This window comes from Phyllobacterium sp. CL33Tsu (genome assembly GCF_900113985.1).
In the GTDB taxonomy this organism is placed as follows: Bacteria; Pseudomonadota; Alphaproteobacteria; order Rhizobiales; family Rhizobiaceae; genus Phyllobacterium; species Phyllobacterium pellucidum.
Genome location: NZ_FORJ01000001.1, coordinates 1,710,507 through 1,822,458, shown reverse-complemented (window position 1 = coordinate 1,822,458; position 111,952 = coordinate 1,710,507). Strand labels below are relative to the sequence as shown.

115 protein-coding genes, 1 other RNA gene and 2 pseudogenes (2 of these 118 only partly in view) are annotated in these 111,952 nt (G+C 59.2%); 51 read left to right on the top strand and 67 right to left on the bottom strand.

Features of this window, described 5'->3' with window-relative positions:
* From BM074_RS08890 to ybgC, 12 genes are all read right to left on the bottom strand, one after another.
* Nucleotides 1-98, bottom strand: the beginning of a protein-coding gene (locus BM074_RS08890) for a phosphoserine transaminase (protein ID WP_091921153.1). It extends 1,078 nt beyond the left edge of the window; 98 of the gene's 1,176 nt are visible here — the first part of the coding sequence; it begins with the start codon at nucleotides 96-98; the stop codon falls past the left edge of the window.
* Between the two features lie 182 nt (nucleotides 99-280).
* Complete coding sequence (locus BM074_RS08885) at nucleotides 281-1,066, bottom strand: outer membrane protein (RefSeq protein ID WP_081815817.1); 786 nt, start codon at nucleotides 1,064-1,066, stop codon at nucleotides 281-283.
* Nucleotides 1,067-1,291: 225 nt separating this feature from the next.
* On the bottom strand, nucleotides 1,292-2,638 hold the full coding sequence (gene glmM / locus BM074_RS08880) for a phosphoglucosamine mutase (RefSeq protein WP_027231270.1): 1,347 nt from the start codon (nucleotides 2,636-2,638) through the stop codon (nucleotides 1,292-1,294).
* A gap of 209 nt (nucleotides 2,639-2,847) precedes the next feature.
* Nucleotides 2,848-4,782, bottom strand: coding sequence for an ATP-dependent zinc metalloprotease FtsH (gene ftsH, locus BM074_RS08875; protein WP_027231269.1), 1,935 nt, complete (start codon nucleotides 4,780-4,782; stop codon nucleotides 2,848-2,850).
* Between the two features lie 95 nt (nucleotides 4,783-4,877).
* A complete protein-coding gene (tilS, locus tag BM074_RS08870) occupies nucleotides 4,878-6,254 on the bottom strand; it encodes a tRNA lysidine(34) synthetase TilS (RefSeq protein WP_091921151.1) in 1,377 nt (458 codons plus the stop codon).
* Nucleotides 6,229-7,203 carry a tol-pal system protein YbgF gene (gene ybgF, locus BM074_RS08865; RefSeq protein WP_051614749.1) on the bottom strand — a complete coding sequence of 325 codons (975 nt, stop codon included), beginning with the start codon at nucleotides 7,201-7,203 and terminating at the stop codon, nucleotides 6,229-6,231. Before ybgF ends, tilS begins: the two co-directional genes overlap by 26 nt.
* Nucleotides 7,204-7,385: 182 nt before the next feature.
* On the bottom strand, nucleotides 7,386-7,889 hold the full coding sequence (gene pal / locus BM074_RS08860) for a peptidoglycan-associated lipoprotein Pal (protein ID WP_036813673.1): 504 nt from the start codon (nucleotides 7,887-7,889) through the stop codon (nucleotides 7,386-7,388).
* Nucleotides 7,890-8,123: 234 nt separating this feature from the next.
* On the bottom strand, nucleotides 8,124-9,440 hold the full coding sequence (gene tolB, locus BM074_RS08855; protein WP_027231266.1) for a Tol-Pal system beta propeller repeat protein TolB: 1,317 nt from the start codon (nucleotides 9,438-9,440) through the stop codon (nucleotides 8,124-8,126).
* Between the two features lie 38 nt (nucleotides 9,441-9,478).
* Nucleotides 9,479-10,540 (bottom strand): cell envelope integrity TolA family protein, encoded by a 1,062-nt coding sequence (locus BM074_RS08850; protein ID WP_091921149.1) that lies wholly within the window; start codon nucleotides 10,538-10,540, stop codon nucleotides 9,479-9,481.
* A gap of 5 nt (nucleotides 10,541-10,545) precedes the next feature.
* Nucleotides 10,546-10,998, bottom strand: a complete 453-nt coding sequence (gene tolR / locus BM074_RS08845) for a protein TolR (protein WP_027231264.1) — start codon at nucleotides 10,996-10,998, stop codon at nucleotides 10,546-10,548.
* A 45-nt stretch (nucleotides 10,999-11,043) separates the two neighbouring features.
* On the bottom strand, nucleotides 11,044-11,751 hold the full coding sequence (tolQ, locus tag BM074_RS08840; protein WP_027231263.1) for a protein TolQ: 708 nt from the start codon (nucleotides 11,749-11,751) through the stop codon (nucleotides 11,044-11,046).
* Between the two features lie 242 nt (nucleotides 11,752-11,993).
* On the bottom strand, nucleotides 11,994-12,458 hold the full coding sequence (gene ybgC / locus BM074_RS08835; RefSeq protein WP_027231262.1) for a tol-pal system-associated acyl-CoA thioesterase: 465 nt from the start codon (nucleotides 12,456-12,458) through the stop codon (nucleotides 11,994-11,996).
* Nucleotides 12,459-12,513: 55 nt separating this feature from the next.
* On the opposite strand from ybgC, the gene BM074_RS08830 reads away from it, so the two are divergent.
* On the top strand, nucleotides 12,514-13,758 hold the full coding sequence (locus BM074_RS08830; RefSeq protein WP_175498937.1) for a glycoside hydrolase family 5 protein: 1,245 nt from the start codon (nucleotides 12,514-12,516) through the stop codon (nucleotides 13,756-13,758).
* Between the two features lie 3 nt (nucleotides 13,759-13,761).
* Here the strand turns inward: BM074_RS08830 and ruvB are convergent, their stop codons facing one another.
* The 7 genes from ruvB to BM074_RS08795 all read right to left on the bottom strand — a co-directional run bounded on the left by ruvB (nucleotide 13,762) and on the right by BM074_RS08795 (nucleotide 21,023).
* Nucleotides 13,762-14,802, bottom strand: a complete 1,041-nt coding sequence (gene ruvB / locus BM074_RS08825; protein ID WP_091921146.1) for a Holliday junction branch migration DNA helicase RuvB — start codon at nucleotides 14,800-14,802, stop codon at nucleotides 13,762-13,764.
* 40 nt (nucleotides 14,803-14,842) lie between these two features.
* Nucleotides 14,843-15,460, bottom strand: a complete 618-nt coding sequence (gene ruvA / locus BM074_RS08820; protein WP_091921144.1) for a Holliday junction branch migration protein RuvA — start codon at nucleotides 15,458-15,460, stop codon at nucleotides 14,843-14,845.
* Nucleotides 15,457-15,984, bottom strand: coding sequence for a crossover junction endodeoxyribonuclease RuvC (ruvC, locus tag BM074_RS08815; protein WP_027231258.1), 528 nt, complete (start codon nucleotides 15,982-15,984; stop codon nucleotides 15,457-15,459). The genes ruvA and ruvC overlap by 4 nt, the downstream gene beginning before the upstream one ends.
* A gap of 92 nt (nucleotides 15,985-16,076) precedes the next feature.
* The gene (locus BM074_RS08810) at nucleotides 16,077-16,604 is read right to left on the bottom strand and encodes a protease adaptor protein RcdA (protein ID WP_091921142.1); all 528 of its coding nucleotides are present in this window, start codon (nucleotides 16,602-16,604) and stop codon (nucleotides 16,077-16,079) included.
* Between the two features lie 557 nt (nucleotides 16,605-17,161).
* Complete coding sequence (locus BM074_RS08805; protein WP_091921140.1) at nucleotides 17,162-18,802, bottom strand: acyl-CoA synthetase; 1,641 nt, start codon at nucleotides 18,800-18,802, stop codon at nucleotides 17,162-17,164.
* Nucleotides 18,803-18,927: 125 nt separating this feature from the next.
* Nucleotides 18,928-20,121, bottom strand: coding sequence for an OpgC family protein (gene opgC / locus BM074_RS08800; RefSeq protein ID WP_091921138.1), 1,194 nt, complete (start codon nucleotides 20,119-20,121; stop codon nucleotides 18,928-18,930).
* 134 nt (nucleotides 20,122-20,255) lie between these two features.
* On the bottom strand, nucleotides 20,256-21,023 hold the full coding sequence (locus tag BM074_RS08795) for a sulfite exporter TauE/SafE family protein (RefSeq protein WP_091921136.1): 768 nt from the start codon (nucleotides 21,021-21,023) through the stop codon (nucleotides 20,256-20,258).
* Between the two features lie 240 nt (nucleotides 21,024-21,263).
* Between BM074_RS08795 and BM074_RS08790 the strand changes: the two genes are divergently transcribed.
* From BM074_RS08790 to BM074_RS08760, 7 genes are all read left to right on the top strand, one after another.
* Nucleotides 21,264-21,920, top strand: coding sequence for a thiamine phosphate synthase (locus tag BM074_RS08790; RefSeq protein WP_091921135.1), 657 nt, complete (start codon nucleotides 21,264-21,266; stop codon nucleotides 21,918-21,920).
* A 5-nt stretch (nucleotides 21,921-21,925) separates the two neighbouring features.
* Nucleotides 21,926-23,026 carry a tetratricopeptide repeat protein gene (locus BM074_RS08785; RefSeq protein WP_081815815.1) on the top strand — a complete coding sequence of 367 codons (1,101 nt, stop codon included), beginning with the start codon at nucleotides 21,926-21,928 and terminating at the stop codon, nucleotides 23,024-23,026.
* A 106-nt stretch (nucleotides 23,027-23,132) separates the two neighbouring features.
* Nucleotides 23,133-24,296, top strand: coding sequence for a M20 aminoacylase family protein (locus BM074_RS08780; protein WP_091921133.1), 1,164 nt, complete (start codon nucleotides 23,133-23,135; stop codon nucleotides 24,294-24,296).
* A 147-nt stretch (nucleotides 24,297-24,443) separates the two neighbouring features.
* Nucleotides 24,444-25,007, top strand: coding sequence for an elongation factor P (efp, locus tag BM074_RS08775; protein WP_027231251.1), 564 nt, complete (start codon nucleotides 24,444-24,446; stop codon nucleotides 25,005-25,007).
* Nucleotides 25,008-25,070: 63 nt separating this feature from the next.
* Entirely contained in the window at nucleotides 25,071-25,862 is a 792-nt protein-coding gene (locus BM074_RS08770; RefSeq protein ID WP_027231250.1) for an inositol monophosphatase family protein, read from the top strand.
* 385 nt (nucleotides 25,863-26,247) lie between these two features.
* Entirely contained in the window at nucleotides 26,248-27,270 is a 1,023-nt protein-coding gene (locus tag BM074_RS08765; RefSeq protein ID WP_027231249.1) for a MotA/TolQ/ExbB proton channel family protein, read from the top strand.
* A gap of 2 nt (nucleotides 27,271-27,272) precedes the next feature.
* The gene (locus BM074_RS08760) at nucleotides 27,273-28,304 is read left to right on the top strand and encodes a peptidoglycan -binding protein (protein WP_027231248.1); all 1,032 of its coding nucleotides are present in this window, start codon (nucleotides 27,273-27,275) and stop codon (nucleotides 28,302-28,304) included.
* A gap of 47 nt (nucleotides 28,305-28,351) precedes the next feature.
* Here the strand turns inward: BM074_RS08760 and BM074_RS08755 are convergent, their stop codons facing one another.
* Nucleotides 28,352-30,157 (bottom strand): ABC transporter transmembrane domain-containing protein, encoded by a 1,806-nt coding sequence (locus BM074_RS08755; protein ID WP_091921131.1) that lies wholly within the window; start codon nucleotides 30,155-30,157, stop codon nucleotides 28,352-28,354.
* Between the two features lie 204 nt (nucleotides 30,158-30,361).
* On the opposite strand from BM074_RS08755, the gene rpmE reads away from it, so the two are divergent.
* Both rpmE and BM074_RS08745 read left to right on the top strand, forming a co-directional pair.
* Nucleotides 30,362-30,583 carry a 50S ribosomal protein L31 gene (rpmE, locus tag BM074_RS08750; RefSeq protein ID WP_027231246.1) on the top strand — a complete coding sequence of 74 codons (222 nt, stop codon included), beginning with the start codon at nucleotides 30,362-30,364 and terminating at the stop codon, nucleotides 30,581-30,583.
* 159 nt (nucleotides 30,584-30,742) lie between these two features.
* The gene (locus tag BM074_RS08745; protein ID WP_027231245.1) at nucleotides 30,743-32,167 is read left to right on the top strand and encodes an APC family permease; all 1,425 of its coding nucleotides are present in this window, start codon (nucleotides 30,743-30,745) and stop codon (nucleotides 32,165-32,167) included.
* A gap of 61 nt (nucleotides 32,168-32,228) precedes the next feature.
* Here BM074_RS08745 and BM074_RS08740 read toward each other — a convergent pair whose 3' ends face one another.
* From BM074_RS08740 to ssrS, 7 genes are all read right to left on the bottom strand, one after another.
* Nucleotides 32,229-32,978: a YebC/PmpR family DNA-binding transcriptional regulator gene (locus BM074_RS08740; RefSeq protein ID WP_027231244.1), complete on the bottom strand. Its 750-nt coding sequence runs from the start codon at nucleotides 32,976-32,978 to the stop codon at nucleotides 32,229-32,231.
* A gap of 165 nt (nucleotides 32,979-33,143) precedes the next feature.
* Complete coding sequence (locus BM074_RS08735) at nucleotides 33,144-33,566, bottom strand: DUF1284 domain-containing protein (RefSeq protein WP_091921129.1); 423 nt, start codon at nucleotides 33,564-33,566, stop codon at nucleotides 33,144-33,146.
* Nucleotides 33,563-34,141 carry a biotin transporter BioY gene (locus BM074_RS08730; protein WP_091921127.1) on the bottom strand — a complete coding sequence of 193 codons (579 nt, stop codon included), beginning with the start codon at nucleotides 34,139-34,141 and terminating at the stop codon, nucleotides 33,563-33,565. The genes BM074_RS08735 and BM074_RS08730 overlap by 4 nt, the downstream gene beginning before the upstream one ends.
* A gap of 49 nt (nucleotides 34,142-34,190) precedes the next feature.
* Nucleotides 34,191-34,937: a TerC family protein gene (locus tag BM074_RS08725; protein WP_027231241.1), complete on the bottom strand. Its 747-nt coding sequence runs from the start codon at nucleotides 34,935-34,937 to the stop codon at nucleotides 34,191-34,193.
* A gap of 109 nt (nucleotides 34,938-35,046) precedes the next feature.
* Entirely contained in the window at nucleotides 35,047-35,871 is an 825-nt protein-coding gene (locus tag BM074_RS08720; protein ID WP_091921125.1) for a TIGR00282 family metallophosphoesterase, read from the bottom strand.
* A gap of 42 nt (nucleotides 35,872-35,913) precedes the next feature.
* The gene (locus tag BM074_RS08715; RefSeq protein WP_091921123.1) at nucleotides 35,914-36,522 is read right to left on the bottom strand and encodes a 5-formyltetrahydrofolate cyclo-ligase; all 609 of its coding nucleotides are present in this window, start codon (nucleotides 36,520-36,522) and stop codon (nucleotides 35,914-35,916) included.
* A gap of 31 nt (nucleotides 36,523-36,553) precedes the next feature.
* A non-coding RNA gene (gene ssrS, locus BM074_RS08710) (6S RNA) lies at nucleotides 36,554-36,710 on the bottom strand.
* 115 nt (nucleotides 36,711-36,825) lie between these two features.
* On the opposite strand from ssrS, the gene BM074_RS08705 reads away from it, so the two are divergent.
* From BM074_RS08705 to ligD, 7 genes are all read left to right on the top strand, one after another.
* Entirely contained in the window at nucleotides 36,826-37,665 is an 840-nt protein-coding gene (locus tag BM074_RS08705; RefSeq protein WP_027231238.1) for an AAA family ATPase, read from the top strand.
* Nucleotides 37,662-38,108 carry a GNAT family N-acetyltransferase gene (locus tag BM074_RS08700; protein ID WP_027231237.1) on the top strand — a complete coding sequence of 149 codons (447 nt, stop codon included), beginning with the start codon at nucleotides 37,662-37,664 and terminating at the stop codon, nucleotides 38,106-38,108. Before BM074_RS08705 ends, BM074_RS08700 begins: the two co-directional genes overlap by 4 nt.
* Entirely contained in the window at nucleotides 38,108-39,298 is a 1,191-nt protein-coding gene (locus BM074_RS08695; protein WP_091921122.1) for a vWA domain-containing protein, read from the top strand. Before BM074_RS08700 ends, BM074_RS08695 begins: the two co-directional genes overlap by 1 nt.
* A gap of 102 nt (nucleotides 39,299-39,400) precedes the next feature.
* The gene (locus BM074_RS08690) at nucleotides 39,401-40,078 is read left to right on the top strand and encodes a FadR/GntR family transcriptional regulator (RefSeq protein ID WP_091921112.1); all 678 of its coding nucleotides are present in this window, start codon (nucleotides 39,401-39,403) and stop codon (nucleotides 40,076-40,078) included.
* The gene (locus BM074_RS08685) at nucleotides 40,075-41,355 is read left to right on the top strand and encodes a CynX/NimT family MFS transporter (RefSeq protein ID WP_091921110.1); all 1,281 of its coding nucleotides are present in this window, start codon (nucleotides 40,075-40,077) and stop codon (nucleotides 41,353-41,355) included. Before BM074_RS08690 ends, BM074_RS08685 begins: the two co-directional genes overlap by 4 nt.
* 80 nt (nucleotides 41,356-41,435) lie before the next feature.
* Nucleotides 41,436-42,284 (top strand): non-homologous end joining protein Ku, encoded by an 849-nt coding sequence (locus tag BM074_RS08680; protein WP_027231233.1) that lies wholly within the window; start codon nucleotides 41,436-41,438, stop codon nucleotides 42,282-42,284.
* Nucleotides 42,285-42,299: 15 nt separating this feature from the next.
* The gene (ligD, locus tag BM074_RS08675; RefSeq protein ID WP_091921108.1) at nucleotides 42,300-44,849 is read left to right on the top strand and encodes a DNA ligase D; all 2,550 of its coding nucleotides are present in this window, start codon (nucleotides 42,300-42,302) and stop codon (nucleotides 44,847-44,849) included.
* Nucleotides 44,850-44,858: 9 nt separating this feature from the next.
* Here the strand turns inward: ligD and BM074_RS08670 are convergent, their stop codons facing one another.
* From BM074_RS08670 to BM074_RS08655, 4 genes are all read right to left on the bottom strand, one after another.
* A complete protein-coding gene (locus BM074_RS08670) occupies nucleotides 44,859-46,712 on the bottom strand; it encodes an ABC transporter ATP-binding protein (protein WP_091921106.1) in 1,854 nt (617 codons plus the stop codon).
* 135 nt (nucleotides 46,713-46,847) lie between these two features.
* Nucleotides 46,848-47,282, bottom strand: a complete 435-nt coding sequence (locus tag BM074_RS08665) for a hypothetical protein (RefSeq protein ID WP_139217639.1) — start codon at nucleotides 47,280-47,282, stop codon at nucleotides 46,848-46,850.
* Between the two features lie 91 nt (nucleotides 47,283-47,373).
* On the bottom strand, nucleotides 47,374-48,186 hold the full coding sequence (locus BM074_RS08660; RefSeq protein ID WP_027231229.1) for a non-homologous end joining protein Ku: 813 nt from the start codon (nucleotides 48,184-48,186) through the stop codon (nucleotides 47,374-47,376).
* Between the two features lie 63 nt (nucleotides 48,187-48,249).
* Nucleotides 48,250-48,549, bottom strand: a complete 300-nt coding sequence (locus BM074_RS08655) for a putative quinol monooxygenase (RefSeq protein ID WP_027231228.1) — start codon at nucleotides 48,547-48,549, stop codon at nucleotides 48,250-48,252.
* Between BM074_RS08655 and BM074_RS08650 the strand changes: the two genes are divergently transcribed.
* On the top strand, nucleotides 48,548-49,651 hold the full coding sequence (locus tag BM074_RS08650) for a DNA topoisomerase IB (RefSeq protein ID WP_091921102.1): 1,104 nt from the start codon (nucleotides 48,548-48,550) through the stop codon (nucleotides 49,649-49,651). The genes BM074_RS08655 and BM074_RS08650 overlap by 2 nt on opposite strands.
* Before the next feature lie 199 nt (nucleotides 49,652-49,850).
* Nucleotides 49,851-50,150, top strand: a complete 300-nt coding sequence (locus BM074_RS08645) for a hypothetical protein (protein WP_175492328.1) — start codon at nucleotides 49,851-49,853, stop codon at nucleotides 50,148-50,150.
* On the opposite strand, the gene BM074_RS08640 is transcribed toward BM074_RS08645, so the two are convergent.
* Entirely contained in the window at nucleotides 50,137-51,900 is a 1,764-nt protein-coding gene (locus BM074_RS08640) for a putative bifunctional diguanylate cyclase/phosphodiesterase (RefSeq protein ID WP_091921100.1), read from the bottom strand. The genes BM074_RS08645 and BM074_RS08640 overlap by 14 nt on opposite strands.
* Before the next feature lie 158 nt (nucleotides 51,901-52,058).
* Between BM074_RS08640 and BM074_RS08635 the strand changes: the two genes are divergently transcribed.
* The 9 genes from BM074_RS08635 (at nucleotide 52,059) to BM074_RS08595 (ending at nucleotide 61,696) form a co-directional block, all read left to right on the top strand.
* Nucleotides 52,059-53,651 (top strand): EAL domain-containing protein, encoded by a 1,593-nt coding sequence (locus tag BM074_RS08635; RefSeq protein ID WP_091921099.1) that lies wholly within the window; start codon nucleotides 52,059-52,061, stop codon nucleotides 53,649-53,651.
* Nucleotides 53,652-53,750: 99 nt separating this feature from the next.
* Nucleotides 53,751-54,512, top strand: a complete 762-nt coding sequence (locus BM074_RS08630) for a transporter substrate-binding domain-containing protein (RefSeq protein WP_091921097.1) — start codon at nucleotides 53,751-53,753, stop codon at nucleotides 54,510-54,512.
* Nucleotides 54,513-54,557: 45 nt separating this feature from the next.
* On the top strand, nucleotides 54,558-55,886 hold the full coding sequence (locus BM074_RS08625; RefSeq protein WP_175498935.1) for a GGDEF domain-containing protein: 1,329 nt from the start codon (nucleotides 54,558-54,560) through the stop codon (nucleotides 55,884-55,886).
* 23 nt (nucleotides 55,887-55,909) lie between these two features.
* Nucleotides 55,910-56,527 (top strand): CDP-alcohol phosphatidyltransferase family protein, encoded by a 618-nt coding sequence (locus tag BM074_RS08620; protein ID WP_091921093.1) that lies wholly within the window; start codon nucleotides 55,910-55,912, stop codon nucleotides 56,525-56,527.
* Nucleotides 56,528-58,330 carry a bifunctional alpha/beta hydrolase/class I SAM-dependent methyltransferase gene (locus BM074_RS08615; protein WP_091921091.1) on the top strand — a complete coding sequence of 601 codons (1,803 nt, stop codon included), beginning with the start codon at nucleotides 56,528-56,530 and terminating at the stop codon, nucleotides 58,328-58,330.
* On the top strand, nucleotides 58,327-59,673 hold the full coding sequence (locus BM074_RS08610) for a phosphatase PAP2/dual specificity phosphatase family protein (protein WP_091921090.1): 1,347 nt from the start codon (nucleotides 58,327-58,329) through the stop codon (nucleotides 59,671-59,673). Before BM074_RS08615 ends, BM074_RS08610 begins: the two co-directional genes overlap by 4 nt.
* Entirely contained in the window at nucleotides 59,666-60,088 is a 423-nt protein-coding gene (locus BM074_RS08605) for a hypothetical protein (RefSeq protein WP_027231221.1), read from the top strand. Before BM074_RS08610 ends, BM074_RS08605 begins: the two co-directional genes overlap by 8 nt.
* Before the next feature lie 56 nt (nucleotides 60,089-60,144).
* The gene (locus BM074_RS08600) at nucleotides 60,145-60,765 is read left to right on the top strand and encodes a lysophospholipid acyltransferase family protein (RefSeq protein WP_036813659.1); all 621 of its coding nucleotides are present in this window, start codon (nucleotides 60,145-60,147) and stop codon (nucleotides 60,763-60,765) included.
* Nucleotides 60,758-61,696 (top strand): phosphatidate cytidylyltransferase, encoded by a 939-nt coding sequence (locus tag BM074_RS08595; protein WP_091921088.1) that lies wholly within the window; start codon nucleotides 60,758-60,760, stop codon nucleotides 61,694-61,696. Before BM074_RS08600 ends, BM074_RS08595 begins: the two co-directional genes overlap by 8 nt.
* Nucleotides 61,697-61,698: 2 nt before the next feature.
* Here BM074_RS08595 and BM074_RS08590 read toward each other — a convergent pair whose 3' ends face one another.
* Nucleotides 61,699-62,853, bottom strand: a complete 1,155-nt coding sequence (locus BM074_RS08590) for a fumarylacetoacetate hydrolase family protein (RefSeq protein WP_091921086.1) — start codon at nucleotides 62,851-62,853, stop codon at nucleotides 61,699-61,701.
* A 252-nt stretch (nucleotides 62,854-63,105) separates the two neighbouring features.
* On the opposite strand from BM074_RS08590, the gene BM074_RS08585 reads away from it, so the two are divergent.
* From BM074_RS08585 to BM074_RS08575, 3 genes are all read left to right on the top strand, one after another.
* Nucleotides 63,106-63,957 (top strand): DMT family transporter, encoded by an 852-nt coding sequence (locus BM074_RS08585; protein WP_175498933.1) that lies wholly within the window; start codon nucleotides 63,106-63,108, stop codon nucleotides 63,955-63,957.
* Nucleotides 63,958-64,053: 96 nt separating this feature from the next.
* Nucleotides 64,054-64,857 carry an SDR family NAD(P)-dependent oxidoreductase gene (locus BM074_RS08580; RefSeq protein ID WP_091921083.1) on the top strand — a complete coding sequence of 268 codons (804 nt, stop codon included), beginning with the start codon at nucleotides 64,054-64,056 and terminating at the stop codon, nucleotides 64,855-64,857.
* A gap of 210 nt (nucleotides 64,858-65,067) precedes the next feature.
* Entirely contained in the window at nucleotides 65,068-66,876 is a 1,809-nt protein-coding gene (locus BM074_RS08575) for a chloride channel protein (RefSeq protein ID WP_091921081.1), read from the top strand.
* Here BM074_RS08575 and BM074_RS08570 read toward each other — a convergent pair.
* Together BM074_RS08570 and BM074_RS08565 are read right to left on the bottom strand one after the other, a co-directional pair.
* Nucleotides 66,873-67,721, bottom strand: coding sequence for an aldo/keto reductase (locus tag BM074_RS08570; protein WP_175498931.1), 849 nt, complete (start codon nucleotides 67,719-67,721; stop codon nucleotides 66,873-66,875). The genes BM074_RS08575 and BM074_RS08570 overlap by 4 nt on opposite strands.
* A 47-nt stretch (nucleotides 67,722-67,768) precedes the next feature.
* Nucleotides 67,769-68,002 carry a hypothetical protein gene (locus BM074_RS08565; RefSeq protein WP_139217638.1) on the bottom strand — a complete coding sequence of 78 codons (234 nt, stop codon included), beginning with the start codon at nucleotides 68,000-68,002 and terminating at the stop codon, nucleotides 67,769-67,771.
* Between the two features lie 254 nt (nucleotides 68,003-68,256).
* On the opposite strand from BM074_RS08565, the gene BM074_RS08560 reads away from it, so the two are divergent.
* Nucleotides 68,257-68,832 carry a MarR family winged helix-turn-helix transcriptional regulator gene (locus tag BM074_RS08560; protein ID WP_091921077.1) on the top strand — a complete coding sequence of 192 codons (576 nt, stop codon included), beginning with the start codon at nucleotides 68,257-68,259 and terminating at the stop codon, nucleotides 68,830-68,832.
* 11 nt (nucleotides 68,833-68,843) lie between these two features.
* Here BM074_RS08560 and BM074_RS08555 read toward each other — a convergent pair whose 3' ends face one another.
* Nucleotides 68,844-69,764, bottom strand: a complete 921-nt coding sequence (locus BM074_RS08555) for a sensor domain-containing diguanylate cyclase (protein WP_091921076.1) — start codon at nucleotides 69,762-69,764, stop codon at nucleotides 68,844-68,846.
* Nucleotides 69,765-69,836: 72 nt separating this feature from the next.
* Entirely contained in the window at nucleotides 69,837-70,520 is a 684-nt protein-coding gene (locus BM074_RS08550) for a UdgX family uracil-DNA binding protein (protein ID WP_091921074.1), read from the bottom strand.
* Nucleotides 70,521-70,560: 40 nt separating this feature from the next.
* Between BM074_RS08550 and BM074_RS08545 the strand changes: the two genes are divergently transcribed.
* Nucleotides 70,561-70,845 carry a DUF3175 domain-containing protein gene (locus BM074_RS08545; RefSeq protein WP_091921073.1) on the top strand — a complete coding sequence of 95 codons (285 nt, stop codon included), beginning with the start codon at nucleotides 70,561-70,563 and terminating at the stop codon, nucleotides 70,843-70,845.
* A gap of 12 nt (nucleotides 70,846-70,857) precedes the next feature.
* On the top strand, nucleotides 70,858-71,181 hold the full coding sequence (locus BM074_RS08540) for an antibiotic biosynthesis monooxygenase family protein (protein WP_091921072.1): 324 nt from the start codon (nucleotides 70,858-70,860) through the stop codon (nucleotides 71,179-71,181).
* Here the strand turns inward: BM074_RS08540 and BM074_RS08535 are convergent.
* Nucleotides 71,175-72,155, bottom strand: coding sequence for an SDR family oxidoreductase (locus BM074_RS08535; protein WP_091921070.1), 981 nt, complete (start codon nucleotides 72,153-72,155; stop codon nucleotides 71,175-71,177). The genes BM074_RS08540 and BM074_RS08535 overlap by 7 nt on opposite strands.
* Before the next feature lie 189 nt (nucleotides 72,156-72,344).
* Between BM074_RS08535 and BM074_RS08530 the strand changes: the two genes are divergently transcribed.
* From BM074_RS08530 to BM074_RS08510, 5 genes and pseudogenes are all read left to right on the top strand, one after another.
* Nucleotides 72,345-73,625, top strand: a complete 1,281-nt coding sequence (locus tag BM074_RS08530; RefSeq protein WP_244532776.1) for a PQQ-dependent sugar dehydrogenase — start codon at nucleotides 72,345-72,347, stop codon at nucleotides 73,623-73,625.
* An 85-nt stretch (nucleotides 73,626-73,710) separates the two neighbouring features.
* Nucleotides 73,711-74,124 carry a DoxX family protein gene (locus tag BM074_RS08525; RefSeq protein ID WP_091921066.1) on the top strand — a complete coding sequence of 138 codons (414 nt, stop codon included), beginning with the start codon at nucleotides 73,711-73,713 and terminating at the stop codon, nucleotides 74,122-74,124.
* 166 nt (nucleotides 74,125-74,290) lie between these two features.
* Nucleotides 74,291-75,274 (top strand): annotated as a pseudogene (gene ftsZ / locus BM074_RS08520) (cell division protein FtsZ); the annotation flags it as partial.
* A gap of 203 nt (nucleotides 75,275-75,477) precedes the next feature.
* On the top strand, nucleotides 75,478-76,368 hold the full coding sequence (locus tag BM074_RS08515; RefSeq protein ID WP_091921571.1) for a fatty acid desaturase family protein: 891 nt from the start codon (nucleotides 75,478-75,480) through the stop codon (nucleotides 76,366-76,368).
* Nucleotides 76,369-76,503: 135 nt separating this feature from the next.
* Nucleotides 76,504-76,809 (top strand): hypothetical protein, encoded by a 306-nt coding sequence (locus BM074_RS08510; RefSeq protein ID WP_027231201.1) that lies wholly within the window; start codon nucleotides 76,504-76,506, stop codon nucleotides 76,807-76,809.
* Nucleotides 76,810-76,886: 77 nt separating this feature from the next.
* On the opposite strand, the gene BM074_RS08505 is transcribed toward BM074_RS08510, so the two are convergent.
* Nucleotides 76,887-77,357, bottom strand: coding sequence for a DUF992 domain-containing protein (locus BM074_RS08505; protein ID WP_036814146.1), 471 nt, complete (start codon nucleotides 77,355-77,357; stop codon nucleotides 76,887-76,889).
* 188 nt (nucleotides 77,358-77,545) lie between these two features.
* Between BM074_RS08505 and BM074_RS08500 the strand changes: the two genes are divergently transcribed.
* On the top strand, nucleotides 77,546-78,046 hold the full coding sequence (locus BM074_RS08500; protein ID WP_091921569.1) for an ion channel: 501 nt from the start codon (nucleotides 77,546-77,548) through the stop codon (nucleotides 78,044-78,046).
* An 8-nt stretch (nucleotides 78,047-78,054) separates the two neighbouring features.
* Here BM074_RS08500 and BM074_RS08495 read toward each other — a convergent pair whose 3' ends face one another.
* Nucleotides 78,055-78,480 (bottom strand): DUF2721 domain-containing protein, encoded by a 426-nt coding sequence (locus tag BM074_RS08495; RefSeq protein WP_091921064.1) that lies wholly within the window; start codon nucleotides 78,478-78,480, stop codon nucleotides 78,055-78,057.
* 181 nt (nucleotides 78,481-78,661) lie between these two features.
* Here BM074_RS08495 and BM074_RS08490 point away from each other — a divergent pair, with 181 nt between their 5' ends.
* Both BM074_RS08490 and BM074_RS08485 read left to right on the top strand, forming a co-directional pair.
* Nucleotides 78,662-79,309, top strand: a complete 648-nt coding sequence (locus tag BM074_RS08490) for a hypothetical protein (protein WP_091921062.1) — start codon at nucleotides 78,662-78,664, stop codon at nucleotides 79,307-79,309.
* Between the two features lie 90 nt (nucleotides 79,310-79,399).
* Nucleotides 79,400-80,089: a YoaK family protein gene (locus tag BM074_RS08485; RefSeq protein WP_139202513.1), complete on the top strand. Its 690-nt coding sequence runs from the start codon at nucleotides 79,400-79,402 to the stop codon at nucleotides 80,087-80,089.
* On the opposite strand, the gene BM074_RS08480 is transcribed toward BM074_RS08485, so the two are convergent.
* Entirely contained in the window at nucleotides 80,079-80,984 is a 906-nt protein-coding gene (locus tag BM074_RS08480) for a LysR family transcriptional regulator (RefSeq protein WP_091921057.1), read from the bottom strand. The genes BM074_RS08485 and BM074_RS08480 overlap by 11 nt on opposite strands.
* A 101-nt stretch (nucleotides 80,985-81,085) precedes the next feature.
* Here BM074_RS08480 and BM074_RS08475 point away from each other — a divergent pair, with 101 nt between their 5' ends.
* Nucleotides 81,086-81,922, top strand: coding sequence for an oxidoreductase (locus tag BM074_RS08475; protein ID WP_091921055.1), 837 nt, complete (start codon nucleotides 81,086-81,088; stop codon nucleotides 81,920-81,922).
* A 77-nt stretch (nucleotides 81,923-81,999) separates the two neighbouring features.
* On the opposite strand, the gene BM074_RS08470 is transcribed toward BM074_RS08475, so the two are convergent.
* The 3 genes from BM074_RS08470 to BM074_RS08460 form a co-directional block, all read right to left on the bottom strand.
* Entirely contained in the window at nucleotides 82,000-82,263 is a 264-nt protein-coding gene (locus BM074_RS08470) for a DUF2312 domain-containing protein (RefSeq protein WP_027231195.1), read from the bottom strand.
* 138 nt (nucleotides 82,264-82,401) lie between these two features.
* Complete coding sequence (locus tag BM074_RS08465) at nucleotides 82,402-82,707, bottom strand: DUF1244 domain-containing protein (RefSeq protein ID WP_091921054.1); 306 nt, start codon at nucleotides 82,705-82,707, stop codon at nucleotides 82,402-82,404.
* 19 nt (nucleotides 82,708-82,726) lie between these two features.
* Complete coding sequence (locus tag BM074_RS08460; protein WP_091921052.1) at nucleotides 82,727-83,539, bottom strand: N-formylglutamate amidohydrolase; 813 nt, start codon at nucleotides 83,537-83,539, stop codon at nucleotides 82,727-82,729.
* 486 nt (nucleotides 83,540-84,025) lie between these two features.
* Between BM074_RS08460 and BM074_RS08455 the strand changes: the two are divergent.
* Both BM074_RS08455 and pyk read left to right on the top strand, forming a co-directional pair.
* Nucleotides 84,026-84,418, top strand: a pseudogene (locus BM074_RS08455) (DUF1036 domain-containing protein); the annotation flags it as partial.
* Entirely contained in the window at nucleotides 84,415-85,851 is a 1,437-nt protein-coding gene (gene pyk / locus BM074_RS08450) for a pyruvate kinase (protein WP_027231191.1), read from the top strand. The pseudogene BM074_RS08455 and the gene pyk, both read left to right, overlap by 4 nt.
* Nucleotides 85,852-85,951: 100 nt before the next feature.
* On the opposite strand, the gene BM074_RS08445 is transcribed toward pyk, so the two are convergent.
* From BM074_RS08445 to BM074_RS08425, 5 genes are all read right to left on the bottom strand, one after another.
* Nucleotides 85,952-86,560, bottom strand: a complete 609-nt coding sequence (locus BM074_RS08445; protein ID WP_091921050.1) for a tetratricopeptide repeat protein — start codon at nucleotides 86,558-86,560, stop codon at nucleotides 85,952-85,954.
* Between the two features lie 62 nt (nucleotides 86,561-86,622).
* Nucleotides 86,623-86,748, bottom strand: a complete 126-nt coding sequence (ykgO, locus tag BM074_RS08440) for a type B 50S ribosomal protein L36 (RefSeq protein WP_027231189.1) — start codon at nucleotides 86,746-86,748, stop codon at nucleotides 86,623-86,625.
* 165 nt (nucleotides 86,749-86,913) lie between these two features.
* A complete protein-coding gene (locus tag BM074_RS08435; protein ID WP_091921048.1) occupies nucleotides 86,914-87,993 on the bottom strand; it encodes a 5-(carboxyamino)imidazole ribonucleotide synthase in 1,080 nt (359 codons plus the stop codon).
* Nucleotides 87,990-88,487 carry a 5-(carboxyamino)imidazole ribonucleotide mutase gene (gene purE / locus BM074_RS08430; RefSeq protein ID WP_091921046.1) on the bottom strand — a complete coding sequence of 166 codons (498 nt, stop codon included), beginning with the start codon at nucleotides 88,485-88,487 and terminating at the stop codon, nucleotides 87,990-87,992. The genes BM074_RS08435 and purE overlap by 4 nt, the downstream gene beginning before the upstream one ends.
* Before the next feature lie 104 nt (nucleotides 88,488-88,591).
* A complete protein-coding gene (locus BM074_RS08425) occupies nucleotides 88,592-88,795 on the bottom strand; it encodes a YdcH family protein (protein ID WP_027231186.1) in 204 nt (67 codons plus the stop codon).
* 226 nt (nucleotides 88,796-89,021) lie between these two features.
* Here BM074_RS08425 and BM074_RS08420 point away from each other — a divergent pair, with 226 nt between their 5' ends.
* Nucleotides 89,022-89,201: a YdcH family protein gene (locus tag BM074_RS08420; protein WP_027231185.1), complete on the top strand. Its 180-nt coding sequence runs from the start codon at nucleotides 89,022-89,024 to the stop codon at nucleotides 89,199-89,201.
* Nucleotides 89,202-89,317: 116 nt separating this feature from the next.
* Here BM074_RS08420 and BM074_RS08415 read toward each other — a convergent pair whose 3' ends face one another.
* The 3 genes from BM074_RS08415 to BM074_RS08405 form a co-directional block, all read right to left on the bottom strand.
* Nucleotides 89,318-89,581 carry an ArsR/SmtB family transcription factor gene (locus BM074_RS08415; protein WP_027231184.1) on the bottom strand — a complete coding sequence of 88 codons (264 nt, stop codon included), beginning with the start codon at nucleotides 89,579-89,581 and terminating at the stop codon, nucleotides 89,318-89,320.
* A 77-nt stretch (nucleotides 89,582-89,658) separates the two neighbouring features.
* Nucleotides 89,659-90,915, bottom strand: coding sequence for an MFS transporter (locus BM074_RS08410; protein WP_091921045.1), 1,257 nt, complete (start codon nucleotides 90,913-90,915; stop codon nucleotides 89,659-89,661).
* 111 nt (nucleotides 90,916-91,026) lie between these two features.
* Complete coding sequence (locus tag BM074_RS08405) at nucleotides 91,027-91,212, bottom strand: DUF1192 domain-containing protein (protein WP_027231182.1); 186 nt, start codon at nucleotides 91,210-91,212, stop codon at nucleotides 91,027-91,029.
* A gap of 95 nt (nucleotides 91,213-91,307) precedes the next feature.
* Here BM074_RS08405 and BM074_RS08400 point away from each other — a divergent pair, with 95 nt between their 5' ends.
* Nucleotides 91,308-92,312 carry an NAD(P)H-quinone oxidoreductase gene (locus BM074_RS08400; protein ID WP_091921043.1) on the top strand — a complete coding sequence of 335 codons (1,005 nt, stop codon included), beginning with the start codon at nucleotides 91,308-91,310 and terminating at the stop codon, nucleotides 92,310-92,312.
* An 85-nt stretch (nucleotides 92,313-92,397) separates the two neighbouring features.
* Here the strand turns inward: BM074_RS08400 and BM074_RS08395 are convergent, their stop codons facing one another.
* Nucleotides 92,398-94,599, bottom strand: coding sequence for an esterase-like activity of phytase family protein (locus BM074_RS08395; RefSeq protein WP_091921041.1), 2,202 nt, complete (start codon nucleotides 94,597-94,599; stop codon nucleotides 92,398-92,400).
* Nucleotides 94,600-94,826: 227 nt separating this feature from the next.
* Between BM074_RS08395 and BM074_RS08390 the strand changes: the two genes are divergently transcribed.
* Entirely contained in the window at nucleotides 94,827-95,519 is a 693-nt protein-coding gene (locus tag BM074_RS08390; RefSeq protein ID WP_027231179.1) for a DUF1013 domain-containing protein, read from the top strand.
* A 150-nt stretch (nucleotides 95,520-95,669) separates the two neighbouring features.
* Here BM074_RS08390 and BM074_RS08385 read toward each other — a convergent pair whose 3' ends face one another.
* From BM074_RS08385 to BM074_RS08365, 5 genes are all read right to left on the bottom strand, one after another.
* The gene (locus tag BM074_RS08385; protein ID WP_027231178.1) at nucleotides 95,670-96,380 is read right to left on the bottom strand and encodes a helix-turn-helix transcriptional regulator; all 711 of its coding nucleotides are present in this window, start codon (nucleotides 96,378-96,380) and stop codon (nucleotides 95,670-95,672) included.
* Nucleotides 96,373-96,783 (bottom strand): hypothetical protein, encoded by a 411-nt coding sequence (locus BM074_RS08380; RefSeq protein WP_091921039.1) that lies wholly within the window; start codon nucleotides 96,781-96,783, stop codon nucleotides 96,373-96,375. Before BM074_RS08380 ends, BM074_RS08385 begins: the two co-directional genes overlap by 8 nt.
* Nucleotides 96,784-96,808: 25 nt before the next feature.
* The gene (locus BM074_RS08375; protein WP_027231176.1) at nucleotides 96,809-97,396 is read right to left on the bottom strand and encodes a DJ-1/PfpI family protein; all 588 of its coding nucleotides are present in this window, start codon (nucleotides 97,394-97,396) and stop codon (nucleotides 96,809-96,811) included.
* Nucleotides 97,397-97,425: 29 nt separating this feature from the next.
* Nucleotides 97,426-97,725 carry a DUF1127 domain-containing protein gene (locus BM074_RS23260; protein ID WP_113281490.1) on the bottom strand — a complete coding sequence of 100 codons (300 nt, stop codon included), beginning with the start codon at nucleotides 97,723-97,725 and terminating at the stop codon, nucleotides 97,426-97,428.
* A gap of 85 nt (nucleotides 97,726-97,810) precedes the next feature.
* Entirely contained in the window at nucleotides 97,811-99,715 is a 1,905-nt protein-coding gene (locus tag BM074_RS08365; RefSeq protein ID WP_091921037.1) for a propionyl-CoA synthetase, read from the bottom strand.
* A gap of 125 nt (nucleotides 99,716-99,840) precedes the next feature.
* Here BM074_RS08365 and BM074_RS22980 point away from each other — a divergent pair, with 125 nt between their 5' ends.
* Nucleotides 99,841-100,002 carry a hypothetical protein gene (locus tag BM074_RS22980; protein ID WP_172982571.1) on the top strand — a complete coding sequence of 54 codons (162 nt, stop codon included), beginning with the start codon at nucleotides 99,841-99,843 and terminating at the stop codon, nucleotides 100,000-100,002.
* Nucleotides 100,003-100,066: 64 nt separating this feature from the next.
* On the opposite strand, the gene BM074_RS08360 is transcribed toward BM074_RS22980, so the two are convergent.
* The 5 genes from BM074_RS08360 to tkt all read right to left on the bottom strand — a co-directional run bounded on the left by BM074_RS08360 (nucleotide 100,067) and on the right by tkt (nucleotide 106,551).
* The gene (locus BM074_RS08360) at nucleotides 100,067-100,813 is read right to left on the bottom strand and encodes an SGNH/GDSL hydrolase family protein (protein WP_091921035.1); all 747 of its coding nucleotides are present in this window, start codon (nucleotides 100,811-100,813) and stop codon (nucleotides 100,067-100,069) included.
* Between the two features lie 81 nt (nucleotides 100,814-100,894).
* A complete protein-coding gene (locus BM074_RS08355; protein WP_091921033.1) occupies nucleotides 100,895-101,920 on the bottom strand; it encodes a class I fructose-bisphosphate aldolase in 1,026 nt (341 codons plus the stop codon).
* Nucleotides 101,921-102,185: 265 nt separating this feature from the next.
* Nucleotides 102,186-103,379 carry a phosphoglycerate kinase gene (locus tag BM074_RS08350; protein ID WP_091921031.1) on the bottom strand — a complete coding sequence of 398 codons (1,194 nt, stop codon included), beginning with the start codon at nucleotides 103,377-103,379 and terminating at the stop codon, nucleotides 102,186-102,188.
* Nucleotides 103,380-103,499: 120 nt separating this feature from the next.
* Nucleotides 103,500-104,507 (bottom strand): type I glyceraldehyde-3-phosphate dehydrogenase, encoded by a 1,008-nt coding sequence (gene gap, locus BM074_RS08345; protein ID WP_091921029.1) that lies wholly within the window; start codon nucleotides 104,505-104,507, stop codon nucleotides 103,500-103,502.
* Nucleotides 104,508-104,565: 58 nt separating this feature from the next.
* Nucleotides 104,566-106,551 carry a transketolase gene (tkt, locus tag BM074_RS08340; RefSeq protein WP_091921027.1) on the bottom strand — a complete coding sequence of 662 codons (1,986 nt, stop codon included), beginning with the start codon at nucleotides 106,549-106,551 and terminating at the stop codon, nucleotides 104,566-104,568.
* A gap of 347 nt (nucleotides 106,552-106,898) precedes the next feature.
* Between tkt and BM074_RS08335 the strand changes: the two genes are divergently transcribed.
* A complete protein-coding gene (locus BM074_RS08335) occupies nucleotides 106,899-107,171 on the top strand; it encodes a DUF4164 domain-containing protein (protein WP_027231169.1) in 273 nt (90 codons plus the stop codon).
* Between the two features lie 22 nt (nucleotides 107,172-107,193).
* The gene (locus tag BM074_RS08330; protein WP_027231168.1) at nucleotides 107,194-107,559 is read left to right on the top strand and encodes a cell division protein ZapA; all 366 of its coding nucleotides are present in this window, start codon (nucleotides 107,194-107,196) and stop codon (nucleotides 107,557-107,559) included.
* Between the two features lie 7 nt (nucleotides 107,560-107,566).
* On the opposite strand, the gene BM074_RS08325 is transcribed toward BM074_RS08330, so the two are convergent.
* The 4 genes from BM074_RS08325 to BM074_RS08310 form a co-directional block, all read right to left on the bottom strand.
* Complete coding sequence (locus tag BM074_RS08325) at nucleotides 107,567-109,237, bottom strand: ABC transporter ATP-binding protein (RefSeq protein WP_244532751.1); 1,671 nt, start codon at nucleotides 109,235-109,237, stop codon at nucleotides 107,567-107,569.
* An 84-nt stretch (nucleotides 109,238-109,321) separates the two neighbouring features.
* Entirely contained in the window at nucleotides 109,322-111,136 is a 1,815-nt protein-coding gene (locus BM074_RS08320) for an ABC-F family ATP-binding cassette domain-containing protein (protein WP_091921025.1), read from the bottom strand.
* Between the two features lie 132 nt (nucleotides 111,137-111,268).
* Entirely contained in the window at nucleotides 111,269-111,601 is a 333-nt protein-coding gene (locus tag BM074_RS08315; protein ID WP_091921023.1) for a glycine zipper 2TM domain-containing protein, read from the bottom strand.
* A gap of 272 nt (nucleotides 111,602-111,873) precedes the next feature.
* Nucleotides 111,874-111,952: the 3' end of a hypothetical protein gene (locus BM074_RS08310; protein WP_027231165.1), read on the bottom strand. 203 nt of this gene lie beyond the right edge of the window; 79 of the gene's 282 nt are visible here — the last part of the coding sequence; its start codon lies off the right edge, out of view; the stop codon is at nucleotides 111,874-111,876.

Below are 111,952 nucleotides of genomic sequence, written 5' to 3'. Positions count from 1 at the left end.
GAAAGCGCCGCAAGCGACCATCCGGGACGTTTAGCACAGGGACCTGATGAAAAATTGGGATTAGCCGGGCGCTGGGCCGGCTTTACAAGCGTAGTCATGTTTTCTCCTATCCTCACAGATAGCACGCCTCTCGTTGGGGAGAGGTGGCCCACTCCGGGACCTAGGAGAAATGTCGCTGGCAGTCAAGAAATATGTTTGGCTGCGACATGAATTTCTGGCGTACTCCGAACTGCAACGGCAGGTGCGGGCACCTGCCGTTGCAGTTCGATGGCTCACTCAATCAGAAAGCGTAACGAACGCCGACCTTGAAGTCATGGGAGGTAATATCCTTGAACTTGAAGGGTTCAGGATTTTCGCGGGTAAGCGAGTTGATGTAGTTAAAGGCATTGTCGGTCTTGCCGTCGCCGAGATCGACATAGCTGTAGCCGATATCGATTGTCATGCGATCGGTCGCCTTGATGCCGACACCGGCATGCAGCGCCCAGGCGAGTTCCCACTGCGAGGCACTGCCGGCATACCCGCCGCCCCCGGTGATGATGTTGTTGTCGGTGAAGCCCGAAATCGTATTGCGCGACGCGCCGATACCGGCACCTACATAAGGCGTGATTCCGGCATAGGTACCAAGGTCCGCATAGGCATTGGCGAGGAACAGCCATTCCGACTTCTTGGCATGGTATTCATTTGTGGCCGCGTCATCCGTCGTGGTGAGGTCGCCATCGATATCGTAGAAGTCCAGCGCACTGAAATCCGTCTTGCCACGATATTGCCCGGTCACGTCGGCACGGAGCCAGTCGTTGAACTGGTAGCCGATACCGATCTGCGCCGTCATGCCGGCGTCGAAGTCGCCATCATTGAAAAAGGTGTGATAGGCGGGATCGGCAAACCCGACATAGTCGAGATGATCGAACTGCTGGTTGCTCATGCCGATGTCGCCGCGCAGATACCAACCGCCGAAAGGCGCCACTTCCACCACCGGATCCTGGATCATATCCGCCGCGAGGGCCGGTGCCGCGCCCAGGCTCATAATAGCTGCGCCCATGGCAGCAAATTTGTTGAATGTGCTCATTACTCTATTCCTCACAAAGCCCCATGGTTGGAAAGCGCGGCGATTGCCACAGATGGTTGTGAGGGAAATATGGGGGTAAAAGGTTAAGTCCCGCTTAACCGTGTTTGTTCACCATGTCTATTAAGGTTAACAAAATACAGATTTGAGTAGAATGAAACCCTTAACAACAAAACGGGCCCGAATGGGGCCCGTTTTCGTTATGATTTGTTAATGGATTGCGGCCGGCTAGGCCGCCGAAGACGAAATCACGGAAATGATATCGTTGACCACCGCCTCGACCAGCTTGCGGTCGTCGCCCTCCGCCATGACGCGGATCAGCGGTTCGGTGCCGGACGGGCGGATCACAAGGCGGCCGGCCGTGCCGAGACGATCGCGTGCTTCGTCGATCGCGCTTTTCACGTTCTTGTTTTCAAGCGGCTTGCCGCCGGTGGTGCGCACATTCTTCAAAAGCTGCGGCACCGGGTCGAACTTGCGGCAAACCTCGCTGACCGGACGTCCCTGTTCCTGCACGACCGCGAGTATCTGCAAGGCCGAGACCAGGCCGTCGCCCGTTGTCGAGAAATCGGACAAAACGATGTGACCGGACTGTTCGCCGCCGACGTTGAAGCCATGGTTGCGCATGTGCTCGACCACGTAGCGGTCTCCAACCTGCGTGCGGGCAAGGGTAAGTCCCCGATCCATCAAGAAGCGTTCGAGCCCGAGATTGGACATCACGGTTGCAACGACGCCGCCGCCGACGAGCCTGTCCGTCTCCTGCCACGATTGGGCGATGACCGCCATCAACTGGTCGCCGTCGATGATGGCGCCATTTTCATCGACGATCAGCACGCGGTCGGCATCGCCATCGAGCGCGATGCCGATATCGGCTCGCACCTCGTGCACCTTTTTGATCAGGCCGAGCGGATGGGTCGAACCACAGTCTTCGTTGATGTTGGTGCCGTTCGGCTTGTCGTTGATTGTGATCACTTCCGCCCCGAGTTCCCAAAGGGCGGCAGGAGCGACCTTGTAGGCTGCGCCATTGGCACAGTCGACGACGATCCTGAGGCCCGAAAGCGAGATATTCTTCGGCGTCGTGCGCTTGGCAAATTCGATGTAGCGGTAGATGTCGCCATCGACACGCTTGGCCCGTCCGAGATTGTCGAAACTCGACAAGCGATCCGACAGGTTCTCGTCCATCAGACGTTCGATCTGAAGTTCGATCTCGTCGGAAAGCTTGAAGCCGTCCGGTCCGAACAGCTTGATGCCATTGTCGAAATAGGGGTTATGCGAAGCCGAGATCATCACGCCGATATCGGCGCGGAGCGAGCGGCAGAGCATTGCAACAGCGGGTGTCGGAATCGGGCCGAGCAGGAATACATCCATCCCGGTCGAGGTGAAGCCGGCGACAAGGGCGTTCTCGATCATGTACCCTGAAAGCCGCGTATCCTTGCCGATAACGACGCGGTTGCGGTGCTCGCCGCGCTTGAACGTAAGGCCGACGGCCATGCCGACTTTCATTGCGATGTCGGGGGTCATGGGATAGGCGTTTGCCTGTCCGCGAATGCCATCCGTGCCGAAATATTTGCGCGCCATGCTGGTTATCCGAATTTAGGGCTGTCTCATATCCGGAAAGACAGGAATGCAGCCTCGTGTGCCTGACCTTGGTCTTGTGAAGCTTATTGCAAAAGACCTTCTATTCCGCATCTCACAATTTGTGTAGCGATTATACTTAGAGCCAATGCATGAACAATTCGTACAAACGGCCGGTTTTCACCGGCCGTTTGTAGAAGTTGCATCCACCATCAGGATTGTGGCTGAGGCTCGAGACCCTTGTCGGGCTCATCGCCCTTGCGGGGCTTCTTGGCCGATCCGGCCTTCGGAACAGCCGATCCACGCGAAGGCGGCGTATCGTCGCCGAGGTCGCGGGCGGGCTTGCCGCCGGCCATCAATGCCTTGATTTCCTCGCCCGTCAGCGTCTCATATTCGAGGAGGCCTTCGGCGATGGCGATCCATTCCTTTTTCTTCTTGGTCAGGATGGAACGCGCGTGATTATAGGCATCGTCGATGAGCTTGCGAACTTCCGCATCTATCAATTGCGCCGTTTCTTCCGAAACGTTCTGCGTGCGGGCGACGGAATGGCCGAGGAACACTTCTTCCTGGTTCTCGCCATAGGCGACCTGCCCGAGCTTGTCGGAAAAGCCCCAGCGGGTGACCATGGCGCGAGCAAGCTTGGTGGCCTGTTCGATGTCCGAGGACGCGCCGGAGGTGATGTTCTCCTTGCCAAACTTTAGTTCTTCGGCGATGCGCCCGCCCATCATGATGGCAAGGCGCGAGATCATCCACTTATAGCTCATCGAGTAGCGATCGGCTTCCGGCAACTGCATGACCATGCCGAGCGCACGGCCGCGCGGAATGATCGTTGCCTTGTGCAGCGGATCGGCAACTTCGACGTTGAGTGCAACAATAGCGTGGCCGGCCTCGTGATAGGCGGTGAGTTCCTTCTCGGCCTGAGTCATCGCGGTCGAACGGCGCTCCGCACCCATCATGATCTTGTCCTTCGCATCCTCGAACTCGAGCATGGTGACAAGGCGCTTGTTGCGGCGGGCAGCCATCAGGGCAGCTTCGTTGACGAGATTCATCAAATCGGCGCCGGAGAATCCGGGGGTCCCGCGAGCAAGAATCTTGAGATCGACATTGGGTGCGAGCGGCACGTTGCGCGCATGCACCTTCAGGATCTTTTCGCGGCCAGTGACGTCCGGATTGGGAACAACGACCTGGCGGTCGAAACGGCCCGGACGCAGCAGCGCAGGATCGAGTACGTCGGGACGGTTGGTTGCGGCGATGAGAATAACACCCTCATTGGCCTCGAAGCCGTCCATCTCGACCAGCAACTGGTTGAGTGTCTGTTCGCGCTCGTCATTGCCGCCGCCGAGACCAGCGCCACGATGGCGACCGACCGCGTCGATTTCATCGATGAAGATGATGCAGGGCGCATTCTTCTTCGCCTGTTCGAACATGTCACGGACACGGGACGCGCCGACGCCGACGAACATTTCAACGAAGTCGGAACCAGAGATGGTGAAGAACGGCACGTTGGCTTCGCCGGCAATGGCGCGGGCCAGCAATGTCTTACCTGTGCCGGGAGGGCCTACCAGCAGCACGCCGCGCGGGATGCGCCCGCCGAGCCGCTGGAATTTCTGCGCGTCGCGCAGGAATTCAACGATCTCTTCGAGATCTTCCTTGGCCTCATCAACGCCGGCGACGTCCTGGAAAGTCACCCGCCCATGCGCCTCGGTCAAAAGCTTGGCCTTGGACTTGCCAAAGCCCATGGCGCCACGCGATCCACCCTGCATCTGGCGCATGAAGAAAATCCACACGCCGAGGATGAGTATCATGGGCAGCCAGGAAATCAGCATGCCGACAAGCGAAGTGGACCCATCGGTCTCCGGACGCGCGGCGATCTGGACATTCTTGCTTTCGAGACGGCCGACAAGTCCGGCGTCGCCGGGCGAATAGGTCTGGAAGGTCGAACCATTGTCCGAATAGGTGCCGGTGATGCGATTGCCGGAAATCGTAACGGATTTCACGCGGCCGCTATTCACATCGGTAATGAACTGCGAATAGGGAACATCACTCGATGCCGAGCGCGAGGTGGGGCTTTGAAAAAGGTTGAACAACGCGATCAGCAGCAAGGCGATAATCGCCCACAGAGCGAAGTTCCTGTAGTTAGGATTCATATCGGGTCCCATCAATCACAACCGCAAGGATGCGGAATTTTAACGTAACATAGGTTCGAAGCGTGGCCTTGCCAAGGCTGGCAGTCAAACTGAGGTCAATTCTTGTTAATCTGGTTTACAGGCAAACCCTTATAAGGCGGTAGGGAAAACAGTTCGGCAAGAACTCTGGCCAAGCTGATATCATAGCCTGAAAGGATATGGTCGAACAGGGAAAGGTGCCGCGCGAGAGCGATGCCGGCAGGCAACTTAGCGTGATCGTCGCGGCAAATTACGCTGGTTATCTCGCCTTCGTTTACAATTGCAGGCGAGGATTTCAGGGCACCGGGATGAATGTTGGTGGATCGTTCTTCTCCGATCGATCCTGTATTCCCTTTCCCGACTGGTACGATCTCGACCGGATTCTTCGTCCAGTTGGTGAGCCGATAGCGCCCGTCCCAGATCGCGGTTTCGCCAGCCCCAACGCTGATTTCAGGCAGCGACCGCAGTTCGCGATAGATGAAAGCCTTGTCTCGCTTGACCTCAATCACGCAGCGGCCGAGCGAGACGCGCCGGAACGTCCCATCTCCCGCAATATGCTGGATAGCCCTGTTGCAAATCTCTGCCGCTGGCAGCATCGATAGGCCACCCATCGCCGCGAGAAGCACGCCAGCGGCAAGGCGTAGGTCGTCGCTATCGCCGGCAAAAGCCGATCTTTCGATTTCGGCAAGCGTGCCATCGTGCACCGTGACGCTTTTCTGCAAAAGCCCGGCGGCGCCGATATTGTGGGCCATGCGCTGCTCGGTCTTTATCGCAATGCTTGCAAGTATAGCTGCGCGCTCCTCATCGCGCAGCGCCTTGCGGATGCGGACACGTTCATACTTAGGGTCTTGGTTGGATGGATCATCCCGCCAAGCGATGCTGCGTAACCGCAAATAGGCGCGGAGCGCCTCGCGGGTAATCCCGAGCAGGGGCCGCAGCAGCCAGATCTCGCGTTCGAACAATGTCGCAGGCGCCATGCCGGCAAGACCCCTGTCGCTGCCTCCGCCATTTGTTCGCAAGCGCCGCATAGCATAGGTTTCGATCTGGTCGTCCTGCGTGTGTCCCGTCAGGATCACGTCCGTATCCGCCTCCCGGGCCGCCTGGCAAAGAAGGCGATATCGGGCGTCGCGCGCCGATGCCGAGAGTGCGGTCTGTGGCTTGGGCTCATCCCAGGCAAGAGTCCGGTGCTCGACGCCGAGTTCTGCGCACAGCGTTGCCACATAGCGCGCTTCTTCGGCGGCTTCCGGGCGAAGGCAATGATCGACGGTAACGGCAATAATGGCTGGGAACTGCGGCCGGGAAGCGCACAACTCTGCGAGGAGATGGAGAAGCCCCAGAGAGTCGCTGCCGCCGGAGACGGCGACGATGACCGAAGTCAGTCCCTCGAAATGGACAGAACCAAAAATACGTTCCGGATCGAGCCCTGTCTCAGCACTTGTTGGCGGCACGCTCACTCTTCACGCGCTCCTTGATCGCCGGCGTAATATTCGGATAGCGCGTTGCGACGGAGGAAAAGGTGGCGCAGGCGACGTCATGATCGCGCATCTTGGCGAGAGTCATGCCGAGCTTCAGCAGGTTCTCCGGGCTCTTCTTCGAATCCGGATACTGCTTGTGATTGTCGAGGAACACCGATGCCGCATCCTGATATCGGCCTTGCCCGTAAAGCGACTCGCCGAGCCAGTAACGGGCATCGGGGTCGGCCGGATCCTTGGGGAACCGGTCGACATGATCGCGGAAGGCAAGTTCCGCGCTCTTGTAGTCGCCGGAAAGGAATAGCTGATAGGCCTGGTTGTAAAGCACCTTGGGATCGTCGGTTTGCGGCAAGGCAGCAACTGTCGTGTTGTCAGCCGGCGGATTATCGCTGGCATTTCCACCGATCACGTTGCCATTGGCATCAAATTCGATCTGCCCGAGGTCGCGCGGCGGCGCGCCGAGTTGCTCGGAGCCGGACAAATCGACCTGGGGATCAATAGCAGCGGAATCGGTGGTCTGGGGCGCGGCCCGCGACGAACCGGAAGAGGCAGAGGCATCCGACGATGCCTCCCCCGTTGTTGTTCGCGGCGATGGCGCGGATGCGACCGTGCGATCGCTCTTGCCACCAGCGTCCGACCGCTTGCCCTTTTCCAGCTCCTGGAAGCGGAACTCGTTGTCTTCCTGTACTTTGCGCATCTGCTCCTGCATTTGCAGGATCTGGAAGTTCAGTTCCTCAACCTTGCCGGTGAGCTGCCTGATCTGCTCCTCGAGCTGGCTCACCCGCGGATCGCCTGCCTGAGCCAGGATGACGGGAGCTTTGCTGGGTGCAATCTCCGCCTTTGGCGCAGGCGGAAAAAATCCACCGCTCAAATCCATGGCGTGGCCGACGCCGGTTGCCAGAAATGGCATAACCGTCAGTGCCAGAACCATTCTCTTAAGTCCTTTGTTCATTCCTTTTACCGCCCCTGATATGGGAATTGAAACACCGCCATGATTGCGGCCGCCCTATCTAACACGAGCAATGTGACTTCGGCCAAATTTTGTTAGCCTTGCGTCAAAACAAAAAAAGCGGCCCGAAAGCCGCCTTTTCCGTCTATAAAATCGAAGCCTGCTTAGCTGCCAGCGCCGCCGAGAACGGTGATGGCGCGGCGATTCTGCGACCAGCACGATTCGCTGTCGCAAACGGCAACCGGACGCTCGTTACCATAGGAGATGGTCTTGATGCGGCCAGCTGGAACGCCCTGAGATGCCAGATAGTTGCGTGTCGCAGCAGCACGGCGCTGACCGAGAGCAAGGTTGTACTCGCGCGTGCCGCGCTCGTCGGCATGGCCTTCGACGGTGATCGCATAGTTCGGGTAGCGCTTCAGCCACTGTGCCTGCTTGGACAGGGTCTGCTGTGCATCACCACGGATGACCGAGGAGTCGACATCGAAGAAGATGCGATCGCCGACATTGACGGTGAAGTCTTGCGTCGAGCCCGGTGTCGCGCTGCCAGCAAGGCCAAGGTCGCCGGCGCTGTTGGGCATGTTTTTCTTCGAGGCGCAACCCGCGATGGCGAGAGACATGAACAGTGCAACGACAAGTGGACTGCGTGCGATCATTTCGAACCGGCGCATGGCCTGGACTCCTTAAGAACTGAATTGTTTCGGTGAACAACCAGTAACCATATTGAGGTTAAGGCGAGTTCAAGAAACAGGGTTAATCCCCTCTTAAAACCAGGATTAACGGCGAATCAAATGCGTATTTCCGTACCTCTAAGGCAAACAATGCGGCGGAAAAACGACATTCGCGGCGAATGTCGGGGGACATCGCCGCGAATGCAGAGAAGAGCTCCTGATGGCTGGCAGCCACTATTCGAGAAGCGGAGACCAGGCCGGGTCCGACGAGAGGTTCGGGGTCTGGATCTGGCGAATATTGCGGCCAGTCAGATCGACCGTCATCAGATGCGGGCTGTTCGAGCCGGGCGGCTGGCGGAAGAACATCAGCACGCGGCCATTAGGCGCCCAGGTCGGGCCCTCATCGTGGTAGCCGCTCGAAAGGATGCGCTCGCCCGAGCCGTCGGTCTTCATGACGCCGATCGAGAATTCGCCGCCCGCCTGCTTCGTGAAAGCGATCAGGTCGCCGCGCGGTGACCAGACCGGGGTCGAATAGGAACCGTCGCCGAAGGAAATGCGCTGCGGGTTCGAACCATCCGCGCCCATCTTGTAGATTTGCGGTCGGCCGCCACGATCGGATTCGAAGACGACCTGCGTGCCATCCGGCGAATAGGATGCGCCGGTATCGATCGCAGACGTGCTGGTCAGGCGCGTCGTCGTGCGGCTGCGCAGGTCCATGGTGTAAATGTTGGCGCTGCCGTCTTCCTGGAGCAGGCTCATGACGACCTTTTGCCCATCGGGTGAAAAGCGCGGTGCGATAGTCATGCCGGGGAAGTTGCCGACGAGTTCACGCTGGCCGGTCTCGAGTTGCAAGAGGTAAATCTGCGGCTTGCCGCCTTCGAACGACATATAGGTGATTTCCTGCCGGCTCGGCGAGAAGCGCGGTGTCAGGACGAGGTCCTTGCCGTTGGTGAGATAGCGCGTGTTGGCACCGTCCTGGTCCATGATGGCGAGACGCTTGACGCGTTTTTCCTTGGTGCCGGACTCGTCGACATAGACGACGCGGGTATCGAAATAGCCGTCCTCGCCCGTCAGTTCCTTGTAGATCGCGTCGGCGATGATGTGGGCGACCCGGCGCCAGCTTTCCGGCGAGGTGAAGAACTGCTGTCCGATCAATTGCTTACCGGCGAAGGTGTCCCACAGGCGGAACTCCGCCTTCAGCCTGCCGTCGCCCTGCTTGGTGACGCGGCCGGTGACAAGCGCCTGGGCATTGATCACCTTCCAGTCTTCAAAGCGCGGCGCAGCATCGGGGTTCGAGATCTTTTCGATGAACGCACCCTTTTCGATCGGCGCGAAGAGGCCGGACCGCTCAAGGTCCGCAGCAATCACGCCGGAAATATTGGTCCCAAGCTGATCACCGGAGAGAAAATCTGTAATCGCGATGGGCATGGGTTCAACCACGCCCTTGGTGATATCGAGTTTGAGCTGCGCGCGCGCCGGGAGCGTTGCAACAGCCAACAATGCGATAATCATCGCGAAAGCGGAAAGAATTGTCCGGGTCGTTCTAAGCATAAGTTCAGGGCCCTCTTTTGGCTGGCCAATTGTCATCATCAGGTCGTTCCTGGATAGAAAGTCAGTTCAACATCTTTCCAGGTATCATATTTGTCTTGCGGCAGATTGAACGGCACCGAGCGCATGACCGCGCGCAATGCACTGCTCTTGATCGCGTTCAGGAGACCGGGTTCACCGCCGCTGCCGCTCACGACAGGCGAACCTTCGATCTCGCCGCTCGGCGTGAGCTTGAACGAGACGATGATCTTCATATCCGGATATTCCTCGGCACCCACCGGCTTGTTCCAGTTGCCCTCGATGGCGCTGCGCAATGCATCCATTTCGCTCTGGCTGAGCTTCGAGCCGCCCGTCGCCTTGTCGGCGCCAAGAGAAGCCCGGTCCGTGGAGCGCTTGGCACCGCCTGCGGATGGCTTCTGGTTGTTGAGCAATTCCGCAACCTCGTCGGCTATGCCCTTCTCCTTGGAGGGTTTGGCCGCCGTCTGCGTCTGCTTCGGCTTCTCAGGTTCCTTGCGCTCCGGAGTCTTTGCCGTCTGCGCCGGCTGGGTAGGCTTTGCTTCCGGCTTGGCGACATTTTCGGGAAGCTTGAAGGTCTCTTCCTGCGGTACGGGATCGGGCTTTGCTTCAGTAATCGCCGCGGCCACGGGGTCAGGTTTGACTTCCTGCTTGGGCGCAGGCTCCGGCTTCACTTCCGTGGCGGGCACGGGTTCAGGCTTCGGTTCGGGCTTGACCTCCGGTTTCGGCTCGGGCTGCGGTTCCGGCTTTGGAACGGGCGCTTCCGATGGCTTCGGCGCTTGTGCAGATTCCACCGGCTTGGGTTTTACTTCCAGCGTCTCCTTGGTCTTGGTGTCGACGTCGCTGTCGCCAGTATTCTGGGCGTCGAGCTGGGTCTGCGGCTTCTCGGCGGGCTTCGGCGCGGGCTTTTCGGCCTTCGGCGCCTTCTTGTCGCCCTGCTGCAGCTGGGTGATGGATTCGACGGGAACGATATCGATAGGCATGGACTCGACGTCCGCGACCATCGGGGCGGGCGCGGAGAACGTCAGCAGCCCCCAGCCAAGGATGGCGGCATGAATAACAGCAGAGGATACGACACTGCCCTTCATTTCGCTTAGCTATCCTGCTCCTGAAGACTGACCAGACCAATATTCTTGAATCCGGCCGATGAAATGCGCGCCATGACCTTCATGACCGCGCCATAATCGGCTGTCTTGTCACCGCGAACGAAAATGCGCTCGTTATAGCCGGTCTTGGCGATTGCCTGCAGTTTCGGGACAATTTCCTCGATCGGAATTTCCGTGTCCTCGATGAAGATCTGTCCCTGCTGGTTGACCGAGATCGTGATCGGCTTGGTATCGGTATCCAGCGCCTTGGCGGCGGTGTCCGGCAGGTCGATCGGCACGCCGACCGTCATCAGCGGCGCGGCAACCATGAAGATGATCAGAAGAACCAGCATCACGTCGACCAGCGGCGTGACGTTGATTTCACTCATCAGCGCCTTGCTGGCCCGACCGCGGCGTCGGCGTCCGCCTGACGACCCATTGTTTCCCATTGACATGCCCATGGCATCAATCTCGCAATTTCAAGTATCGGTTACGCAGGCGGTCATTCAGGTCCGCGGCAGCTTCTCATCGATTTGCCGCGAGAGTATGGCGGAAAACTCGTCCGCAAAGCCTTCCATGCGTGCGGTAAGCTTGCCGGCATCGCTCGACAATTTGTTGTAGGCGATAACGGCGGGAATAGCCGCGACAAGGCCGATAGCCGTTGCCAGCAGCGCCTCGGCAATACCAGGCGCCACAACAGCAAGGCTGGTGGACTTGGAACCGGCAATTGCCATGAACGAGGTCATGATGCCGATGACGGTGCCGAAGAGGCCTATGAAGGGACCGGCGGAACCGATCGTTGCAAGAAATGTCAGGCGGGCCGCGAGATAGTCGCTTTCGCGCGCCAGCGCCACGTCCATCGCCTTGTCTATGCGCATCTGCAGGGCGATTGGCGACCGGGCGCCCTTTTCGAATGACTTCTTCCATTCACGCATGGCGGCGATGAAGATCGAGCCCATCCCGGTGGTGCGTTTGTCGCCAAGGTTGCGATAGAGCTCTTCAAGCGACTGGCCCGACCAGAAGACCTGTTCGAAACGGTCGAAGGCGCGCTTGGCGCGTCCGAATCCGAGCGCTTTGTCGATGATGATCGCCCATGTCCAGATGGACGCACCGAGAAGCCCGATCATCACAAGCTTGACGATAAATCCGGCTTGCCAGAACAGTCCCCAAAGCGAAGTATCTGATGCTTGAACGGCAACCGCTAAATTTTCCATAACCACAACCCTCGAATCCGAAAACCCGGCATGTTGACCGGGGCGCAATCGTCTCTCACTCCAGATGAGCCACGCTAGTGAGACCGGATTTTTCCAGTAACCACACCGCGGCTTCTCACGGTTAATTTTGGTAAAACGAAGGCGTTAACGCAAAACGCCCCGTTTGATGACCTTATTCATGGTTTGTTATGGTTAAGGATCAGTTATGATTCAGCGCCGTGCGTGATTTTAAATTATCGAGGCTAAGATTGCGGCTTGAAAAGCTTGATCCATTCTGCGGGAAACCTTCGCGGTCTCCCGGCGCCATTGACAAGGGCGGCTTCGACCTTTGCCGCGATCAAGAGTTCGTCACCGCGTTTGATCGATTGCGCCATGCGCACGCGCGCACCCGATATCTCCGCCGTATGGGTCTCCACCGTCAGGACATCGTCGATACGCGCCGCTGAGCGAAAGTCGATCTCCATGCGCCGCACCACCCAGACGATGCTTTCACCGAGCTTGCCGTCGGCCAGTTCCGAGTGGTGCACGCCGAGCAGACGCAGATAGTCGGTGCGCCCGCGTTCAAGAAATTCGAGGTAGCGGGCATGGTAGACGACGCCGGAAAAATCGGTGTCCGCATAATAGACGCGGGCAAGCAGCCGGTGCCCGATATCGGTCAATTCTCCGGCGAGACCGCCCGTTAAGGAAAGAATATTGTTTTCGCTCATGGTTCTTTTCTTTTGTCGGGTAGGCGGGCATTTTGTCCAGACCCGGATGGAGGACGTGAAGGAATTGGCGTTTCGATTGTTTCACGTGCTTTTCGCATTTGCATGCCTGCTTGTCACTGTCGCAACGGCATCGGCCACCGCCTTCACGATGCAGCGCGGGGTCAATCTCGATCCATGGGTCACCTGGCCGCTTCCCGAACGTTGGGACGATGAAGAAATCCTCACCAACTTTCCGGAGTGGCGGCGCAATACTGGGCTGCAAGACCTGCAGGCTATCCGCAAGGCGGGCTTCGATTTCGTTCGCATGCCTGTCGATCCTGCCATCTTCCTGCAGGATGCCTCGGAGGAGCGCGTCAGGAAGCTGCTTGCCGCAATGCTCCGATCCATCGACTTGCTGCATAAGGCCGGTCTCAAGGTGGTCGTCGACATGCATACGATCCCGAGCGACAAGCGGAAAATCGGCACCAACCAGATTTCGTCGGATCCGGCCCTGTTTGCCCGTTATCTCGATCTGGTAGGGCGCCTCGGCCGCGCCCTTTCCATCACCGATCCCGCGCTCACTGCCTTTGAACCGTTCAACGAGCCGGTGGTGGATTGCGATTTGGCAGTCTATCCAAAATGGTCCGCCTTGCTGGTGCAATTGCATGCTGCTGCGCGCAACGCATTACCCAATCACACGCTGGTTCTCTCTGGCGGATGCTGGGCGAGCGCCTACGGTCTGATCCAGATAAATCCCACGACCGTCGCGGATGACAATGTGATCTGGACCTTCCACTCGTATGAGCCCTATATCCTTACCCATCAGGGCGCAGGATGGACGGGCGATGCCATGGCCTATGTCGAGGGCCTGCCCTATCCGCCTGACAGGCTCGGGCAAGAGGGGTTTCACGAGGTTCTCGACGAAGCCCGCCATCGCATCGAGAAGCAGGCGCCAGAGGACAAGCGCAAGGCCCTTCTGAACAATCTCAACGAAATGGCCGATGGGATTGCCGATGATGCCAAGGCGCTGGCGAGACTGAACGAGCCGTTCGATCAAGCGGATGCATGGAGCCGTCAGTATAATATTGCCCCGGAACGGATATACCTTGGCGAGTTCGGAATGATCCGTCAGGAATATGGCAAGTATTTCCTCATGCCGGCCGAGTGGCGCGCCGCTTACATGAAAGACGTGGTTGCGGCCGCAAACAAGCATGGCTTTCCCTGGTCCGTCTGGTCGTGGGGCGGCGCCTTCGGCGTCACCCTTGCCGACGACAAGCGGGTTTTCGATCCGGTTATCCTCGAAGCGCTGAAAGCTGAATAAGCTTCATTCGTCTTCCTGGAAGAGGTTGATCTGTTGCTGCGTCACTTCTGCCGGCGCATTGAGCCCGAGATGTTTCCAGGCATTGGCGGTCAATACGCGGCCGCGCGGCGTGCGCTGGATAAAGCCCTGTTGGATCAGGTAAGGCTCGATAATATCCTCGATCGCGTCGCGCGGTTCGGAAAGCCCGGCGGCGATCGTTTCGATTCCGACCGGCCCACCGCCGAAATTATGTGCAATCATTGATAAATAGCGCCTGTCGAGCTGATCGAGACCGAGAGAATCCACCTCGAGCCTCAGCAGCGCCGAGTCGGCCGTTTCGCGATCGATCCGGTCCTTGCCATCGACAATGGCGAAATCGCGCACGCGCCGCAGCAGGCGGCCGGCAATACGCGGGGTGCCTCGTGCACGGCGTGCGACTTCGAGCGCACCGTCATCGGTCATGCCGATGCCCATGATCCGGGCCCCGCGCCGCACGATATGTTCGAGCTCGGCGACCGTGTAGAAGTTCAATCGGATGGGAATGCCGAAACGGTCGCGCAACGGCGTGGTCAACAGGCCGAGCCGGGTCGTTGCAGCCACAAGTGTAAACTTGGCAAGATCGATCTTGACGGAACGGGCTGCCGGTCCCTCGCCGATGATCAGGTCGAGCTGATAGTCTTCCATGGCCGGATAGAGAATTTCCTCGACCGCCGGGTTGAGCCGATGGATTTCGTCGATGAACAGGACGTCATTTTCTTCGAGATTGGTGAGCAGCGCGGCAAGATCCCCAGCCTTGGCGATGACCGGGCCGGAAGTCGAGCGAAAGTTGACGCCGAGTTCCTTCGCCATGATCTGCGCCAGCGTGGTCTTGCCAAGGCCCGGCGGCCCGACGAAGAGCACATGATCCAGCGCCTCGCCCCGCGATTTCGCCGCCTCGATGAAAACCTTGAGATTGGCGCGCGCCGCAGCCTGCCCAACGAAATCGGCAAGGGTCTGCGGTCGCAGCGAGGTATCAAGGTCCTCGCCGCGCTTGTCGGGTGAAATCAGACGGCCAGCATCGCTCATGCGCCTGTCCTCGCATAACCCGCTTCGTCAGACAATGGCATTAGCGCGACAGCTCCTTGAGGCCGAGCCGTATGAGCTTGGTCGAATCGGCGCCCTCTCCCGCCTCCTTCATCGCCGCCGCCACCGCATTGGCGGCCTGGTCGCGCGAATAGCCGAGATTGGTGAGGGCTGAAACCGCATCGGCGACCGGGCGGGGCGCGACGCCCTCGCCGAGCTCTTGCTTGAGGCCGATCGTGCCGCTGGCCTCGCCGGCAAAGGCCGGCGCCTTGTTCTTGAGTTCGGTGACGATGCGCTCGGCTACACGCTTGCCGACGCCCGGCGCCCGGCTGACCATGGCAATGTCGCGCAGGGCGATCGCGTTGGCGAGGTCAGACGGCGTCAACACACCAAGTACGCTGAGCGCCACCTTGGCGCCAATGCCCTGCACACTCTGGAGCAGGCGAAACCATTCCTGTTCGAGCGGCGAGGTAAAGCCGAACAGCCTGATCATGTCTTCGCGGACATAGGTTTCAATGAAGAGCGTTACCGCCTCGCCAACTCCGGGAAGATTCGAAAGCGTCCGCGCCGAGCAGTAAGCCACGTAGCCTACCCCATGCACATCGATGATCACATGATCTTCGCCGATTTCGTCTACCGTACCCTTGAGCTTGCCGATCATCCGAGCGCCGCCAGTTTCTGTTCGATGGCTATGCGCCCGATCGCGCTTTGCCGGTGATGTGCGTGGCAGATGGCGACAGCGAGCGCGTCGGCAGCATCGTCCGTATCGAACGTCGCCTTCGGCATCAAAACCTTTACCATCATGTGAATTTGCTGCTTTTCGCCGTGACCAACGCCGATTACCGCCTTCTTGACGGCGTTCGGTGCATATTCGGCGACCTGCAAACCGGCGAGTGCCGGCACCAGCAGCGCAATGCCCCGCGCTTGCCCAAGCTTCAGGGTCGCCGTCGCATCCTTGTTGACGAATGTGTGCTCAACAGCCGATTCGTGCGGCACCATCTGGTGAATGACCGCCGCAAGACCATCGTGCAACTGGCATAGACGCGAGGCAAGATCGAGCTTTGCATCGGAAAGGATCGTGCCGGAAGCGACGAAGCGCAGGGAATTGCCCAGCGTTTCGATCATGCCCCAACCGGTTCGCCTGAGGCCGGGATCAATACCGATGATTCGAATCGCTTCCTTCATGTCGGGAACCTTACCTTTCTGCCGGGCATGTTGACAGTAGAAAGGTGAACAAAAGCGAAACGAAACTGTTTATGACTGCCGAAAGCGACCGCTCAACGATTGCCGAAGGCGGTGGCAAGCAGCGTGATCTGGTCCGAGACCGGATTAGTCGAGAAAAGCGGGCGCTCCTCGACGTTCTCATTGTAGATCTCGTCATCCATCTGCCGGACACGTGCCTGCAGCCGGAGCGAGCGATGCACGATGTCGCAATAGGAAAGCGGGATTTCATCCCAGCCCGCGACGCTTTCGGGGGCCGAATCGGTATCAAGGCGCACCTTGGCCTTCTCCGAGAGCACCTGGTCGGGCGTCATCTCGCCACTGCGCGAAGCGCGCTGCAGCAGGAGCCACGACGCGACCTGCATCAGCCGAGTCGTCAGCCGCATCGATTCCGCGGCATAGAGCGTGGCGGCGACACGGGTGAGTCTGCGGGCAGCCGCGCGCCCTTCCCCATCGAGATAGGAAGCGGCTTCTTCCACAAGACTCATGCCTTCATCATAGAGATGATTGAAGCTTTCCGACCGAACCATGCGTTCCGCAAGTCGTATCGTGTTGTCCACGTGGAATTCCTGTTCAGCCATCATATGCCCTGTTACCAATGCGCTGTCGCGAACCGAATCTTGCCAAAGCCGTGCACCCTTACTGAAACAGCAAGCGATACACCACAACGGTCGGCGGACAGTATTCCCCAGCAACCTGCCTGCATACTCACATCAGCGCAAGTTTATCCTTAATAAAGGGTTAACGGCAGGGCCGGTCGGAAGATATGAACATAAAAAAAGAGCCGCGAAACATGGCGGCTCTCAGGAGTCTAACAGGGAGGCGTCAAACAAAGTGGCCAAACCACTTGGTAAGAATCCAGAAAACTGGATGTTCAATTTATAGATTGTAATGCTTAACGATTCCTTAACGCCGACAATAAAGTTGGGCGGAATGTTCTATCAATGCGGTGCGTCCATGGGCTTGCCGGTGGTGGATCGGGGGATCAAGGATGACGGAGGAGATGGTGTTGGACGTGGATCGGTAGCAGAACGTCCGCCACGCTCATCGTTGATAGCTGGTCACCTCTGTCGCCAACAGGGCTTTAGTTTGACGTTAGCCACTCCACTGCATCCTCGGGCTCTTGTCCCGAGGATCCATCCTAAAGCGCCCTTGCTCGCTTGCGCAGCTCGAACTTCTGGATCTTGCCGGTCGAGGTCTTCGGGATCGGCTCGAACAGCACATTGCGCGGGCATTTGAACTTGGCCAGCAACGTGCGGCAATGGGCGATGATCTCCGCCTCGCTCGCCGCATGGCCGGGTTTCAGTTCGACAAAAGCGAGCGGGGTTTCGCCCCATTTATCGTCAGGCCGTGCGACCACCGCGCAGGCGCCGACGGCCGGGAACTTGTAGAGTGCGTCCTCGACTTCGATCGAGGAGATATTCTCGCCGCCTGAAATAATGATGTCCTTGGAGCGATCCTTCAGCTGGATATAGCCGTCGGCATGCATTACGCCGAGATCGCCCGAGTGGAACCAGCCACCGGCGAAAGCCTCGTCGCTTGCCGCCCGGTTCTTTAGATAGCCTTTCATGACGATGTTGCCGCGGAACATGACCTCGCCGATGGTCTCGCCGTCAGGCGGCACCGGCTGCAGCGTTTCCGGATCGAGCACCGCCAAATCTTCCAGCGCCGCGTAGCGGACGCCCTGCCGCGCCTTCTTGGCGGTACGCAGAGAAACATCGAGCGCATCCCACTCGTCCTGCCACTCATTGACAACGGCCGGACCGTAAGTCTCGGTCAGCCCATAGAGATGGGTGACGGCAAAGCCGGCTTCCGCCATGCCCGCCAGGATCGACTCGGGCGGCGGCGCAGCCGCAGTGTTGAAGGTGACCGTCTGTGGGAATGACCGCTTGTCCTGGTCCTTCGCGTTGATCAGCGTCGACATGACGATCGGCGCCCCGCAAAGATGGGTCACGCCGTGGTCTGCGATCGCATCGTAGATCTGCCTGGCGCGCACCCAGCGCAGACAGATATGCGTGCCGAACTGCAGCGCCAGCGTCCATGGGAAGCACCAGCCGTTGCAATGGAACATAGGCAAGGTCCACAGATACACCGGATAACGTCCCATTCCCGAAGCGATGATGTTGCCATAGCCCATCAGCGCGGTGCCACGATGGTGATAAACCACGCCTTTCGGATTTCCCGTCGTGCCGGACGTGTAGTTGAGCGTGATGGCATCCCACTCGTCATCGGGCTTCGACCATGCGAATTCAGGATCGCCGGAATCGACAAAGGCACCGTAGTCCATCCCGAGCAATGGTTCGCCTTGGGGATAGGGCGCATCGGCCGGGTACTCGGCATCGACGAAGTCGATCACGATCGGCTTGACCGCGGCAATCTTGAGCGCCTCGCGAAAGACATCGGCAAATTCGCTATCGACGATGGCAACCCTGGTTTCCGCATGATCGAGCTGGAACGCGATCACCGCTGCATCGAGCCGCGTGTTGAGCGAGTGCAGCACGGCCTGCGTCATCGGAACGCCGAAATGGGCTTCAAGCATCGGGGGCGTATTGGAAAGCATGACGCTCACTGTATCGCCTTTGCCAATGCCCAGCCGCGACAGCGCCGATGCGAGCTGGCGCGTGCGCCGATAGAACGTGCCGTAATCGACGCGCTGGGCCCCGTGAATGATTGCCGTTCGGTCGGGATAGACGCACGCCGCCCTCTCGAGAAAGGAAAGCGGCGTCAGCGGCTGATGGTTGGCCGCGTTGCGCTCAAGATCACGATCGAAGATTCCGCCCATACACGCTTCCCAACGCGATAGCTCCCTGAATTCAAGCTACAGCGATTTGATTGGCGGAGAAAGGACCGATGGACTTCGGCTCAAGTCCGGTCTTCGGGCCTGGCACGAAGACCCATTGCTCATACTCAGGCAGAACGCGCCGTTGCCGGCTTCATGGCCCCGGCCGGCATGGACTTGCCGGCCACGACGGGCTTGGACTTCTCCGCCTTCTGGACGGGACGCCCGCCCCAGCCGAGCCGCGGCAGCCACTCGAGATAATAGGCAAGCGCGAACTGAGCCATGATGCCGCTGGCGATCAGCAGCGTATCGTCGAGAAGCCCGCCAGGATTCATGACCTTTACGACCTGAGCAACCATCGCAAGGATTGTGCCCGCTACGAAGACCGGCAGCGAGTGCTTGCCGAGAATGGCGAGCGGGTGATCGGCGGATGTGCGTGCGAGATTCGAGATCGCCGGTACCGAGACGATGAAATAGGCGAGCGCCAGAACATGCGCGAGGCGTGTCAGCGACAGGAAGGTCTTGTCGAAACCGGTGACGACCATCGGCAGGCCCAACGATGTGTCGATGCCCCAGAGCGGCCACCGCACCCAGAAGAGCGCGACCAGAATATATGCCACTGACAGGCCGAACAGGTATTTGTTGAAGGCGATCGTGCCGCCGCGGCGCACATGCATGATGCCAGCCATCCCCACTACGAACAGGAACTGCCATGACAGCGGGTTAAGGAACCAGACGCCGTCGGTCGGATAATTGGGCGGCGCGATCTGGTAAACGCCGGACACCAGCCACAGCAAGCCGGAGGCGCCGACAAGGAGGGCAAGGCTATATTGCGCAATCACCAGGAACAGCGGCAGCATCAAAAGCAACACGCCATACATGGATAGAATATTGTTGTAGCCAAGCTGATGGCCCATCGTGGCAAGCCCGATCAGCGCCTTGGCCGGCTGATCCATCAGGGGACCGATATTGATGAACGACATGAATTCAGGACGCTGCAGGTAAATGCCCGCCGCGCAGAAAATTGCGAGCGTCGCGATCGTGGTCAGAATATGGGTGCTATAGAGCGTCGCTGCCCGCCGCCATGCCTTCAGTGTCATCAGGAAACGATTGCCGGGTTCGAACTTCGAGCCATAGGCAAGGCCGACGGCAATACCCGAGATCAGGACGAAAGCCTCGGCGGAATCGGAGAAGCCAAAGTTCTTGTGCGTGAGATTCTCATAGACCGTGCCTGGCACGTGATTGATGAAAATCGTCAACAGGGCAAGCGCTCTGAAAACATCGATACGGGTATCCCGCTGTTTCAGCTGAATCTGTGTCATGGCCTTCCCGTATTCCGATATGCAAGGTTGAATTTTACACGCCGCCGATCGGCGCGAGTGAGGCGTATGAATGTGGTGATTAATGTTGACATAGGACAAAAGTTGCGTTTCGGCTGATCAACTTTCGTTGAAAATTATAACAAACTGACCACGCCGTCATAGGTCAGCTTCAGTCCCATCAGCAAAATCATGATGTACATGAAGGGGTAGAAAATCTCCGGCCGCATGCGCTTGACGATCCAGGCGCCAGCAAAGGTTGCAAGCGGCGCCAGCGGCAAAAGCACTGCCGAAGCCCTGAGATTTGCGGTGTCGAACTGCCCGAGCGCGAAATAGGGAATGACCTTCACGGCGTTGACGATCGCAAAGAAAATGACGCTCGTTCCATTATAAACTTTTGGATCCTGGCGCAGCGGCAGCGCATAGACCTGATAGGGCGGACCGCCCGCATGAGCGACGAAACTTGTGAAGCCGGCGAGCGTCGACCACAGCGTCGCACTCGCCCCATTGTGGGGCTGTGCCGTCGCTCGCTTTGCCGCACTCGTAAGCATGTAGCGGGCGAAAAAGATGATCGCGATGGCCCCGACAATGAGCTTGACCATGTCGTCCGTGACGATGGACGCGGTGAGCCAACCGATGCCAATGCCGAGAAATGCGCCCGGCAGCATGAGCTTCAGCGTCTGGTTGTCGCGGTAGCCGCGCCATGACCAGAGGCTTGCGACATCCATGACGATTAGGATCGGCAACATGATCGCTGCCGCCTGCACCGGCGGCATCACCAGAGCCATCAGCGGCACGCCGACCTGCCCCATCGCCCCGCCAAGGCCGCCCTTCGACAAGCCGATCAGGATCGTTGCCGGAACGGCGGCAGCATAGAACCATGGGTTCATCAAGAGGTCGGGCATGTCAGGAAATCCGGCGGATGGGCGTAAATCTGTGTAACCCCGCACGTCGCGGTTGAGAAACGATTTTTGGAATTGTGCCCCGATTTCGATACACCGGCGCTTAACCCGCCTATGGCAACATGCCCATGAAGGCCGGGAGGACTGTTCAAACCGACTGCCTTCCTTTATGCCCCAATTTGATCACGAGCACTCGCTTTATGGGTGCGCCCAATGCATTCGAGAACGAAACAGGTTGCAGCCATGAACACCAAAACAACGCCCGAACGCTGCCGAATCGTTCTGATCGCTCCGCCAGCGGCCAGCGCCGAAGAACTTGTGAGGATTCTCGCATCAGCTTTATCGGGTGGCGATGTGGCCTCGGTCCTTCTTCCGCCCTATGATGTCGACGAAGCCCAATTCCAGATGCTTGCCGAAGCCGCGGTGCCGGTGATCCAGAACGCGGGCGCCGCCGCCATCATCGTCGGGAACACGCAGGTTGCGGGACGCGTGAAGGCTGACGGCCTGCATATCGAAGGCCCAGCCACCGCCATTGCCGATGCCGTGTCGCGCTTCTCTCCAAAGCTCATCGTCGGCACCGGCAACGTCAAGAACCGCCACACGGCGCTTGAGATGGGCGAGGCCCAGCCGGATTATGTACTCTTCGGGAAGATCGGCGCGGATACCAAGCCTGATGCGCATCCGCGCAATATCGAGCTTGCCGACTGGTGGGCGGGGATGATCGAGATCCCCTGCATCATCCAGGCGGGCAACAATCTCGAAAGCATTGTCGACGCCGTTTCCACCGGCGCGGAATTCATTGCCCTTGGTGCCGCCATATTTGAAGGAAACAACCCGGAATCGGCAATCCGGGAAGCCAACAGGCTCCTCGACCAGCACGCGCCGAGATTCGAGGAATGAGATTTATGGGAGCAAGGTCGCTAAACCTTATCCGCACGGGCGCAGTGCTTGCCTTTTCAGGCATCGTTACTGGCGCCCCGGCCCAAACGGCGCAGCCCGTGCCGACTGCACCGCCCCCGGCCGAAGCGGTTAAACCTGCCCTTGAAGATCCGAAGCCAGCGCCTTTGCAACAGGAACTTGGCGCACCCGTCACATCCACCAAGCAGGACAGGCCAAAATCGGCCGGTGACAACAATTCGGCCGAGCCTATCAATCCGACCCGATTCGGTCAGGCGCCGGCCGACGACGCCTTTGGCGCCTACCAGCGCGGCCTCTACAAGACTGCCTACAACCTTGCGCTGCCCCGCGCCGAAGCCGGTGACAGCGCTGCGCAGGTGCTGCTTGCGGAAATATTGGCGCGCGGCCTTGGAACGCCGGTCAACATGGCAGAATCCGCCAAATGGTATGGCAAGGCCGCCGAGCAGGGCGTACCCGAAGCCCAATTCCGCTATGCGGCCATTCTGCTCCAGGGACGATATGCCCCGAAGGATCCGAAAAAGGCCAAGGAACTGACCAAGGCGGCGGCAGACAAGGGCAATGCCGCAGCTGAGTTCAACTACGGCCAGATCCTCATGCAGGAGCGCCCGGGCTCTGCCGGCATTGAAAATGCCTATCCCTGGTTTCTGAAAGCCGCAGACAAAGGGCTTGCCGATGGCGAATATGCGGTAAGCCAGGTGCTGGCCAATGGAACGCCGACGATTCCGCGCGACATGGCGAAGGCGCGGGAATATCTCATCAAGGCCGCAGTCAAGGGTTACGATACGGCGCAGCTCGACCTCGGTAGCTGGCTCGTCGCCGGGCTCGGTGGTCCGCACGAATACAAGGCTGGCTTCGGCTGGATGCTGCGGGCAGCAACGAGCGGCAATGTCGCCGCCCAGGCGCGGCTTGCAAAGCTCTACCGCGACGGCATCGGCGTCGAGGGCGATTTTATCAAAGCTGCTGCGTGGTACATCGCCGCCAAGCGTGCTGGCCTCAACGATCCCGATCTTGAATCCTTCATGGACGGTCTCGACGACGATCAGAAAAGCCAGGCCATCGCGGAAGCCAACAAGCTCCAATTCCGCTAGAACCTTTCCTGTTCACATGGAACTGTTCGAATTCATTGCGTTGACGGATCGTGCATCCCGGTCGTAGCTTCGCTCCATCCGCATAACCAAGCGATGGGAATTCGAAATGCCGCTGATCAACCGTGCTCATGAAATGCAACAACACGTCGCCGAGTGGCGCCGTCATCTGCATGAAAACCCGGAAATCCTCTACGACGTGCATGAGACGTCGAGATTTGTCGCCGAGAAGTTGCGAGCGTTCGGCTGTGATACGGTTGAGACCGGGATAGGCCAGACGGGGGTTGTCGGCATCATCCGCGGACGCCACGGCGATGGTCCGGTGCTCGGGTTCCGCGCCGACATGGATGCCCTGCCGATTGCTGAGGAGAGCGGCAAACCATGGGCATCAAAAACACCCGGAAAGATGCATGCCTGCGGTCATGACGGTCACACTGCAATGTTGCTCGGGGCAGCGCAGCACCTTGCCGATACACGCAATTTCAAGGGTTCGATCGCCGTCATCTTCCAGCCGGCCGAAGAGGGTGGCGCCGGTGCCCGTGCAATGATCGACGACGGCATGATGGATCGCTTCGCCATTCGCGAGGTCTACGGCATGCACAACGCCCCCGGGTTGCCCCTTGGTGAATTTGCCACCCGAAAGGGCTCGATCATGGCCGCGACGAACGAATTCGAGATCACCGTAACGGGGCGCAGCGGCCATGCTGCCAAACCGCACTCGGCGATCGATCCGGTGCTGATCGCCGCCCACATCATTATTGCGCTTCAGTCCATCGTGTCACGCGAGACCGATCCATTGAAGGCGCTGGTCGTATCCGTGACGCAACTCAATGGCGGCGATGCGTCCAATGTCATCCCCGACCGCGTCAAGCTTGGCGGCACGGTGCGCACACTCGTGCCGGAGATCAGGGAACTGGCGAAAAAGCGCGTGACCGAGATTGCCGAAGCCACCGCATCCGTGTTCGGCGGCAAGGCGGACGTCGTCTACCATGAAGGATATCCGGTCACCTACAACCATGATCGCGAGACCGACTTTGCAGTTGGCATTGCCCAGTCCATCGTCGGCGCAACCGCCGTAAGCAGCGATATGCCGCCGGTCATGGGCGCGGAGGATTTTTCCTACATGCTGGAAAGCCGTCCGGGCGCCTTCGTCTTCATCGGCAATGGCGACACGCCTGCCCTTCACAATTCAGCCTACGATTTCAACGACGACGCGATCCCCTATGGCATCAGCTATTGGGTTTCGCTGGCCGAAACCGCGCTGGCCGCTTGAGCTTACGCCCATAAGAACAGGGCGCATCCTCAAGCAGTTTGCGCCCTCTCTCTTGCCTATTGTGTGAAATTGTGGTCTTGGAGGCGCCAATATTTGGCCTAGCCGGCGAAATCGGCGCCAAGTTCCAACAACAATCCGGATAGACAAATGAAAATCAACGGGAATGAAATCCGTCCAGGCAACGTGATCGAGCACGACGGCGGCCTTTGGGTCGCAGTCAAGACGAACGCCGTGAAGCCTGGCAAGGGCGGCGCCTACAATCAGGTCGAGCTCAAGAACCTCATTAACGGCACCAAGCTGAATGAGCGGTTCCGTGCCGCCGAGACGGTTGAGAAGGTCCGCCTCGAGCAGAAGGATTTCTCGTTCCTGTACGAACAGGGCGAAGCACTGATTTTCATGGACACCGACAGCTACGAACAGCTCGAATTGCAGAAGGACTTCGTTGGCGATCGCGCCGCGTTCCTGCAGGACGGCATGATGGTTACGGTCGAACTCTATGACGAAAAGCCAATCGGAATCTCGCTCCCGGATCAGGTCACCCTGGCGATCACCGAAGCCGACCCGGTCGTGAAGGGCCAGACGGCGGCATCCTCCTACAAGCCGGCGCTGCTCGAAAATGGCATTCGCGTTCTCGTTCCGCCATTTATTTCGTCGGGCGAGCGCATCGTCGTCGACACCAACGAAATCACCTATATCCGCCGCGCCGACTAAGCCGGCCCCGGGTTAGCCGGTTCCGCTGGCTTCCCTATTTGATCTTACGGAGACATACCCCGAATGGCGCGTTCAGCGATACTCAATGTAATGGTTCAGGCCGCCATGAAGGCGGGCCGCTCGCTGGCGCGCGATTTTGGCGAAGTGCAGAACTTGCAGGTGTCGCTCAAGGGTCCGGGCGACTATGTGAGCCAGGCCGACAAGCGCGCCGAAGAGATCGTCTACGCGGAATTGCGCCGCGCCCGCCCCGACTACAGCTTCCTGATGGAAGAATCCGGCGCGGTGGAAGGCAGCGACGGCCAGCACCGCTGGCTGGTCGATCCGCTCGACGGCACCACCAACTTCCTGCATGGCATTCCAATTTTTGGCGTATCCATCGCCCTCGAACGCCAGGGACAGATCGTTGCCGGCGTGATCTTCAACCCGGCCATGGACGAGCTCTATACCGCCGAGCGTGGTGGCGGGGCATTCCTGAATGATCGCCGCCTGCGCGTTGCCGGCCGCAACAAACTGGTCGATTCCGTCATCGGCACAGGCGTTCCACACCTCGGCCGCGGCCACCATGGCAATTACCTTGTCGAACTGCGCAATATCATGGGCGAGGTTTCCGGCGTGCGCCGCATGGGCGCTGCTGCCCTCGATCTCGCCTATGTGGCCGCCGGCCGCCTTGATGGTTTCTGGGAAAGCGGCCTTTCCCCGTGGGACATCGGCGCCGGCATCATTCTCGTTCGCGAGGCCGGCGGTTTCGTCACCGACTTTGACGGCGGACAGGATGTGGTGGAGAGCAGTTCGATCGTCGCCGGCAACGAAGCCATCCAGAAGGCGCTCGTCAAGGCGCTGAAAAAGCCGATCTGAGGCCGGCAGTTTAAGAAGCGCCACAGAGGCTGAAGTAGGTGCGTTGTGGCGTGAGGTGGCTACCGCCCTGTAGTCGAGCCTTTTTCCTTGTCGGATGTCGTAACCACATCGAACAGTGAAAAAGCCTTGCTTTGCTTAGGCCATGTCTACTGCGTGCTCAGGATTAGGGTCTGACCCGTTGAATTTGCCGGGCGTATGAAATGCGGAACCTCTTCAGTCTCCGGTACATTTTGTGGAAATACTCTGTTTCCACTATCTCCTCCACCAACCTTGAATTGATGCAGCAATAACAAATTCAAGCGTTACCTCATTGCACCTTCCATTTTCACCTCGATTTCGGTTAGGGTCGCGGCAAATTCGGTTTATGCGACGCGGAGACGATGCGATGGCAGATTTCAGTTCGACCCGCCAGGGTCGGGATGGCGAAGAATACGATCCCTACCGGCTTTCAAGCCCGCGGTTCGTCCTCTTGTCCATGGCAATATTTCTGGCGATCGTAGCATTTCTTGCCGCTATCCTGTTTCGGCAGATCTCGGTGTTCTACGTCACGAACCCGGGCCTCAACAGCCTGATCATCGGCGTGCTTGCCATCGGCATCCTTCTTGCCTTCGGCCAGGTCATCCGGCTCTTCCCGGAAGTGCGTTGGGTAAACTCCTTCCGCCGCGGCAACAGCGATCCAAATGCGCATCCCGTCATGCTCGCACCGATGCGCGCCCTCATCGGCCGGCGCCAGTCCATGGCTCTGTCGACCAGCGCCATGCGGTCGATGCTGGATTCCATCGCGGCGCGCCTCGATGAAACCCGCGACATTTCCCGCTATCTGATCGGCCTGCTCGTCTTCCTCGGCCTGCTTGGCACGTTCTGGGGCCTGCTCGAAACGATTGGCTCCATCGGCCAGACCATTCAGTCGCTGGATCCGCGCGCTGGCGACGCGAACAGCGTTCTCGACTCGCTGAAAGCCGGCCTGCAATCCCCGTTGCGCGGCATGGGCACGGCTTTTTCGTCCTCTCTCTTCGGTCTATCCGGATCGTTGATCCTCGGCTTTCTCGACCTGCAGGCCGGGCGGGCGCAGAACCGCTTCTACACCGAGCTTGAAAACTGGCTTTCCAGCGTCACCGATCTCGGCTCGGATCTGCATGCGCTCGACGCCGCCAGTACCGGTACGAGCGATGAACTGCGCGCACTGGCTGAACGCCTGCAGAATATCCAGGAGAGTGGTGGATCGAGCCAGCGCACCACGGCGGCGCTGGCGAGCCTTGCCGAGGGAATTCAGGGGCTCGTCAAGAATATGCGCTCCGAGCAGCAGATGATGCGTGACTGGGTGGAGAAGCAGGCTGACGAGCAAAAATCCATCCGCCAGACGCTGGCGAAACTTGGCGATGCCATTGCCCGCGACAAGGCCAACTGAGCATGGGACTCGGTCGCAATCGCAAGGCCATCCGCCACATCGACTACTGGCCGGGCTTCGTCGATGCCCTGTCGACGCTGCTCCTGTCGATCATGTTCCTCCTGTCGGTGTTCGTCCTGGCGCAGTTTCTGCTCAGCCAGGAAATCACCGGCAAGGATGCTGTTCTCAATCGCCTCAACGCGCAGATCAACGAGTTGACGCAGCTTCTTTCGCTGGAACAGGGCAACAAGCAGGACCTTGAAGATACGATCGCAAACTTGCAGGCGTCCCTGACCAATGCCCAGAGCGAGCAGTCGCGCCTGCAGGCGCTGCTGTCGCAGGGCGCCGGCGCCGGCGCTGCCGCCGAAGGCAAGATCAACGAGCTTTCCACGGGGCTTGAAAACGAAAAGCAGATCAGCGCGCGTGCGCTCTCGCAGGTGGAGATTCTCAACCAGCAGATATCCGCCCTGCGCAAGCAGATCGCAGCACTGGAAGACGCGCTCAATGCGTCGGAGTCCCGCGACAGGGAATCGAATGCCAAGATTGCCGATCTCGGCAAGCGCCTCAACGTCGCCCTCGCCCAGCGTGTCCAGGAGCTCAATCGCTATCGCTCGGATTTCTTTGGCCGGTTGCGGGAGATCCTTTCCGACCGCGAAAACATCCGCATCGTCGGCGACCGCTTTGTCTTCCAGTCGGAAGTCCTGTTTCCGCTCGGGTCGGCTGTCCTCAATCCTGCCGGATCGGAAGAGATGAAGAAGCTTGCCGTCGCCCTGATCGAGCTTCAAAAGGAAATTCCCGACGATATCAACTGGGTGCTGCGCGTCGATGGCCATACCGACAACATTGCGCTGTCGGGGAGCGGCCAGTTCAAGGACAATTGGGAGCTTTCCTCCGCTCGCGCCATTTCGGTCGTCAAGTACTTGATCGCCAACGGCGTCCCGGCAAACCGGCTCGTCGCGGCGGGCTTTGGCGAATTCCAGCCGCTTGAACCCGGCGATTCCACGGAAGTCCGTGCACGCAACCGGCGCATCGAACTGAAGCTCACCGAGCGTTAAGCCGGCTGGAGCACGTACTGCCATTTAAGCGGTGTATGCTATAAAAGCTATTCGGCAGCGCCCTTGAAGGCGTCGGACCCGGCCTCGAACTGCAACTTGGCGAGGCCGGCATAGAGGCCGTTCTGCTTGACCAGCGTCTGGTGTGTTCCTTCCTCGACGATCCTGCCGTTCTCCATGACGAGAATCCGGTCAGCCCTGAGGACCGTGGCCAGACGGTGCGCGATGACCAGCGTCGTGCGGCCTTCCATCAAGTGGTCGAGCGCCTTCTGCACCAGCATTTCGCTTTCGGCATCAAGCGCCGAGGTCGCTTCGTCAAGCAAAAGGATCGGCGCATCGCGCAAGATGGCGCGGGCAATGGCGATACGCTGACGCTGGCCGCCCGAAAGCGTAACGCCGCGTTCGCCGACTTGCGTGTCGTAACCATGATCGAGCGCCAGGATGAAGTCATGGGCGAGCGCCGATCTCGCAGCGTTCTCGATCTCCGCGGCACTGGCGCCTGGCCGGCCAAAGCCGATATTCTCGCGCACGCTCGTGGCGAAAATTGTCGTGTCCTGCGGCACGATGGCAATGTGCGAACGCAGATCGAGCGGATCGGCCTGACGCAGATCGACGCCGTCGATAGTTATGTTCCCGGAGACCGGATCATAGTAGCGGAGCAGCAGTGAAAACACCGTGCTCTTGCCCGCGCCTGAAGGGCCGACGATTGCGACGGTTTCCCCAGGCGTGATGGCGAAGCTGAGACCCTTCAATGCGGGTGCTGCAGGTCGGCTTGGATAGTTGAAATGGACCTTGTCGAAGACGACGCTGCCAACGGGCGGCTGCGGCAAAGGCATGGGATTCTTCGGAGCCGCAATTGCCGGCTCTTCGGCCAGGATCTCCATCAGCCGCTCCGCCGCTCCCGACGCCTGCGACAATTCCCCCCACACTTCCGATAGAGCACCGAGTGCGCCCGCCGCAAACACCGCATAGAGCAGGAATTGGCCGAGCGTACCAGGCGTCATCGCGCCCGAAAGAACGTCGCGCGACCCGAACCAGAGGACTGCGACCACGCTCGAAAAGATCATGAAGATTGCAAAGGCTGTAAGTATCGCCCGTGCCATGACCGAGGCGCGGGCAGCATCGAAGGCATCTTCCACCGATTTCGCAAACCGGCGCGTCGCTAGCTTTTCATTGGTGAAGGCCTGCAGCGTGCGCACGGAAATAATCGATTCACTTGCATAGGCCGTGGCATTCGCCAGCCGGTCCTGCGCGGCCCGCGATCGCCGGCGTACCGAGCGACCGAACGCGACGAGCGGGATGATGATCAAGGGAATTGCTGCAATCACGAGGCCCGAAAGCTTCGGGCTGGTAATGACCATCATTACGATGGCACCGAAGGCAAGGATCACGTTGCGCAAGGCAACGGAAGCCGTCGCACCCACGGCAGACTTGATCATCGTCGTATCCGCGGTCAGGCGCGAGACGATCTCGCCCGATTGCGTGCTGTCGAAAAACGCGGGCGAAAGGCGGGTCAGATGCGCGAAGACGTCGTGGCGAAGATCGGAAACGATGCGCTCGCCGAGGGTGATGACGAAGTAGTAGCGTCCCGCGGAGGCAACGGCGAGGAGCGCGGCGAGCACGACCAGCATGCTGAAATACGTATTGATGAAGGCGCCATTCACGTCGGAAAATCCGTGGTCGATCATGCGGCGTACGGCGAGCGGCAGCGTCAGCGTCGTTACGGCAGCGATGACAAGCGAGACCAGCGCACCGGCAATCATACCCTTGTAGCGGGCCATATATGGGAAGACCCGGCGCAGCGGCTTCAACGAGCGCCGCTTTCTTTCCGCTTCTTCGAGAGCCCGATCGGCCATACTTGCTTATTCCTCGTATCGGCTATGCGACTTTGCCGCCAGACGGCCTTGTTATTGCTTAAAGGCTGATGTATAGGCTCGCCAACAGTTTTGGAAGCCCACGGCCCTGTGACGTTTGGCTTCATCTCTACCAATCGGCTCCGGACCGGCTTGCCACATCGCTCGTGGCTCCAGTTTTGCGCCCTCTAGTTTAGGACAAGAAAGATGAAAGCCAAGATTCATCCCGACTATCACACGATCAAGGTCGTCATGACCGACGGCACCGAGTACCTGACGCGCTCCACCTGGGGCAAGGAAGGCGACACGATGAACCTCGACATCGACCCGACCACACATCCGGCATGGACCGGCGGTTCGCAGCAGCTGACCGACCGTGGCGGCCGCGTTTCGAAGTTCAAGAACCGCTTCGCCAACCTCGGCATATAATATTTCCCATCCAACGGGATTTAAAAGCGGCCCCGCCAAGCGCGGGGCCGTTTTTCTTTTGTCGCGCGGCAAATATGGGACTCGGCGAATTTGACAAGGACTTGATTCGCCAATAGCTTTTTCCAAACACCCAGCCGACTTCAAAGGGAGGACTGCCCGATGACCGACGTAACAACAGGTGTAGGAACCGCATCGGCCACTCCGGTCGAGCCAAGTCTACACCGGGTCATGGGACCCTGGCTGCTGCTTCTCTTCATCGTCGGCGATATTCTCGGCACCGGCATATATGCGCTCACGGGCCAGGTCGCGAAGCAGGTCGGCGGCGTCGTATGGCTGCCTTTTCTTATTGCCTTCATCGTCGCGGTCGTGACGGCGCTGAGTTACCTTGAACTCGTCACGAAGTTTCCGAAAGCGGCGGGGGCTGCGCTCTATACGCACAAGGCCTTCGGCATTCATTTCATCACCTTCATCGTCGCATTCACCGTCATGTGCTCGGGTATCACCTCGGCATCGACAGCCTCACGCGCCTTCGCCGCCAATCTCTCCGGCGCATTCCAGCTCAATCTCGAAAGTGGGATCGGCATTTCGCTCGTCGCCCTCGCTTTCATGGCCGTCGTCGCCGCAGTCAACTTCCGCGGTGTCGGTGAGAGTGTGAAGGCCAATGTCGTGCTGACGGTCGTAGAACTCACCGGTCTTTTGATCATTATCTTCATCGGCCTGATGGCGATTACCGCCGGCCAGGGCGATGTCTCGCGCATCACGCAATTTGCCACAGCACCTGATTCAAGCGTGTTCTGGTCGGTCATGGCAGCGACCACACTTGCCTTTTTCGCCATGGTCGGGTTCGAGGATTCCGTCAACATGGCCGAGGAATGCAAGAATCCGACCCGGATATTCCCGAAGGTGCTGCTTGCCGGTCTGTTCATCACCGGCATCATCTACGTTCTCGTCTCGATATCGGCGATCACCCTCGTCCCGCCGGCAGAACTTGGCGAAGGCGAGACGCCGCTCCTCAAAGTCGTGCAGGCGGGCGCACCGAATTTCCCGCTTTGGATATTCGGCTTCATCACCATGTTTGCCGTTGCCAACAGCGCGCTCATCAACATGCTCATGGCTAGCCGCCTCGTTTATGGCATGAGCCGGGAGCATGTCTTGCCGCCGCTCTTCGGCAAGGTGCATCCGGCGCGCCGCACGCCCTATCTTGCCATCGCCTTCACGACGCTTCTCGCATTCGGGCTGATCATGTTTGTCGGCGAGGTGCCGGCGCTCGGCGGCACGACGGCACTGCTCCTCCTCTTCGTCTTCACCATCGTCAATATCGCGGTGCTCATCCTGCGGCGCGAGACCGTGGACCACGATCATTTCCGCACGCCGACCTTTCTGCCCGTCGTCGGCGCCATCTCATGCGCTTTCTTCGCCGGCCCATGGACCGGGCGCGATCCTGTTCAATACAAGATCGCCGGCATTCTCATCGGGGTCGGTGTTGCCCTGTGGGTGATCACGGTCCTCATAAACCGCGCAACCGGCGTCAAGCCCGTGGAACCCACCATGGAGACCCTCGGCGGCGACGGCCCCATGAACTGACAAACAAAAATCCCGCCAGCCTTGCGGCTGACGGGATCTGATTGTTGCACTGAAAACGCGATCAGGCCGCACTGAGCTTGGCCAGAACCTCGTCGCTCACTTCGAAATTGGCATAGACGTTCTGAACGTCGTCATCATCGTCGAGCGTCGCGAGAAGGCGCAGAACCGACTGTGCTTTCTCTTCGTCGACCGGCGCCATGGTCTGCGGCTTCCAGATCGCCTTCACGGACTCTGCTTCACCAAGGGCACTTTCCAGCGCCTTGGAAACTTCGCCGATGTCCTCAAAGGCGCACAGGATGACATGGCCGTCCTCGTCGCTCGAAACGTCATCGGCGCCGGCCTCGATCGCGGCTTCCATGACCTTGTCGGCGCTGCCGGCTTCCGGCTTGTAGGTGATTTCTCCGACGCGATTGAACATGAAGCCCACCGAGCCGGTTTCACCCATGGCGCCGCCCGCCTTGGTGAAGGCAGCACGAACATTGGAGGCCGTGCGGTTGCGGTTGTCCGTCAGTGCCTCGACGATCACGGCAACGCCGCCCGGGCCATAGCCCTCGTAGCGGACTTCCTCGTAATTGTCGCCCTCGCCACCGGCGGCCTTCTTGATGGCACGCTCGATATTGTCCTTCGGCATGGACTGCGCCCGGGCATTCTGGACAGCCAGACGCAGGCGCGGGTTCATTGTAGGGTCGGGCAGACCCTGTTTGGCAGCGACGGTGATTTCGCGCCCGAGCTTGGAGAAGATTTTCGACCGAACGGCGTCCTGGCGCCCTTTGCGGTGCATGATGTTCTTAAATTGTGAATGGCCTGCCATGGCACCCCTGCGTGCTTTGCTACGTTTGCTGATGTTTCACGTCAGGGCCCTGCAATTTGACGCTGCGGGCTGCACCTAGCGGAAAACATGCTGCTGGAATGGCGCCCTTATAGGGAAAATCCTATCGCGCGTCCAGCCACACGAGAAGCAAAGCTTGCATCCGGATCATCGTGTCAGCCGCACGCCTGAAAAGTTAGTCCGCGAAATGTCCGAGCAGAGGTCGAACCACTCGCAACCACCACACGCCTCGCGCGTCGTGCCCTTTTTGAACTCCCGGCGAAATGTCGAAAGCAGGGCAGCATCGAGTTCGATCGTGTCGCCGTTTTTCACTTGCCGCCCCAGCAATCTGCTCACTGCCGCCGCAGCTTTGGTGTCGCGCTCGCGAACACTCGCCCACAGGCAATGCGGATCTGCATCGCCAAGCAGAGGAGCGCAGATATCGTCCGGCCCCTCGCCCAGTTCTATGGTTTCGCCCGCCACAAGTCGCTTGATGACCTCGTCATAATTGGCAGTGAACGCCTCGCTGTAGCCCCTCCCGACATAGGTCAGCATGCACAGGAGATGGTGCGGGCGAAGCCTGACCGTCAACCGAGGCGAACCATGACCCCTGAGCGGCGCAAGGCTTCAATAACGGCGGCTGCCAAAGCCGACTTCAGAATGCCGCCGACGATGAACGGTGCGACGCCCGATACCCATGCGGTTTCAAGGCCGAAAAGGTGGACGAGCCAGGAGGCGCCGAGCACAAGGCACAAGGCATTACCGAGGAGCATGACCGCGAAGGACGACCACGGATTGCGGGTCAAACCGCGCTCGGCGAGATAGCCGACAAACGCCGCAACGACCGGGAACGCGAAGAGATAGCCAGCGGTAGGACCAATGAAGGGTGCGAGCCCGAATGCGCCGCCCGCGAGAACCGGCATGCCCATCATGGCTTCAATCAGCCAGGCGATGACCGTGAGGCCCCCGAGACGCCAACCATAAAGGGCGCCAACCATCGTGACCGCAAAGGTCTGCATGGTTACCGGTACCGGTATCATCGGCACGGAGACCCAGGAACTGACGGCAAGGAATGCCGTGCCTATAAGAACAGCGAGCGCCTTATAGACCAGCGGCCGGTTGGCGAGCTTCAGCGGAACGAAAGCTTCGGTAAGTGTCGTATTCATCAACGTTCAGTCCTTGTTGTCAGAAATTCCGGGTCAGCATGGAGCAAGGTCAGTGGCTCTTCTTCCTCCTTCGCCGCGCCAGCATGTTAAGCGCTTCGACGAGAGCCGAGAAGCCCATTGCCGCATAAATGTAGCCTTTCGGTACATGGAAACCAAACCCGTCGGCGATAAGCGTCATGCCTATCATCAGGAGGAATCCGAGGGCAAGCATGACTATAGTCGGATTGGCGGCAATGAACCGCGACAAGGGCTCGGCTGCGAGCAGCATCACTGTAACCGCCGCCAGAACCGCGATGACCATGATGGCAATCTCGTCGGTCATACCGACCGCCGTGATGATCGAATCCACCGAGAAGACGAGATCGAGCAAAAGTATCTGCATGATCGCCGCGCCCATGGACAGGGTTACGGTCTTGCCGATGACATCTTCCTTGGCATCTTCATGATCGACCGTATGGTGAATTTCCTTCGTCGCTTTCCAGACCAGAAAGAGGCCGCCGGCGATCAGGATGAGATCCCGCCAGGAAAAACCATGTCCGAAGGCTTCGAAGACAGGTTCCGTCAACTGCACGATGATCGAAATCGTAAACAGCAGCACCAGGCGCAAGATCAGCGCAGCGCTGATCCCAAGGCGACGGGCCCGGGCCTGCTGCTCTTTCGGCAATTTATTGGTCAGAATTGAAATGAAGATGAGATTGTCGATGCCGAGGACGACCTCCATCACCACAAGCGTGACAAGGGCAATGAGCCCCTCGGGCCGATAGATGAAATCGAAATGGGAAAGTAGCGCTTCCATGGGGGTCGTTCCTGTGTTGCTGTTGGCCCGGATGGTGCAAAATCAAAGATAATAGATGTTCTGAAGTCTATTGGATGCGCAGGTGGTGTTGGCGCCTCGCAAGATCAACTCATTTCCAGAAGGAGGGGATCGTCTCCTCCAGGCGCGGCCCTATGCGCAGCGGCGCAATTTTCTCGGCAAGGCCGGTCCTGTCTGAAATTTCGACACCGACGCCGCAAATCGTCGCCTTGCCGCTTGCCGCCTCGAAACGTCCTTTCGGCACTTTGGAAAGGAAGCGGTTGAGCGGTTCCTCCTTGTCCATGCCGAGGGAGGAATCGTAATCACCGCACATGCCGGCATCGGACATATAGGCAGTGCCGCCATTGAGAATCTGCGCATCCGCCGTCGGCACGTGGGTGTGCGTCCCGACGACGAAGCTCGCGCGGCCATCGACGAAATGGCCGAAGCACTGTTTCTCGCTCGTCGCCTCGGCATGAAAGTCGAATACCGCCGCATCGGCCTGTTCGCCGAGCGGGCAGGCAGCAAGGATTTCCTCGGCGATGGTAAAGGGATCATGCAGGTCCGGATGCATGAACACCCGGCCCATGATGTTGGCGACAAGGACGCGGGCGCCGTTCTTTGCGATGAAAAGCCCCGACCCCTTACCCGCCGTTCCGAGAGGAAAGTTCGCGGGCCGCAGGAAGCGCTCTTCGCGTGCGGCAAAGACCAATGCCTCGCGCTGGTCCCAGACATGATTGCCGGTGGTGACGACATCCGCGCCGGCATTGATCGTATCGTGGAAGATTTCTTCAGTGATGCCGAAGCCGCCCGCGGCGTTCTCGCCGTTGACGATGGTGAAATCGAGCTTGAGGTCGGATATAAGGCCGGGCAACTGTTCGTACACAGCTGTTCGCCCCGACCGGCCCACCATATCACCTAGAAAAAGTAATCTCACTTACGCATCCCGGGTCGGCCGCCACCCTTGGCGAGCCGTGCATCATCGAATGGATTTATCCGTCCGATTGATACTGCGCAACCCGCTTTCCGTCAGGATGGCTTCGAGCGGCATGTCATGCGGCTCGTCCGGCACGATTTCCACCTCCTGGCAGTCGAACGCCACGCCGACGAGGCGCGGATTTAGCCCCTTGTCCTCAAGCCTGGCGATTGCCCGGTCGTAATAGCCGGCGCCATAGCCGATGCGGTGTCCACGCGCATCAAAGGCTGCGAGCGGTACAAGCATGAAGGTCGGATCAAGCACTGCGGCCTCCGCAGGCGGTCCGGCCGTGCCAAAACCGGTCTCGACCATGGGCGCGCCGCGCACGAGTTCGCGAAACAGGATCGTCTGTTTGTCGATGATGACCGGCAGGCATAGCCGGGCGCCGCGTTCACGCAAACCGAAAAGCAGCGGCCGCAAATCGACTTCGGACCGGATCGGCCAGAATCCCGAAACGATGGCGTCAGCTTCGAGGGCGAAGGAAGCGAGACCGATATCGGCAATGCGCATCGACCCCTCGATCCGCGCCTCGGTTGTCAGCGCGTCGCGCCGCCCGAGTGCCTCGAGGCGAAGTTTCTTCTTCAACTCTTTGATGGGGGAGTGATGCGTCACGGCAAGGCTTTGATGGCGTGAAAAACAAAAGTGGCGTCCACACAACCGATGGAGAAGTCGATCCCGGGAACCTACAAAGTAGGTGGGCGCCGTGTGAAGAGGCCCACGGGCCTCCTCAGGGACAGCTCCCTAAGGGATCATTAAGGCCCCGGGGAATATGTCTCTCCTGTCGAGAAGCGCAGAGCGCCAAGCCGAATATAGGACGGCGCGCGCAATTGCACCAGTACCGTCGCCGGCTAATTTCAACCTCTTGCCCCGACGCTGCGCCATCCCTAATCTCGCGGGCTCACGAAAGGAATGACCATGCGCTTTGAAGGCACGGCGGCCTATGTGGCCGACAAGGATCTGATGATTGCGGTGAATGCGGCGATCGCCCTGGAGCGTCCGCTGCTCGTCAAGGGCGAACCCGGCACTGGCAAGACCGAGCTGGCGCGCCAGATCGCGGCGGCGCTCGGGCTGGATCTCATCGAGTGGAACGTCAAATCGACGACGAAAGCGCAACAGGGACTATACGAATATGACGCCGTCAGCCGCCTGCGCGATTCCCAGCTTGGCGATGCCCGCTTCAACGACATTGCCAACTATATCAAGCCCGGCAAGCTTTGGGACGCATTCACCGCGCCGAAGAAGGTCGTTCTCCTCATCGACGAGATCGACAAGGCGGACATCGAGTTTCCGAACGACCTGCTGCAGGAACTCGACCGCAACGAGTTCTTCGTCTACGAAACCGGGGAGACAATCCGCGCTGCCCATCGGCCGATCGTCGTCATCACCTCCAACAACGAAAAGGAGCTGCCGGACGCGTTCCTGCGGCGCTGCTTCTTCCACTATATCCGCTTCCCCGATGTCGAGACCCTGGCGAAAATCGTCGAGGTGCATTATCCCGGCATCAAGCAAAATCTGGTCCGCGCCGCACTGACGCAGTTCTATGAGATCCGCGACGTTCCGGGCCTGAAAAAGAAGCCGTCCACCTCCGAGGCGCTCGACTGGATCAGGCTGCTTGTCGCCGACGATATAGCGCCGGAGGATCTGCGGACCGATCCGAAGAACATGCTGCCGAAGCTGCACGGCGCCTTGCTGAAGAACGAACAGGATGTCCACCTTTTTGAACGACTGGCCTTCATGGCGAGGAGGCAGGGATGAGCGTTGAAATCCGCCCTTTGGCGAAATCAGACGAGGCCGAGTGGCGGCGGCTGTGGACCGGATACCTGACTTTCTACGAGACGACGGTGCCGGAAGAAGTCTACCGCACGACCTTCGAGCGGCTTACGTCAGGCAATGACCACGAGTATCGCGGCTTCATTGCCGAACTCGATGGCAAGCCGGTTGGCCTTACCCACTATCTCTTTCACCGCCATTGCTGGAGCATTGAAAACGTCTGCTATCTGCAGGACCTTTTCGCCGATCCGGAGGTGCGAGGCAAAGGCATTGGCCGCGCACTGATCGAGGCTGTGCACGCGCAAGCCACGAAGGCAGGGGCGCATTCGGTCTACTGGACGACCAACCAGAACAATGCGACAGCGCGGCAGCTCTATGACCGTATCGCCAAGGTCACGCCGTTCATCAAATACGTGAAGACTGTCTGATGTTCATCCCCTTCTTCCTTGAGCTGAAGGCGGCGCGCATTCCCGTTTCATTGCGGGAATATCTGACGCTGCTCGAAGGCTTGGAAGCGGGACTCGTCGACTATGATGTGGAAGGCTTCTACTATCTGGCCCGCTCCGCGCTCGTAAAGGACGAGCGCCACATGGACCGTTTCGATCAGGTCTTCGGCCATGTCTTCAAGGGCATCGAAGCGTTCGGCGGCGAAGACGGCATCAATATCGCCAATCTTCCCGAGGAGTGGTTGCGCAAACTTGCCGAAAAGCATCTCAGCGAGGAAGAAAAGAAACTCATTGAGGCTCTCGGTGGCTTCGACAAGCTGATGGATACACTGCGCCAGCGGCTTGCAGAGCAGAAGGGCCGGCACCAAGGCGGCTCGAAATGGATCGGAACCGCTGGCACCTCGCCTTTCGGCGCCTATGGCTATAACCCCGAAGGCGTGCGCATCGGCCAGGATGAGAGCCGACATCGGCGCGCCGTCAAGGTTTGGGACAAGCGCGAGTTCAAGAATTTCGACGACAGCGTTGAACTCGGCACGCGCAACATCAAGGTGGCGCTCAAGCGCCTGCGCCGCTGGATTCGCGAGGGTGCCGACGACGAGCTCGACCTTTCCGGAACTATCAGGTCGACCGCCGAACATGGCTATCTTGATGTCATAACCCGTCCAGAACGGCACAACCATGTTAAATTGCTCATGTTCTTCGACGTCGGCGGCTCCATGGACGAGCACATCAAGGTCGCCGAAGAACTGTTCTCTGCAGTGCGATCGGAATTCAAGCACATGGAATATTTCTACTTCCACAACTGCCTCTATGAGGCGGTATGGAAGGACAATCGCCGCCGCCACACGCAAAGCATTCCGACCATGGACGTGATCCATAAATATGGACCGGACTACAAGGTCATCTTCGTTGGCGACGCGGCAATGGCCCCCTACGAAATCTCGCATGCGGGCGGCTCGGTCGAGCACTGGAACGAGAAGGCCGGTGCCGCCTGGCTCGGGGAGGTCCTCGACCAGTGGAACAACGCAGTCTGGCTCAATCCGACCAAGGAAAGCTGTTGGGATTATACGGCCTCGACAGCCATGATCCGCACGATTTTCGCGCACCGGATGTATCCGTTGACACTGGCGGGTCTCGAAGCGGCAACCCGCGAGCTTTCACGCCGGCATTGAACCGGGGACCCCGGCCATACTTTGCAATCCAGCGGTGTTTATTGACATCCCGTTTTACCAGTCGTATTAGTCAAGTCATCAGATGACTTTAGGACTTTTGCCATGCAGCCCGCTGCGCGCACCAATCTTGCCGAAACGGCAGTTAATAATATCCGGGCGGAAATCACCACCGATCGCTGGAAGGTTGGCGACCGCATTCCGAACGAGGCGACGCTTGCCGACATGCTTGGCGTCAGCCGCGGCACCGTCCGTGAAGCTGTGCGCGTCCTCGTCGCGCAAGGCTACCTGGAAACACGCCAGGGATCGGGGACCTATGTTCTGTCCGTGATCGACACGGATGAAAGCCTGCTGCGGATGCGACGCACCGGGCTGCGCGATCAGGTCGAGACGCGCTGTGCGCTCGAGGTCGAGGCGGCAAGGCTCGCTGCGGCCCGCCACAGGCCAGAAACGATAGCGTATTTGCGGCAACTGCTCGCCGATCGCGGCGAATATGATCCGGCCAATCATGATCGCTATGTTCAGCGCGACCTCGCCTTCCATAAGGCCGTCGTGGCCGCTTCGAACAATCTCGCCTTCGTCGAAGTCTACGAGTTTTTCTCCGCCTCGATTCAGGAAGTCATCAAGGCGACCGTGACGGGCGAACTTCCGGAACCCGACATGGCGGCGCACCTTTCGATCGTCGATGCAATTGCCTCCGGCGATCCCGACCTTGCCGCGTCGACGACTCGGGCTTTCATGGCTCCCATCCTGGACGAAATTGACCGGTTGCTTGCATCATGAACCACATGCCATCCAAATCCCGCGCTGAGGCGGTCATCGGTGATCAGCTGATCAACGCCGAAGCCGACAGCGTGCCGGAGCCGCGTGCGCCGCAATTTTCGAGCCGCAGCGTCGCCATTGTCACCGGCCTCAGCCTTGTGCTGATTGCATTCAATCTGCGTCCGGTGTTTTCAAGCGCATCGGCCCTTTTGCCCGAGATCATCGCGCAGACCGGATTATCGTCCTTCGGAGCTGGCGTCTTGACGACGCTCCCCGTCGTTTGCCTCGGCATCTTCGCGCCACTCGCGCCGAGACTGGCCCAGCGCATTGGCGCAGAACGCACGCTGCTCGGCGTGCTCCTGCTCCTTGCGCTCGGTACTGCGCTGCGCGGCCTGCAATTGCCCTTCTTGTTCATCGGTACCGCCCTTGCCGGCGCCTGCATTGCTATCGGCAACGTCTTGCTGCCGGGACTGGTAAAGCGCGACTTCGCCAGTCGCACCGGTTTGATGACGGGCCTCTATACGATGGCGCTTTGCGCCGGAGCGGCAACCGCGGCAGGCTTTACCCTTCCGCTGCAACGCATGCTCGGCGGCTCCTGGTCGCTCGCGCTCGGCGCGTGGGCCATGCCTGCGCTTGTTGTGGCTGCAATCTGGTTCCCGCATGCCTTCTTCCGCAAGGTCCGCACCAAGCATGCAGGCTTCAGGGTCGAAGGATTGTGGCGCGACCGTCTCGCCTGGCAGGTCACCCTGTTCATGGGACTGCAGTCCGCCCTCGCCTATTGCATTTTCGGCTGGCTGTCGCCGATCCTGCGCGAGCGCGGCATGGATGGTGTAACGGCTGGCCTCGTCGTTTCCGTCTCGGTCATGGTCCAGGTCTTTGCCTGCCTTTTCGTGCCCTCCATCGCCGTGCGCTGCAATGACCAGCGCGGCGTCAACCTTGCGCTCATTGCACTTGCAATCACCGGGCTGATGGGGTTCCTGTTCGCACCGCTATCGACCGTATGGGTTTGGGCGGTCCTGCAGGGGCTTGGACAGGGTGGTCTCATCGCCATCGCCATGACGATCATCGTTCTGCGCTCGCCCGATGCGCACGTCGCCTCGCACCTTTCAGGGATGGCGCAGTGCATTGGTTATATGCTTGCCGCGGTCGGTCCGCTGCTTGTCGGCCTGATCCACAGCGTTACCGGCAGCTACGCCGCGACCGCGATCCTGTTCGTACTATTGGGCATAGGCGTAGCCTTTTTCGGCTGGGGCGCGGGCCGCGCCGCGCATGTAAAAGCACGGACTATCGCAATTTAACAATTTCGGCATAGTATGCTACCAAGGTCGGAACCAACCGTGTTCCCCGGCATTTGTTGCGTAGCCGAAGGAGTTGAGTATTGGCGCCACGTGCGAACTGGAAAGGCTATCTCAAAGTAGCGGAGCTGAGTTGCCCCGTGAGCCTTTATACCGCCGCGTCGACATCTGACCGCATCGCTTTCCACACCATAAATCGCGCCACCGGACACCGGGTGATGCGACAGTTCATCGACAGCGACAGTGGCAAGCCGGTGGAAAAAGAGGATCAGGTCAAGGGATACGAAGTCGGCTCAAACGACTATATCGTCCTTGAGCCGGACGAGGTGGCAGCGGCCGTTCCCGAAAGCGACAAGACCCTCAATGTCGAGGCATTCGTGCCTATGGATGAGATCGACGATCTCTACTTCGACAAGCCCTATTATTTGACGCCCGGCGATAAACATGGCCAGGAGGCGTTCGCGCTCATCCGCGAAGGTCTGAAAGCCAAGAAAGTTGCAGCTTTTGCGCAGACCGTCCTCTTTCGCCGCGTGCGCACGCTGCTGATACGACCGGACGATGCCGGGCTGCTCGCGACGACATTGCAGTTCAATTACGCGGTGCGCTCCGCCAAGGAAGCATTCGACGACGTGCCCGAGATGAAGATCAAAGGCGAAATGCTCGAACTTGCCAAGCACATCATCGATACCAAGCACGGCACGTTCGATCCCTCGAAATATACGGACCGTTACGAATCCGCGCTCGCGGAACTCGTCAAGGCCAAGCTCGAGGGCAAGGCAATCCCGGTTCGCAAACCCCAGAAGTCGGAAAAGGTTGTCGATCTCATGCAGGCACTGCGCGAAAGCGCCGGCATGACGGCAAAGAAGGCCGCACCAAAGAAGGCGGCGGGTACCAAGGCAAAGGCCGAACCTGCAAGGCGCAAAGCAAGCTGAATCTGGGTCTGATCGATGGTTGCGCTCGAAACCTACCGGAAGAAACGCAATTTCAAGACCACGCCCGAACCCAAGGGCCGCAAAGCGGCTAGTGCCGGGAACAGCTTCGTTATCCAGAAACACGACGCCACACGGCTTCACTACGATTTCCGACTGGAGATGGACGGTGTTCTCAAGAGCTGGGCGGTGACGCGCGGTCCGAGCCTCGTTCCCGGCGAGAAGCGACTTGCCGTTCATGTCGAGGATCATCCGCTCGAATATGGCGACTTCGAAGGCACCATCCCCAAGGGCGAGTACGGCGGCGGCACGGTCATCGTCTGGGATAGCGGCACCTGGACACCCGTATTCGACGAGCATCGGGGGTATGCCAAGGGGCACCTCGAATTCGAACTCCATGGCAAAAAACTATCGGGCCGCTGGCATCTTGTCCGCATGCAGGGCCGCCCACGCGAAAAGCGCGAGAACTGGCTTTTGATCAAGGGCGAGGACGACGCTGCGCGCACGGCGGGTGACCCCGACATTCTTGCGGAGAAGCCGGAATCGGTGAAGACCGGGCGGGATATCGGCGACGTCGCCGGCGAAGCACCGGGATGGTCCTCCAAAACCGGCAAGATCGACAAGGATGCCTCGAAAGCCCGGGCCGCAAGGAAAGCACCTGCGCCAGCGGTCGATGTTAGTATGCCTGATCCCTCGACTATCAAAGGCGCGAAGAAGGCGAAGCTCCCTGTTTTCGTCGAACCCGCCCTGGCGTCGCTTTCGACAAAGCCGCCATCGGGGGAACGCTGGGTTCACGAGATCAAGTTCGACGGCTACCGGCTGCAGGCGCGGATCGAGGCTGGCCGGGTGAAGCTTCTCACCCGTACAGGGCTCGATTGGACCAAGAAGTTCGGCAAGGAAATCATCGCCGCGCTGCAGGAACTTGCGGTCGGCACCGCCTTGGTCGATGGCGAACTCGTCGTCGAAGCTTCCGCCGGAGCCTCCGACTTTTCTGCGTTGCAGGCAGATCTCAGCAGCGACCGCACGGATCGATTTATCTTCTACGTCTTCGATCTTCTCTATCTCGACGGTTATGACCTTCAGGCTCTGCCACTCCTCGAACGCAAGGCGGTGCTGCAGAAGATCGCCGGCGGCAGCACGGGCATGGTGCGGTTCAGCGAGCATTTCGAAGGCGACGGCCAGAACATACTCTCCCATGCCTGCCGGCTCAGCCTTGAAGGCATCGTTTCGAAACTGCGCGATGCGCCCTATCGGTCGGGCAGGGTCAAGAGCTGGATCAAGGCGAAATGCTCGCAAAGGCAGGAGTTCGTCATTGCCGGCTATGTCCCTTCGACGACATCGCGCAAGGCAATCGGCTCACTCGTCATGGGCGTTTACAATGGCGACAAGCTCGAACATGTCGGGCGTGTCGGCACCGGCTACAGCACGGCCGTCGCCGAGGATCTTTTTCGTCGTCTTGAGCGTATCCGTCAGCCGGAAAGCCCGTTTGTCGCGCGTCTTGCCGCCGATGCGGCGCGTCAGGTGCGCTACGTCAAGCCACAACTCGTCGCCGACGTCGAGTTCCGCACCTGGACGGCCGACAACAATCTGCGTCACGCCGCCTTCCGCGGCTTGCGCGAGGACAAGCCGGCGCACGAGGTTGTCCGGGAGACGCCCAAAATGAATGGGCAGATAAAACCGCAGAGGTCCACCGTGAAACTCACGCATCCCGATCGCATCTACTGGCCCGATCAGGGCGTAACCAAACAGGGACTGGCGGATTATTATACCGAGGTCTGGCCCTACATCTCGCCCTTCATCGTCGGGCGGCCGCTGGCGCTGCTGCGAAGCCCGGAAGGCATCACCGGCCAATCCTTCTTCCAGAAGCACGCGTGGAAAGGGCTCAATCCGAACATTGTCCTGGTGAACGACCCGATGGACAAGGATGAGGAGCCGCTGATCAGCATCAAGGATCTGGACGGGCTGATCAGCCTCGTGCAGGCGGCCGTGCTCGAAATCCACCCCTGGGGCTCGACCGTGAAGGATTGGGAACGTCCGGACATGATCATCATGGATCTCGATCCCGGTGATGGCGTTCCGTGGGAGCAGGTCATAAGGGCGGCCGAGGAAACGCGCGAGCGGCTGGAACAGGCTGGCCTGAAGGCGTTCCTGAAGACCTCCGGCGGCAAGGGTCTTCATGTCGTCTCGCCCCTCAAGCCGAAAGCGGTATGGCCCGAGGTCAAGGCGTTTACCAAGGCGATTGCAGATTCGATGGCTGCCGACAGTCCTGGACTTTACGTCTCCACCATCACCAAGGCAAAGCGCACCGGCAAGGTCCTCATCGACTACCTGCGCAACCAGCGCGGCGCAACGGCGGTCGCACCCTATTCGACGCGGGCACGAGCGGGCGCGGCCGTATCGATGCCGCTGGAATGGAGCGAGCTCACCCCGGGAATTGGACCCGCCTACTTCACCGTCCTCAACACGCCGACGCGTATCGCCTCGTACAAGGCCGACCCCTGGGTCGATTTCCGCGCAGCAGCGGCGCCGATCGAAAAGCCGAAGGGAACGCGCGCGAAGAAGGCCTAGAAAGCGGCTCTAGTCGATTTCTTCGGCAATAAAGCCTGCTGTCTGGCGTTTCCACAGGCGGGCAAACAAGCCGTCAGTCGCCACAAGTTCGTCGGGCCTTCCCTCTTCGACGATGCGTCCCTGATCGAGCACGACTATTCGGTCCATCATGGCAATCGTCGAAAGGCGATGCGCAATGGCAATCACCGTCTTCCCATCCATCACGAGATTGAGCTTTTCCTGGATTGCGGCCTCGGACTCGCTGTCGAGCGCGGAAGTCGCCTCGTCGAGGATCAGGATGGGGGCATTTTTCAGGAGAACGCGCGCGATGGCCACGCGCTGGCGTTGGCCCCCGGAGAGCTTGATGCCGCGGTCGCCGACGAAAGCGGCGTAGCCCCTGCGGCCCTCACTGTCGGAGAGATCGCCGATGAAGCCATCGGCACTCGCCATCTTCGTCACCCTTTCGATCTCGTGCTGGGCCGCATCCGGCCGGCCATAGCGGATATTGTCGCCGACCGAACGATGCAGCAGCGCGACATCCTGGGCAATGACGCCGATCGCGCGGCGAAGGCTGGACTGCGTTACCCTGCGGATGTCCTGGCCGTCGATCGATATCGCGCCATCCTTGATGTCGTAGAAACGCAGGAGCAGGTTTGCGAGCGTCGTCTTGCCGGCGCCTGAGAGACCTACGAAGCCGACCTTTTCGCCCGGCCGGATCGTCAGGGACAGATGGTCAATGACGGGTTTGCCCGACGCGTACGCGAAGCGGACGTTCTCGAATCGGATCTCGCCCCGGTCCACAACAAGCTCGGCCGCCTCCGGCCGATCGGTGATTGTCGGCGGTGTCGTCATTACCGGCATGGCGTCCTTGATCGTGCCGATCGCCTGGAAGATCTGCTGGCCCATCTGCAGGAATGTGAATGTGTGACCGGAGAAGCGGCTGAGAACATAGACGGCGGCGGTGAACTCGCCGATCGTAACGAAACCGTCAACGAGGCCGGTAAAGCCGATCCACAGGATCGCTAGCCAGTGCATCATGTTGAGGACGACGACGATGACCTCAGCCGTACGGTAGATCCGCTGTTCGCTCTGCTGCGCCTTGATCGCCTTGCCGATTATGCCTCTGATGGCACCGGCCTCGCTGTCTTCAGCGGCGAATTGCTTGACCATCTGCATATTGGCGTAAAGATCGGTGATGGCGCCGGAAATCAGGCTGCGACGCCGCGCGGAGCGCCGTGAGCGCTCGGTAAAGACGGGCGCCAGCCTGACGGCGAGCAATACGTTGAGCGTGATCCAAATTATGGACGGCAGCGCAAGCTGCCAGGAGAGCGCGCTCAGCAGAACAACGGAGCCGACCATCTGCATGATGAATCGCGGGATGGACTGGAAGGCGGAAATGACCTGCTGCTGCACGGCTGACGCCACCTGCTGCAGGCGCGAAGCGACTTGGCCGGCATAGAGATCGTGGAAGAAGGCGAGGTCCTGCCGCTCGACCGCCCTGTGGCCCTGCCATTGAATGGCAGCCGGCATGCCGATCCCAAGCGTGTGCGAGTTCAGCGTATTGACGAAAAAGGACGCGATCGGGATGACTGGGAAGAGCATCAGGCCGAGGAGGATCAGCAGCATTCGGTCGTTATGCAGGAAAGCGACAGCACCCTGCTGTGTGACGCCATCGACGATGACAGAAAGGCCCCAGACGATCGTCAGGTTCATGGCCTCGATCGCCATGGTGCAGAGGGCGAGCGTGATCAAGATGCCACGAAACATCAGGACGAAGTGAAGAAGGACAGCCACTGGCCCCCTGGACGGCAGCGGCCTGTAGGGGATATCGAGTGGCTGGATCAGATTCTCGAAGGGACGGTATATTGCATCTGAAATTGACATGGCTCGATCGGACACCAGCTGAGAAGGAGGGCGAAAACCTGAACGGCCGAATCGAGTGCCGTCCGGCCATAGTCTCAATCTATATCAGGGGCCTGGAGTTCCCCTATATTACGTCCGACATAGCCGTGCCGCTATTCAGTTCGATCGTCCAGACAGACCCTTGAATAATCTGCTGATCAGCGAAGGTGAACTTCGGACAGGAGCAGGATAATAGTCACCAGTCTGTGGATCGTAACAGTCGATGCCGTGGCGGTGCGCTGTTTCGACGATAAAGGCCAAAGCCTCCTGCAAACCGTCCCAGGTGAGGTGGAGCGACATGAAGTCGTCGGAGATCGTCGATTTTATCGGGCTGAACGTCCATATCGTAGCTCCGCCCTGAGGAGCGAGATCCGGATATCGCTTGAGAAGAGCATCCGCAAAGGCTTCAAGGTTCGGAGCGGCCTTTTTGTCCGTGCTTTCGGTTTTAGCATCCACCCATTCGTCAAAATTCGGATCACTAGGCGTCATGCCGGCGCTGGCAGCCCAACAATAAAAATCTGCTGACATATCAAATTTGCCTTCTTGGCTCACGGCGTCAGCGATGGACGCCCAAATTGCTGATTGAAATTATTCATTCTAAAATTCGAAACCGTTCGTAGATAACAACAGAAATCGATCTTGCCTACCGTTTCTTCGTCGGCTTGCTGTCGCTCGCTATACTCTTGCGCAGCGCATCCATGATGTTGATGACGTTGCTGGGCGCCTCTTCCGTTTCCGCCGCCTTGGCTTTTGCCGGACGCTTCTTGCCCTTTTTCTTGGCCGCGATGATTTCGAGCAGACGGTCCTGCACCGGATCTTCGGCCATCTTCGGATCCCACGATTTGGTGCGCTCCTCGATGAGTGTCTGCACCAGTTTCATCAGTTCAGGATCGGTCTTGCCGGTAGGAATATCGCCGAAATAGGCGTCGCCATCGCGAACCTCGTCGCCATAACGGAGCGTCCACAGCACGATGCCGCGGCCGCGCGGCTCGATCATGACCGCCCGCTCGCGGCGATACATGACAAGGCGGGAAATACCAACCCTTCCTGTCGCCACCATCCCTTCGCGAATGACGGCAAAAGCTTCCTCGCCGACGGGATCATCGGGCGTCAGGTAATGCGGCTTGTCGTACCAAATCCATTCGATGCTTTCGCGCGGCACGAACATCTCGATGTCGATTGTGCGCGTGCTTTCGAGCGCGACAGCATCGATCTCGTCATCCTCGAGCACCACATATTCGTCCTCGCCGCGCTGATAGCCTTTTACCTGATCGTCCTCGTCGATAGCCTTGCCGCTGACGGAATCGACATATTGGCTGACCACGCGGTTGCCGGTCTTCCGGTTCAATGTATGAAACCGCACTTTTTCCTGATCGGTCGTAGCCGGAACCATCGCCACGGGACAGGTCACCAGAGACAGTTTCAGATAGCCTTTCCAGAAAGAACGAGGAGCCATGTCAACCTTTCCTTGCCGTCCAGCACGAAAGCTGCAAACAGCCGAATCGTTCCCGCATAATAACTATGGCAGTTTCGCCGCCAAAACCTCAAGCTTGTTGATCTGAGGCGGACTGGCGAAAAGTTCATCCGCCCGCGCCATCAAAGCTGCAGCAACCTTGCCGGAAAGATGGGCGTTCCGCGCGCTTTCATCCGGAAAGGCATCGAAGATTGCAAAGTTGCTCTTCCCCATCCGAATGCCGAACCAGGCGACGGTTCCCGCTTCTTCGTTGACGAGCGGCAAGGCGGATTTCAGAAAGGCCGCGACCTCTTCTTCCTTGCCGGGTTTTGCTTCGAGCGGAACATAGAGAGCAAGTTTCGTCATGGTCATTCCTCCCTTGACTGCGATGCGCGTCACTCGGCGCTGGAACAGTCTCGCCGCAATCACGTTTCTCGGCAATAGACATGTGGAGACGACGGTGAAGCGCGGATATGAAGATTATGCAGAAGAGCTTGGCCTGAAACTGGTCGATCCGGCAGATTTCACGTTAATCCGCACACCCTTTAAGAAGGGCTTCCGCTATAAACGGATCGACGGCAAGCCGCTTTCTCCCAAGGACGAAGCCCGTATCGTGGCACTCGTCATCCCGCCGGCCTGGACCGATGTCCGTTGCTGCGGTAGCGCCAAGGGCCACATACAGGCTGTCGGGCAGGACGTACTCGGGCGCCGGCAATACATCTATCATCCGAAATGGGAAAACGTGCGCAACAGCATGAAGACCAACCGTTTGCTTGCATTTGGCAAGGCCTTGCCGCGCATCCGCAAACGGGTGATGCGCGACATGCGCAGCAAGCCGACATCCGGAAAACCACTCGCTGCCCTTGCCATCAAGCTGATCGACCAGAAGGCGTTTCGTGCCGGTCACGAAAAATATGCCAAGGATGGCGGCCGTGGCATCGCTTCGCTTAAAAGCACCGACCTCAAGATCGATGGCAATACTGCAAGCTTCGTTTTTGCCGGCAAATCCAAGAAAACCAATGAGATAACGATCAAGGATCCGTCTGCGGTCAAGCGCCTGAGGCTGTTGAAGCGTCGGGGACGGCTGTTCCAGTACAAGGACGAGAATCGCTGGCGAAAGCTTCATGCCGGCAAGCTCAACGAATATCTGCGCGAGATTTCAGGTTCGAAGGTCAGCGCCAAGGACTTTCGCACCTTCCACGGTTCCGCACGAGCACTGGCCTTCCTGGCCGGTATCGAGGCGCAAAGTGAATCGGCGCGCAAGCGCGCTGTTGCGGCGGCTATGCGCCATGTCAGCGAATTTCTGCGCAACACCCCGGCCGTGACAAGGTCGAGCTACGTGCACCCGTTGATAATCGAAAGTTTCAACGCTGGAGAACTCGGCGAGGCCTTGCTGCGATCGCCTCATCGAAAGGGTTTGAGCGGCCCCGAGACCGGCCTGATGCGGCTCCTCGAAGGCGAACGCTAGATGCCGGATATGTGTTCAAGGGCGTTTGAGAAATTTGGAACCGCAGGGCGCGATTCCGCATTGCGGTAAGTGGGCCGCGGAAAAGAGGAAATAAATTCGATTTGCTGGCGCTCGGAAAATGCGCTTAGCTCACATCATGCCCAGCGGGAGGCGACCCGCAATCATGGATGTGTTCTCGCCTTATCTGAGGGAGCGTGTCATGGCCTTTTTGGAAATCGACAGACGCATATTTACGACCACTGATTGGGAAATCATGCAGCGCGCGCATAATCGCGCTTCGATTCTGCTAGATCGTTGCCCAAGGACCGATCCTCGGTGCAATGAACTTGCGCGAACGATTATCGCAATGTTCGAAAGCGGGATCCGCGACGAGGATGAACTGGCCGCAATGGCGGCAAACCGCGAACTGAGTTTTCTCGGTGCGCGCGGTCATTTCCAGAAACCCTTCCCGATCGGGAAAATCAAGCAAGGAATGCCGGAGTCATTCACGGAACACTAGAGCCTTTACTCCGCTCGACAAGCAGCCGTGCGCCAAGGTCCGCCGCAGGTTCCGGGTAGGCGATTGCATAGCCCTGCAATGTATCGCAGCCAAGACGCCGCAATAATTTCGCGTGCTCGTTGGTCTCGACGCCCTCTGCAATCACCCCAATGCCGAGTGCCCGGGCTATTCCAACGATTGACCCGACGAGACTCCTCTGCTCGGGTGAGATCGTGATTGGCATGACCAGGCGCCCGTCGATCTTCAGGCGCTTGGGTTTGAGTTTCAGGAGACCGATGATCGAGGCGTGTCCCGAACCGAAGTCGTCCACCTCTATGTCGATTTCCATTTGCTTCAGCAGGGAAATGTTGAGCAGGACCTCGTCTTCGAGCTCGTCGAGAAAGATCGTCTCCAGGAGCTCGAACGAAATCGCATTGTGCGGAATCTGCAAAAGACGCAGCTGGTTGATCAGCAACGGATCGGACAGGCGGGCCGCCGATGTGTTGACCGCAATGCGTGGAACCGCGATGCCGCTTTCCTGCCAGACCTGCCGGTCGCGCAGCACTGCTCGCAACATGGCTGCATCTAGATCGGCCATGAGGCCGAGCGTATTTGTCACCTTCAGGAAGGCCTCGGGGCCGAGCACGCCGCGCTTGGGGTGTCGCCAACGGGCCAACGCCTCTATACCGACGATTTCACGTGACTCAGCATCGATCTGGATCTGGTAGAAAGGCACGAACTCGCCGCGCTCAAGGCCCCGCTTCACATGTTCAGCGATGCGACGGTCCCGCGAAAGTTCGCTTTTGAGGTGCGGCGCAAAGAATTCGACGCGGTTGCGGCCGAGCTTTTTGGCGCGGTAGAGCGCGATATCGGACTCGGCGAGCAGTCCCGAGGCGTTGCCGTCATTGACCCATGCGACGCCGATGGAGGCGCCGGTCTGCAGCAATGCTCCGCCGTGGGATACGCCCTGCTTCAGGAGGCGCACGATATGCTCGGCAACAACTTCCAGCTCCCGGATCGTCGCAAAATCCGAAAGGAGGATGATGAACTCGTCGCCCCCCATGCGCGCAACGAAGCCGCCTTCCGGCACGACGGAAGCGATCATCAACGCCGCCGACTTCAACACGGCATCGCCCGCGGCATGGCCCGCCGTGTCGTTCACCTGTTTGAAATAATCGAGATCGACATGGAGCACGGCGAGGCGCTCCCTTAGAGGATCGTTCGACAGTTCGGCAAGACGCCTGTCGAAGAACCGCCGATTGGGAAGACCGGTCAGATAATCGTGCTCGGCAGCATACTCGATCTGAGCGGTGCTGGCTTCGAGGGCAAGCGTCCGTGCTTCGGCGATCGCCTTCTGGTTCGACAATTCGCGGGTAAGCATGACATCGGCGGTCACGTCCCACTCGGCGCCAACGAACGTGCCGCTGCTGCCGTCGTCGTAATAATGCGCCCGCGACCTGATGTGACGAATATCTCCGTTCGGGAGTATCACCCGGAACTCCGAGACGTAGTCGCTCTTGAGCTCGGCGGCTTCATTGAAGTCCTCCATGGCTCTTGCCCGATCGTCAGGATGAATCGCATTGATCCAAATTTCCGAGCTAACTCGTCTCTGCGTACCGCCGGTGCCATAGAGCCGGTGCATCTGCGAATTCCAGATCACCTCGCCCGTCTCGGCATTGTGCTCCCAGACGCCGATCTGCGATGCGTCGAGCGCTATTTCGAGACGACGAAGGATGTTTTGGAATTCTTGCTCTGATCGCGCCGGCTGCATCTTCTCGTTGTGGCTCCACCCTCGCCACAACTTACAGCGTGGATTTCGGGTTCGCTACGATTATTGTCTCGTGTCATTCGGTCAGAGAAATTTTACGACTTGCCGTGCAAGGATGATCTTAACCTGGAAGCTTGGCGGATCGATGCTTGGAAAAGACGATGAGAATTTTCTGGATGCGGCGCCATTTCGATCGAGCCTGGTTCAGGAGTTTGCTCGTCGCGGCCTTGATAATCGGCGGCGGTATCTGCGGTGCATGGATCAGCAAGCTGGTGATCGTCTCGAGCGATCGGGCCGACATGCGCAGATACACCGATCAGGTGCTTGATCGCGCGGTTGACGTTTTTGCCGAAGTCGACGACATGCTCGCCGTTATCAACGGCTCGCCCTTTCCTTTCTGCTCGACCGAAGAAATCAGCTACCTTCGCGATATTCTGTTTCGAACGAAGTTCCTGAAGGATCTCGGACGGGTCAAGGACGGCGCTTTTCATTGCTCTGCGGTTTTCGGGAAGGGGCGCAAACCAATGCCCCTGATCACGCATGATTTCGAAACATTGGACGGCAAACTGATCTACACGAAGGCACGTCTTGCCATCTCCAACACCACCGCCCCGATCATCGGCACTGGCCAGGCCAATGTCGTCCTTGATCCCCAAGCTTTCGAAACGCTGAAAAATCCCGACTACACGTTCAGCGTCATGTTCAATCCCGTTGGCATGCCCGAGACGATCGGTCTCTTCGGCACACTCAATCAAGGGGCAATCGGGAGGATCAGGCCCTCCGGCGGCGGGAGGCAGGGCGGTACGATCTTTCGCAACGTCTGCAGGAAAACCGCCTGCGTAACGGTCAATGTCGAAGTCGGCAGGCTCGAGGCATCGGAGCAGCCCATGACGATCATTCTGACCCTGTTCGGAGCGGCGCTTGGCGGCGCGCTCGGAGTGATCCTCATCCTGCTACGCCGCAACACGATGAGCATGAAGGCGCGCCTGCAGCAGGCGATCGCGCGCAAGCGGCTGACGGTAGAATATCAGCCCATCGTCGATATTGTCACTGGAAAACCGGTGGCGGCGGAAGCGCTGGCGCGTTGGCGCGACAATGGCGAAGCAATTTCGCCGGATGTGTTCATTTCGGTTGCGGAGAAGTCAGGCCTGATCAATCGTCTGACGACCTGTATTATCGAACACGTCCTGGACGACATGGCGGCGTTTCTGGTGGCCAATCGGAATTTTCATATCAATATCAATATATCCGCTGCCGACCTTTTCGATCGACACTTCAACGATTGGCTCGCGGCCCGGCTGAAGGCGGCAAACGTTGCCAGCGACCAGATCCTGCTCGAAATTACCGAGCAATCCACCGCCAACTCCAGCGATGCAATCGCCGCGATACGGCGCTTGCGGGCGCGCGGGCACAAGATCTTCATCGATGACTTCGGAACCGGTTATTCGAGTTTGGCCTATCTTGGCGAACTGAGCGTCGATGGCATCAAAATAGACCGTTCCTTTACCCGGACCATTGGTACCGGATCTGTGTCGGTCTCGATCATCCCTCAAATCATCGGCATGGCCCACGTGCATCATCTCGCCATCGTCGTCGAGGGCATCGAAACAGAGGCGCAGCGCGACTATTTTGCCGCTCTCGTACCGAAGGTGGATGGGCAGGGATGGCTGTTCGGCCGGCCGACCACTTCGGCAGCCATCAGAGAAATGCTGCACGCATCGCGCGAACAATCTAATGCAACTTCTGATATTTAACTTAAATCAAGCATGTTCGGATTAATTGTTGATCGATCATAGTTTGTTCATTTCGTCCGAGTGATTCTGCTATCATCGGGGTATTGGGGACGGCAAACGATGAAATTGACAATCCTGGCAGTGGCTGCTGTAGCACTTCAACTGCTCTCGGGCAGCGCTTCGGCGGAAGCCCTAAAACTTAGAGTTGCAACGGAAGGCGCATATCCGCCGTTCAATTCCATCGATGCCAATGGCAATCTCGTGGGCTTCGACGTCGATATTGCCAAGGCTGTCTGCGAGGACATGAAGGCTGAATGCACCCTCGTTGCCATACCCTGGGATGAGATTTTCGGCAGGCTGGAAAACAACGAATACGACCTCGTCGTAGCGAGCATGTCGTATACCGATGCCCGGGCCGCGCGAATGGAGTTTTCAAGCTCCTACTATCGTTCGCATTCGGCGTTTGCAGGAGATCCGAACCGATTCAAGGATGTTGCGCCCGCCGCCCTCAAGGGCGTGCGTATCGCGGCCGGCAAGCAGACGATCCAATCGGAATATCTGGAAAAGGCCTATAAGGAGAGCAAGATCGTTCTGACCAAGGACGAGCCGGAAGCGCAAAAGCTGCTGCAGGCGGGCGAGGTCGATCTGGTGCTGGCGGATTCCATCGACCTGCTGACCTTCCTGCAATCGCCGAATAACTCGAAGTTCGACTATGTCGGCGATCCGGTAACCAACGGCTTTCTCAAAAGCTCGGCGCACATCACCGCGCAAAAAGGTAATGTGGAATTGATCAAGAAAGTCAACGAGGCGCTCGATCATCTCCGGCTGAATGGGACGTATGATCGTATCAACAACACTTATTTTCCCTTCAGCATCTACTAGGTAAATTCGGCAATGGCAGCGCGCAGGAGAGGAGTGCAGATATCGATGATCACGGCCGGAAGGCTGCTGATCGGATTCGTGCTTCTTTACGCCATAGTTGCAGCAGGCGTTTCCATCGTATTCCTGCGCAAGATCGAGAACGATGCACGCTACACCCAAGAACAGCAGCTGCCGCTGGTCTTGAGCCAGAACCGCAACGCCATCAAGGTCGAGCGGCTGGCGTCGCTGGCGCGTTCGATTTACCTCGCGAAAGACCGCGAGCTGGAGCGACAGCTGCAATTGCAGACGCATGTGCTTGCCCAGAGCTTTACGCTGGATGAAAATGATCAGTTGGCAAAGGGCGTCCAAAAGGTCAGCAGCCACGTCAAGCAGATCGTCGCCCTTCGCGATCAGGTTCGCAAGATGGATGCCGGCGATACGAGTCCCGACCCCGCCGTTCGAGCCGAGCTGGAGCGGCAGGCGCTCGAAACCTATCAAAGCGCCATGCGGGTGACCGACGAGCTCGGCCAATCCATCGTCAGCGACGCCGCCGTTCTCGCCTATGGCATGTCTGGCGATATCCAGCGGACGGCGAAGATGATCCAGGTAGCGTGGATCATCATTCTGACGCTGCCAGTTCTCATTGCTGTCGGCGCGATCTATGTCGTGGCAAGGCACATAATTCGCCCCATAAATTCGGCCATCGAAGGCCTGCGTTCCATCGACCGCCACGAAAAGCGCAGGCTCAGACTGCGCCGGCCGCTGTTCCGTGAGTTGTCGACGATCAACGAGGCTATCGAAGCCTATGGCCACGTCTCACTCGATCTGCTGCGGACCAATTCCATCCTGCAGGCGCTTTCCGAAGAAGACGGTCTGACGACCCTTGCGAACCGGCGCAGTTTCGAAAAGCGCATCGGCGAGGAGTTTGCCAAGGCGACGCAGAACGACACCGATCTTGCAATCCTCATGGTCGACCTCGACCACTTCAAATCGATAAACGACCATTACGGCCACCAGATGGGCGATACCTGCCTGAAAATGACAGCGAATGTCCTGCGCAGCATCGGTGCCGAACGCGATTGCCACGCGGCTCGCTACGGCGGCGAGGAATTTTCCCTGGTCTTTCCGGATTGCGATTTGCAGAGCGCGATTGCCGAAGCGGAAAAAATCCGGCTGTCGATCAGCAGCCTCATCATCACCTCAAGCTACGATGAAACCATCCGTATCACCGCCAGCGTCGGTGTGGCGACGATCAGAAGCGGAAGGTTCGAGACTGCGGCGCAATTGCTCGAGAATGCCGACAGGGCGCTCTATCTTGCCAAGCACAGCGGACGCAATATTGTGAAATCCCTTCCTTTGCCCGGCAGGGCCGATTTGAAACCGCTGACGGCCTAGACCAATTCTCGGGAATCCCGCCGATGCCAACGCTCTATTCCCTGAAGCCAGCCTTCCAGAACCTGCTGCGGCCGCTCGTCGGTCGCCTGGTCGCGCGCGGTGTGACCGCCAATCAGGTCACCCTCGCGGCAGCTGTGCTTTCGGTCCTTGCGGGAGCGGTGGTGGCCCTGTTCTACGACATCTTCCCGGTCTTCTGGCTGCTGCCGGTCGTCCTTTTCGCGCGCATGGCGCTTAACGCGATCGACGGCATGATGGCCCGGGAGTTCAGGCAGGCCTCGAAGCTCGGTGCCTATCTCAACGAACTCGGCGACGTCGTCTCGGACGTGGCGCTCATCCTGCCCTTCATGCTGGTCGGGCCATTCGCGCCGCCCGGCGTCGTCGCCTTTGCCATAGCCGCGATGCTGACCGAATATGCCGGCGTTCTCGGCGTGATGACCGGCGGCGGCCGCGGCTATGACGGACCCTTTGGCAAGAGCGACCGTGCCCTGGCACTCGGCGTCATCGCGGCCCTCATCGGCAGCGGTATCGTGCTCCCTTACTGGTTCGGCTGGATCTTTCCCCTTATGGCGCTCCTTTCGGTCTACACCATGATCAATCGCGTTCGCGCAGGCTTGCGGCGCGCCGAAACAGCGGCATCCTGAATGATCTCGTTGGCGGAACACGAAACGACCACCGAGAACGCCAACGGCCACACTGCGCCCGGCGCAGCCGAAGAGCATTTCTTTCGCTCGCATGACGGAACGGAACTCTTCTATCGCAAATGGCCGGCGCGCAGCGCAACGGCCAGAGGCGCAATCATCCTTTTGCATCGCGGCCATGAGCATGGCGGGCGTGTCGCCCATCTTGTCGGCGAGCTTGGTCTCGATGATTTTGCATTCTATGCCTGGGATGCCCGCGGCCACGGCCGTTCTCCCGGAACGCGCGGCTTTTCTCCATCGTTCGCAGCTTCGGTACGCGATCTCGATAGTTTCGTTCGGCACATCATTGCCGGGGACGGCTTTGCCATGGAAGATATCGCGGTCGTCGCCCAATCGGTTGGAGCAGTCCTCGCGGCAAGCTGGGTTCATGACTACGCGCCGCCCATCCGCGCACTTGTTCTTGCGTCGCCGGCCTTTAGCGTAAAACTCTACGTTCCCTTTGCCCGGCAAGGCATCTCGCTCTGGCAAAAGCTGAAAGGCCAGTTCTTCGTCAATTCCTACGTCAAGGCCAAGTTCCTCACCCACGATCCCGAGCGGATCGCCTCGTTTGAAAACGACCCGCTGATCACCCGCCCCATCGCTTCCAACATATTGCTAGACCTTTATGAAACCGCGGAGCGGGTCGTCGCCGACGCTCGCGCAATCATCGTGCCGACGCAGCTCCTGATCTCGGGGAGTGACTGGGTCGTTCGCCATGCGCCGCAACACCGCTTCTACGAAAATCTGGCGCATCCCCTGAAGGAACGGCATGTACTGAAAGGCTTTTTTCACGACACGCTCGGCGAAAAGGAACGGGCCATTCCCATCGCCCATATGCGCCGCTTCTTAACCGAGCGCTTTGCTAAGGCCCCAGCCGAACTCGACGTCACCAACGCCGATGCCAGTGGTTACACACGCGACGAGGCGGACCGGCTTTCGTCACCACACGATATGCTTTCGGCCAAGGGCCTATACTGGACATCATACAAAACCTCCCTGCGCTGCGCCGCCCTCATCTCCGAAGGCATTCGCACGGGGGTAAAGACGGGCTTCGACTCCGGTTCGACGCTCGACTATGTCTACCGGAACCAAACGCGCGGGATCGGCCCGGGCGGCAGGCTCGTCGACAAGCAGTTCCTTGAAGCCATCGGCTGGCGCGGCATTCGCCAGCGAAAGCTGCATCTCGAAGAGCTGATCGGAATGTGCCTCGCCAGGCTTGCCGCGAGCGGAAGAACAACGAATATCCTCGACATTGCGGCCGGCCACGGTCGCTATATCCTCGACGCCATCGCGCAATCCAGCATAAAGCCGGACAGTGTCCGGCTCCAGGATTATTCGCCCATCAATGTAGATGCGGGGAACAAGTTGATAGCCGAGCGCGGTCTCCAGTCGATCGCGAACTTCCATCAGGCTGATGCCTTCGATGGCGACATGCTTGCGGCGACTGTGCCCTCCCCGGATCTTGCGATTGTCTCCGGGCTTTACGAACTATTTTCCGACAATGGCATAATCCGCCGCTCGCTCGATGGCCTCGCCCGGGCGATGCAACCCGGCAGCCTTTTGATCTACACCAACCAGCCCTGGCATCCGCAGCTCGAAATGATCGCACGCGCGCTGACATCGCACCGCGGCGGCGAAGCCTGGATCATGCGCCGGCGCACACAGGCCGAAATGGACCAGTTGGTCGCTGCCGCAGGGTTCAAGAAGATCGAGCAGCGTATCGACCGCTGGGGCATTTTCACAGTGTCGGTCGCCGAGCGTAAATGAAGGCGGCTAGCGTTTCACCGATTGGCAAATGGCGTCTTGAAGGGCCGGTGGCCAAGCGCGCCATCCTATGGCTCGCCTTTCTCGCACCCTTCTTCTATCTCACCTATGGCACCGCCAACTGGCTCGCCGCGCAACGGCTGCACGTTGCGCACATAACCTTCAGCTGGGAACAGGAAATTCCGTTCCTCGCCTGGACGATTTTTCCCTATTGGTCGATCAACGCCTTTTACGGCCTGTCCCTGTTCCTCAATGACACCCCATCAGAGGTGGACCGCCTGGCAAGGCGCTATCTCACGGCGCAGATGATCGCCGTTGCCTGCTTCGTCGCCTTTCCCCTGACCTTTACTTTCGCAAAGCCTTTGACGAGCGGAGCGCCGGGCTTCCTCTTCGATTTACTCGGGGGTTTCGACAAGCCATTCAACCAGGCGCCGTCCCTGCACATTGCCTTGCTCATCATCATCTGGGAACACTGGCGCCACCGGCTCGCAGGCGCGATACTCTGGCTATGGCACCTGTGGTGCCTGCTGATCGGAGTTTCCGTGCTCACGACCTACCAGCACCATTTCATTGACATACCAACCGGCGCACTCCTCGGATTCTTTGCCTTGTGGCTATTTCCCGCCGGGGAGCGGTCGCCGCTGGGGGATTTTGTTCTCAGTCCGAATGGCAAGCATAAGCGTATCGGCAGCTACTATGCCGCCGCCAGTTTGGCGCTTCTTCTCCTTGTTGTAGTCGAAGCAGCGAGATCGATCATTTACCTCATCTTGCTTTGGCCGGCTCTGGCGTTCGGCATTGTCGCCCTCGCCTATCTTGGCGCAGGGCCCGGAGTCTTCCAGAAACGCCAAAATGGAACAGTATCGCTGGCCAGCCTGTGGCTGCTTGCACCCTATCGGCTTGGCGTAAAAATCAACATCTACCTATGGACCCGCAAGCTGCCTTCCTCCGTGCGGATTCTTGACAACATCCACCTCGGCCGTCTGCCGAAGCGTGCCGAGCTTTCGGCTTTTGCCAGTGTGATCGATTTGACCAGCGAACTTGCAAGACCGTCCGGCGTCGAAATTGCCTGGCGAACTTTCCCGGCGCTCGATCTCGTCCCGGTACCGCCCGACGATCTTGAAAAAGCTTCGGAAGCCATCGAAAATGCGCAGATGAGAGGTCCCGTGCTCGTCTGTTGCGCGCTCGGCTTTCAGCGCAGCGCAGCGGCAGTGGCGACCTGGCTTTTGCGCCATGGGCACGCTGTTGCCGCAGAACAGGCGATACACCTTATAAAGACAGGGGGCAGGCCAATACACCTGAGCGACGATATGATCGTGACGGAAGAAACAGGGGAACGTCATGGATGAAGACGCGGAGACCTTCGCGGCCCGTTTGACGCGCAGGGCCCATACATATGGGTTTTTGACCTGCATTCTATTGGTGGCATCTTCCGTTGCGGGAGACGCCGGGGGCAAGCTTTTCAGTTGGCTATGGCCACTCCTGATAGTTGGTGGTCTGACGACGCTGTTCCTTGCCATCTATCTGCGCTTCGATGCGGCGCTTTTCCATTTCATTGCCTCGCATGAAGACGAAACGGCGGGCTGTCGTGCCGCCGACAAGCTGCTCGAGCGCATGCGCCTGCGCAAATGCCCAAAAACCACCCGTCCGCTCAACGCTCGCATTGCCGGCACCAACCGCCTGCTGATGCGCCTTCATCTGGCTTTCGCGGTCTTCCTTGCCCTCTTTGCTTCCGCAACGGCCTATGGTTTGTGGACGGCATAAGCGTGGATAAACCTGGGGAGACGTTCGGTAAGCATGTCACGCGGCGCGCCGCCGCCATGGTCCTTGCCGGCCTGTCGCGCGCAATTACCGGCGTGCGGCCCATCTGGCAGGGCTGCGCACCCTCGGGGCGGCAGCGCATCTATTTCGCCAACCATGCCAGCCACGGCGATTTCATTCTGCTTTCGACGTGCCTCCCGCCGAAGGAGCGTGCGCGGACGCGCGCCGTCGCGGGCGCAGACTATTGGCGCAAGAACCGCGTCCGCCACATCCTTGCCCGCGATCTTCTCAATACGGTGCTGGTCGAGCGCAATTGGGTGGAGCGGGCCGAAGATCCGATGGTCATCATGCTGGATGCCCTCGCCGATGGACACTCCCTGATCATCTTTCCCGAAGGTACGCGCAACATGACCGAGGAACCGTTGCTGCGCTTCCGCTCAGGTATCTACAATCTTGCCCTGGCTCGCCCCGACGTTGAGCTTGTCCCATGCTGGATCGAGAATATGTCCCGCGTGCTCCCCAAGGGCGCGTTTCTACCGGTCCCTCTATTGTGCCGCGTCGTTTTCGGCACGCCGGTTCAATTGGAGCCAGAGGAGGATCGCCACGCCTTCCTGGCGCGCGCCCGCGATGCGCTTCTGGCGCTTAGTCCCGAACAGCAGAGGGCTCTCGATCATGGTTGAAGCAGCCTGGCTGTTTCTCGGCCTTCTTGCCGTCCTCACTGGCGCAAGCGCCATTGCCACCGCCCTGTCCTGGAAAAGCCGGCGGAAAGGTGACGTGCTGCCGGACGCCCTCGCCAATCTCAACTCGCGCATCAAGGCGTGGTGGATCATGGTTGGCGCGATCTCCGTCGCCTTCTTCTTCGGCAAGGGCGGTGTCATCCTCCTGTTTGCCTTCGTGTCCTTCGCTGCCTTGCGCGAATATGTGACGCTCACCCACACGCGGCGCGGGGATCACTGGATCCTGATCGGCATGTTCCTCGTGATCATCCCCGTTCAATATTATCTGCTGTGGATCGAGTGGTACGGCCTGTTTGCAATCTTCGTGCCGGTCTACTGCTTCCTCGCCATGCCTGCCCTGACGGCAATTTCGGGCGACACCGCGCGCTTTCTAGAACGTGTCAGCGAACAGCAATGGGGCATTATGCTATCGGTCTATTGCATCAGCCATGTTCCGGCGCTGCTCACGCTGGCGATCCCCGGCTTTGCCGGCAAGGGATTGCTGCTCATCGCCTTCCTTATAGCCACCGTGCAAGGCAGCGATGTCCTGCAATATGTGTTCGGCAAGCTCTTCGGCCGGCACAAGGTCGCGCCGAAGGTTTCGCCTTCCAAGACCTGGGAAGGGCTCATCGGCGGCATAGCCAGCGCTTCGCTGCTTGGCGCGGCGCTCTACTGGCTGACCCCGTTCACGCCGGTCCAGGCCGGGCTGATGGCTGCTCTTGCCTGCATCATGGGCTTCTTCGGCGGGCTCGTCGCCTCCGCGATCAAGCGGGATCGCGGCGTCAAGGATTGGGGCCACATGATCGAGGGCCATGGCGGCATGCTCGACCGCGCGGACAGTCTCGTCTTCGCCGCGCCGGTCTTCTTTCACTTCGTCCGATACTTCTGGACCTAGCGCTAGAGAAGTTCCGCCCTGGCGAGATCGCGCAGCAGATGGCTTGCCCCATAGGTCCACGGCGCACACTCGGTCGAGAGCCGCACCCGGTTGGACAATGTCCCAAGCGAAGGCGTGGATATCGAGACGATATCGCCGAGCTTATGGGTGAAGCCCTTGCCCGGGCCGTCGCGGTCCTTGACCGGAGCGAACATGGTGCCGAGGAAGAGGACGAGGCCATCCGGATACTGATGGTGCCGACCGATCGTCGCCTCAACCAGCGATTCTGGCTTGCGCGAAATCTTCGCCATGTTGGAATGCCCGTCGAGCACGAAGCCATCCTCGCCCTCGACCCGCATGCTGAGTTCGGCGGCTTTGACGGTTTCGAGTGTGAACTCGCCATCGAAGAGCCGGACGAAAGGTCCGACGGAGCCGGACGCATTGTTGTCCTTGGCCTTGCCGAGAAGCAGCGCTGAGCGACCTTCGACATCGCGCAGGTTCACGTCATTGCCAAGCGTCGCACCGACGATCTGGCCGCTGCTGGCAACCACGAGCACGATCTCCGGCTCGGGGTTGTTCCAGCTTGAGATTGGATGGAGGCCGACGTCCGCACCGAAGCCGACCGTCGACATGGGCTGCCCCTTGGTGAAAATCTCCGCATCCGGCCCGATGCCGACCTCGAGATACTGGCTCCAGACGCCGCGTGCAATCAGCGCCTCCTTCACCTGCATCGCAGCGGGCGAGCCCGGCACGATTTGCGACAGATCCGCGCCAATAAGGCCGAGTACCTCTTCGCGCAGCGAATCCGCCCTGGTCTTGTCGCCCTTCGCCTGCTCTTCGATAACACGCTCAAGCAGCGAGGCGACAAACGTCACACCGGACGCCTTGACCGCCTGCAGATCGATGGGTGACAGCAATGCCGGGTGGGCCGGATCGAACGTGCCGGACCAGCTATTGGCAAGGACGGCATCGACGGCGCCGATCCTGGTACCTTCCACGCCGGTAACATAGCTTGCGGGTTCGGCCATCTCGCATATGTCGCGCACGGTCGGGCCAGCCTTGTCGGTGATGTCATAAACAATGCCATCTCTGATTGTGACGATCCGGGGGTGGTCGTAGCCAGGAATTTTGGCTCGTCCGAGAAGGACGCCGGAGGTTGGGACGATGGCATTTGACATGATCGATTTCCTGGATGTTTCGGATTGACGGAGTGGAATGGCATCCTCTCCCTGGACTGCTTGCCCGCATTTATGCGGGAGGAGTGCGCTCCAATCAAGACCAGCCCGACGCTCGTCCGGGCCGCTCTGTCAGGAGACCGTGGACGGGCTTCCAATATATCTTGTCATTTTGTGCGAACGCGCCACTAGTACGCGCAAGGGCAAAAGACAACCGGGGCGTGTGTGAACAGGGTAGCGGAATATCGACTGGGATTGATCCTGGTTACTGCATCCGCAGTGGCCTGGAGCCTTGCCGGGTTGTTCACGCGCGCGATCCCGCTCGACAGCTGGACGATCCTTGCCTGGCGGGGTATTTTCGGCTCGATCGGCATTGCCGTTGCCATGATGCTTTTTGAAGGTGGGATCGCCTGGAAGAGCTTCCGCCATATGGGTCGTCCCGGCTGGCTTTTCGTAGCGGTCTCGTCGCTGGGCATGGTGTTTTTCATAACCGCGCTCAAGGAGACGACCGTGGCGCATGTCGCGGTCATCTATGCGACAATCCCTTTCGTCGCCGCCGTCGTTGCCTGGCTGGCCATGGGCGAGCGCTCGACCCTGCGCGCGATCGTCGCGAGCATCGCCGCGATGGGTGGCGTCATCATCATGGTCGGGCTCGGGACGGAGGGCAGCCTGTTCGGCGATCTGCTGGCATTCGGCATGACCCTCTGCATGGGCGTGCTGATGGTCATCGTGCGCCGGTCTCCTGAAATCTCGGTCATGCCCGCCGCCTGCGTGTCGGCCCTCCTGAGCTCGCTCATCTGCTGGCCGCTTGGCAATCCCCTGTCGGTCTCCGCACACGACCTCCTCCTCATCGCCATGTTCGGCATCCTCGTTTCCGCCGTCGGCCTTGCCTGCTTCACGCTAGGCGCAAAATGGCTTCAACCCATAGAAACCGCCCTCATCGGCTCGCTCGATGCGCCTCTCGCACCTTTCTGGATGTGGCTCGTATTCAACGAGGTTCCAAGCAGAAGCACGGTTATTGGCGGCTCGATCGTTTTTGCCGCCGTGGTCGCCAATGTTCTGGCCGGAACAAAGAAAGGGCCGAGACCTGCTAATTCTGTCACCTAACAGCGGTGTCCTAAAACGTGGCTTATATGACATTTAGGCCGTGGCCGTTCAGTTGTATTCTTCCTCCAGTCACCCAGACATGGAAGGAACCAGGACATGACCATTCAATCAGACAAGGGCACGGCGCTGATCACTGGCGCATCATCGGGCATCGGCGCGGTATATGCGGACAGGCTTGCACGCCGCGGCTATGACCTCATTCTCGTGGCGCGCAATCGCGACAGGATGACAAGCCTTGCTTCGCGCCTGACAACCGAAACGGGGCGGAGCGTCGAAGTGGTTGCCGCCGATCTTGGCGACGACAGCGGAATTGCGAAGGTCGGAGCAATTCTTGCCAACGATGCGAGCATAACCATGCTCGTCAACAATGCGGGCGTCGGCGCAACGGCACCACTGCTCGAATCCGATCCGGCTGAAATGGACGCGATGATCAAGCTCAATGTGGTTGCATTGACACGGCTGACGGAGGCCGCAGCGCCAAAATTCGTCGCACGCGGCAGCGGCACGATTATCAATATCGCCTCGATCGTCGCCATTGCGCCGGAAGCGCTCAACGGCGTTTACGGCGCGACCAAGGCTTTCGTGCTCGCCTTCAGCCAGTCCCTGCATCACGAACTCAATGACAAGGGCATCCGTATCCAGGCCGTGTTGCCCGGCGCCACGAGCACGGAGTTCTGGGCGAACGCCGGCCGGCCGGTTGAAAACCTGCCGAGTGCCATTGTCATGACCGCGGCCGACATGGTCGATGCGTCCTTGGCCGGCCTCGACCAGGGCGAACTCGTCACAATTCCAGCCTTGCCCGACATTGCCGACTGGAATGCCTTCGAGGGTGCCCGGCAAGCATTGCGACCCAATCTCTCGCATCGGGAACCGGCGGCGCGCCTCTTCGCCCGAGCTTAAGGCAACTAAACCCAAATAGCGATATCCGTTGAGCCGGCTGCTACAAGGCGGCCGGCTCTCATTGCATGAATCGCATCACCAAAGGTTGAGCGCTACCAATTCCCGGCGTTTTGTGCCAACTCATTGACACAATGGATGTATAACCGCTTCGCAACGCGCACATCGCACCCTCTCCCGCCTTCGGGAGGTTCACGCCAACACGGTCCGCTCATGGGTTTACGTCCACTTTATCGCAAGCTGGCACTGCGCCGATTGGGCGTGTTCTCGATTTTCCTTGCGCCAAGCCGGCTGCGGGCTTTCGCCCGCAGCACCGAACTTGGCCTCGTCCTTGCAGCCGCTGTCGTCGGGGTTGTTTCGGGTTGGACGGTCACGGCCATGAGCATGATCGCCCAGGGCATGCACCAGATGATTTTTGGTCTCGAGGCCGGCGAGCGCCTTTCGACGATCGTAACGACCAATACGACCACTTTGTTCATCGCGCCGATTTTCGGCGGCGCTCTCATGGGCCTCGTGCTGCTCGTTCTCACGCGCTACTGCAAACGGCCCATGGTCGACCCCATCGAGGCGAATGCGCTGCATGGCGGCAGGCTGTCGCTCAATGACAGCCTGATCGTTGCCGCACAGAATTTGATCTCGAACGGCTTCGGTGCATCGGTGGGGCTCGAAGCCGGCTACACACAGCTTGCCTCAGGACTTGCGTCGAAGATCGGTCTTTCGCTGAAACTTCGCCGGTCGGATCTGCGCATTCTTGTCGGCTGCGGCGCGGCGGGAGCGATTGCGGCAGCATTCAATGCGCCGCTCACCGGCTCGTTCTACGCCTTCGAATTGATCATCGGCTCCTATACCATCCTCAGCCTTGCGCCCGTGATTGTGTCGGCGCTGATCGCCAATGTCGTTGCCAAAGCCCTGTCGGGTGACCATTTTGTCATCGACATCGGCCAGTTCGGCGCGGTCGTACCGGCAGACTACTTGCCAGCCATGTTGCTCGGCATCTTTTGCGCACTCGCCGGCATTCTCCTGATGAAGGGCGTCTCTTTCGTCGAGGAAATGGCACGCAAGAGCTTCATTCCACCAGCGCTCCGGCCCCTCCTCGGCGGCGCCATCGTCGGCCTCCTCGCCCTCGTCACACCGCAGGTGCTGTCGGGCGGACATGGCGCCCTGCACCTCAATCTCGACACGACCACGACGATTGCCGCATTGGTCGGCCTGCTGTTGCTCAAATCGCTGGCTTCCGCGATCTCCATCGGATCGGGTTTCAGAGGCGGGCTTTTCTTCGGCTCGCTGTTCATGGGAGCCTTGCTCGGCAAGCTCTTTGCTTATTCGGCGCCCTATATTTTTGCGCACGCGACGCTGACGCCGGTGATCTACGCGGTCGTCGGAATGAGTGCGCTTGCCGTCTCGGTTATTGGCGGTCCCCTGACGATGACGTTCCTCGCCCTCGAGATCACCGGCGACTTTCCAATAACGGTCCTCGTTCTCGCCGCGGTGACCGCAGCGTCGCTGACGGTACGCCATACGTTCGGCTACTCCTTCGCGACCTGGCGTTTCCACCTGCGCGGTGAGAGCATTCGCAGCGCCCATGACGTCGGCTGGATTCGCAACCTCACGGTCAACAAGCTCATGCGATCCGATGTTCGCACGGCGCCAATCGAGCAGACCATCCGCGCATTCTGCCGTGACTTTCCATTGGGTTCGACGCAGCGGGTGATCATCGTCGATGACACCGGCAAATATGCCGGCATGGTCCTCGTGCCCGAGGCGCATGCGGGCCTGACCGAGAACGCCGACGAGGACCTGCCGATTGCCGGTCTCATCAAATACCGCAACGAATATTTGCAGCCGCAGATGAACGCCAAGCAGGCGGCAGCGATTTTCGACAAGACGGAGAGCGAAGCGCTTGCTGTCGTCAACGATCTCGTCGAGCGGCGCGTCATCGGTCTCCTGACTGAAAGTCACTTGCTGCGTCGATACAGCGAAGAACTCGACCGGCAACGCCGCGACGTATCGGGAGAGATTTAGAGCATGGCAAGCCGCTGTTTGCGCTGCGGCGGCGGGAATACGCTGTCCAGAACTGCGAGGTGCTCTGCCGAGAGCTTGAGGTCCAGAGCTTTGCGGTTATCGCGGATGTGTTGCGGCGTGCTGGACTTCGGAATGGCGATAACGCCTTCCTGATTGATGACAAATGCAAGCGCCACGACCGCCGGCGTCGTCTCATACGCCTTGGCAATCTTGGCAAGCGCAGGATGCCCCAACATACGGCCCTGCTCGATGGGGGAGTAGGCCATGACCGGGATCGTTCGGTTTTGGCAGAATGGCAGAAGGTCGAATTCGATGCCGCGCCGCGTCAGATTGTAAAGCACCTGATCGGCGGCAACGGCGCTTCCGCCGGAAACATCGAAGAGTTCTTCCATGTCGTCCGTGTCGAAATTGCTGACGCCCCACGCGCGAATCTTGCCCGTCTCAATCAGTTCCTCGAAGGCTGCGACTGTGTCGTGCAGCTTGTATCCGCCGCGCCAGTGCAGGAGATAAAGATCGATCGTCTCGCATTTCAGCCGCTTCAGGCTACGCTCGCAAGCGGCAATCGTTCCCTTGCGCGAAGCGTTGGACGGCAGCACCTTGCTGACGATGAATACCTCGTCGCGCCGTCCGGCGATCGCCTCGCCAACGATTTCCTCCGCGCCGCCATCGCCATACATTTCCGCAGTGTCGATCAGCGTCATGCCAAGATCGATACCGAGGCGAAGCGCCTCCACCTCTCTTTGCGCCTGGCGCCTGTCCTCGCCCATGAACCAGGTGCCCTGGCCGAGAACAGGTACCTTCTCGCCAGAAGGCAGCGACGTCGTCCTGATATCCGAATGCTTCATTGTTCAGTCCTGCAAGACCCGATGAACGCCCAGTCCAGCATCGATCGTCAACCGGTGCAAGGGCCTGTCGGACCGGCACGCATGTCGCGCAGCCGCTCCGCAGCCGACGCCGCGAGGTCGGTGAAGATGAGATCGAGGTCCTCAGCCACCTGATAATAGGATTCGGGCAGGTCTTCGCCTTCCATCTCCGACCGGATTTCCTCCATGCTGTGCGCATGGCTTTCAAGGAACTTGTAGAGTTCCGACATCTGTTCGAGCGAAAGTGATTCGTGCGCGAGCATCCTGGGAATTTTCTTTCCCAACACGGTGGCCAATTCGTTCTTCTCCCGCAGAACGTTCAACCAATTTGCCAACTATTTTTATTCCTCCCACGAGGAGCGTCGCAGAGGACCGTTTCCACATCAACTAATCCTTTAGTACTATTTATGCCTTCTAGTCCTCGCTCTTTTCTGTTAACCTACGCCCTGTAATTTCCCCCTTCGCACATGCGAATTACCGTTTCCACCGCGTGGTACACTGGTTTCAGGAGCACCTAATGATCTCGCATTTGCTGCACAATCTCGTCGAAGCCGACCCGGCCAAGGAAGGCGAGGACAGCGTTGACGCGGTAGACGCACCACGACGCAAACGCACGCCTTCGTCCTCTTCCGCATTCACCCACTTCGAATTGGGCCGTACGCTGGAGCGGGCCAATCGCCGCTTCGCCACATTCCTGCAGGCCGAGATGTCCCGCCTCGGCGTGCGCGAAATCGGTCCTGCCCATGCGATGCTGCTCCTGACGATTGGGAATGACGAACTTTCCGTAGGCCAGCTCATGGATCGCGGGCCCTATGGCGGCACCAACCTTTCCTATTACCTGAAGCAGCTCGGCGAGTGTGGCTATGTCGAGCGCATTCCGTTGCCGCGCGATCGCCGCACGATCCGAGTGCGCCTGACACAAAAGGCGCAGGATCTGTGCGCCGACCTGACGGAAATCACCGAAAAATATCACCAGCTGGTGGCTGGCGACCCTGAGAACATGCGGCGGATGGAGATAGCGTTCGAAACGCTCGACAGGTTGGAGCGGGCTTGGGCGACGGCTGCCATTTTCGGATCTCCTGACGAGTGGTAGAACTGCCACCCTCAGATGGCGACGATACGGTCCCGCCCGTCAAGCTTGGCCTGATATAGCCCCTTGTCGGCCCGCGCGAATGCATCCTGGGCAGTGTCGCCCGGCTTCAATGCCGTCATACCTGCCGAGCACGTATAGGAAACCTCCGGATATGACGGAAGCGGCCTCGAGGTGCGAATCTTGCTGAACACGCGTTCCAGGATCGCCAGGCCATTTTCAATATTGGTGTCCGGCAGAATGAACATGAACTCTTCGCCGCCAATCCGGCCGAAACAATCAAGTCGCCTGACGAACGAGTGCCCATGCCGGGCAAAATCGAGCAGGACCACATCGCCGGACTGATGGCCGTAGCGGTCGTTGATCGATTTGAAATAATCGATATCGAGCACCGCGATACAGCCAATATCGATACCAGGCGCCGGTGTCTTGCCCGCAAGCGCCTCAAGCCTTGTCATTATGAAGCGCCGGTTGGCGATCCCGGTGAGTTCGTCGGTTTGCGAGGCGCGCAACGCCAGATCACGATCCTGGCGAAGCCAGCGGTCGTCGGCGCGCAGTGGGGTAATGTCGCTGGCAATGCACAGCATCCAGCCGTTCGATTGCACTGTCTCGGTCATCCACAGCCATCGACCGTCGGCGAGATCTGTTTCAAACGAGCGGAAGGCGGTCTTGCCGCGGCGTGACTGGGTCGAGCGCAACCATTCTTCGAAGTCGGCCGTCTTCAAGACGGTCCCGACGCCGGCCAGGAAGTTGCGCCGCATGATATCGCCCCAGCTCAACTGCTCGTCAGGGGTAAGGTGATAGGCGGCGCGAAAACTCTTGTTTGCGTAGCGCAGCACATCGTCTTCGTCATAAACGGCGACCAAGGCGAGGCTTTCCGTCTGCAGCGACAGAAGATTGTCGAGAATTGCGTCTGCTCGCTTCGAAGAATCCATGCTCACCTGAATCAATCACGGCACGGGAATACAACTAACCCGAATCCCGCCCGACCGGAACAGATAGTTGCATCAGGTAGCAAGCGCCTTGATTGCCGAGAGGTCCTTGATGAACGCCTTTTTCTCGGCCGCAGCATCGGCCCGATCGCGAATTCGCAGGATATAGGACGGATGGATGGTTACAAGCACCGGCGGAAACATCGTCGTTTCAACGACCTTGCCGCGATCGCGCATGACACGCACCGAACTGCCGAGTAGCGCCGAGGCCGCGGTGCCGCCGAGCGCGACCACTATTTTCGGATGGATCAGCCGCAATTCATTTCTGAGCCACCAGGAGCAGGCCTCGATCTCGCCGCCGTTAGGCTTGGCATGCAGGCGACGCTTGCCGCGTTGCTCGAATTTGAAGTGTTTGACGGCATTGGTGACGTAGCATTGATCCTGGTCGACTGCCGCTTCCTCAAGGCACTCATCGAGAACCAGACCTGCTGGCCCGACGAAAGGCCGGCCCGCAAGATCCTCCTTGTCGCCGGGCTGTTCGCCAACAAGCACGATCTTGGCACGCGAGGGACCTTCCCCGAAGACAGTCTGGGTTGCATACTTGTAGAGATCGCAGCGGCGGCAGTGGTCGGCTTCCGCCTTTAGCTCGGATAGCGAGTGCGCGTCCGGCGTCTCACCGTCGGTGATGTACCTGTCCATGGCGCCGTAACGCGTGAAAGAATTGCGTGGTTCCACGGCATTGGGAACCAATCCTGCCATCTCCGGTTGAATCTCCAGCGCAACAGGCAGGAGTACTGCAATGGCCAGGACAGCCAAGAAGAAATGGTCGCAAGACGTCACAGAGCATAGCGATGCGCTGGATCTTGAAGCGAATGTTTTCGAACAGAAGGACCCGCGCAAGATTGCGCATTCGCTAAAGCAATCGGCGGAACATTCGGACCGCAGGAAATCGAGCCCCTACCGTTCTGCCATGTCGATGCTGACCTTTTACATCAACCGCGCCGGCAAGAATCTCCCCGAGGCGCAAAAGCACATTCTGGAGCAAGCCAAGGGCGAGCTTCGCAGGGAATTCGGGCGAGACTGAGAGGGTTCAATCATGGAAAAGGCGAAGATTGCTCGTATCTGGCGTGGCCGCACGCTGCCGCACATTGCCGATGAGTACGAGGCCTATAACTTCGAGGAAGGGATCAGACCGCTTATCGAACAGGCTCTTTGGGTGCAGACACTGCGCGAGGATCGCGAGCAGGAAACCGAATTCATGACGATTTCCTATTGGGAAAGCATTGAAGCGATGTCACGGTTCACTGGCAGCGATCCCAATAGCATTCACCATCTTCCACGCGACAAGGATTATCTGATCGAGCTTCCCGATGGGGTTCAGATTCTCGAAATCCGCACCAGCAATGGCCGATCTCAGTAGCCGCCTATGATCGGCAGGATCTCGCCGGTGATATAGCTTGAACAGTGAGGCGAGGCGAGAAAGACATAGGCGGGGGCAATTTCCTCGGGTTGGGCCGGCCGCATCATCGGCGTGTCGCTTCCGAATTTCGAAACGTCGGCCGCTTCCTTGTCGGCAGGATTGAGCGGCGTCCACACCGGGCCCGGCGCCACCGCGTTTACCCTGATGCCCTTGGACAGCAAATTCCCCGAAAGGGCCCGAGTAAAGGCGTGAATACCGCCCTTGGTCATCGAGTAATCGAGGAGGTTCTTGCTGCCTCTGATCCCGGTCACCGAGCCGGTATTCACGATCGCCGAACCCGGCTTCATCTTTCGGGCCGCAGCTTGTGCCAGGAAGAAATAGCCGTAGAGGTTGGTGCGGATCGTCTCGTCGAAGTGCTCCTCCGTGAGTTCGTCGAACGCGTCGGTGTGGAGTTGAAACGCTGCATTGTTGATCAGAACGTCGAGCGCACCGAATGCTTTCACGGTTTGCTCGACCGCATCCTTGCAGAATTTCCGGTCTCGCACGTCGCCGGCCATCACCAGGCATTTCCCGCCTTCCTTCTCGACCAGCGCCTTGGTCTTTTCGGCGTCGGTGGGCTCATCGACATGAATGATGGCGACATCTGCGCCCTCGCGCGCAAACAACACAGCAACGGCCCGCCCGATTCCTGAATCGCCCCCGCTAATCAGGGCTGCCTTTCCTTCGAGCTTGCGTGAACCGAGATAATAGGGCGCGTCGTACATCGGCTCCGGTTTGAGCATGGACTCCGTTCCTGGTTTTGACAGATGCTGTTTTGGAAACGGCGGGACCGGGTAGGCGCGCGCTCCCGTCTGAGGTATCTTTTTTTCTTGCCCCGAGCCGGATTTTTTGGCCTTCGTATCGGCCCTTTTCTGGATCGTCCGCTGCCGTTCCGCCGTTTGCTTGCACTTATTGGATCGAGCAGTCTGGGCCATTGCTTTTACCTCCGCGCCTTCGGGTGAAGTTGTGAGTAAATGCCACGAATTGGTGATCGGTTCCCTCACCGAACCGAAACGCTTGTTCCGCGTTACTGTGCTAGGTTCGCTCGCGCGGCAGCGCTCTTGTGGCAGGGAAAGAACATGAAGCAATCACGGCAGCTACTCTCTGGAATTTTTATGGCGGCGATGGTCGCGAGCGCTGGAGCGCTTGCCCAGACGAGCGCCAATTACGCCGTGGGCTATGGGCCTGATCCCGTATTACCGGAACCCGATACTGCACTCGTTCCGACGATCAATGTTGCAAAGACCGATCCCTGGCCGCAAGGGACTGCACCCCAGGCCGCTTCGGGGTTGAAGGTCGGCGCTTTTGCCAGCGGCCTCGACCATCCACGCTGGCTTCACGTTCTTCCGAATGGCGATGTGCTCGTTGCCGAGACCAACGCGCCTCCGGCCCATGATGAAGGGTTCAGCATCAAGAAGTGGATCATGGGCTTTTTCATGAAGCGGGCCGGAGCGGGCGTTGAAACACCGAACCGGATCATCCTCTTGCGCGATACCAACCACGACGGTGTGGCCGATATCAGGGAGACTTTCCTCGAAGGCTTGAATTCGCCCTTCGGCATGACGCTTTCAGGCGGCAAGCTCTACGTTGCCAACACCGATGCAATCGTCGCTTTTCCTTACAAGGACGGTGAAACCACGATCAAGGCCGAACCGGAAAAGATCGTCGATCTGCCAGGCGGGCCGATCAACCATCATTGGACCAAGGATGTTATTGCGAGCCCCGACGGCAAGAAGCTCTATGCCACCGTCGGCTCGAACAGCAATGTCGGCGAGAACGGCATCCCGGCAGAGCAAAATCGGGCGGCGGTGTTCGAAATCGATCTCGCCAGCAGGCAGAGCCGGCTCTTTGCGTCCGGACTGCGCAATCCCAACGGCCTTTCCTGGAATCCCGATGACGGCAGACTGTGGGTCGTCGTCAATGAACGCGACGAGCTCGGCAATGATCTCGTGCCGGACTACATGACCTCGGTCAAGGATGGCGCGTTCTATGGCTGGCCCTACAGTTATTTCGGCCAGCATGTCGATACCCGCGTTAAGCCGCAAAATCCTGATCTTGTGAGCAAGGCGATCAAGCCGGATTATGCGCTTGGCGCCCATACGGCATCGCTGGGCCTGACTTTCTACACCGCGTCGTTGCTCGGACCCGAGTACAGGAACGGTGCCTTCATTGGACAGCACGGCTCGTGGAACCGCAAGCCGCGCAGCGGCTACAAGGTGATCTTCGTGCCGTTCAAGGACGGAAAGCCTCAGGGACCGCCGAAGGACGTGCTGACCGGCTTCATCAATGCAGAGGACAAGGCGATGGGCAGGCCCGTGGGCGTTGCGGGCGACAAGGCTGGAGCACTGCTTGTCGCAGATGATGTCGGCAATACGATCTGGCGAATTACTCCAGCCGCGAAATAGCCGCACAAAATTTTTGCTGCGATGTCGGAGGCTTGCGTCGGCGAACGTCCTTGGCGGGAACACCAACCTGCGAGGCGATAACTACATGCAAACGATTGTTGAAGCCGCTCCCCTATCGAACACGGCCGTTTGGGCCGGCCGCGTCATGAGCGGTCTGATCATCCTCTTCATGCTCTTCGACAGTGGCATCAAGCTCATTCCGCTGGATGTCGTCATCCAGACCTGCGCCGAACTCGGGCTTCCGACAGGTGTTGGCTTTGCCCGGGGCCTCGGCATCCTCGGCCTGGTTTGCACGATCCTCTACGCTGTTCCGCAAACCTCCGTTCTTGGCGCGATCCTGCTCACCGGTTACATGGGGGGCGCAATTGCGACGCAGGTTCGGGTCGGTAACCCGCTGTTCAGCCACCTGCTCTTCGGGGTCTATCTCGGCCTCATTCTTTGGGGCGGGCTTTACCTGCGTGATCCGCGCCTGCGCCCAATCCTGCCGTTTTCGCGCTGAAGCGCTCCGCGCGACCCCGATAAGACGTGCATCGGGGTTGCGCCGAATCGCCGTGTCTGATTCTTTGCACATGTTCCGGAGCATGATTTTTTGATTCGCCGCCCTGCCGGAATTCAAAGCCGCAATTGAATGTGCGGCGGGCAGATCAGCACACGAAGGAACCAGGATGTCCATCAACCTCAGAAAGCCGGAAATTTCCGAGATGAAACCCAACATCACCGTGTTCGGTGTCGGTGGAGGTGGTGGTAACGCGGTCAACAACATGATCCGCGAGAAGCTCGAGGGAACGGACTTCATCGTCGCCAATACCGACGCGCAAGCCCTGACAATGTCCAAGGCCGAGCGCCTGATCCAGCTCGGTGCGCATGTCACGCAAGGACTGGGCGCCGGCTCCGCCCCGGAGATCGGCCGCGCCGCCGCCGAGGAATGCATCGACGAAATCATGGACTACCTTTCCGGCACCCATATGTGCTTCGTGACCGCCGGCATGGGCGGCGGTACGGGAACCGGTGCGGCGCCGGTTATCGCCAGGGCAGCCCGTGCTGCCGGCATCCTGACGGTTGCAGTGGTCACCAAGCCCTTCACCTTCGAGGGCACACGGCGCATGCGGATGGCCGAAGAGGGGATGAAGGAGCTTCGCGCCAGCGCCGACACGGTCATCGTCATCCCCAACCAGAACCTTTTCCGCGTGGCGAACGCCTCGACCACATTTGCTGACGCTTTCGCCATGGCCGACCGCGTGCTTTATTCGGGCGTCGCCTGCATCACTGACCTGATGGTGCGCGAAGGCCTCATCAATCTTGATTTCGCCGATGTGCGTTCCGTGATGCGCGATATGGGCCGCGCCATGATGGGCACGGGCGAAGCAACGGGCGAGGAACGGGCAAAGACCGCCGCGGAAGCTGCCATCGCCAATCCGCTGCTCGATGTCGCCTCGATGAAGGGGGCGAAAGGCGTCCTCGTCTCGATCTCGGGCGGACGCGACATGACCCTCTTCGAAGTCGATGTCGCAGCCTCGCGCATCCGCGAGGAAGTCGATGACGAAGCCAACATCATTCTCGGCGCAACGTTTGACGACGCGCTCGAAGGCGTATTCCGCGTGTCGGTCGTCGCGACCGGCATCGACCAGGACGATGCAGCGGCGGTCGAAACCGCAGCGGCGGCGATGCATGAGGCAAGTCCCTCGGTCATGCCGTTCCTGCGTCGCCAAGGCTGAAGACAACCAACCCGATCCCAAGTCATGAGCCGCTCATGTCGTATGCGAAATGCGACGTGACAATGCCGAAATACGGGCGTTAGACTCCGCTGTACGTGCGTAACATGAATGCGTTGATGCCAATGGACAGGGTTGTCATGGACCACCGCACCATCATTGCCTCGCTGACCCAGGAGCAGCGCGATCATCTGACCGCCAAGTCGGATGCAGCAGGCCTGGTGCAGCTTGGCGTGCATTGGGGCGCGATTGGCCTGTTGGGCTTGTTGATTGCCGCTCGCGTTCCCTTCTGGCCTTTGCTCATGCTCCCGCAAGGGATCCTTATCGTTTTCCTGTTCACGCTCCTGCACGAGGCCGTGCATCGCACGCCGTTCAAGACGCAGCGGCTGAACGATGTCGTCGCGCGCATAAGCGGTTTCATGATCGTGCTTCCGGCCGACTGGTTCCGCTATTTTCACTTCGCCCATCACCGCTTTACGCAAGATCCCGATAACGACCCCGAGCTTGCAACGCCAAAGCCCGAAACGTTGCGGCAATACATCGTCCACCTTTCTGGACTCCCTGTCTGGTTGAGCCATGTAAAGACTCTTCTGCGAAACGCCTCGGGTCGCTGCGATGATCCCTATGTCCCGCCCAAGGGACAAGACAAGGTGAAACGCGAGGCACAGATCATGATCCTTGCCTATGCCGGCCTCGCGGGCTTCTCGCTATGGTTCCAATCATCGGTGCTGCTCTTCGCCTGGATTATCCCGGCAATCATAGGACAACCATTCCTGCGGCTTTATCTCCTCGCCGAACATGGGCGCTGCGCCTTCGTCGCCAATATGCTCGAGAACAGCCGGACCACGACGACGACATGGTTCGTGCGCAAGCTCGCCTGGAACATGCCCTACCACGCCGAGCATCATTCCTATCCGGGAGTGCCTTTCCACCGGCTGCCTGAGTTCCATGCGTTGATCGAGGAACATCTGAAGGAGACAGAGACCGGATATATGCGGTTCCACGCTAGATACATCGAAGGACTTCGTTAGAGATCCGAATCCATCCGGTCCGAGCAAGCCCAGTTTTTCCAGAGAAGCGAGGATTGGCGATCCCATGTTACGCGCGGCTGGATTCCGCGCTACTATGGTAGGGCCATCATCCGTTGCGCCAGGAAAGGAATGAAGATGAACACGGCCAATCTTCAACTGGAAGGACTTTGCCTAGCCATCGCAGCGGTCAATCGGGCCCTCGTTGCCAAGGGGCTGTTGACCGCAGTCGAAATCGACACAGCCCTACGCAGGGCCGAAGCCGTCGCCGTAGGCGACGACAGGGCGGTCGAGCACCTATCCCCAGCAAATCGCGACGCCGTGTGTTTCCCCATCCGCCTTTTGCAGCTGGCAAACAATTCAGGCGCCGATACGCCATGGTCGTTCTCACATCTCGCAAGAATGGTTGGCGAGACCAAGCGGCCCTATAACGATCAGCTTTGAACGGCCAGATGGCGCAGTTGCGTCGATACCCTCAGGATCAACGACGCAACTGACCGCTTGCTTCCAGTACAGTTATCTTACTGCGCCGGCGTCAGCGTTACGGTCGTTACCCCTCCGGCAAAGTTGATGCCCTCCTGCCCTTCAACTGATATCGGTTGCAGGGAAAAGGCCCGGCCGGTTCCGCCGGCGAGAATATTGGCGCCAGCACCGGGGCCGACCGAGGCGTTCGCGCCGACGCCGCTATATGTTCCCGCAAGCGCTCCCGCTGGAAGACCGCTGGTGGCTGCGACGACACCCCAAATGAGGTGCCCTGCCGCGACTTCACCAAGCGCCACGCCGAACTCGTCAATGGACCCGGTGTAATTGTCGGCACTGCCGCCCTTGTCCTGTTTGAACGTACAGGTCAGCTTCTGCTTTTCGACGACGAACATCCCTATGCCCTTGGATACGTCGCAGGACAGTGTTCCGATCTGGGTAGACTCCGCATTTGCGCCGAATGGAATAAGCGCAACGATACAGCCAAAGCATGCCTTTTTGAGGAAAGTCATCATTGTATCTCCTTCGCAACTATTGAAAGTCCCCTGGGCGACCGCCAAAAGATCTTCGCAACAGCCATTGGTGGGAAGTACGTAACTGTTACAGCAGTGGATATTCTGGCACCCGTGCTAGTTTGTCCTGCATTGCGATAGTTCTTCCAGCTGCAGGCCCTCTGGTTACGCGAGACATGGGTGACACGATGAATGACCTTTCCACGCCTGAGCCGGTTCTCGAGATTGCTGTCGGCACAGTTATTCTGATTATTGTCATCTTTGTCCACGGCGCCGGAATTCGGGCAATCAACTTGCGCTTCAACCGGGCCTGGGTTCATGTGGACAGTGGCACGTCGCACTGGCGCATCAACCTCTTGCTCGCCGCGACGATTGCCTCGCTCTCGGCGCTGCACTTCACCGAGACCCTTATTTGGGCCGCTCCGATTTATGCGAGAGGGTTTATCCCTTCCATGCGTGACAGCTACTATTTCGTCCTTGAAAGCTATACGACACTCGGCCAGGGCAATATCACCCTGCCGGAACGCTGGCGCCTGCTCGGCCCGATCATAGCCATTTCCGGCTTGTTCACATTCGGTTGGACGAGCAGCGTTCTCGTCAGCATCATGACCGAGTTCGGCAAGCTCGACCGGGAACGGATCAAGGGGCCGAAGGAACGGGCGTCCGATCAGACAGACCCTGATGCCTGACCTGACAGTCAGAGGTGGTGATCGTGTTCGCTCAGCGAGATACGCACATCCTGCAGGAAACGAACGAGGCAACCGACCAGCAAGCACAGCGATATGACGAAAAGCGCGCCGGCGCCCGGCTCGTGGCGATAGCCGAGGAATGCCACCACGAACCCGACCAGCAAGAGGATGGCAATGCCGATTGCTCCGATAACGGCCAATTGCAGGGCCTGATTCAACAGAACTTCGCGCCGCTTCAGCCGCGCTATGTCCGCCTTGAGCCACTTGCGGCTCGTATCGTCGTCAGCGTTCTGATTAAGACTTCTGATGCGGTCGGTCACGCCCGTCATACGGTTGATCAGGATGGATACCAGCGCCGCGATGGCTGCCAGCAGGAATACTGGAGCAACGGCATGAGAGATCATGGCTGAAAGTTGGTCGACGTCTACGGGCATTTCTCGGGCTGCCTTTGTTGCAGAGCGGATCTTGTCGCGCCGAAGATGCCACTGAACGACACGTTCGGCAAACTGCTTCGCGGGTTGGATTGAACCCTACGAAGGGCGCGCCCTTGTGGCGTCCGGCTATCAAGACTACGCTGCAGGGACGATTGCTGAGCCGATGGGGGGCGGGCGGGCAATGTCGACAAACGTTCGTGACGAACCACGATGGATTCCCGCGCTGGCCATTCTGGCCGTGTTTGGCCTGCTCGCAGTTCTTCCCCATCATGTGCACGTGATGCCGGTTTGGATTTCCTACGTCGTCGTCCTCGTGGTGCTTGTCCCGATGGCTGCCGTCACGCTGACCGGCAGCGCATTTTGGGTGAAAGCGGAACGCATTGCAATCATGCTGCTTGCAGCGGTCTACGCGGCCAACACGGCGGCGGAACTTGCCGATATGATTGGGATCATCACGATTCATCCACCAGAGACACGAGCGGTCTCGCTGCTCTCTTCGTCCCTCGCGATCTGGGTAACGAATGTTTTGACCTTTTCCCTGCTGTACTGGCAAATCGATCGCGGCGGGCCAGGCGCGCGGATGAGCAATGCAAGCACCAAGCCGGACTGGTTGTTTCCGCAGGCGACGGTGCTTGAACTCGCACCGCCTGACTGGAGGCCATTGTTCCTCGATTACCTGTTTCTTGGGTTCAATACGGCGACCGCCTTCAGCCCCACCGATGTCCTGCCGCTTACGCGCCGCGCCAAGTCGCTCATGATGGTGGAGAGCACAATTTCACTTTTGACGCTCGTCATTGTCGCCGCCCGAGCGATTAATGTTCTGCCCTAGATCGGCAATGTCCGGGCAACGGGCCCTTGATTGGTGCTGAGACTCAAGATTGACTTGGCCAACAATTACAAATCTCCAACGGGTGGGGCAATGCTGATCAAAGAGGGCGACCATCGCACATCTCGAATTGACCTCACCCTCGCAGCTATATTGTCGTTTGTGGCTGGAGCGGTGAACAGCGCGGGCTATTTTGCCTTCGGCTATTTCTCCGCGAACATGACAGGCAACGTTTCGCTGATCTCCGACCATATATCGCTCGGACAAGTTGTCATCGCGACAGCCTTCGCCTCCATCGTTGTGCTCTTCATCCTTGGAGCGTTTGCCGCGTCCCTGTTCATCCAGCTCGGCAAACACAACAACTGGCAGAAGGTTTATGCGCTTACACTCCTGGCAGAAGCTTGCCTGCTCCTCATTGTCGGCGCCCTCGATATTCACGGGTCCGGTCCCACAAGGGGAACATTGATTGTTGGAATGCTCAGCTTCACCATGGGCATTCAGAATGCTGCTTCAACCCGCATTTCCACGGGGCGGGTCCGTACAACGCATGTTTCAGGTGTAGCAACGGATATTGGCGTTGGGCTTGCGACGCTGTGGCGATCCCACAGCCCTGATGCCCGCAATACAACCATTCAACGACTGAAACTGCACTCGGCAACAATCGCATCATTCCTGCTCGGTGGAATTGTCGGCGTAGCCTCATACAGGGCCGTGGAAGGCGCCGTTTTCTGGGCGGCGTCGGTTCCCCTCTTTCTGCTAAGTGCAAAATATCTCAAGCGCTGAGCGCGATACCCGACGCCTTGACGAAGTCAACGAACGCGCGAAGCGCAGCGGGCATCTGCCTCCGGCTCGGGTAGTAAAGATAAAGGCCGCCATAGTAGGGACACCAGTCCTCGAGCACCCGGACGAGCCTCCCCGCTTCGATATGCGCGATCGCCTGGCTCTCGAAGGCATAGGCGACGCCGACGCCGAGAAGCGCAGCCTCGATCATTATCTCCTGATCATCGACGATGAGCGGTCCATCGACCTCGACGCTTAACTCCACGCCGCCACGCTCGAATTCCCACGCATAAAGGCGGCCGCTGCCGAAGCGCAATCCAACGCAGGGAAGACGTTGCAAATGCTCTGGCGTCGTCGGCTTGGCATGGGCATCGAAAAACGCTGGGGACGCCACGATTGCGGTGCGCTGGCGCGGACCGATCGGGACCGCAATCATGTCCTGCGCAATCACCTCGCCGAAACGAATCCCGGCATCGAAACCCTCCGACACCATGTCCACCAGATCGTTGGCGACGGCGATTTCGACGCTGATCTTCGGGTGAGCCTCCAGGAAACGGGCGACAACGGGGAGAAGCACCATCTTTGCCGAGACATGCGCCGTATTGAAGCGCAGCCGTCCGATCGGTGCGCCGCGCAGCTCATTGAGGTCATCCAGTGCATCGTCGATATCGCGAAACGCCGGCGCTACCCGTCCAAGCAGACGTTCTCCGGCTTCGGTCAAGGCGACGCTGCGTGTCGTACGGTTGAAGAGCCGGAGGTCCAATCTCTCCTCCAGCGCCTTCAGGGCGTGGCTTAAGGCTGACGTCGTGCATCCGATCTCGTCAGCGGCGCGACGGAAACTGCGATGCCGCGCAAGAACCAGAAATGGCGCAAGGTCGGAGGATGATACTTTTCGCATTGTTGAATTTTACTCATCAACGCAAAGAGAATCCAGTGGATTATCTCAACAGCCACTTCACGATAGAAATCTCCCACAGCTTAGAACAACAGGAGGTTCAAATGCATACATGGTTCGTTACCGGGGCATCGCGTGGTTTTGGTGCTCTCATCGTTGAAAAGGCCCTTGCCAAGGGTGACCAAGTCGTTGCTTCGGCACGCAGTCCCAAGGCGATCACCGACCGCTTCGGCGAGCGATCCAACCTTCTCGCCGTTGCTCTCGACGTCACTGACGAGACGCAGGCGCATCAGGCGGTCAAGGAGGCAATCGCCCGCTTCGGGCGCATCAATGTGCTCGTCAACAATGCGGGCTACGGTCTGCTTGGCGCGGTGGAAGAGGCAAGCAGCGCAGAGGTTGAGGCGCTTTATCGCACCAACGTCTTCGGACTGTTGTCTGTGACCCGCGCGGTGCTTCCGCATATGCGCCGCCAGAGATCAGGACGCATCCTCAATTTCTCTTCGGTCGGAGGCTATCGCAGCGGCGCGGGATTCGGCGTCTACTGTTCGACGAAATTCGCCGTGGAAGGCCTGACCGAGGCTCTTGCCGAGGAACTGAGCCCGCTCGGCATCCACGTTACCGCCATAGAGCCGGGATATTTCCGTACCGACTTTCTCGATTCTACCTCGCTGAGTGTCAGCCCGATCGAGATTGACGACTACGCGCTGACCGCTGGAGCTGTCCGCAGCAAGGCCAGGGACATCAGTCACAACCAGCCCGGCAATCCCGACAAGCTCGCGGAGGTGGTGGTTGCATTCGTCGATGCAGAAAATCCGCCGGTTCGCCTGCCGCTCGGCAGCGACACCTTGGCTGCGATCTCGGCCAAGCACACATCCGATGCGGAACTCGTCGCCAACTGGCGCGAAGTATCAGTCTCGACCGATTTCGAGTTGCCAGCATAAAAACGGCGCTGAGCAGCAAGCAGTAACAATCCGCAGGATGGGGTCGATAACCTCCTGCGGATTATCCTGTTCCTGCGTTATTCCATGCCGAGCGCGTTCATGTAGAGTTCGAGGATAGCCTCTTCTTCCTTGCGCTCATTGGCATCCTTCTTGCGAAGCCGCACGATCGTGCGGATGATCTTGGTGTCGTAGCCGCGGCCCTTGGCCTCGGCCATCACTTCCTTGATGTCGTCCTGAAGGGTCGTCTTTTCTTCTTCGAGCCGTTCGATGCGCTCGATGAACTGCCGCAGTTCCGCTGCTGCTACGCCTTCGACACCACCCTGCGCTGCCAGATCATCCATGCTCATACTCCGCTCCTAAATCCTGTGCGACTCGGTTGGCCGCGCGAAGGGTTCCGATGCCCGACGAGCCCATCACGAGTCAAGTTAAGAGTAGGCTTGGATGCATTTGAATTGGAGGAGGGCCCGCCGGGGCTTGGCTCAATGCGATGGTTTGTTCGCCTCGAAGGCAGCCTTTTGTGCCTCGCTCGCTTCACGCTGGTTCCTGGCTTGCCACTGCGCATAGGGCTCGCCATAAATGATCTCGCGCGATTCTTCTTTCGACATCGAAACGCCGTCGCCCTCGGCGGCATCCCTGTACCAATTCGACAGGCAGTTGCGGCAGAAGCCGGCAAGGTTCATCAAGTCGATATTCTGCACGTCACTGCGTTCGCGCAGGTGCTCGACCAACTTGCGGAAGGCGGCGGCTTCGAAAGCCATCTGTTGCTCGTTCGTAAGCTTGGTCATGATCCGATCTCCGCTCGATTCAGTTCGATGTCTCATCAGGCGATCCGGCAATGGGCCCGGTTCGCGAACCGAAATGCCTGACCACATGCATATCGGGGTCGGCATTGATGGCGTCAAGGATCGGCGCAAGCCGGTTGGCCCATTGTTCGACCCCTGCTTCCTCGGCGATGAGATCCTGTCGCACTTCGATCAATGCGTGAGCGAGGCCCGTCACGATGCAATGTTGGAACATCGTGTCGTTGCGGAGCGCTCCGTCATAGGGCTCATTGTCGCCTACGACGAGTTGCGGATCGGCTCGCAGGCCTTCGATCAGCGGGCGGACCGCGCGCCAGTCCTTGTCCCAGAGAATGCCGGCATGCCAGGGACGCGGCGTTGCCTTCCAGAAGGCCGTGAACGAATGGATGGAAATAACGAGCGGCGCCTTGCCGCTCGCCTTGGCCACCGCTTCGATCGCTTGTGAAACCGCCGTGTGATAAGGCCGGTAATAGCCTTCGATCCGCCTCGCGCGCTCCTCCGGCGGCATGGGATTGTTGCCCGGAATGATCGCGCCATCGGACAAGCGCATGATCAGCGTCGGGTCGTCCTCGCCGCGATTGGGATCGATCAAAAGCCGCGAGAAGCCGCCAAGGACCGCGGGTACCCCGAGCATAGCCGCGAGCCGCCGCGTCAAATGCTCGACGCCTATATCATAGGCGATGTGACGCTCGAATTCTGACGGCGGCAGGCCGAGCGAACCATACGCCTGAGGCAAATCGCGGCGCGCGTGATCGGCAAGCAAGAGAAGGCCCCTGGCCCTATCGCCATCAACCAGATGAAGAGGTGAAAACGGCATTCGCGGTCTCGCTGCTTGGGGATGACAACTTCCTGTTTTCCACGGGCTGGACTGCTTTGCAACGAATATGCGCACTTTCGAACGACCCGGGCGCATTAATAGGCTGATTCCATCTGATGCGCTGATCGACCGGATATGCTGATCGACCCAGAGAACGTGTGGCCGTCCATGCCGCGCCGCCAGTTTGACCGTCCCCGCCAGCGTTAAGCTCTTTCAACCGAAATCGCGCTTGTTTCGCCGCCTTTGCCCTGCTCTTTCATGGCAATGATCATTCTTTTGTCGCACTCGTCGCTGAACTTGCCATTCAAACGATTAGCGCGTTGACAATGCCCATGAAACTGCCGAAAAGAGGTTCGAAGACGGACGGAGGCAATATTGCGTGAGGGCATTGAATTCCACCCCGATCAGCATCGGCGGACGCGCCTGGGCAGCTTTCTAGCGGCTTTTTTATTCATATTTCTAGCAGCCAGTTTTGCGGCTCCTGAGAAGGCGCACGCTGATTTTCGCGTGTGCAACACCACACAAAATCTTGTCGGCGTCGCGCTCGGCTATCGCGCCAAGACGGGCTGGATCACCGAAGGCTGGTGGCATGTCAACGCCTCGTCCTGCACGACCCTCGTCGTCGGACCACTGACATCGCGCTACTATTATCTCTACGCGGAAGACGCCCAGAGCGGCGGCCGCTGGGACGGCAAGATCAACATGTGTGTCGCGGAAAACCAGTTTAAGATCACCGGCATCAATGACTGTTTTGCCCGCGGATTTCAGCGCGCGGGATTTCAGGAGTATGATACCGGCGAGCAGACGAGCTGGATGGTCCAGCTTACCGAAGAGAATCCTCCCTCCTCTCCAATCGTAACGGATACCCCTCCTCAATGAGACGTCGCCGCAAGGTCAAGATTCTAGCCACCCTCGGACCCGCTTCTTCCGAAGAAGCCATGATCCGCAAATTGTTCGAAGCGGGTGCTGACGTATTCCGCATCAACATGAGCCATGCCAGCCACGATCTGATGCGCGAGCTCGTGCGCCGCATCCGCCGCGTCGAGAAAGACCTCGGCCGCCCGATCGGCATCCTCGCCGACCTACAGGGCCCGAAGCTGCGTGTCGGCAAGTTCGCGGACGGCAAGGTCGATCTTACGCCGGGTCAGACCTTCACGCTCGATAGCAACGATACGCCCGGCGACAACACCCGCGTGTTCCTGCCGCATCCCGAGATTCTCGAGGCCGTCGAGCCCGGCCATCGCCTGCTCATCGACGATGGCAAGCTGGCGCTCGTCGCCGAGGCATCGGACGGCAAGTCGATCCGCTGCCGCGTCGTTTCGGGCACCAAGATTTCCGACAAGAAAGGCGTCAGCCTGCCCGACACGACGCTCGGTGTCGGTGCGCTGACCGAGAAGGACCGGCGCGATCTCGATGCGGTCCTGCAGGAAGAAATCGACTGGGTCGCCCTCTCCTTTATCCAGCGGCCCGAGGATCTTGCAGAAGTGCGCAAGATCTCGCGTGGCCGCGTTGCTCTCCTCTCCAAGATCGAAAAGCCGCAGGCCGTGGCGCGGCTCGATGAAATCATCGAGCTTTCCGACGCGCTGATGGTCGCCCGCGGCGATCTCGGTGTCGAGATGCCCCTCGAATCGGTTCCCGGTATCCAGAAGCAGATCATTCGTGCCTGCCGGCGTGCGGGCAAGCCTGTCGTCGTCGCGACCCAGATGCTGGAATCGATGATCACGGCCCCGGTCCCGACCCGCGCTGAAGTATCTGACGTCGCTACCGCCGTTTTCGAAGGCGCGGACGCGGTGATGCTTTCGGCCGAATCTGCCGCCGGCGATTATCCGATCGAAGCTGTCTCGACGATGGCGCGCGTCGCCGAAGAGGTAGAGCGCGACCCGAACTATCCGGGCATCATCCATGCCCAGCGCCCGGAACCCAATGCAACCGGCGCCGATGCAATCTCGCTCGCCGCCCGCCAGATCGCCGAGACGCTGAACCTTTCTGCCATCGTCACCTACACGGCGTCCGGCACAACCGGGCTGCGCGCTGCGCGTGAGCGCCCGCTGCTGCCGATCATCGCGCTTTCGCCCGTGGTGGAGACGGCCCGCAAGCTGTCGCTGGTCTGGGGCCTGCACTGCGTCGTGACGGAGGATGCGTCCGATCTCGACGACATGGTCGATCGCGCCTGCCACATTGCCTATCAGGAAGAGTTCGGCAATCCGGGCGACCGGGTGATCATTTCGGCAGGTGTGCCACTGCGCACGCCGGGCTCGACCAATATGCTGCGCATCGCCTATATCGGTTCGGACGGCCTGACCGGCATCTAAACCGGGCATATTGAACTTGAATTGATGTGGTTCGGCCTGCGGATTCGAACCACATTGCGTTTGGCATGCCGGCGACCTGCCACCCGCAATCGCTTGAAGTTCAGGTGCGCTGTCCGGTGAGTTCGTCGGCAAGTTCTCCGGCCTGTTTTTGCGCTTCGCGCATCATCGGATAGACCGTGAGGACACGTTCGAAAGCCTGGAGGGCGGCTTCCTTGCGCCCCGTATCCTTGAGGATAGCGGCCATACCGGCCATGGCGCCGAAATGTCTCGGCTCAAGCGCCAGTGTCTTCTGTATGTCGGCCATGGACCGGCCGTAGTCATTCATGAGGAAGTGCAGCGTTGCGCGCCGGTTCCAGCCCTCGGCAAAATCGGGCTTCATCGTCACGACCTGGTCGAGAAAATCGATGGCGACCGAGTATTTCTTGTCTTCCATCGCCTTGGCGGCCCAGCCCATCATGAGGTCGACGGTGGCGCTGCCGGAGTTTTGCCATTGAATCTGGATCAGCGAGGCAATGCGCGCAGCCTTTACCTCGTTGCTCTCGCGCTTCAAGGAAGCAAAGAGCTCGTCGAGCCGCAAAGCGCGCTTTTGCGCCTGGGTCATATCGGGAAGGGCGGCCTGTTGTCCGATGGGCGTTTGGTCCTCGGCGAAAGCCAAGGCCGGCAATATCGCCAGTGAAGTTACGACTGAAAACGCAAAGACGCTCCGCATGAGACGGATCGTAATCCGTATCAGCGAAACGTCAAATGCAAATAAGCGTGAGTCGCGGACGATCAGCCCTGGCGCGCTTTGAAACGCGGAGCAGTCTTGTTGATGATGTAGATGCGGCCCTTGCGACGGACCAGCTGATTGTCACGATGACGGGCCTTGAGAGCCTTGAGCGAATTCTTGATCTTCATTTCAGCACCGGTATCTTTACGCCCGAAACCGGGCACCAATAAAAAGCGCGCCTGAGCAGCGCGCCGGAAACACGTGGCGGGGAAATAGCCAATGATTACCCCGAATGTCAACTCCCCGCTGGCGATTCATCGCATGATTCCGCGCTCAATCGCTTATTTGTCCAGCTAAAGTCTTTTGCTGATGTGCGTGACATGGCCCATCTTGCGGCCGGGGCGCGCTTGCGCCTTGCCGTAAACGTGCACGACTGCACCGGGCTCCTTGAGGAGTTCCGGCACTTTGTCGATATCGTCACCGATCAGATTTTCCATCACGCAGTCGGAATGCCGCCTTGTATCGCCGAGCGGCAAGCCGGCGATGGCGCGGATATGCTGTTCAAATTGCGAGACGGCACAGGCAGCCTCCGTCCAATGGCCGGAATTGTGCACGCGCGGGGCAAATTCATTGGCGAGCAGCGTGCCGTTGGCAAGAACGAAGAACTCGACGCCGACGACGCCGACGTAATTCAGGCCTTCCAGCAGCTTGCGCGCGGCATCGGCAGCGAGCCCGGCCATGGTGGATGAGACCGATACAGGGACGGTCGAAGTCGCGAGAATGCCGTCTTTATGTACGTTCTCGGCAATGTCGTAGACCTTGATATTGCCTTCCTGATCGCGCGCGGCGATTACCGAGATTTCACGCGTGAAATCGACCATCGCCTCGAGGATGGCGGGCACCGCGCCGATTGCCGCGTAGCCTGCCTTTGCACTTTCGCCGTTGGCTCCGGTGAACTTGACCTGACCCTTGCCGTCATAGCCGAATCGCCGTGTCTTCAATATGCCCTTGCCATCGAACGCCAGCAGGGCGGCTTCGAGATCGCCTTCGCTTTCGACGATGCGCCATTGCGCCGTCGGAATGCCGACCTTGGCAAGGAACCGCTTTTCCGCCACGCGGTCCTGCGAAACCTTGAGCGCCTCGGGCGGGGGAAACACACTTTTCGTCTCGTTCAGCGTTTCCGCTGCATCGACCGGCACATTCTCGAATTCGTAGGTAATGACATCGCTGACCTCAGCGAGCTGTTCGAGCGCATTCGGCTCGTCATAGGCCGCGAGGATGTGCTGGTTGGCGACCTGACCTGCGGGACAATCGCCCTGGGGTTCCAGGATCACCGTCCGGTAGCCAAGCCGCGCCGCCGCCATCGCCAGCATGCGCCCAAGCTGCCCGCCGCCGATAATGCCTATTGTCGAACCTGGAGATATCATGCTCATGCCTCGTCAGAAGGCCGCAGAGCAACCTTGTCGCTTTGCGCCTGCCGGAATTCATCCAATCGTACCGCAAGTGCTGTATCGTTCAGTGCCAGAACCGCCGCGGCCAGCAATGCTGCATTGACGGCGCCAGCCCGCCCGATCGCCAATGTCCCGACCGGGATACCTGCAGGCATCTGCACGATCGACAGCAGCGAATCCTGCCCCGACAGGGCCTTCGATTCGACCGGAACGCCAAACACGGGCAAAGCAGTCATCGAGGCTGCCATCCCGGGAAGATGTGCAGCGCCGCCGGCGCCTGCAATAATGACCTTGAAACCATCCTCGCGCGCGCCTTTGGCAAAGGCGACGAGACGGTCCGGTGTCCTGTGTGCCGAGACGATCCGGTCGTCATGGGAAATGCCGAGCGCATCGAGCGTTTCGGCGGCGTGACGCATGGTGGCCCAATCGGACTGGCTTCCCATGATGATTGCGACGTCAGCGCGTTTATCTGGCATTGAGCATCCTCTGAAATACGAGGCGGTGTGGGAGTAGGTCGGATTAAAGGAAAAGGTTGTCCCCCGCAAGTTAACTCGCGGACAGGTGCCTGCCGTTCTTGCAATCAGGCAATTATATCGGGGGTGATCTTGTCTTCGAGCTCGATGAGCTTGTCTTTGATGATGAGCTTCTTCTTCTTCATGCGCTGGATGCGAAGCTGGTCGCAGCCCACCTGGATCATTGCTTGTATGGCGGCATCGAAGTCCATGTGTTCTTGTTTCAATCTTGCGACTGCCAATCGAATGTCAGCCTGATCCTGATCGGACATGCAGTGATTCCCGATATTTCGCTGTAATAGAAGCTAGTGACTGGTTGCAGGCAATTCTGTCCTCGCCAGCACGTCGCCATATCACATTTTACACCACAAGAAAATCCTACGAAACAAATTCGACAATTGCTTAAAGTGGTGGCAGACTGTCACGGCTCTGTCACATACTTGCCGCGCGGCAAGTGGAGCACGTACGAGTTGGGCAACAAACCAAGGGAGAAGCCGGATGGCCATTGAGTCTCATCTTGAAACGCTTGAACGTAAGCATGGAGCGCTTGAAAAGCAGATTGCTGATGCGTTGTTAAGTCCCGCCTCCGACGACCTGATGATAAGCGATTTGAAGCGTCGCAAGCTTATGCTGAAAGAACAGATCGAAAGGCTGAAATTAGCCGTCACCCACCACTAGGAAGGTCCCACGAAATTCCATCCGGCAGCTACCCAGCGCCGCGATGGCAGCGATAAAAGAGCCCGGTCTCCGCTTCACGCAGGGACCGGGTTTTTCTTTGCCCGCCATGAGAGTCGTCATCCGCTCCAGAATTGGTCGAGCCATAAATTCAAGTGAAAGAAACCGCTGTCATCGACGGCGTAGATGCGGCGCGTGCCCTCCGATTTCACCTTGACGAGGCGCGCATCGAGCAGCGCTTTCAGGTGCTGGGAAACCGCTGGCCGCGAGATCGGCAGCCCGAGCGCAAGCTCGTTCACGGTTTTTGGCCCGCGGCGAAGTTCCTCAAGGAGGTAACGGCGGTTGGGATCTGAAATGGCTGTAAAGGCATCCGTCTCGACCATGTAGAATAGTCGGTTTAAACGAAGCGCATTGTCAACGGATTTCGTTGTCGAGCGAACCTCCAGAGGTCCGCAAACGCCTATTCCGCCGGGTTTTCGGCGCGCGGGTCAAGCCGCACGCTTTCCGGCGTTACCCGCTCGGCGCCGGCAGTTTTGAAATTGTCCCTGAGCTCTATCGGCACGGGCGCGCGCATGCGCGAGCGGATGATCGCATGGGTCATGATCAGAACATGCGCGAGCGCTGTGACGCCGAAGAGCGCAGATGGCGAAATGCTCTCCATGGCAAGGGCGCCGAGGATGGGACCGAGCATCGTGCCAAAGCCGTAGAGCAGCAGCAGGCCGCTCGTAACTTTGACGAAATTTGCCGAGTCGGCAAAGTCATTGGCGTGGGCGACAGCGACGGGATAGAGCGCATAGGCCAGCCCGCCATAGATCGCCGTCATGATCAGGATGATATAGGCGTTGTGCGGCGAGATAAGGAAGATCAGCAGGCCGATCACAGCAGCTGCGCCGCCAACAATCGCAAGGACGTAGCGTCGGTCGGTGCGGTCGGACATGCGGCCGACGGGGATCTGCATCAGCGCGCCGCCCATAACCGACGCGCTCATCATCAAGGCGATCTCGGTTGTCGAAATGCCCGTGGAGGCGCCATAGACCGCACCGAGCGTACCGAACGCGCCGTTGGCCACGCCAATGAGGATACAGCCCAGAAAAGCCACGGGCGAATTGCGGTAGAGGGCCCTGAGATCAAGCTGGACTTCCGTCAGCGGTTTCGGACTGCTGGCGGTCGAAATGGCAGTTGGTATCAGTGCGAGACAGAAGAGGATGCCGGTCAGCATGAAGAACGTCCCCGAGCGCACGTCGCCAAAGCCGATCATCATCTGGCCTACCGTGATGGAAGCGAAGTTGACCACCATGTAGAGGCCGAAAATCTGGCCGCGATTGGAGTTCGTCGCCCGCTCGTTCAGCCAGCTTTCGATAACCATGTAGGAGCCCGCCATGGCAAAGCCGGTCAGGGCGCGCAGGGCGATCCACGCTATCGGTTCGACAAGGATCCCGGTGAACAGCGCAACAATTGCCGCGATCGCGGCAAAGGCGCTGAAGGCCCGCACATGGCCCACCCGCCGCACCAGGCGCGGCGCAAGCAGGCAGGAGGTGATGAAGCCCCCTGCCCAGGCCGTCCCGAGGAGGCCGAGCGAGGTCGTCGAGAAGCCTTCAGCACCGCCGCGCAGTGGCAGGAGCAAACCGTGCAGGCCGGACGCCATGACAAGAAACGATGTACCGCAAAGGAGCGCGAAGACCTGGATGAACGAACGAAACACGGCAAGACCTTGCATGAGAATGAGGGAGGAACCGACTCGCTAACTCCGCCGGCACCGGGTTCGTTTCATGGAGCAATAGGGTAACTTCATGGCATCCCTGTTTCGTTACCCGGAGACTATCAAAACTTAGCGGAAGAGCGCTTCGGCCGCGACCTTGCTGTTGCCCTTGCGGGAACGTTCTTCTTCAAGGCGTGTGATTTCAGTCCGCAGCAGGGCTATCCGCTCGTCAAGTTCGGAAACCGACAGCAGCGACAAATCCTGCCCTATATCATGAACGACCTTGCGTCTTGGCTCTTCGTCGAAAACTGACATCATTTCCTCCAAGATAGGCTCTAATATACGAAGATACAGCCCAACCACTTGGAATTGCAAATCATTCTGGCGAATCGATCGAAGGGAACAGCTCCATGGCCGAAAAAATACCGACAACCATGACGGCAATCGAGATCACCCAGCCAGGGGGGCCGTTGGTGCTGAAGGCAGGAAAACGCGGCGTCCCCGAGCCAGGTCCGGGCGAGTTGTTGATCGAGGTCAAGGCCGCAGGCGTGAACCGTCCGGACGTGTTGCAAAGGCAGGGTCACTACCCGCCTCCGGCCGGCGCTTCCGATATTCCGGGGCTTGAGATTGCCGGCGATATCGTCGCTGTGGGCGCAAATGTTACCCGCTTTCGAATAGGGGAACGGGTGACCGCGCTCGTTGCCGGCGGCGGTTACGCCGAGTTTTGCAGCGTGCACGAAACCAACGCGCTGCCGATCCCGGCCGGCTACGGCTATATCGAGGCGGCCGCCATTCCGGAAACGTACTTCACGATCTGGCACAATGTGTTCCAACGCGGCGCGCTAAAGGAAGGTGAAACCTTCCTTGTGCATGGCGGCTCCTCCGGCATCGGCACGACAGCCATTCAGCTCGCACACGCCTTCGGCGCCTCGGTCATGACCACTGTCGGCTCGCAGGAGAAGCGCGAGACCTGCCTCAAGCTCGGCGCCAGCCATGCCATCAATTATCGCGAGGAAGATTTCGTCAAGGCGGTCAAGGATGCCACCGAGGGCAAGGGTGCAAATCTCATCCTCGATATGGTCGGCGGCGATTACATCGAGCGCAACTACGAAGCCGCCGCGCTTGACGGGCGAATTGTGCAGATCGCCTTTCTGCATGGAGCCAAGGCGACGAGCGACATTTCCAAACTGATGGTGAAACGCCTCACGCATACAGGATCAACCCTGCGCAACAGGCCCGTGGAGTTCAAGGCGGGTATCGCAAGGGCGCTTGAGACAAAGGTCTGGCCGCTGCTGGTCGAGCGCCGCGTCGCCCCTGTGATCGACATGGTCTATCCGCTGCACGAGGCCTGGCGGGCGCATGAGCGCATGGAAGACGGCCATCACATCGGCAAGATCGTGCTCGACGTCGGCTAAAAGACTGAACTCGTATGGTTTACATAGAAGCGCGATAGGGCCGCAGGTGTAAGACTGCGGCCCGGTCGATTGCTACCCGGCGTTATCAGTTGGTCGCCTGCACCTTGCCGACGCTGAAAAAGAGGGTTTCGCCGGACGAACCATCGACCCCGTCATTGTCGGTAACGGCATAGCCATTGCCGTCGGAATCGATGGTGAAACCTTCAAGCTTCTCGACGACATAGCCATTCGAAACCTTCAGATCGTCCATGAAGTCGTGGGCAAGAACCTTGGTCACGACCGGAAGCTTGTCGCCGATCTTGGCCGGCTTCAAATCGTCGAGCGCGATGCGATATAGCCGCTTCACCGCGGCCTTCTGGCCAATCTGGTTGTCACGCTCGATGATATAGAGCTGACCGTCATGGGCGGTGATCTCCGAGAGGCCGACCCAGCCATTTTCCGTCTTGTCGAGCGGATAGGAGACCGCGCTCCAGCTCTTGTCCTTGACGTTATAGGCAAGGAGCTTGACGAAACCTTTCTCGTCATCCTTCCACTCACGCTGGATCGCCATCCAGAGAACCGCATCATCGCCTTCACCAACGCGGGTTATGCCTTCAAGGCCAAAACGCGTCTGGTTCGGAAGCAGTTCTTCCGGAAGGGCGATTTCCTTCTTGATCTCGCCCTTGTCGTTCACGTTGAGGATCGCATGCGGGACGAGCTTTGCCTGGTCGCCTTCGTTGGCGAGCCAGAAGCCACCCTGACCGTCCGTGGTGATGCCTTCGATATCGAGCTTCTGCGCCGCCTGTCCGCCGCGCTTGACAGTGAGCGCCTCGGTGATTTTCGCCGGCGCCTGTTTGGCATCGATGGTGAGGATCGAGGGGGAAGCGTAGTAGAAGGAGTCTGAGACAGCGTAGAGCTTGCCGGGCTCTTTCAGATCGCCGACGAGGCCGGATAGAGCGCCCCAGCCGAGCGGCGTGCCGTCATCCTTCGGGGTCGATACGATCTGCGGATAATTGGGCTGTTGTTCCTTGAGTTCATAGATCATGACGTGTGAGCGCGCGCCGCCATCTTCCACGAGATCGCTCTCGTTGGCTGTAACCAGAAGATTGCGCGAAGGAATGGCCAGAACGCCTTCAGGTCCAATGCCTGAGGGAAGCAGCTGCACGAATTGCGGCTCCGCACCATTATCCTTGTAGACGCCGACGAGCGAAGCGCGCTCGCTGGCGACGAAAAGATAATTGGTGTCGCCGAACTTGCCCACTTCCGCGCCTTCGAGCTCGACGCCCTTCTTGTTACGCTTGTCCGGATAGTGTCCGGCTTCCGCCATCTTCCACTCGAGCGAGGGGCCGGATTCATAAAGCAGCTTTCCGTCCTTGGAGAAGATGCTGAAGCTGCGTGAGCCGCCCTTGTAATCGCCTTCATTGGCGATGACAAAGCGGTCATTGTCCAGCCATTTGACGGTGTCGGGCTCGCGCAGCACGCCCTTCATGCTGCCGTCGAATTTGAGTGCGCCGTCATTCTTCACGTCGATCTTGTCGAGATCGACGGTGCCGGCGGAGAAATGGTTGACGATCTTGCCGGTTGCCGCATCGACAATGGCGATATGGTTGTTTTCCTGCAGCGTAACGGCGATCAAATTGTCCTTGTTGATCGAGACGAACTCGGGTTCGGCATCCTGCGGTGCGATTTCGGAGAGCCCGATCAGTTCAACAGTCTTCATGCCGGCGCAGTCCGCCGCGCCTTCCTTCAGCGCCAGAACCTTGAGATTTCCGGATGGCATCTGCGGCAGCGCGCCTTCATTGATCTCTTCGTCACGTTCGTTTTCGATGACGATGGCAGCGAAGGTCTGGTCCGGTGAGATCGCAACCGAGTCCGGCTGGCCGCCGAGATCGCAGCTGGAGACGACCTTGCGTGACGCGATATCGATGATGTCGAGGCGGCCCGACGGGTTGGCCCTGTCCTTGGACGTATTGACCGCGGCAAATACCGTATCGCCGAGCGCTGCAACCGAGGTGGGCTCACCCTCTACCTTGATGATGCCGCCGGCCTGCGGCTTTGCCGGATCGGTGATATCGATGAAGCCGACCGAACCGTAAGGGCTATCCGAATAGATCAATGTCTGGCCATCACCGGAAACGGTGATGATCTCGGAAGAAGTCGGCTTCGACTTGTCAGCGTCCTTCGGCAGATTATTGGCTACGGCAAAGCTGGCGATCCGGTTGAAAATGGGGTCGGCAGATGCAGGCATGGCAACGGATGCAAGAAGTGCCGCGCCAAGCCCGAGGTAGAGCGTGTTCCTGTTAGACATTAGTAGACCTCCGATTGTAATTGCGGAGATCGATGGCGTAGATGCATTGCAGTGCGATGACACTTTGATGACAGTTCGATGAAACGGCTCCGGAGCAGATTCCTGCGGCTAAATCCGATTCTTGCTCATCGGTTAAAATGAAGGTATATAGCGCCTCGAATTCCCGGAAATTGTGGTTGAACCCACGTCCCGCGCCACCGGAGCGGACGAACGAGAGGATTATATCTATGGCCACCCAGCTTCTTATGCCAAAGGCAACGGCCGTCTGGCTTGTCGACAATACCGCCCTTTCTTTCGAACAGATCGCCGCTTTCTGCAAGTTGCATCCGCTCGAAGTGAAGGCGATCGCCGATGGCGAGTCCGCGCAGGGCATCAAGGGCCTGGACCCGCTGATCACCGGCCAGCTTTCGCGCGAGGAAATTGCGCGTGGCGAGGCCGACGTCAATCACAAGCTCAAGATTTCCGATCCGAAGGTCCGTGTTCCCGAGACCAAGCGCAAGGGCCCGCGCTATACGCCGCTTTCCAAGCGTCAGGATCGCCCAAATGCCATTCTCTGGCTCGTCCGCAATCATCCGGAGTTGAAGGACGCTCAGATTTCGCGTCTCATCGGCACGACAAAATCGACGATCGAGCAAATTCGTAACCGTACCCACTGGAACTCCAACAACCTGCAGCCGATGGACCCGGTGACGCTGGGCCTTTGCTCGCAGATCGATCTCGACATCGAGGTCGAGCGCTCGTCGCGCGGCCGTCCCGCCCAGCCGGTCGAGAGCGGTGATACCTTGCTGCCGGCTTCGGCAACCGAGAACCTCGACGTACAACCGCAGGTTCGCGACGAGGACGAAGAACTCGACGCCGACAAGGTCTTCGCCAAGCTGTCGTCCCTCAAGGGCCGAAATCAGGACGAAGACGAGGAATAGGCTCCTCTGCCTCGTCGTTTGACGGGGACTTAAGGAATAAAAAAAAGCTCCGTCCGCGGAGCTTTTTTTATTGCCGGGAAAATATTCTGACGGATTCGAAACCAGGCCCTAACCCAGCTCGCGGCATGATTCGGCATGCCTTGCCAGCTTTTAAGATGCCTTCGCCCGCGTCTCCGGCGTCTCGCTGAGTTCGACCCGGCGATAGAAATCGGCAAGCGTCTTGCCGCGCTCCTGCCGGAAAATGCGGTCGATCTTCTCGACCTTGGCAATGCGGTCGATGCGGAACGTGCGGAAGTCATTGCGCAATTCGCACCAGCTGATCAGCGTCCACACCTTGCCCCAGAACCACAGCCCCAGCGGCCGGATGTCCCGCATGCTTTCCTTGCCTTCGAGGTCCGTATAGGTGATCGAAAGGACCCGGCATTGCTCGGCGGCGTTTTCCGCAAGATCGATCAGCGACCGGTCGTTCTCGGTAATGCTCGTTCCGGAAGCATGGATATGCGTGTTGGCGATCCGCGGGCGTTCTTCCTTGGGCAGTACAGCACCGATCTTGATGATGGCTTCCTCGGCAGCACGTGCCATGGAGGCCCCGCCCCAGGCGGTAATGAGCCGTGCACCGGCGACGAGCGCGACCACCTCGTCGCGCGTGAACATCAGGGGCGGCAGGTCGAAGCCTTCACGCAGAATGTAACCGACGCCCGCTTCGCCATCGATCGGAACGCCTGTCGATTGCAAATCGGAAATATCGCGATAGATCGTGCGCTCCGACACTTCGAGTTTCTCAGCCAGCTGGCGCGCCGTCACGAGCCTGCCACCACGTAGTTTCTGCACGATCTGGAATAGCCGGTCCGCCCTACGCATCGCTCAATCCTTCCCGCCGGCGCTGTTCGAGGACAAACGCCGGTCCAAAGGAAAGCTTCGCAATCGTCGGCGTCTTGATGTTGACGACACGCCAGAACGGCGTGACTGCCTTGACATCGCCTGTTCGCTGATATGCCTCATAGGCAGCTTCCGCCACCGTCCGCAGGTGAAACCCGGTGGTAATCGGACAGGTAACCTCCGCACCATGCGCCTTCGCCATCGCCCGGCGCATAGACTTCACATCCATCTCGGCGCCTTCGGGAAGACCGCGAATGAACTCATCGATCTCCAGCGCCGTTGGCACGAGCATGATCTCACCGGCCTTCATGCCGGCAATACTGATTGGCGCAGGCTTGACCTGGTGCCGATCCTCGGAATTCAGCTTTTCAGTCCACGTCTTCATATTACGCGTCCTCACTCGGCCAATGTCAGGCCGTCTGGTATTCCTGTGCGATGAACGCACGCATCTCGGCCACCTGGCCTGCCTGCTCCGGCAACAGCGCTTCAAGAAAACTTGTGGCAAAGGTGCCCGGTGCCGCTCCGGATGCGCTGACGATATGACCATCGCGGATTGCGTGCGGAACATCCTGGTAGAGCTCCGCGCCCTTGTAATCGCCGATCTTTGACTGCAGCCATCCAGCGCCGTTACTGGTATGGCGTCGGCCTTCGAACAGGCCCGCGCGGGCGAGCGCCAGCGTCCCGCCGCAGATGGCCCCGACGATGGCGCCCCGTGACAAAGTCGCATTCAACAGGGGCGAAATGTCAGGAGCGTCTTCCTCGGGCCACAGGTCCGAGCCGATGATGGCGAGACCATCTAGGTCGGCATTTTCGTCCGGCGCAACACCCCGATCCGGAATGAGCTTAAGTCCACCGATCGAGCGGAGCGGACCTTGCGACGGCGACAGGGCGACGATGCGCCCGCCGAACCATTCAGTAGCGGAGCCGGAAAGCAGACCGAATTCCCAATCGGCAAACTTGTCTATGAACACCATTCCGATCAGCTTCTTCGGTTCCATGCCGCCACTCCCATTGCCGCTTTGAAAAATCAATATTCTAGCCCGAAACGCCGGGATTTGCTTGTCTTTTTGGGCTGGAATGCTCTTGTCCAATCGATATGCCGCAGGGGAAGGTCGACGCCGGCACTGTCGGTGCCGACGTCTGCATTCCTCATTGCGCCACGACGTGCAAGACGCTCTGCATAAGCATCCGGCCAGCCGATATCCTTAAGCACATGCTCGGGAAGCGAATTGAGATGGCGCTCCGTGCGCAGTTCCTCGCGATACGCTGCGAAGTCAGTCAACAGACGCCTTACTGTCTGAACAATGCCAAAATCTACGTAAGTCATAACCCTGTCTCCTTGTCATCACGGAGACACTATCGCACACCCCTCCTGACAACCTTCTGTCAGGAGGATGTCATGAGGACTCAAATCATTTTCGGCCTATACCGCGCGCCTCGAGGACCACGATGATCTCATCGAGAATCGCCGGGTCGTCGATCGTGGCCGGCATGTTCCAGGGCTCCTGATCGGCTATCTTTTGCATCGTCCCGCGCAAGATCTTGCCGGATCGCGTTTTCGGCAGCCGCTTGGCGGTGATGGCCAGCTTGAACGCCGCTATGGGCCCGATCCTTTCGCGAATGAGCACCACGCAATCCTGTTCGATATCTGATTCAGCCCGCGTCACGCCGGATTTGAGGACGATGAAGCCGCATGGCACCTGACCTTTGAGATGGTCGGCAATGCCGATCACCGCGCATTCGGCAACGTCCGGATGGCTTGAAAGCACCTCTTCCATCGCCCCCGTCGAAAGGCGATGCCCGGCGACGTTGATGATGTCGTCGGTGCGGCTCATGATATAGACATAGCCCTCCTCATCGACGATCCCGGCATCGGCGGTTTTGTAATAGCCCGGAAACTCGCTGGTATAGGCTTCGCAAAACCGCTTGTCGGCGTTCCACAGCGTGGGCAGGCATGAGGGCGGCAGCGGCAGCTTGACAACGATGTTGCCGAGGTCGCCGCGCTTGACGGGGTGGCCGGCATCGTCGAGGACCTGAATGTCATAGCCTGGCATCGGCACCGTGGGCGATCCGTACTTGACCGGCAACATGCCGAGACCCGCCGGATTAGCCGCCATCGGCCAGCCGCTTTCCGTCTGCCACCAATGATCGATGACCGGCACCCCGAGTTTTTCCTCGGCCCATTTGATCGTGTCCGTATCGGCGCGTTCGCCAGCCAGAAACAGATATTTCAGCGAGGACAGACCATATCTGGCGAGGAATTCGCCCTTCGGATCCTCCTTCTTGATGGCGCGGAATGCTGTTGGCGCGGTGAACAGCACCTTGACCTTGTGCTCCGATATGACCCGCCAGAATGCACCTGCATCCGGCGTACCAACCGGCTTGCCCTCATAGATGATGCTGGTGGCGCCGATGAACAGCGGTGCATAGGCGATATAGGAGTGACCGACAGCCCAGCCGATATCGGAGGCCGCCCAAAACACCTCGCCGGGCTTGGTATCGTAGATCGCACCCATCGACCAGGCGAGTGCCACCAGATGCCCGCCATTGTCGCGTACGACGCCCTTGGGTTGGCCGGTCGTGCCTGATGTATAAAGGATATACAAGGGATCGGTTGCCTCGACGACCGCACAGGGCACCTTGCGCCCGCGTGCGGCCGCCACCGCATCGGCATAATCAAAATCGCGATCAGCAACGAGTTCGTGCGGCTGCTGCGGACGCACGAGGATAAGGCAGGTCCCGACCTTGTGCGCGGCCTGCTCTATGGCCTTGTCGAGCATAGGTTTGTAAGCCACCACGCGCCCGGGTTCGAGGCCGCAGGACGTCGCGATGATCATGACCGGCTTGGCATCGTCGATGCGCGTCGCCAGTTCATGCGCTGCAAACCCGCCGAAAACAACGGAATGAACGGCGCCTATCCGGGCGCAGGCGAGCATTGCGACGATGGCTTCCGGTACCATGGCCATGTAGATGATAACGCGGTCGCCCTTGCCCACACCCTTGCCGATCAGAACGGCCGCGAGCGCATTGACCTCGTCAAGGAGCTCGGCATAGGTGATCCTGCGCTGCGTTCCGGTGACTGCGCTATCATAAATCAGTGCGGGCTGATCGGCCCTGCCCTGTTCGACATGGCGATCAACGGCATTGTGGCAGGTATTGCACTGGGCCCCGGCATACCATCGCCCGTAGGGGCCTTGCTCTGCGTCAAACACCTTATCCCAGGGCTTGAACCAGTCTATCGGCACGGCCGCATGAGCCCAGAAGGCCAGCGGATCGGTTTGCCACTCGCGATAAACGTCCTTGTATCGTGATGTCATGTATTTCCTCCCGAGTTTGGCAGCATCCGCAATGTGCGGGCCAGAGTCAAAGGTCGAATTGACAGTGTTCGGTCAATCCCCCACAACTCCGCCACCGACCCGACAGCCTCCAACCGCCGGACACCATGCTCAAGATTCTGCCCTTTGCACTGATATTGATGATGGTGCTTCACATCATCAAGCCGCTCGGTTGGCCAGGCATGAAGAAGCGCGGAGATTTCTGGAAGATCGCCGCTGGCGCCATGCTGGCCATGTTTCTGGTGGTGGTGATCGGGCATGCGGGTTAGATCAGTTCCGCGTCCGAAGATGCAGGTCAAGTTCTGATCACCTTGAGCGTGTCGCTCGGATTTCCTAAAGCAATTCCTGCCCGTTCTCGGTCTCGGCGCGGTTGAGAATGAACGGCACCAGATGCTTCGCCCAGGCGTCATATCCCAGCGCCGAAGCATGGAACCCATCCGCAGCAAAGCCCTCCGGCCCTTCAATGGGAAGCCGTGTCGCAGCGACGGCCATGCGCTCACGGCAAAGGCGTTCGCCGAGCTTGTTTATCGCGTCAGCGCGCCCTTCGAGGATGCGGCCGAGCAGTTTCGGCATCGCCGGCACATCGCGAAAATCGATGACCTTCGACCAGACGATGTGAGCCTCCGGCCACTTTGCCTTGAGCGCATAGAGCAGACCGCCGAACTCCCGTTTGAAACGCGGCAGTGAGTGGAAATTCTTGGTATCGTTCGTTCCGGTTGTCAGAACGATATGGGTCCACATGCCGCGTTCGAGGTTGGGAACGACATGATCGCGCAACTGGCCCGAGGTTGCCGAATTGAACCCTGCGGCGCGCCAGATGATCTTGCGGCCCGTACGACCCTGCAGATGCACGGCAAGCCTGACGCATAGCCCTTGCCATGGATCGTTTACACCGACGCCAGCCGAAGACGAATCGCCGATAACAAGCAATCGAATGGCCGGATCCTTGCCCGCAATCTCCCCAACAGGCAAACCTGCAGGCGGCGCCATGCGCTCCGTCCTGAGCCGCACGCCAATGCCCTGCCAGGCGTAGACCGGGTAGAGCAGCCAGCTGAGGAGGGGATGGAACGGCGATGTCATGCGCGGTTGAATACTCCACGAAAAAACCCGGACTGATACCAGCCCGGGTCCATCAGATACGCTTCTATAGATAAAAAACGCTTAAGCGGCCTTTTCGAGGTCCTTCTTCCAGCCGCCCATCGCAGCAAGACCGTTCATCTTGGCGCGGTGCGTAAAGGCACGCTGGCCGGCCGCGACATTCTCCGACTTGCCCTTCCAGGCGCTCAGCGCCGCAGCCTGCAGCGCGCGGCCATAGGAGAAGGTCAGCTTCCACGGCGTCGTGAAGTTCGCGTTCATCGCCGAAAGATGCGCAGTCGCTTCCTCGTCGCTCTGACCACCGGAAAGAAACGCGATACCGGGCACGGCGGCAGGCACCGTCGCCTTCAGGACGCGCACGGTCTGTTCTGCGACTTCGTCCACTGAAGCCTTGCGGGCTTTCTGGCCGTCGATGACCATGTTCGGCTTGAGGATCATGCCTTCGAACTTGACGCGGGCATCGTAGAGTTCAGCGAAGACTGTCTTCAACACGAGCTCGGTTACCTCGTAGCAACGCTCGATCGAGTGCGTGCCCGGCTTGCCGTCCATCAGCACTTCCGGCTCGACAATCGGCACAATGCCGGCTTCCTGGCACAGCGCGGCATAGCGGGCGAGCGCTTGCGCATTCTGCTTGACGGCGCCCCATGTCGGCAATGTGTCGCTGATCGAGATGACGCCGCGCCATTTGGCAAAGCGTGCACCGAGGCCATGATATTCGGCAAGGCGCTCGCGCAGGCCGTCGAGGCCCTCCGTGATCGTTTCGCCCGGATAGCCCGCAAGCGGTTTTGCGCCGGCATCGACCTTGATGCCGGGAATGCAGCCGTCGGCCTTCATGATGTCGACGAAAGGCGTGCCATCCTTGGCGCTCTGGCGGATGGTCTCGTCATAGAGAATGACGCCGGAAATATTGTTCCGCATCGCATCCTGCGAACGGAACAGCATCTCGCGATAGTCGCGCCGGCTATCGGCAGTCGATTCCAGGTCGATCGTGTCGAAACGTTTCTTGATCGTTGCGGTGCTCTCATCGGCAGCAAGAAGCCCCTTGCCGTCGGCAACCATTGCAATCGCGATATCTTCCAGGCGTTCGCTCATAGATTATTTTACTCCGTTTCCCATGCGTTGGCGCATATCAGAAGCCTAGGGGAAACAAAATGGTGATCCAAGCTATTGAAACGATTGAAATTTTTTCAACCGATTTAACAGCATAACATTTTCTGTTGTTCGTTAACTGGAAAATCGCTCAACGCCGGGTTGCGCCCACGCCGACCTATCGAGCGGCGGCGGCAAAGCCGAGCATTTGGCTTTGCCCGTCGCGACACCTTGCCCTCCCGACGAGGGGAGCAAGGCGTCGCTAATCTTATTTCTTCAACACATCGACGCCTGGAAGCGGCTTGCCTTCCATCCATTCCAGGAAGGCGCCCCCAGCCGTCGAAACATAGCTGAAATCGTCGGCAACGCCCGCATGATTGAGCGCGGCGACCGTATCGCCGCCGCCGGCGACGGAGACAAGCTGGCCGGCCCGGGTACGTGCGGCGACATGCCGGGCTGCAGCGACAGTTGCCTGGTCGAAGGGGTGCAGTTCGAAGGCACCGAGCGGGCCGTTCCACACCAGCGTCTTTGCATCATCGATGGCGCCCTTGATCCGCTCGATCGATTGCGGACCGACGTCAAGGATCATGCCGTCTTCAGGGATGGCATCGAGACCATAGGCACGGTGCGGGGCGTTTGCCTCAAAATGCCATGCCACCACCGCATCGACCGGCAGGATGATCGTGCAGTTTGCGGCATTCGCCTTGGCCATGATTTCGCGCGCTGTCGCGGCCAGATCGTGTTCGCACAGCGACTTGCCAACCTTCACCCCTTGCGCGGCGAGGAAGGTATTGGCCATGCCGCCGCCGATGACGAGCGCATCGACCTTCTGCACAAGATTGCCGAGAAGGTCGAGCTTGGAAGAAACCTTGGCGCCACCGACAATGGCGACGACAGGACGCTGCGGATTGCCGAGGCCCTTTTCGAGGGCCGTGAGTTCCGCCTCCATGGTGCGACCAGCATGGGCGGGCAGAACACGGGCTAGTCCTTCGGTCGAGGCGTGGGCGCGGTGCGCTGCCGAGAACGCATCGTTGACGTAGATGTCGCCATTTGCCGCAAGCGCCTTGACGAAAGCGGCATCATTCTTTTCTTCGCCCTTGTGGAAGCGTGTGTTCTCCAGCAGCAAAATATCGCCGTTGTTGAGCTTCGACACTGCTTCCGCTGCCTTTTCACCGATGCAATCCTCTGCGAACTGAACATTGCGGGCGATGACCTTGGAGACGGCGTTGGCGATGGGTTTCAGCGAGAATTCCGGCGTCGGACCATCCTTGGGCCGGCCGAAATGCGCGAGCAGGACCACCTTCGCGCCCTTGTCTGAAAGTTCGACAATGGTCGGGGCGACACGCTCGATGCGGGTTGCGTCGGTGACGACGCCATCGGCGACAGGAACATTCAAATCCACGCGCACAAGCACGCGTTTTCCTGCAACGTCGGCGTCATCAAGCGTTTTGAAAGCTGGCATCGTCTTACCCTCTATGGACTATTTACCCGGCCCTGCAGGCCAGAAAGATTGGTGGACCATCAAAAACAAAATGGCGGGTGTTGTCGACCCGCCATCCTGAAACCGTCAAAGCGTGACCAATCAGATCACCTTGCCGAACGCGACCGCGGTGTCGCCCATGCGGTTCGAGAAGCCCCATTCATTGTCGTACCAGGAAAGGATGCGCACGAAGGTGCCGTCCATGACCTTGGTCTGGTCGGTGTGGAAGACCGAGGAATGCGGGTCGTGGTTGAAGTCGATCGAGACATTCGGCGAATCCGTGTAGCCGAGAATGCCCTTCAGCTTGCCGTTGGCAGCGGTCTTGATCGCTTCGTTGATCTCCGCGACCGTGGTCGGGCGCTTGGCAATGAACTTGAAATCGACAACCGACACGTTCGGCGTCGGCACGCGGATTGCAGTGCCATCGAGCCTGCCATTGAGTTCCGGTAGCACGAGGCCGACGGCCTTGGCAGCGCCGGTCGACGTCGGGATCATCGACAAAGCTGCCGCACGGCCGCGATAGAGGTCCTTGTGCATGGTGTCGAGCGTCGGCTGGTCGCCCGTATAGCTGTGGATCGTGGTCATGAAGCCATGGTCGATACCCACCGCTTCGTTGAGCACATAGGCAACCGGCGCGAGGCAGTTCGTGGTGCAGGAAGCATTGGAAATGACCATATGCTCCTTGGTGAGCTTATGGTCGTTGACGCCGAAAACGACAGTCAGGTCCGCGCCTTCCGCCGGAGCCGAAACGATGACGCGCTTGGCGCCGGCCTCGAGATGTGCGGCAGCCTTGTCGCGGGCGGTGAAGATGCCCGTGCATTCAAGCGCGATATCGACGCCGAGTTCCTTCCACGGCAATTCGACCGGGTTGCGAACGGCGGCCACCTTGATGGGCCCACGACCGACGTCGATCGTATCGCCGGAAACCGTGACGGTACCGGGGAAGCGCCCGTGAACGGAATCATAGCGCATCAGATGAGCATTGGTTTCGACCGGGCCGAGATCGTTGATGGCAACGACCTCAATATCGGTACGGCCGGATTCGACGATTGCCCGAAGAACATTGCGGCCAATGCGGCCAAAACCGTTGATTGCAACGCGAACTGTCATTTCTGTCTCTCCCTGAGGGTTAGGAGCCCTTGGTTGGATTATGCTGGAAATCGTCTGGTTATTTCAACTTGCCTTCGGCCGCTGCGACAATTGCGTCCGCGGTGATTCCGAAATGCTTGTAAAGCTCTTCGATCGGGCCGCTGGCGCCAAAACCGGTCATGCCGATGAAGATGCCGTCGAGACCGATGAAGCGATCCCATCCCATGCGGATTGCCGCTTCGACCGCGACCTTGACGGGCGCATCGCCGAGTACCTTCGCCTTGTAATCATCGCTCTGTTCCTCGAACAGTTCAAAGCACGGCACGGAAACGACCCGAGTGGGATGGCCGTTGGCTTCGAGCTGGTCGCGGGCTGCGAGCGCGATCTCGACTTCGGAACCGGTTGCGAAAATGGTTACCTCGGCCTTGCCGCTTGCCGCGGCGAGTTCGTAGGCACCGTAGGCGCATTTGTTTTCATCGACATGTTCGGTACGCACCGTCGGCAGGTTCTGACGGGTGAGCGCCAGGGTCGAGGGGCGCTTGCGTGATTTTAGCGCGATCTCCCAGCATTCCGCGGTTTCAACGACGTCCGCCGGGCGGAATACGTAGTTGTTGGGGATGGCGCGCAGGGCAGCGAGGTGCTCGACCGGCTGGTGCGTCGGACCGTCTTCGCCAAGGCCGATCGAGTCATGCGTCATGACGTAGATGACGCGGATGCCCATCACGCAGGAAAGGCGCATCGCGCCGCGCGCATAGTCGGAGAAAGTGAGGAAAGTGCCGGAATAGGGAATAAGGCCGGCATGCAGCGCGATGCCATTCATCGCAGCTGCCATACCGTGCTCGCGGATGCCGTAATGGACATAGCGCTGGCCGTAATCTTCCGGGGTGATGTTCTTCGTCTGCGTCGTCTTGGTATTGTTGGAACCGGTCAGATCGGCGGATCCGCCGATCGTCTCCGGAACAATGCCATTGATGACTTCAAGCGCCATCTCGGATGCCTTGCGCGTGGCAACCTTCGGCTTTTCTTCCGAAAGCTTTTTCTTGTAGGCGATGATCGCGGCCTCGAAGCCGGCAGGCAGGTCGCCGGCAACGCGCCGTTCGAATTCCGCGCGGATACCGGCGTCAACGGAGGCGAGACGGTTGCTCCAGGAAGCATGCTCCTTCAACGAACGCTGACCGGCAGCGCGCCATGCCTCCAGAATGTCCGCGGGCACGACGAAGGGCTCGGCGGTCCAGCCGAGCGCTTTTTTGGCGCCGGCGAGCTCTTCCGCGCCGAGGGGCGAGCCATGCACCTTGTTGGTGCCGGCCTTGGTCGGCGCACCGAAGCCAATCGTCGTGCGGCAGGCGATCATCGTCGGCTTGTCGGACTTGTGCGCATCCTCGATGGCAGCGGCGATAGCCGCCTGGTCGTGACCGTCGACTTCGAGCGTATGCCAGCCCGACGCTTCGAAGCGGGCGCGCTGGTCGGTGTTGTCGGCAAGCGAAACGGGGCCATCAATGGAAATATTGTTGTGATCCCAGAAAACGACGAGCTTGTTGAGCTTCAGGTGACCGGCAAGTGCGATCGCCTCCTGACTGATGCCTTCCATGAGGCAGCCGTCGCCGGCGATGACATAGGTGTGGTGATTGACAAGGTCATTGCCGAAATGCGCATTCATGATGCGCTCGGAAAGCGCCATGCCAACCGAATTGCCAAGACCCTGGCCGAGCGGGCCGGTCGTCGTCTCGATGCCCGATGCGTGACCATATTCCGGGTGGCCGGCTGTGCGAGAGCCGAGCTGGCGGAAATTCTTGATCTCCTCGATCGTCATGTCCTCGTACCCGGTGAGGTAGAGAAGCGAATAGAGCAACATCGAGCCGTGGCCCGCGGAGAGGACGAAACGGTCGCGATCCGGCCATTGCGGCGCTTTCGGATCGAACTTGAGGAACTTGGTGAAAAGGACGGTCGCAATGTCGGCTGCGCCCATGGGAAGGCCGGGGTGGCCCGAATTGGCCTTTTCAACGGCCTCCGCCGACAGGAAGCGGATTGCATTGGCCATTTGGTTGGATTTTTCAGAATTGGTCATGGTTACCGTCTTTCGTGGAGGAAAGGAGACGCCGTTTCTGGAAGCCGGTCAGACAATATCCAAAAGGCACGCGACACATAGCAGGTGTCATCAGGGAGTCAATAAAACCAGCCCCGGACCGGGCATTATTGGCCGGTCCGATTGCGCCAAATCAGGTGATTTGTCACGGTTTGCGACAAAATTTGATCGCCGGTGATCCCGCGCGTCATTCGATTATCGGTGCATGACTTGGTCATGACAGCGCGGATTGATTGACGCAACGTTCATGCAACCTCTAGACTCCAGTCCATAAGCTGTTCTTCTTTTTTGCGATTCGCGAAAAGGTCGACACATAAGGGGAAGCGAAAATGGCATCGGAGGCCACCCTCAAACAGGTCCTTGAACGATTGGGAAAAGCTTTGGCCGCGCTCGAGGATGCGGTGGACATGCGATTGGAGCACGAGGGCGATTTCGCCGAGGCCGAAGAAGAAGTCCAGCGCATGAACATGGACCGTCGCAAGCTGGCCCAGGAACTCGATGCATCCGAGGGGCGCGCCGAGCGTCTCGAGGCGGCTAACAAGGAAGTTTCGCGCCGTCTTGTCGCCGCGATGGAATCCATCCGCACCGTTCTGGACCGCTGAAGGGCTGAAGGGAGCTTACGCCATGGCCACTGTTACCGTAACGATCGATGGCAAGGCCTACCGCATGGCCTGCGACGAAGGCCAGGAACAGCACCTGACCGGCCTCGCGGAGCGTTTCGATCAATATGTCACTCACCTTAAATCCTCGTTTGGCGAGATCGGCGACCTGCGCCTCACGGTCATGGCCGGCATCATGGTGATGGACGAGTTCAACGAGTTGCAGATGCGGGTGAAGGGGCTCGACAACGAGGCCGAGGCCCTGCGCAAGAGCCGGGACGAGGCCCTGATGCGCGCCGACAAGAACGATGCAGCAATAACCGGCGTGCTTTCGGAAGTAACGAACCGCATCGAAACGCTGACGACCAAGCTTTCGCCCAAGCCAAACTAGCACATCGTTACGACACGAAGGCGCAGCCATCGGCGAGCCGGATAACCCGATCCTCCGGGCGAATGACTGTTTTCCGATGAGTGATGGCGATGATGGTTACCTCGTCCTTCAAACGACGCAGCCCTTGCATGATATCGGCCTCAGTACCCTCGTCGAGGGCGGAACTCGCCTCGTCGAGCAGAAGCATTCTCGGATTGGCGTAGAGCGCACGGGCAATGGCGATACGCTGGCGCTCGCCGCCTGAGAGTTTCAAGCCGCGCTCCCCGACAACGGTCGCAAAACCCTCGGGAAGCTGTGCGATGAAATCGTCGATGGCAGCGTTGGCGGCCGCCTTGAGAAGCAGCTCGCGGTCGAGCGGCCGGCCGAGCACGATATTCGCCTCGATCGTGTCGTGCAGGAGCATGATTTCTTGCGGCACGACGCCGATCGCCTTGAACCAGTCGGAGCGTGCAATGGTCTTCAGATCGACCCCGTCCGCCGTAATGCGCCCTGATTGCGGCTCCAGCGATTTCAGGGCAAGCTTGAACAGGGTCGATTTGCCTGCACCGGTTTCGCCGGTAATGAAAGTTACCCGTCCGCGCTCGACGCAAAAACTGATGTCTTTCAGTCCTTTGGACTCGCGGTAGCCGAAAGCGACCTGGTCGAAACACAAGGTTCCCTCGACCAGGGTGAACACGTTGTGTGCGCTGGGCTCAGGCTCTTCCGGCGCCATCCACATCCGCGCGAAGGGCAGGAATTCGGAATAGGACTTCACCAGGTCGTCGATGGCATAGCCGATCATTTCGAACGGTTGATTGAGCTGCAACAACAGCATGTTGAACAATACGACATCGCCTACCGAGAGTTCGCCGGCCTGATAACGCGGCAGCAGGACAACGAAAGCGATTACCAGTTGAAGCGCCAGCGCCGTTCCATGGACGCAGGCGAAGCTTATTTCGATATTTACGTATTTTCGCCACTTCTCGCGAACCGTCCGCGCATTTTCCGCAAAGCGCTCTCCTACCCAGTTCGCGCTTCCGAAATAGCGCAGCGTTTCCATCGAATTGACCGAATTGCCGACAAAGCGCGCGTTTTCCTGGCTCGTTTCAATGGCTACATCAAGATGCGGCCGTTCCCATTTGTTGGAAAAGTAGGTAGCGGTTATGAAGAACGCACCGTAGCCGAACACAATCGCGGCAATTTCCCAGTTGATCGTTGCGCCGAGCGTGACCACGGTCAGCGTAATGCGGATCAACCCCGGTAGGATTGCCAGGATCCCAAGCTGGATCACGCCGGCGAGCGCGTGTTGGCCGCTCGACTGGGCGCTTTGAATCTCCGCAGGATTATGATCGATGAAGAAGGCGACATGCTTTCGCAGCAGCCTTGCGAAAAAGCTCGTCCCGGCAATGAAATTGACGTTTTGCGCATTCATGAACGACAGGCTTTGAACCACGCGCTCCAGCGCCGTCTGCAGACCCTGAAGCACGGCATATGTCACCCAGCCCAAAAGCAAGCTCTCGGCAAGTTTGTCCGCGCCAAGGCGATCGACCAAACGCGAGAAAAAATAGGGGGCCATGACCGATGTAACGGCCGACAGGGCCACTACCGCTGCGATCAGGAGAAGCGTCCAGCGCGATTGTCGCCAATAGATATGAAGAATAGAGCGCAAGGGCTCGGCTAGCACGCGCCAATCGACCAAGGTTCCGGCTCCGGATAGGTGGGAAAGCCGGCAATCTCTTGCAGGAGCGCGTCGGGGGCAACCCCTACCTTGGACTAAATGATTTCAGCCTTCGATCTCTTCGCGCAGCATTTCGAGTTCGAGCCATTCATGCTCATGCGCTTCGAGGCTATGCCGCTTCTTGGCGATATCGTCGACGGTCTTGTTGAAGAGACCGGCATTCTTGGCGAAGAGGTCCGGGTCGGCGAGTTTCTTTTCGAGCGCGGCAATTTCCGCATGCAGCGTCTCGATCTTTGCCGGCAGCGTTTCGAGCGCGAATTTCTGCTTGTAGGATAGCTTGCGCTTTTCCTCTCGCGCCGGCGCCGCTTTTCCTGCGTCGCTCGTCGCGGCGGACGCCTTCGCGCCCTTGATTTCCTTGCGTGTCGCCAGCGCTTCCTTGCGCTGCGCCAGCATGTCCGTGTAGCCGCCGGCGTATTCGAGCCAGCGTCCATTGCCTTCCGGCGCGATCACCGACGTCACCGTACGGTCGAGAAAATCGCGATCGTGGCTTACAAGCAGCACGGTTCCCGGAAAGCCCGCGACCAGTTCCTGCAGCAGATCGAGCGTCTCCATGTCGAGATCGTTGGTCGGCTCGTCCAGCACGAGAAGGTTTGCGGGTCGGGCAAGAACGCGCGCCAGCATCAACCGCGCCCGCTCGCCGCCGGAAAGTTCGCGGATCGGCGTGCGCAATTGCTCCGGCTGGAACAGGAAGTCCTTCATGTAGGAAGCGACATGGCGTTGCTCGCCATTGACGATGACGTTCTCGCCGCGCCCGTCTGTCAGATAGTCGGATAGCGTCTGTTCGAGATTGAGGCTGTCGCGCCTCTGGTCGAGCACCGCGATTTCAAGATTGGTGCCAAGTTTCAGCGTGCCGCTGTCGGATGCGAGCTGGCCGGTGAGCATGGAGAGAAGCGTGGTCTTGCCGGCACCATTCGGCCCAACGAAACCGACGCAATCGCCGCGCTGGATCCGGGTCGAAAAATCATCGACCAAGACATTATCGCCGTAGGCCTTGGACAAATGCTCGGCTTCGATGACCAGCTTGCCCGATTCCCTTGCGTCGCTGGCCTTCAGGACAGCCGTTCCCTGCGCCCGCCGGTGATTGCGGAATTCGCTGCGCATGGTCTGCAATTCGCCAAGGCGGCGCATGTTGCGCTTGCGCCGTGCGGTGACGCCATAACGCAGCCAATGTTCTTCACGCACGATCTGGCGCCCGAGCTTGTGAAGGTCGCGTTCCTCTTCTTCGAGGATCTTGTCGCGCCACTCCTCAAAGCCGGCGAAACCCTGTTCGAGCCGTCTCGTAACGCCGCGATCCAGCCACACCGTCGCACGGCTGACGTTTTCGAGAAAGCGCCGGTCATGCGAAATGACCACGAGGGCCGAGCGCATCTGGCGAAGTTCGCCTTCCAGCCATTCGATCGTCGTCAGGTCGAGATGGTTCGTCGGCTCGTCGAGAAGCAGGATATCCGGCTGCGGCGCGAGCACCTTGGCAAGCGCCGCCCTGCGCGCCTCGCCGCCCGAGAGATTGTCTGGCTTTTCTTCGCCGGTAAGCCCCAGATGTTCCAGCAGATAGCCGACGCGGTAGTGGTCGTCGGCGGGTCCGAGCCCAGCTTCCACATAGTCGTGGACATTTGCAAAGCCATCCATGTCCGGCGCCTGCGCGAGATAGCGCACTGTCACGCCCGGATGCTTGAACACCTCGCCATCGGTCGGCGCAATGAAGCCGGCCGCGATTTTTAACAGCGTCGATTTGCCCGAACCATTGCGTCCAACCAGGGCAATGCGATCACCCTCGCTGACGGAAAGCGCAGCATCGGTCAGGAGCGGCGTGCCGCCGAATGTCAGCGCAATCTGGTCGAGACGAAGCAGTGGTGGGGCCATGAAGAAATCAAATCCAGCGGTACAGGCAGACCGGGAGTGGCCGGGCGCATGGCCTTTTCGGCGAGAAACGTGCCCCTGTCAAATAAAACAGGCCGGAATTTTCCGGCCCGTCGTTGGACTGTGCGTTGAAAATCAGTATCCGCTGCCGCCATAGGCGCCGCCGCCATTGCCTTCGCAAGGCGCGGTATAGATCGAGCCGTCACGCCGCTGGTAGCGGCAGAGGTTCTGCGTCTGGCCTTGCGGCGTCGTTACGGTACCGATTGCGGCACCGAGCAAGGCACCGCCTGCTGCACCAACCACCGTGCTCTTCGTGTCATGCCCCAGCGCCTGGCCGGCAATCGCACCCAGGCCACCGCCAATCAGGGCGCCCGTCCCTCCACGTACGTTTTGCTCGCTCGTTGCGCAACCGGCAACAGAGACGGCCAGCAGCGCGGATACCGCAATCGCGGTCAGACGTAACTTCATGACAAATCCTTTCATGTCCAAAACAGATGCGGCGGACCCTGCTGTGCCAATAAGGCAGAAGAAAGTTTTCCGTCGCGCTTACCAACAAATTATGACGGAGCCCTCGTCGACATTCTCGGCTCGTGTCCCGAGGATCATGGCTGTATGAAACCGGTGGAGGGTCCGCGTACGCCACGCTCACCTACGATCAGTAGCGTCGTTGGGCTACTCCGCCCTGGCCAAAAAAACAGGCCGGGAAAATCCCGGCCTGCTCTTATGCAAGAAATAACCGATTATCGGCACGGAGCCTGATAACGCTGGCCATAACGATTCTCGTATGTGCAATAACGATTGCTATTGTTGTTGGTGGCA

Coding starts and splice junctions, on each gene's coding strand:
- BM074_RS08885 (WP_081815817.1), bottom strand. CDS start 1,066: ATGAGCACATTCAACAAATTTGCTGCCATGGGCGCAGCTATTATGAGC.
- glmM (WP_027231270.1), bottom strand. CDS start 2,638: ATGGCGCGCAAATATTTCGGCACGGATGGCATTCGCGGACAGGCAAAC.
- ftsH (WP_027231269.1), bottom strand. CDS start 4,782: ATGAATCCTAACTACAGGAACTTCGCTCTGTGGGCGATTATCGCCTTG.
- ybgF (WP_051614749.1), bottom strand. CDS start 7,203: ATGGTTCTGGCACTGACGGTTATGCCATTTCTGGCAACCGGCGTCGGC.
- pal (WP_036813673.1), bottom strand. CDS start 7,889: ATGCGCCGGTTCGAAATGATCGCACGCAGTCCACTTGTCGTTGCACTG.
- tolB (WP_027231266.1), bottom strand. CDS start 9,440: ATGCTTAGAACGACCCGGACAATTCTTTCCGCTTTCGCGATGATTATC.
- BM074_RS08850 (WP_091921149.1), bottom strand. CDS start 10,540: ATGAAGGGCAGTGTCGTATCCTCTGCTGTTATTCATGCCGCCATCCTT.
- tolR (WP_027231264.1), bottom strand. CDS start 10,998: ATGGGCATGTCAATGGGAAACAATGGGTCGTCAGGCGGACGCCGACGC.
- tolQ (WP_027231263.1), bottom strand. CDS start 11,751: ATGGAAAATTTAGCGGTTGCCGTTCAAGCATCAGATACTTCGCTTTGG.
- ybgC (WP_027231262.1), bottom strand. CDS start 12,458: ATGAGCGAAAACAATATTCTTTCCTTAACGGGCGGTCTCGCCGGAGAA.
- ruvB (WP_091921146.1), bottom strand. CDS start 14,802: ATGAGCGATGCTGGCCGTCTGATTTCACCCGACAAGCGCGGCGAGGAC.
- ruvA (WP_091921144.1), bottom strand. CDS start 15,460: ATGATCGGCAAGCTCAAGGGTACGGTAGACGAAATCGGCGAAGATCAT.
- ruvC (WP_027231258.1), bottom strand. CDS start 15,984: ATGAAGGAAGCGATTCGAATCATCGGTATTGATCCCGGCCTCAGGCGA.
- BM074_RS08810 (WP_091921142.1), bottom strand. CDS start 16,604: ATGATGGCTGAACAGGAATTCCACGTGGACAACACGATACGACTTGCG.
- BM074_RS08805 (WP_091921140.1), bottom strand. CDS start 18,802: ATGGGCGGAATCTTCGATCGTGATCTTGAGCGCAACGCGGCCAACCAT.
- opgC (WP_091921138.1), bottom strand. CDS start 20,121: ATGACACAGATTCAGCTGAAACAGCGGGATACCCGTATCGATGTTTTC.
- BM074_RS08795 (WP_091921136.1), bottom strand. CDS start 21,023: ATGCCCGACCTCTTGATGAACCCATGGTTCTATGCTGCCGCCGTTCCG.
- BM074_RS08790 (WP_091921135.1), top strand. CDS start 21,264: ATGAACACCAAAACAACGCCCGAACGCTGCCGAATCGTTCTGATCGCT.
- BM074_RS08785 (WP_081815815.1), top strand. CDS start 21,926: ATGGGAGCAAGGTCGCTAAACCTTATCCGCACGGGCGCAGTGCTTGCC.
- BM074_RS08780 (WP_091921133.1), top strand. CDS start 23,133: ATGCCGCTGATCAACCGTGCTCATGAAATGCAACAACACGTCGCCGAG.
- efp (WP_027231251.1), top strand. CDS start 24,444: ATGAAAATCAACGGGAATGAAATCCGTCCAGGCAACGTGATCGAGCAC.
- BM074_RS08770 (WP_027231250.1), top strand. CDS start 25,071: ATGGCGCGTTCAGCGATACTCAATGTAATGGTTCAGGCCGCCATGAAG.
- BM074_RS08765 (WP_027231249.1), top strand. CDS start 26,248: ATGGCAGATTTCAGTTCGACCCGCCAGGGTCGGGATGGCGAAGAATAC.
- BM074_RS08760 (WP_027231248.1), top strand. CDS start 27,273: ATGGGACTCGGTCGCAATCGCAAGGCCATCCGCCACATCGACTACTGG.
- BM074_RS08755 (WP_091921131.1), bottom strand. CDS start 30,157: ATGGCCGATCGGGCTCTCGAAGAAGCGGAAAGAAAGCGGCGCTCGTTG.
- rpmE (WP_027231246.1), top strand. CDS start 30,362: ATGAAAGCCAAGATTCATCCCGACTATCACACGATCAAGGTCGTCATG.
- BM074_RS08745 (WP_027231245.1), top strand. CDS start 30,743: ATGACCGACGTAACAACAGGTGTAGGAACCGCATCGGCCACTCCGGTC.
- BM074_RS08740 (WP_027231244.1), bottom strand. CDS start 32,978: ATGGCAGGCCATTCACAATTTAAGAACATCATGCACCGCAAAGGGCGC.
- BM074_RS08730 (WP_091921127.1), bottom strand. CDS start 34,141: ATGAATACGACACTTACCGAAGCTTTCGTTCCGCTGAAGCTCGCCAAC.
- BM074_RS08725 (WP_027231241.1), bottom strand. CDS start 34,937: ATGGAAGCGCTACTTTCCCATTTCGATTTCATCTATCGGCCCGAGGGG.
- BM074_RS08705 (WP_027231238.1), top strand. CDS start 36,826: ATGCGCTTTGAAGGCACGGCGGCCTATGTGGCCGACAAGGATCTGATG.
- BM074_RS08700 (WP_027231237.1), top strand. CDS start 37,662: ATGAGCGTTGAAATCCGCCCTTTGGCGAAATCAGACGAGGCCGAGTGG.
- BM074_RS08695 (WP_091921122.1), top strand. CDS start 38,108: ATGTTCATCCCCTTCTTCCTTGAGCTGAAGGCGGCGCGCATTCCCGTT.
- BM074_RS08690 (WP_091921112.1), top strand. CDS start 39,401: ATGCAGCCCGCTGCGCGCACCAATCTTGCCGAAACGGCAGTTAATAAT.
- BM074_RS08685 (WP_091921110.1), top strand. CDS start 40,075: ATGAACCACATGCCATCCAAATCCCGCGCTGAGGCGGTCATCGGTGAT.
- ligD (WP_091921108.1), top strand. CDS start 42,300: ATGGTTGCGCTCGAAACCTACCGGAAGAAACGCAATTTCAAGACCACG.
- BM074_RS08670 (WP_091921106.1), bottom strand. CDS start 46,712: ATGTCAATTTCAGATGCAATATACCGTCCCTTCGAGAATCTGATCCAG.
- BM074_RS08660 (WP_027231229.1), bottom strand. CDS start 48,186: ATGGCTCCTCGTTCTTTCTGGAAAGGCTATCTGAAACTGTCTCTGGTG.
- BM074_RS08650 (WP_091921102.1), top strand. CDS start 48,548: ATGGTCATTCCTCCCTTGACTGCGATGCGCGTCACTCGGCGCTGGAAC.
- BM074_RS08655 (WP_027231228.1), bottom strand. CDS start 48,549: ATGACGAAACTTGCTCTCTATGTTCCGCTCGAAGCAAAACCCGGCAAG.
- BM074_RS08645 (WP_175492328.1), top strand. CDS start 49,851: ATGGCCTTTTTGGAAATCGACAGACGCATATTTACGACCACTGATTGG.
- BM074_RS08640 (WP_091921100.1), bottom strand. CDS start 51,900: ATGCAGCCGGCGCGATCAGAGCAAGAATTCCAAAACATCCTTCGTCGT.
- BM074_RS08635 (WP_091921099.1), top strand. CDS start 52,059: ATGAGAATTTTCTGGATGCGGCGCCATTTCGATCGAGCCTGGTTCAGG.
- BM074_RS08630 (WP_091921097.1), top strand. CDS start 53,751: ATGAAATTGACAATCCTGGCAGTGGCTGCTGTAGCACTTCAACTGCTC.
- BM074_RS08625 (WP_175498935.1), top strand. CDS start 54,558: ATGATCACGGCCGGAAGGCTGCTGATCGGATTCGTGCTTCTTTACGCC.
- BM074_RS08620 (WP_091921093.1), top strand. CDS start 55,910: ATGCCAACGCTCTATTCCCTGAAGCCAGCCTTCCAGAACCTGCTGCGG.
- BM074_RS08615 (WP_091921091.1), top strand. CDS start 56,528: ATGATCTCGTTGGCGGAACACGAAACGACCACCGAGAACGCCAACGGC.
- BM074_RS08610 (WP_091921090.1), top strand. CDS start 58,327: ATGAAGGCGGCTAGCGTTTCACCGATTGGCAAATGGCGTCTTGAAGGG.
- BM074_RS08605 (WP_027231221.1), top strand. CDS start 59,666: ATGGATGAAGACGCGGAGACCTTCGCGGCCCGTTTGACGCGCAGGGCC.
- BM074_RS08600 (WP_036813659.1), top strand. CDS start 60,145: ATGGTCCTTGCCGGCCTGTCGCGCGCAATTACCGGCGTGCGGCCCATC.
- BM074_RS08595 (WP_091921088.1), top strand. CDS start 60,758: ATGGTTGAAGCAGCCTGGCTGTTTCTCGGCCTTCTTGCCGTCCTCACT.
- BM074_RS08590 (WP_091921086.1), bottom strand. CDS start 62,853: ATGTCAAATGCCATCGTCCCAACCTCCGGCGTCCTTCTCGGACGAGCC.
- BM074_RS08580 (WP_091921083.1), top strand. CDS start 64,054: ATGACCATTCAATCAGACAAGGGCACGGCGCTGATCACTGGCGCATCA.
- BM074_RS08575 (WP_091921081.1), top strand. CDS start 65,068: ATGGGTTTACGTCCACTTTATCGCAAGCTGGCACTGCGCCGATTGGGC.
- BM074_RS08570 (WP_175498931.1), bottom strand. CDS start 67,721: ATGAAGCATTCGGATATCAGGACGACGTCGCTGCCTTCTGGCGAGAAG.
- BM074_RS08565 (WP_139217638.1), bottom strand. CDS start 68,002: ATGCTCGCGCACGAATCACTTTCGCTCGAACAGATGTCGGAACTCTAC.
- BM074_RS08560 (WP_091921077.1), top strand. CDS start 68,257: ATGATCTCGCATTTGCTGCACAATCTCGTCGAAGCCGACCCGGCCAAG.
- BM074_RS08555 (WP_091921076.1), bottom strand. CDS start 69,764: ATGGATTCTTCGAAGCGAGCAGACGCAATTCTCGACAATCTTCTGTCG.
- BM074_RS08550 (WP_091921074.1), bottom strand. CDS start 70,520: ATGGCAGGATTGGTTCCCAATGCCGTGGAACCACGCAATTCTTTCACG.
- BM074_RS08545 (WP_091921073.1), top strand. CDS start 70,561: ATGGCCAGGACAGCCAAGAAGAAATGGTCGCAAGACGTCACAGAGCAT.
- BM074_RS08540 (WP_091921072.1), top strand. CDS start 70,858: ATGGAAAAGGCGAAGATTGCTCGTATCTGGCGTGGCCGCACGCTGCCG.
- BM074_RS08535 (WP_091921070.1), bottom strand. CDS start 72,155: ATGGCCCAGACTGCTCGATCCAATAAGTGCAAGCAAACGGCGGAACGG.
- BM074_RS08530 (WP_244532776.1), top strand. CDS start 72,345: ATGGTCGCGAGCGCTGGAGCGCTTGCCCAGACGAGCGCCAATTACGCC.
- BM074_RS08525 (WP_091921066.1), top strand. CDS start 73,711: ATGCAAACGATTGTTGAAGCCGCTCCCCTATCGAACACGGCCGTTTGG.
- BM074_RS08515 (WP_091921571.1), top strand. CDS start 75,478: ATGGACCACCGCACCATCATTGCCTCGCTGACCCAGGAGCAGCGCGAT.
- BM074_RS08510 (WP_027231201.1), top strand. CDS start 76,504: ATGAACACGGCCAATCTTCAACTGGAAGGACTTTGCCTAGCCATCGCA.
- BM074_RS08505 (WP_036814146.1), bottom strand. CDS start 77,357: ATGACTTTCCTCAAAAAGGCATGCTTTGGCTGTATCGTTGCGCTTATT.
- BM074_RS08500 (WP_091921569.1), top strand. CDS start 77,546: ATGAATGACCTTTCCACGCCTGAGCCGGTTCTCGAGATTGCTGTCGGC.
- BM074_RS08495 (WP_091921064.1), bottom strand. CDS start 78,480: ATGCCCGTAGACGTCGACCAACTTTCAGCCATGATCTCTCATGCCGTT.
- BM074_RS08490 (WP_091921062.1), top strand. CDS start 78,662: ATGTCGACAAACGTTCGTGACGAACCACGATGGATTCCCGCGCTGGCC.
- BM074_RS08485 (WP_139202513.1), top strand. CDS start 79,400: ATGCTGATCAAAGAGGGCGACCATCGCACATCTCGAATTGACCTCACC.
- BM074_RS08480 (WP_091921057.1), bottom strand. CDS start 80,984: ATGCGAAAAGTATCATCCTCCGACCTTGCGCCATTTCTGGTTCTTGCG.
- BM074_RS08475 (WP_091921055.1), top strand. CDS start 81,086: ATGCATACATGGTTCGTTACCGGGGCATCGCGTGGTTTTGGTGCTCTC.
- BM074_RS08470 (WP_027231195.1), bottom strand. CDS start 82,263: ATGGATGATCTGGCAGCGCAGGGTGGTGTCGAAGGCGTAGCAGCAGCG.
- BM074_RS08465 (WP_091921054.1), bottom strand. CDS start 82,707: ATGACCAAGCTTACGAACGAGCAACAGATGGCTTTCGAAGCCGCCGCC.
- BM074_RS08460 (WP_091921052.1), bottom strand. CDS start 83,539: ATGCCGTTTTCACCTCTTCATCTGGTTGATGGCGATAGGGCCAGGGGC.
- pyk (WP_027231191.1), top strand. CDS start 84,415: ATGAGACGTCGCCGCAAGGTCAAGATTCTAGCCACCCTCGGACCCGCT.
- BM074_RS08445 (WP_091921050.1), bottom strand. CDS start 86,560: ATGCGGAGCGTCTTTGCGTTTTCAGTCGTAACTTCACTGGCGATATTG.
- ykgO (WP_027231189.1), bottom strand. CDS start 86,748: ATGAAGATCAAGAATTCGCTCAAGGCTCTCAAGGCCCGTCATCGTGAC.
- BM074_RS08435 (WP_091921048.1), bottom strand. CDS start 87,993: ATGAGCATGATATCTCCAGGTTCGACAATAGGCATTATCGGCGGCGGG.
- purE (WP_091921046.1), bottom strand. CDS start 88,487: ATGCCAGATAAACGCGCTGACGTCGCAATCATCATGGGAAGCCAGTCC.
- BM074_RS08425 (WP_027231186.1), bottom strand. CDS start 88,795: ATGTCCGATCAGGATCAGGCTGACATTCGATTGGCAGTCGCAAGATTG.
- BM074_RS08420 (WP_027231185.1), top strand. CDS start 89,022: ATGGCCATTGAGTCTCATCTTGAAACGCTTGAACGTAAGCATGGAGCG.
- BM074_RS08415 (WP_027231184.1), bottom strand. CDS start 89,581: ATGGTCGAGACGGATGCCTTTACAGCCATTTCAGATCCCAACCGCCGT.
- BM074_RS08410 (WP_091921045.1), bottom strand. CDS start 90,915: ATGCAAGGTCTTGCCGTGTTTCGTTCGTTCATCCAGGTCTTCGCGCTC.
- BM074_RS08405 (WP_027231182.1), bottom strand. CDS start 91,212: ATGTCAGTTTTCGACGAAGAGCCAAGACGCAAGGTCGTTCATGATATA.
- BM074_RS08400 (WP_091921043.1), top strand. CDS start 91,308: ATGGCCGAAAAAATACCGACAACCATGACGGCAATCGAGATCACCCAG.
- BM074_RS08395 (WP_091921041.1), bottom strand. CDS start 94,599: ATGTCTAACAGGAACACGCTCTACCTCGGGCTTGGCGCGGCACTTCTT.
- BM074_RS08390 (WP_027231179.1), top strand. CDS start 94,827: ATGGCCACCCAGCTTCTTATGCCAAAGGCAACGGCCGTCTGGCTTGTC.
- BM074_RS08385 (WP_027231178.1), bottom strand. CDS start 96,380: ATGCGTAGGGCGGACCGGCTATTCCAGATCGTGCAGAAACTACGTGGT.
- BM074_RS08380 (WP_091921039.1), bottom strand. CDS start 96,783: ATGAAGACGTGGACTGAAAAGCTGAATTCCGAGGATCGGCACCAGGTC.
- BM074_RS08375 (WP_027231176.1), bottom strand. CDS start 97,396: ATGGAACCGAAGAAGCTGATCGGAATGGTGTTCATAGACAAGTTTGCC.
- BM074_RS23260 (WP_113281490.1), bottom strand. CDS start 97,725: ATGACTTACGTAGATTTTGGCATTGTTCAGACAGTAAGGCGTCTGTTG.
- BM074_RS08365 (WP_091921037.1), bottom strand. CDS start 99,715: ATGACATCACGATACAAGGACGTTTATCGCGAGTGGCAAACCGATCCG.
- BM074_RS22980 (WP_172982571.1), top strand. CDS start 99,841: ATGCTCAAGATTCTGCCCTTTGCACTGATATTGATGATGGTGCTTCAC.
- BM074_RS08360 (WP_091921035.1), bottom strand. CDS start 100,813: ATGACATCGCCGTTCCATCCCCTCCTCAGCTGGCTGCTCTACCCGGTC.
- BM074_RS08355 (WP_091921033.1), bottom strand. CDS start 101,920: ATGAGCGAACGCCTGGAAGATATCGCGATTGCAATGGTTGCCGACGGC.
- BM074_RS08350 (WP_091921031.1), bottom strand. CDS start 103,379: ATGCCAGCTTTCAAAACGCTTGATGACGCCGACGTTGCAGGAAAACGC.
- gap (WP_091921029.1), bottom strand. CDS start 104,507: ATGACAGTTCGCGTTGCAATCAACGGTTTTGGCCGCATTGGCCGCAAT.
- tkt (WP_091921027.1), bottom strand. CDS start 106,551: ATGACCAATTCTGAAAAATCCAACCAAATGGCCAATGCAATCCGCTTC.
- BM074_RS08335 (WP_027231169.1), top strand. CDS start 106,899: ATGGCATCGGAGGCCACCCTCAAACAGGTCCTTGAACGATTGGGAAAA.
- BM074_RS08330 (WP_027231168.1), top strand. CDS start 107,194: ATGGCCACTGTTACCGTAACGATCGATGGCAAGGCCTACCGCATGGCC.
- BM074_RS08320 (WP_091921025.1), bottom strand. CDS start 111,136: ATGGCCCCACCACTGCTTCGTCTCGACCAGATTGCGCTGACATTCGGC.
- BM074_RS08315 (WP_091921023.1), bottom strand. CDS start 111,601: ATGAAGTTACGTCTGACCGCGATTGCGGTATCCGCGCTGCTGGCCGTC.